The organism is Alteribacillus sp. HJP-4, assembly GCF_042139015.1.
Classification (GTDB): domain Bacteria; phylum Bacillota; class Bacilli; order Bacillales; family Marinococcaceae; genus JBHIKY01.
In genome coordinates, this window is the sequence record NZ_JBHIKY010000015.1 from 1 (window position 1) to 90,731 (window position 90,731).

Genomic DNA, 90,731 nt, shown 5'->3' on the forward strand with positions numbered 1-90,731 from the left:
TGGGGAGAGCTACTGGGCGATCAAGGGATAACAACGGCCATTCTAGACCGTCTCCTCCATCGTTCGGAGGTTATTCATTTAAATGGCAACAGCCACCGCATTAAACATCGAGAAACTTTGTTTCAAGTGAAAAGTGTTCAAAATTAATGAGCAGTATATGTTCAAAAAGACTTGACGGTGACACCATATCAATAGCCATTGTTTCAACAACTTCTGGAGGAATAAATTCTAAATGTTCTACAACTTTTAAACTTCGAAAATCATCTCCTGAAATATTATTTTCATCTAAATAATCTTGGTCCATTTTAGTATAGTTCCAATATCCACCATCTGACATGTTATAAGATAGATCATCAGGTGCTGCCGAAGCAGTTAAAGGGTTCAATAAAACCGTTGTAAGTAATGTACCAGGAATAATTAACTTCTTTTTCTTTGTGTTTTTTAGTGACAAATACAATTTTAAAAACCTCTTTTCTTAAGATTTATTCGTTTTATTGCTATATTTAATTGACAAGTGAAGTTTATCACTTAAGTCTAGTATAGCTGTCATTCCATAAAAAGGAATTATTACTATTTAATAGTAGTAATTTAACGTATCATTTTGATGATCATGAAAAAAGTACTTAATAAAAAGAGGAATAAGCAAGAAACGTAGTAAATAATAAAGGTGTTTTCCTCATCGTTCTGAATATGGGACGGGAGAACAGAACCACAATTTTTACCTACCATTAAAATTGTTTCTAGTATTGCTTTACTAACTATTTTCTTATTTAGAAAGCCGTTTAAGTAAGTTTCGAAAAGGAGAGGTTGGATTTTATTCGCTAATTCCAATGTGATCGCCAATGGAGACTTATTTAAGATTTTATCAAGAGAGATACAATGAAGAGCCAAGTCTCCTTGCTCTTTGGATTTAGTATTTTCTATAGCGATATAAGGGCAGGGGCTAGTTCATGGACAAGTACTGTAGAAAGAAGTGTGGTTTATAAATTGACAGTGGCACCCGGAGAAACTGGTAGAATGATGTTTCAACCTGAATACAATAGCACATGCGGGAATCTTTATGAATATTCTGATAGTTAAGGAGCACTAGTTGACTCTTTTAGCATTTAGGCAGACTTGCCTAATAAAACTTCTATTGGAGAACCTTATTGTACATATTATATTCAAGAACAATAAGTAGCTATAAGAGAGTGTAGTTGTAATTCACTACTCTCTCTTTTTTACATCTGTGCTATATTAAATAGATAGACAGGGAGGGGAAAATGTTTTATAGAATTATACCAACAGTTTTAGTTTTTTAATTATTACAGGCTGTAATCCGTCATATAATAGTAGTAACGATACACACGATTCTTTTGATAAAGCCATAGAGAGTTATATAGATGAACATCAAGTAGGGAAAAGCGTTGACTTATTAAAAACTCAAGGTGATCACTATTTGTTAGTAACGCAAACCTCAAATGGGGTATTTTTTGTGGGTCAAATACTAGAAGAAAATAATCAATATACTTATAAAAGGTTAGAATCTAAAGTCTCGTTAAATGATTCTAATTCTTCTGAAGATGAAACTTCAATGGAAGCTTCAATGCAAATTGAACTTGATGAAGAAAATTTAGAGTTTTTTATTCGGTCTTCAGACAAAGAAGACTATTATCAATTGCCTAATAATAAACCTTACTTTATTAAACTAGTTAGTAATGACATTTTAAAAAACAACGTCGTAAAATCTTTAGAAAATATATATACTTCCTAAGCTTTCAGCAAATTATTTTAAGTTATTTTAAAAGATGCCGTACATAGTATGTGCAAAAGGTTTTAAGGCAAATGGGTTGGAATGAGGTTCTTCAAGACTTCTATCAATGCGGATAAGGAAGAAAAAGTGACTATCCTTCTTATTAGATAGTCACTTGCGAAAAATAACAATTAATTATGTGCAAGAGCTATTTCGTCTTGCCATGGGCATTAACAATTATCTGATTGAAGGCGTTTCCATCACCGTTAAAACTACAGTCTGCAATGAATTGCAGCGGCGGGGGCTGCCACGCCATTCATGGGGATCGTGAATTGGCTTATCAAGGCGACCCGGAAACTGGTACACCGACGGATGGCAGCAAACGTTTGGTTGGTATATACCTGCTAACACGGTCTCTGGTATATCGGAGGAGTAAAAAGCTTCATCCTACACTAAAGTAATAAATGTGCAATTGGAGTGACGATGATTAACGTTAAGATGGTACGCTCGATCCATATAATAATCAACTTTGGAATGCTGATGGGAATATTCGTGGAAAGTATACATGGAATCATAGCTGAGAAGAACAATACAGCTGATACGGATAAACTTCCTATCACAAACTTAGTAATTAGAGGCGCATCTGCAACTAAGAGAGCTGGCAGGAACATCTCTGCAATTTCTATAGCTGAAGCTTTAGCAGCCAGCATTGGCTCAGGAAGTTGCATGGCCCAAGTGAATGGGTAGAAAATATAACCTACGATATCAAATACAGGAGTGAATTCTGCCAATATCAATCCGAGTAAACCGACGGACATGATGGATGGCAGGATAGCCATGGTCATAATAAATCCATCTTTTAGATTGTGCCAAATGTTCCTTCCAAGAGTAGGTGATTGCTTGGATGCTTCCATAGCTTGATGCCATGCTGCCTTAATACGGTTTTCTTTGATCACTTCTTCCGGATATCCTTCTTCGGTATAATAATCGTTACTGGTTTTGTTTAGGGGCCAGATACGTACAGTGATCGCAGTTACAAGAAAAGTCACAAAAAGGGTTACCCAAAAATAGGTGTTCCAGATTTCCATCAGACCAAGAGTTTTTGCCACAACAATCATAAAAGTCGCCGATACAGTCGAGAATCCCGTGGCGATGATCGTCGCTTCCTTGATGGTATATTTTCCTTCTTTAAACACACGGTTCGTAATCAACAGACCTATGGAATAACTTCCTACGAAAGAGGCTACTGCATCGACTGCGGAACGCCCTGGTGTTTTCCAAATCGGCCGCATGACAGGCTGCAGGAGGACACCAATAAACTCTAATAGCCCGTATCCCACTAGCAAAGTCAAGAATATGGCACCTAGCGGGACTAATAATCCTACGGGAATGACTAGATTTTCGAATAGAAATGGTCCCATATTTGGGTCAAACAGCCATGCAGGACCCGCATCGACAACAAGCATGACAGCTGTAATCACGCCAAGAATTTTAAAAATGGATAGTGTGATATTTACTCCATCCTTCTTCCAGGATTTGTTGATAAAAGGATATATCGCACCCAGAATAATCACAAGTAAGGCGTAGTAAGGAATAAGTTCAGGAAAAGCGGTCTGGAGAAATGTTACCATATGATCAAGTGGTATGGACGACCTTCCATCGATCGTGATGGGTATAAAAAATGTAAAAATCCCAATCAGGCTCATCACAAAGAACTTCCCCATGTTTCCTCTGTGCTTCGAATGCTTATCTGCAGACACAGTCGCTTTACTTTGTTCCATTATAATACCTCCAATTTCACAATAATCGGAAAATTTAACCTGATAATTCACCTCAAGTCCCATTGAAGGACCTGAGGTTATCTCATATTAATCGCGTTGACAATAACCGGTTAAAAATGAAAGCATCGTGTGGACAGCGGCTTTTACATGCATTTCACCTATATCCTTTCGCGGATCGAGACAGACTATGTCCATCGCCTTCACTTTTGGATGCTGTCCTGCCAATTGAACGGCATCGAATAACTCTGCAGTGTACATGCCGCCGGGGGTTGCTGCTGGAGCCGCTGGTCCATTCGTGATGTCGAGTACATCCATATCCACCGTCAAATAGATGGAGTCTACCTCCCCGTTCAATGTTTCTAAAGCTTTTTGTATGGTAGTTTTCATTCCATTTATCCGTGCTTGTTTCATCGTAGTATATTGGACACCTTTCTCATCTGCGAATACCTTCAACTCTTGTGAATTGAAAAAACCATGCAGACCGATGTTGTGAACATGCTTTCCTTTTACTACTCCTCCATCCAGTAATTGCCGGATCGGCGTGCCATTTGCCGGGCCAAGTGTAGAGGTATCCCGCAAATCAAAGTGAGTATCTAATTGAAGGATGCCTATTGTTTCATCCTTATGCGACTGCTTCCATCCTTTTACAAGCTGAGCCGTAATGGAGTGATCTCCACCGATAACGAGGGGAAGCGTGTGAGGATGATGCCGCCGCATCGCTGTCATTGCTTCGGTAATTCTCTCATGCGTATAGGCAATATCCGTGACATGCTGCTTTACATCACCAAGGTCGACGATCCTCAGCTGAGCCAGATCAATGTCTTCGTCCAGGTTATACGTACCAAACCCCTTCCATGCTTGACGTAAGGCATCGGGATTTTCACTGGCAGAGGATGAGCTTATCGATGACTTGGATAGTGGCACTCCAAGTAGTGTGACATCATAGTCAGACCAATTCGGCTTTGGATCATCCAGCGTCTCGATCCATTCATGTACTTTCAAATCTGATTTTGCTTCATGGCAGGTGTTCCAAACGAACTTGGGAGGATCTAACTGAGGGTATGGATAGCTGGTCATTGCAGCTGCCCCCCCACAACGACCGGTTTACCAGCTTTGATTACCGTATCAACATGGTTCATTCCATATTGATAAGACAACACCATGTAGTTCGGTACATCAAAAATAGTTACATCCCCACTTTTACCTTCCTCCAAGCTGCCAGCTTTTTTTGCAATTCCAATTGCATGTGCTGCATTGATCGTCGTCGCTGTCAGTACCTCTTCTGGAGTCATCCCCATCATTAAGCATCCTAAGTTCATGATGAATGGTAAGGAAATCGTTGGTGAAGAACCAGGGTTTGCATCTGTGGAGAGTGAGATAGGCACTCCCGCGTCAATCATTTTACGGCCACGGGCGAAATCCGCCATGAGAAAAAATGCGGTCCCAGGGAGCAGCACGCCGATGACACCCTGGTCAGCCATCGCATTAAGACCCTCATCAGAAGCCCGCAGCAGATGGTCGGCAGAGATCGCCCCTACCTCTGCAGCTAATTCAGCTCCTGCATACGGTTCAATTTCATCAGCATGAATTTTTGGAAGAAGTCCGTGACTTTTCCCAGCCTCGAGAATACGCCGAGATTGCTCTGGAGTAAAAACACCACGCTCACAAAAGACATCGTTAAACTTCGCCAGACCCTGCTTAGCGACTTCTGGAATCATCTCTTCAATGACTCGATCCACAAACGCGTCTGGATTCTTTTTCTCATCCATTGGAACGGCGTGAGCCCCCATGAAAGTGGAGACAATATCGATGTCATGACTTTCTTGAAGCTGTTTCGCTACCTTCAATTGCTTGAGTTCGTGTTCAAGTGTCAAACCATAGCCGCTCTTGGCTTCAACCGTAGTAACCCCATGCAGGAAAAACTTGTTCAAGCGATTATTAGATTCTTCGAAAAGCTGCTCGTGACTTGCAGCTTGTGTGGCACGAGTCGTGGCATGGATCCCTCCACCAGCGTCCATAATATCCATATAGGATTTGCCTTTGAGTCGCATGGCGTATTCGTTTTCCCTTGTTCCGGCATGAACAAGATGAGTGTGCGGGTCGATCAGACCTGGACTCACCACTTTACCAGCTGCGTTAATTTCTTTTATAGATCCAATTCGATCGCTATATTTTTCACGAAGCTCTGAATCAGGACCTACGGCAGCCACTTTCCCGTTCTCAATCAATACACTGCCGTTTTCAATGATCTGTAAATCAGACATCGCTTCTTTTGCCGCAGGTTTCTGCGAATGACCTGCCATAGTAATTAATTGTGCTGCGTTTGTTATAAATATAGATTGTTCCATTATTTCCCACCTCCCGGTTGGTTTAGCATCGGAATATGGACACCTTTCTCCCGGGCTGTTTTTTCTGCCAGCTCATAACCCGCATCCACATGGCGGGCGACTCCCATGCCTGGATCAGATGTCAAAACCCGCTCAAGACGTGCTTCTGCCTCCTTCGTTCCATCTGCCACAATCACCATTCCTGCATGAAGGGAGTAGCCCATGCCTACGCCCCCTCCATGGTGGACACTAACCCAGCTTGCTCCTCCCACGCTGTTAATCAATGCATTTAATATCGGCCAGTCTGCAACTGCATCACTGCCATCCTTCATGCCTTCCGTTTCACGGTTAGGAGATGCAACTGATCCTGAGTCCAAATGATCGCGGCCAATCACGATCGGTGCTTTCAATTCTCCCTTTGCCACCATATCGTTAATCAGTTTTCCAAACCTGGCACGCTCTCCATAACCTAACCAGCAGATTCGGGAGGGCAGTCCTTGAAAGCTGATTTTTTCTCGAGCCATCTGAATCCATTGGCACAAGTGTTCATTATCACTGAACTCCCTCAGGATGACTTCGTCCGTTTTATAGATATCCTCCGGATCCCCTGAAAGTGCCGCCCAGCGGAAAGGACCTTTGCCTTCACAAAATTGCGGGCGAATGTATGCTGGAACAAAACCAGGAAAATCAAAGGCTCTTTCTACACCTTCATCTTTTGCCACCTGGCGGATGTTATTTCCATAATCAAAGGTAACCGCTCCCTTTTCCATCATTTCAAGCATAGCCTTTACATGCTCTGCCATAGATACCTGTGACAAAGTGACGTATTTTTTCGAATCCTGTTTTCTTAGGAGGTCAGCTTCTTCCAGCGATAAACCTGATGGGACATATCCATTTAAAGGGTCATGGGCGGAAGTCTGATCCGTTAATACATCAGGAATAAATCCCTTAGAAATCATGTTGGGAAGAACTTCTGAGGCATTTCCAACAAGTCCTATCGATAATGGCTTTCCTTCCCTTTTGGCTTCTTGAGCTTTACGAATGGCTTCATCTATTGAATCTGTTTTGATATCTGTATAACGAGTTTCAATTCGACGGTCTATTCGTGTCTCATCCACTTCGATTGCGATACATACTCCACCGTTCATCGTAACCGCGAGGGGTTGAGCTCCACCCATTCCCCCAAGACCAGCCGTTACCGTAATCGTATTTTTTAGAGTGTGATTGAAATGTTGTTTGGCAATCTCAGCAAAGGTCTCATACGTTCCTTGGACAATTCCCTGAGAACCAATATATATCCAGCTTCCCGCGGTCATTTGTCCATACATCATGAGTCCTTTTTTATCTAACTCATGAAAGGTATCCCAATTGGCATACGCAGGTACAATATTCGAATTAGCTATAAGAACCCTTGGTGCATCTTTGTGTGATTTAAATACCGCCACAGGCTTACCTGATTGGACCAGCAGCGTCTCATCATCTTCAAGATCCTTTATCGAGCTAACAATGGCATCGAAGCATTCCCAGTTTCTCGCTGCTTTTCCAATTCCTCCATAAACTACGAGTTCTTCAGGCTTTTCTGCCACTTCCTGGTCTAAATTATTCATTAACATACGTAGTGCTGCTTCCTGCAGCCAGCCTTTCGTATTTAATTCCGATCCACGATAACGAACAACTTTATCATTATTTACCTGTACCATAATCATGGCCTCCCTTTAGCTATTTTCTTATTTTGAAATCTAGTGAAGCGCACCAATTTTTTCTTCCACGAGGGAAAGGATTTCTCCGGAATGGATTAAGTTTTTCAATATTTCTATGTCGGGATATAGATACTTGTCATCAGTTATTCTTGTGACGGATTCGGCGATTCTTTCCAGTACAGCTTGTGACGCAGAACCTGGAGTCAGGCTGCTTTCAATAAATGGATATGCATGATAAGCAGACAAAAGTTCAATGGCTAGAATATATTCTAGCTTATTCACTACTTCCCGCGCTTTTTTGGCTGCATTGTATCCCATCGCTACATAATCCTCCTGATCCGCACAAGTTGAAATGCTGTCAACGGTGGAAGGATGTGCTAATATTTTCATATCATTTAAAAGTCCTGCCTGGGAATACTGCGGGATCATTAATCCTGAATTCAGCCCAGAACTATGAACAAGGAAAGGCGGGTATCCTGAAAGATGAGAATTGATAAGACGATTGTTTCTTCGTTCAGACATCTTGGCAATGGACGTCACACCGATACAGGACGAATCCAGTTCTATCCCAATATAGGATGAGTCGCAGTTACTTCCCGAAATCGCACCACCCTCCTCTTCATCCGGCCATATAATTGGATTATCACAACATGCATTTATTTCTATTTCGAAAGTATACAATGCATCATATAGTGTTTTTTTCGCAGCTCCATGCAATTGAGGAATTGCCCTGATGGATAAGGCATCCTGTAAACGAAGATCGATCGATTGTTGAGCAATCATTGAATCCTCTAACATTCGTCTTACATTTGAGGCTGTATTTCTCTGTTGTTCATGCGGACGGACACTCATCAAACGGTCGTCTAATGCACGAGTCGTTCCTCTCAAAACTTCTAAAGACATGGCAGCAATGATATCTGCCGACTTGGCCGCCTTTATCATATCGTATAAGGCAAGGGCACCAATCCCTGTTGGGCTTGTTGTTCCGTTTATCAAAGCAAGCCCTTCTTTAGCTGCCAAATCGACTTGCTCTAATCCTACTTTATCGAGGGCTTCCTTCGAAGACATCAGCTCTCCCTGTACGTAGGCTTTTCCTTCCCCAAGCAGTACTAAGGCGATATGTGCTTCTACACTTAAGTAACCTACAGAGCCTTCCCTTGGAGCAAAAGGGGTGACCCCTCGATTTAGCAGTTCTCGATACATCTCAAGTGTACGGAGCTGCACTCCTGAATACCCTTGTCCTAAATTCTGCAGGACCATAAGCATAACAGCTCTTACGCATTCCTCTTCCAGAGGGTCACCGATGGATGCAGCGTGCGACAAAAGAATATTTTTTTGTAATTGTTTTGTTTGTTCCTCAGATACCTTCTGGGTAGATAGAGCTCCAAATCCTGTATTTACTCCATACATAGTGGTTCCTTCTTCCATCCGCTTGTTTATGAGGGTAAAGGAATGTTCCACTCGTTGACGATAGGAATCGGAAAATTCTACGTATGCACCATAACGTGCGACAGAGCCAAATTCTTCTAATGTTATCGTATGGCCCAGAGTCACATCTTTTAGTTGTTTACCTGTCATGCAGCTCCCCCTCCCTTTTCTATTTTTCAATTTTATCGATAAAGAACATTTTTACAGCGGAACAAACCTGAAGGACAAAAACAAAAAGTACGGCTGATCCACCTAACGCAGCTAAATATTTCACCCCATCGACCCCCTGCGCCCCTCCGGCGAAAGTAACCATTAAGAAGGCAATCGTTGCAATAGAGATGGCCCAAAGAAGCATTTTCCACTTTGCCGGCTCTTCATCATAGCGAATGTTGACAGTACATACTGTTGAGATAGCTCGAACCATTGAATCCGCTGCCGTGGCAAATGAAAGAATGAGAACAACCATTACGACAGGAATAATGACAGCCGCCAGCGGCAGGTTTGCTAAGAACGTCCATAGGCCTGCTACGGCTCCACTTTCTTCTATCGTCGAGACCAGGTCTACGGTATCGTTCTGCTGCCAATGTAAAGCTGTGCCACCAAATACCCCAAACCAAAGAATGCTGAACACAGCCGGCAAAATCCAATTGATCAACATAAACTGACGAATCGTTCGACCGTAAGAAATAATAGCGAGAAAGACCCCCATTAACGGGGCATAAGCAATCCAGATGGCCCAGTCATATAGAGTCCACCACATGACAAGCGCCTCTCCCCCCATCACACCAGGGTCGAGCCCCCATCCCCAGAAATTCTGAAGCCAGTATGAAAACCCAGCTGTGGTCGAGTTTAAAATGTATAAAGTTGGACCAATCACGATCATTACAGCAAGAAGGATATAAAAGACTGTGGCATTAATGCTGGACATCCGGCGAATTCCTTTATTTAACCCTTTTAATGCAGACACTGTAAACAATCCAGTCGTAATAACCGCGAGCATAAACCAGACAGCCGGCCCTTGTGGAATACCGTATGTCGTTGCAATTCCAGATCCTACTAATGCCAGTCCTGCTCCAAGTGAAGAGGCGAGACCAAGGGCTATCGCTAAAACCGCGAGCGTATCAATGATCCCAGGCCACACTCCCTTTGTGACTTTATTTCCAAATAGAGGAGTTAACGTTCCAGAAACGGATAATTCCTGCTTTCGGTTAAAATACATATAAGCGACTACTAAACCACTGAGTGAATACATCGCGTAAGGAATGAATGTCCAATTATATAGTGAACGGCCCATGGCAAAAAAGGCTGCCGTTGAGGTTCCTGGTTCGACACCAGTATTGGCCATTTCCCCGTAAATGTTACCGAAGTATATAATCGGTTCATTTACCCCATAAGTAATGACTCCTGTTGCAATGCCTCCCGTGAGTGCCATCGCAAACCAGGCGCGAAACGGAAATTTCGGTTTAGCTTCTTCCCCTCCCAAGCGAATGTTCCCTAATTTAGAAAACGTTACGATACTCACAATAATTAAGGCAACAATCGAGATGAATTGATAAAGCCATCCAAGCCCCTTTAAAGATCCGGTAAACCCATTCATTGCAATTTCAGTAAGCAATTCATTGTTGACAATTCCTAAAAACGCTCCTCCTCCGACAATCAGAAAAGCCGGAATAAAGACAGATTTTCTCGTTTTATTCTCAATCTGGAGGTCTGTACCGTGTTCCTTGTTAGTAGCCAGTGACATTTTACATTCATCCTCCTCTTCCGAGTGGCAGACCTTACCTCCCGCGTTTAAAAAAAGATAAAGAAGGAGAAGGAACAACCAGAAAGATAATGCTTTCATAGTCAGGTCCATATTTTTTACCTTCTTTATCTTAATCTCTTAAAAATTATAAAATATTGATTTTTCAAAAAATAGATAATAAATTTTTGAATTTCCTAAATTCCTTTCGAATATACTAATAATTTTCATTTATTTTAATTAATAATATAAATTATTTTATACTATTATATTTACTTACGATTTTTGTTATTTGTTTCTCATATATTCTCTAAATTCACGAGGAGCCATGGTGGTAATCTCTTTAAATAGCTTTGTAAAATAACTTGGATTACGGAATCCTACTTGTTCAGCAATTTCTCTAATTGAAAGTTGAGTTCCAGTCAACAATTGTTTTGCTTCTTCCACACGCTTTAGCGCTAATTGCTGCCGAAAAGGGATTCCCTGCTTTTTCATTAATAAATGACTAAAATATGCTGGACTTCTACCGACCGCATCTGCCACATGTTTAAGAGTTAAGTCAGGATTAGAGTAGTGATTTTCAATATAAAGAATTCCTCTCTCAATTACATCCTTCCTAGAAAACACCTCTCCCGTATTCGAACGATCAAGCAGCTCATATAGAAAAAGAAGCATTTCTTGAACAATTCGATACAAAACGCGATTATATAAAATTTCTGAAAAAATTCTCATATAATGCTCTTCCATTTCTCCCTGATCAAGCTGATAGATTTTCATAAACCTTCTAACTTGAGCCAGAATGCTTGTCAGCCTTATTCTTAGCTTTTCTGGGTTTGGAAAGGGCGTTTCCATTTGTAAAAACTCTTGATGCATTCGATTTTTTATCTTTTGTTTATCAAAACTATTTAGCATTTCTACCCATTCGCGTTGTTCCACTGACGTTAGGAAGGGATCCATCTCATACCATGCGTCGTAGGTTTCGTTAGGCAGGATCACTTGGCTGTAGCCAATAAAAAACGTGATTTCTAATAACCTTCTGGCTGATAGATACATATCATGTATCGTTTTGTGTATATAGTCAGGTGGAATAATTACTGCAGCCAGCGGATCAATATGCGTGGCTTCCCAGTCTTTTAAAATTTTCCAGGCCTCTTCTCTTAAGTGCTGGGTAGGTTTTCGGAACATACAAATTACCATATCTGATAAAGGAAGTAATATGGGGGGATCTCGAAACGGAAAGTACTTTGAAAACTTATGTAAATCTGCTAGATTTTTATTATTTTCCGGATATAACAGCATTAACCCGATTTCCCCGTTGTTTAAATCCCGGTCTAAAAACAGGGATCGGTAGGAGTACTCCTCCTCATCCTTACCTACTGAAACGACAGGATTACTTTCACGTTTCGAAATAAGGGACAAAGCCATCCTCACACTTTGATTAATATTTACTGGATCCAGTGGTTTAACAAGTAAATCTGCACATCCTAATTCAATTGCCTGTTTCGCACGTTCAAATGTTGCTTCTGCCGTAACCGCAATGGTTTTTGGAGAAATCTTTTTTATATTCCTTGTCACTAAGGACCAGTTTTCATTTGAAATCATATCAAGCTCCAGATACAGCAGCTCAGGTGTTTCTTTTTCAAGTAATGTCACTGTTTCCTTAACTGTATGTGCAATGAAAACCTCATTAATGGGAATTGAGTAGGTAGAAATCAACCATTCAATTGCAATACTTTCATCTTTGTCTCTTTCTGCTATTACTATTTTCAAAGCTGTCACCACCTTTTGTTTATTAGATACTATTTAAGTGAATCTTGCTCCTTTGTCCATCTTTATATACAATTTGAACACCTGCAATACCATAAATGGCTTGCCCAATGAATCAACTAACGTGAAGGAACCCTATTTTTATAAACTATACACCAGTCCTTGCAAACCCAAAAGGAAGAAAAAACGACTATCGTCTTATTAGATAGTCGCTCGCTACACCGATATGACCGCTTGCGAATATTGATCCTGCTGCACTGACCTGGTTATTGAAACAGCTTAAAGAGGCAGAAGCGCATCATCGCTTCCACCTCAACATTGGAATTAGAACAACCTTCATTAAAGGGGAGTAGCTACATTAGTTCTCTTCCTGCCTCCCCGGTCATGCATCTTTGCCAAATGTGGCTCCCCCGTCTATATACAGCGGCGATCCCATCATAAATTTTGATTCATCCGAGGCCAAATAAAGAGCCGCCATCGCTGCGTCAATTGGTTTGCCTATTTCGCCGCTCAGCTGTCTCGATTTAATTTTATTTAAAGCTTCCTCTACATTTTCGTAAGCATTTTTTAAATAGTTTTCCACAAACGGAGTAAATATTGTCCCAGGCAGCAGTGCGTTTACTCGAATTTGATAAGGGGCATAATCCACCTGCATTGCTTTGGTCATTGCCAGCACGGCTCCTTTGGTAGCGGAATAAGCCACTCTCTTCGATAAACCAATTTCTGCTGCACAGGATGACATATTAATGATGCTGCCCGTCTTTCTTTCCATCATGAATGGGATAAAACTCTTCGTCATAAGAAAGACACCTTTAATATTTACGTTCATTAGTTTATCCCAGTCTTTTTCGGAGACTTCGTGAAGGGCTCCAATATTACTAATGCCCGCATTATTAAAAAGCACATCGATTTTATCAAATCTTTTTAAAAAAATCCTTTTCATTTCTTCCACAGAAGAAGACGACGTCACATCTCCCTGTATAAAATATGCCTTCCCGCCGGCCTGCGTAATTTCTTCCACTGTCTTTTGGCCGCCTTCTGCGTCAATGTCATTTACTACGACGCCTGCTCCTTCCTCGGCAAATAACAAAGCTGTGCACCGCCCAATACCCGAACCGGCACCAGTGATAAGTGCTGTCTTATCTTTCAGCCTCATCGTCATCCCCCTTCCTTTTGATCCGAATCTTTTTACTTCACGAGCCCCAGAAGTTCTGGAGTATTCCGATGAACGATCGCTTCTATTTCGCTATTTAGAATTCGGGGCATATTCGTTCCTTCAACTAAATGATTTATTTGATAGAGGGATTCCTTCGTTTCTTCACTTGTAAAAAAGGGATAGTCCGATCCAAATAATATTTTATTTAACACCCCGTATTCTTTTGCCAGCACCATAGCGTTATAATACTGCCAGCTTCTTGTGCCTAACGCGGATAAATCCATATACATGTTTGTGTTTTTTCGAACAACTGAAATACACTCACCAATCCACGGATGTCCCATATGGGCAATAATCATTTTTAAGTGTGGAAATTCCCTCGCGATAGGATCTAATGCCGCAGGACGGGATGCTTCCAGAAAGCCTTCCGGAATAAACGAGGTGCCCTGGTGCCATAAAATAGGGATATTCAATTCAGCTGCTTTTGCATATAAAGGAAAATGCTTTTTACCATCCGGATAGAAATTTTGATAAAAAGGAGCCAGCTTCAACCCCTTCAGTCCCAGCTCTTTTACGGCATACTCTAAAAGAGACGGTGCGTTCCATTTATTTGGATCCACACTGGCAAACCCAAAAAGTTTATCCAGAAATTTCGATGTATATTCTGCAACGTATTCATTAGGAACGATCATCCCTGTTGCAGGTGCATCAAATGCCAGCACAATCGCTCCTACACACTTTTTGACGCATTCATAATTTTCCTCCGGCAGAGCTTTCATCTCATATTTTTCTCCCCAAACTCTTTTTACAGCTTCCAGAGCGGCTCCTCCAACATGTCCTGGCCCAAACACATGCGTATGGCAATCAAACATGTTTTTACCTCACCTCTTTCGGAATTAAGAAATCAAAATCACACCCTTGATCGGCCTGCAGAACACTTCGTTCAAACAGCAGCCCGTACCCTCGTTCATAGTGATAATCCGGCTGCTTCCATTCCTTAAGTCGCTGATTAATTTCCTGATCACTAAGGTGAAGATGCAAAAGTTTTTTTACGATATCAAGTTCTATCTCGTCTCCATCTTTAATAATGGCGAGAGGACCGCCTTCAGCTGCTTCTGGAGTGACATGAACGATTAATGTTCCGTAAGAAGTACCGCTGATGCGTCCGTCTGAAATTCTCACCATGTCTCTGACTCCTTTTTCCAGAAGCTTCTGAGGAATAGGTATTTGTCCGACTTCAGGCATTCCAGGCGCTCCCTTCGGCCCAACATTTCTGAGTATCAACACACTGTTTTCGTCCACTTTAAGTCCTTCATCGTCAATACGTGCGTACATATCGTCAAGACTGTCAAAAACGACCGCAGCGCCACGGTGTTTTTTTAATCGGTCTGTGACTGCGGTCTGTTTAATTAGTGCTCCACGAGGAGAAATGTTTCCATTTAGGACAGCGATGCCTCCGCGGCCCTCGATTGGATTTTCCAGACTTGTAATAACATCCGTCCGGAGAACTTTCGCCTCGTTTATATTTTCTGAAACGGTGTGCCCCGTTACTGTCAAGCAGTTCGTATGTAGCAGAGGTTTTAATACAGACAGTAAAGCAGGTACGCCTCCTGCTTCAAAATACTCCTCCATTAAATAATCTCCTGATGGTTTGAGATTTAACAAAAAAGGCGTGTTTTCGCTTATTTCTTCAAATGTACGAAGTGATAAAGCGATTCCTAATCGGCCGGCTATGGCAATTAAATGAATAATGGCATTGGTGGAACCACCGCTTGCCATCGTGACACAAATGGCATTTTCTATTGCTTCTTTTGTCATGATATCTCTCGGCTTCAACTGCTTTTTTACTACTTCAACAATTTGTTTTCCTGTCTTTTCAGCTATGTGTTTTCTTCTGGAGTCGACGGCTGGAATGGAAGCACATCCTGGAAGCGTCATTCCCAATGCCTCCGCAATCGAAGCCATTGTACTGGCTGTTCCCATCACATTACAGTGACCATCGCTTCTACAGAAAGCGTCTTCAATTTCCATTATTTCATCATTCGATATATTTCCTGCTTTATGCTCTAAATGGAAGCGATAGCAGTCTGTACATGCTCCGACATCTGCATTGTCATATCGTCCGTTTAACATCGGTCCGCCTGTGAGAACAATTGACGGGACATTGGCACTTGCTGCAGCCATGAGCTGAGCAGGAATGGTTTTATCACACCCCCCCAACAGTACAACTCCATCTATTTGATGTGCTTTTATCATCTCTTCTGTATCCATCGCAGCCAGATTCCGCAGAAGCATCGTTGTCGGTTTAACATATGGTTCTCCAAGTGAAATCGTAGGGAATTCCAATGGAAGCCCGCCTGCCTGCCACACCCCTCGTTTTACATAGTCAGCCAGTTCATTAAAATTAGCGTGACACTTGTTCAATTCGCTGTGAGTGTTGCAAATGCCAATTACCGGCTTTTGGAGATCTTCATTGGTATACCCCATTGATTTTGTGAAGGAACGATGGATGAACCCCCAAAAACCAGGATCAGAAAAAAACGATTTTCCACGCTGTTCGTCATTACCCATAACGAGACCCCCTTTTTTTATAACTCACTGGCATTCGCCAAATGTCCGCCATCCACTACAAGCGTACTCCCGGTTACATATGAAGACTCATCTGAAGCTAAAAACAATGCGCAGTTTGCTACTTCTTCTATTGTTCCAAGTCTTTTCATCGGCGTTCTATTGGTCAGGTCAAGCGGTTCTTCACTTTCTTTTTTTAAATTTTGATCTAATGGAGTATCTATAAATCCCGGGGCAATCACGTTTACTCGGATATTAAACGGAGCAAGCTCAACGGCCATCGACTGGGATAGTAACACGATACCTCCTTTGGAAGCATTGTAGTGACTAAGCATACTGCTCCCCGCCAGCCCATTTTTGGAGGACATATTAATAATCGAACCAGCAATCTGCGTTTCTTTCATTTTTTTAGAAATGTACTGGGAAACGGTGAACATGGCTGTTAAATTCACGTCGATAATTTGTCTCCACCTGCTTACCTCCGTATCCAGAAAAGCTTCTCTAACCGCGATACCTGCATTATTAAATAAAATATCTATGCCGCCTGAATACTCCCAGATATTATCTAACGTTTCATATAGTGAACCTTCTTCTGTCAGGTCACAGACGAAGGTTTCGCAGCGGCCTTGCTGGTTGTTTAACTGTGCCCCCGCTTTCTCCAATTCCTCTTCACGCATATCAACTATGAAAACGTCGGCCCCCTCCCGCAGAAACAGATTGGCAGTTCCATATCCAATACCTCTGGCTCCACCTGTAATGAGTACTTTCTTATTTATTAACCGCATAGGTTCTTCCTTTCTTTACCATGTTCGAATATCAGGTACGTTGACAGGAAGCCCTCCGCCCGCGATCGATTCCTCTGATAATAGCCCGGGGAGGGTCATATTTAATGACTTCTTTATATTCACTCTGGGCTCTTTATTGCCCAGAATGCTTCCTATAAAATCCTTAATCATAAAATAATCTGCACCCCAATGATTGGATTCTTGAGTAGATTCGGGGTGATTCGTGTACTCTGCAAGAAGAAACTCCGGGTAAAACGAAGTTAAAGGCAGCCATTCATTTTCATTTTTCGCGTAATCTTCGAGCCAGACTCTATGAATATCATAAGCTGACCGCGGGGACTCATAGCAGCCTTTCGTTCCCTGCAAAGTGTAATACGCCATGTTATGCGGCCTTTTCGAGGAGACATCGAACCTGATATTTATTAAGGCATCCTTCACCGTTCTGCACATCATCGTCGTCGAATCGTCCATTTTATTTTCAGGATTCGTGCGTGCTCCGGTGCCAAAACAACTAACAACTCGGACTTCTTCATTTATCCATTCCAAGACCGGACCTAAACTATGAGTACCGTAAGTCAAACCTCTTTTTCCGCCCATGAATTTTTTTCTCCAGGTCGGAGTTCCATCCTCTTCATGGTGTAGCTCGGCAATGTTGTGGAGATATTCCCCTTCAGCGTAATAAACCTCTCCAAAAACCCCTTTTTCGACCATGTTTTTAACCGCAATATTTTCTCTAATATAAAGATAATTTTCCGCCATCATATAAAACGCTTTACTCTCCTTCGCTGCTTGGTAAAGGTTCATGCATTCTCGTATATTTGTTGCCGCAGTCACTTCTGAAAGGACATGAACATGATGATTTAATGCCTGGATGGACTGCTCGGCATGAAATGGAAGGGGGGACGCTATAAATACGACATCCAGACCCGACTCTATGAAAGGCTGAAATTCTTTAAAGGTACTCTCCACAAAATACTCTGCTTGAAATTGCTCCAGTGCTTCAGGTTTAGGATCCATTACGGCTGTAACCTGAACCTCTTCGAATTTAATAAACTCTTTATATATTTGTGTGCCTCTGCTCGTACCCCCTGCTGAATACCCCAACCCGGCAATGCCGACTTTCAATTTTTTCATCTTTTCACCCCCCGGATTTTTATTTTCCAGTACCTGCAGTGATCCCTCCGACTATATACCTTTGCGTAATAATAAAAATAATGACAACTGGCAGCGAAGAAATAACGGAAATTGCCATTAGATCTCCCCACCGGGTCCCGAACTGTCCAGAAAATTCTCTCATGCCCAGCGTAATGGTCCATAAATTATTATCCTTTAATAACGTCAACGCATATAAAAACTCTCCCCAGGCCAATACAAAGCTGAACGCAGCACACGTGAAAAGTCCAGGCTTTACTAAAGGAAGAATGACAGAATAAAACGCCCTCCATTTCGAACAGCCGTCTAATAAAGCAGCCTCTTCTAAATCAGATGGAATGTAAAGGTAATACGTCCGCAAAATTAAAATAACGAAAGGCAGAGAGAGGGTCATATTGGCAATAATAATTCCAATATAAGAATTCAATAATTGAAACTGTGAAAACAAAGAGTACAGGGGAAGAGCAAGCATGTTACTCGGAAACATTTGAATCACTAATATAAACAATATCAAAATGATCAGTCCATACAGCTTTTTTCTAGCTAATGCGTAAGCTGCCGGGGCTGCTAGCAATAAGTTTCCGAATGTTACACCAATCGCTATAATGAAGCTGTTCTTAAAATAAGTCATGAGAGGATAATCCCTGTTAAAAATGTTTGCATACGATTCAAAGCTGATATCTGCCGGAAAAATATTAGTATTTCCCAGCAGCTGGCCGCTTGGCCTTAATGAAGATAAAACCATCCAGTACATCGGAAACAAAAATATGACAACAATGAATAAACCGAGCACCGACAAGCCCCATTTTTTATTTTTCAATCTATGACACTCTCCTTTCTAATCAAGTAAAGGTACAGAAGAGAAATCGAAGCGATAATTAAAAGCGATATATTCGACAACGCCGCTCCTTCTCCAAATCTGTGCAGAGTGAAAGACAAATCGTATGCAAGATACGGAACTACTTGAGAGCTATTGGCTGGCCCTCCTGCTGTCATTATGTAAATCACATCAAATACTTTAAATGTGTAAATAACCCCAAGCATAATTAAAATTGAAAGTGTGGGCTTCATCATTGGAAACGTAATATAGATAAACTGCTTTAGTTTATTAGCACCATCAATTCTAGCTGCCTCGTACACTGATTTAGGCAACCCTTGCAGGCCTCCCAGTAAAATGACCATACTAAATGGAATGCTCAGCCACACGTTGGCAATAATGACACTGATCAATGAGGTGCCCGTGTCAGACAACCAGCGGACAGGCTCGGAAATAAGACCTGCATTTAACAGCATTTCGTTTATAATGCCGTATTCTGCATCAAGCATCCATTTAAAAATTGTTCCAGTAATAATAATAGGAGTCATCCACGCGACTAACAAAACGGCCCTCATCCATTTATGTCCAGGAAACGGCTGGTTGAAAAAGAGAGCCAGACAAAAGCCAAAAAAAGTGGAAAGCACGAGGGTGGCCAGGGTGAACAGCAGCGAATTGGTGAGTGCTTTAATAAATAACGGATCTGTCAAAACGGTGGTATAATTGTCCATTCCAATAAATAGTTGATCTCCCTGAATTAAATTTCTGATAGTGATATCTCTAAAACTCAAATTGATGTTGTACAAAACAGGGTATATAAGAAACAAACTCAAAAAGACAATAGCAGGCAATATAAACGAATAGTCATGAAATTTTCTAAGAACTAGATCAATCAATTTCATCAATGGAATCGCCTCCTATTGAGTGCAGCATGGTCCTATCTGGCATCGAATAGGACCTGGCTGCGTTTATATCAGTTACTCACTATCCTCAATTTCATCTGCCTGCCTCTGTGCGTCCTGAAGCGCATCTTCTATACTAGCTGAACCAGTCAGAACATTCTGCAGGGTCGTATAAACTATGCTGTTATAATCTCCGTGGTTTTGGCCCCACTCGTAACCTTTAGATGTTTGAATAATATTCGATATAACTTTACGTGATTCATCTTCCTGAAAGTACGGATCTTCAAAGACATCTTCCATTACAGGAAACTGCTGATCATCGATAACATATTCTTTATGAACCTCAGGACTTAAAAACCACTCGATAAACTCCCACGCCTCATCCTTGTTAGCTTCATCCGTAATCGAAATGCTCTCTCCCCCTACCAGAGAAGTACTTTCTTCATCCTTTGGAATTTCTGCAAGTGCCCAGTTTAAATCTGGTGCTTCTTCTTCAATAATGGGTATGTCCCAAGGACCGCCTATACTCATCGCTGCTCTCTCATTGGCAAAGTCCATTGTCACATCCTGCAAACTTTTATTAATTACTTCTTCCGACATGGAACCATCCTCTATCAGATCAGTCCACAGCTGCAAGGCTTTCTCCCCGCCGGCGGAATCGATCGAGTTAATGGTTTCCCCGGTTGTTAAAAGAAATGGATACCATGAAGCGGTCCCCTGCTGAGAGTTATGTGCGGAAGCCGCGAATCCTGCCATCGAATCTGTTGTTGCTTCCGCTGCTGCATCCCTCAACTCATCCCATGTTTCCGGAGGAGTCTCTACTACATCGGTATTATAAAACATGGCAATCGCATTTGTTTTAATTGGGAGACCGTAATAACTTCCATCAAGCTGATGAATATCTTGAATTCCTTCAGGGATACTATCTAAATATTCCCACTCATCAGTATAGGAGGTCATATCGATAAGCGCTCCGGATTCACCGTAATATTGAACCTCATTGATTCCTCCGATAACCATGTCCGGGGATTGACCGCCCGATGTTGCTACAAGAAGTTGATTCGATAACTCTTCGTATGGGACGAAGGTAAGCTCGATATCTACATTTTCATTTTCTTCATTAAATTTGTTAACATATTCTGTTAAAACCCTTTCATTTCCTTCTACAAAGTAATGCCAAAGCTCTAGAGTAGCGGTTTCCCCTCCGCTATTTTCATCCGTCCCATCAGCATTGCTTCCTGCTTCTGATTCCGTATTATCCTCGCCCCCGCATGCCGTCAGAAGACTCATCATAAGCACAAAAGTAATGAAACTACCCCAGTTTTTTACCCGGCTCATTTTTCCCCTCCTTCAATAATTTTATAAACAGTGTTTAATATAATAGATACTTAATATTCAGAATTTAATACCTAAACCTATAAAACACCATATTTATCATAAATATCCTTTAAATATCCACCTGCAAGTAATTCATCCCTGGTCGAATTTTCTCTTTTCACTTTATCTAATGAAAGCTCAACTACTTGATCAAATAATTGATTTGGTATTACCACAACCCCGTCGATGTCAGCAAATACAAAGTCGCCGGGCTGTACTATGACTCCTCCACAATTTACAAGACAATCATAATTTAAAACGATCCCCCGACCTTTAGAATCGACTGGCTTTCTGCCTGTAGCATACACAGGAAAATCAAGATCCAGTATCTTCTGCGTATCCCTGACAAACCCATCAATGACAGCTCCATTTGCTCCTCTAACTTTCGATGCTGTTGATAAAAGTTCTCCCCACATGCCATTTTGTTTAGATTGATTGGTCGATGCTACCACAACTTCATCCGGCACTATACTGTCAATCGCTTCGATTTCTTTTCCATATGGATCGTCCGGGATGTAGTCGACATCTACAGCCAATATTGTTTTAGCTCTTCCTACAATGATATCGCCCTCTTTTAATGAGGTAATGTCTTCTCTCATCACTTGATTTCTAAAACCAAGATCATCCAGACTGTCACTAATTACGGCTGAATACAGTTTTTCTTTCATTTTCAAGAATACATTCTCACTCTTCTGCATAAGCAATCCTCCTTCAATCAATATTTTGAACAATGTTCTATATACAAAAAATATAGCCCATCATCAGCATAATTGTCAAGAAATTATTTGTATTAATTTCTTCAATTTTGATATACTTGAAAGTAGTTAAGTCTTTATTTAATAGGGGATGATAGAGTTGACTACAAAAAAAGAATACACCGTACCAGCATTGGACAAAGCAATTACTATTTTGAACGCTTTATCGAATACTAAAAAAATGACTGTGTCAGAGATCCATAAGCAGCTTAACATCCCTAAGTCAACGGTTTTCGTCATATTAAACACATTGGAGAAAAATAATTTCATTGAAAAAACTAATGATGGAAAATTCAGCCTTGGCCACGCCATCTTTCATCTAGGAATGAGCTACTATAGAAATGCTGACATTCGTAACGTTGCCAAGCCTTATATGGAGCTGCTTATTAAAGATACATCTTTTTCATGTCATCTGGCCGTCCTTGTCGACGACCAACCCGTTTATATCGAGAAAGTAAAGAGCGACAGTTTCGTGCAGTTCGCCACACAAATTGGGGACACACTGCCATTACATCTATCAGGAGTAGGAAAAGCGTTAGCATCCGGCATGAATAAAGAAGAGATTAAAAATGCGGTGAAAGATAAACTTGAAGCATTTACAGCTAAAAGCTATACAACAGTAGAGGAAGTATTAGAAGACATTGAGGACGTGCGCATCATGGGCTACGCTATAGAAGACGAACAAATGGAAGAAGGCATACGATGTATTGGGGCTCCCATTCTAGATAACACAGGCAAAGTAATCGCGGCGATAAGCATCACTTCATTGGTAAAAGATTTACCTGTAGCCAAAATTCCTATCTTTGGAGAAAAAGTACGTGACACAGCACAAAAAATATCAATTGAGCTTGGTTACAATGTAGAGGAACGTTAACGCCTATTAAATATATCGCAAAAGATCCCATACTCTCAGTTAGAACATAAGAATCTGCCCCTTGCATATTCAATAAATAAAATAATCCATCCTTGAGATACTCAGCTTAAAGGATGGATTATTCTTGTCAGCAGCCGATCTCCTTTGGGGAAACCAGTATATTATATTGGCCGTCCGTGTTACAGCACTGGCGCCTTCTAACATTTAGAAAATAGAAAGTTTGTCATGGCAAAAATCTGTAACCGACTCCCCAGATCGTTTCAATAAATTTTTGACGGTGGGGTGCAGTTTCTATTTTTTCACGTATCCTTCGTATATGTACGGTAATCGTAGAGTTATCACCTATCGCATCAAGGCCCCAGATCCGTTCAAACAGTTCGTCTTTGTTGAATACTCTGTTAGGATGCGCAGCTAAAAATACTAAGAGGTCATATTCTTTAGCGGTTAATGTTTTTTCTTCTCCGTGTAGAAAAACGCGCCGGGATGCCTGGTCGATGCGAAGGCCTTTGATGCTGATTTCACGCACGGAGTTTTCACGCTGCACAAGCCTTTTATATCTTGAAAGATGAGCTTTAACGCGGGCAACTAATTCGTTCGGGCTGAATGGCTTTACGATATAGTCATCCGCCCCGATGCCGAGACCCCGAATCTTATCGATGTCGTCCGTTTTAGCAGTAATCATGAGTATTGGGATTTCCGTCTTTTTTCGCAGCTGTCTACAGATTTCAAAACCATTCATGATTGGAAGCATTAAATCTAATAGAATAAGATCATAATTATCTGATTCAGCTTTCTGAAGGCCAGCTTCTCCATCAGCCTCGATATCAATCTCGAAGCCATTCATTTCAAGATAGTCCCGTTCTAGCTGGGCGATACTTTCATCATCCTCGATAATCAAAATCCGATCCATGCCGCTCCACCTCTTCCTCCCACTGATTTAACGTGAATATAACACTCGTTCCTTCCCGCTCTTTGCTTTCCACCCAAATGCGCCCGTTATGTGCTTCGATAATCTTCTTCGCTATCGCAAGTCCTAGTCCACTCCCTCCCACCACTGAGCTGCGTGATGGATCAGCCCTATAAAATTGGTCAAACACATGTGGCAGATGCCTGGCCGGGATCCCTGGTCCATTGTCTTTTATTGTTACCTCGAGATTCATTTCTATTTTCTTCAATACGATTGTAAGTTTTCTTTCGCTCGAATTCATATACTTTAAGCTGTTTTGAATGATATTTCGTACAGCCCTGCTCAACTGCTCTCTGTCTGCTTTTGCATGGTACGTATCCTCTGCTCTCGTCTGCAGGGAAGCTTCTAAAGCTGGCTGATCGAAGCGGATATCCGCGAGAAGGTCTTGGAAGTAAAGGGACAGGTCGACTTTTGCAAATTGAAAAGGAACACGGTTTACATCCAGGCGTGAGTAGAGAAAAAGTTCATCAATTAAATGCTCCATTTCTAATGTCTTTTTTTCGATCGTCTGTACATAACGCTCCATTCTTTCTGGAGTATCAGCCACACCATCACGAATACCAGCTACGTAACCCTTTATGGAGGTAATAGGTGTCTTTAAGTCATGTGAAATGCTTGCAATTAATTCCTGTCGGTTTTCTTCATATTTTCTCTGGATACCCTCAGCTTCCTTCAGCTTTTTTCTCATTTCATTAAAGTTTTCGGACAGCTCTCCGATTTCATCGCTGCGCTCTGACTTTATCTCAAAATCAAGATTTCCTCCGGCTATTTGCCGTGAGGCGTCTGAGAGCTTCCTAACAGGGGAAAGTATGCTTTTCGATACATAGTAGGTTAAAAGTCCATTTGTCAAAATCAATATTAGGATCAAGCCGGCAAAACGCAGCCTCGTAAATATTTCCACTCGATTGTTTGGGCCGATATCAAGCAGTCGAAACAGCAGAACCCCTAAGAAAATCTCCATTATAAACAAAGCGAGAATCGGCAGCAGAACCATCCCTATATTGGAGAGAATCAGCCGCTTTCTTATAGACATCTATTCCACCTCTTTCTATGATCAGAATACGTTAGATTCCCTAGGATTGTCGCCAGGTCCACCAGGCGAAAATCTTAGCTTTTCTTGTATTTTAAACCTTTCATAAGATGAAGGTACCGAGAAGAAAGATGATTTAAGAAATATTTAAGAAAGTAGAAAGAATTCGTTTAGAAACACTTTATAGAATAGCAGTAGTAAATGAATTTAGGAGTGAATTTCATGAGTTTCCAACCGAATTGGCCACTAATTATATTTCTTGCATGTACCGCATTACTGCGCCCACTGTTAAGCATGACAGGGGCACTTGAAGCTATCGGTCAGCCTCAAGCCAGTATCATAATAACAATTTTAATTACAGTCGTGTGGATCATTGCTGCCTCGAAAAAATCGTCCCATCCGATAAGAACTCTTATGCTTACAGGATTTTGCTATGGTGTTTTGGCGATTCTCATAAGCGCGATAATGTCACCAATGATCACCGGCACATTGCAGGGACCGTTAAAGAATCCGTTTGCCGTTGTCAGTGTGCTTATCACAAATATAGTCTGGGGTCTTGCTGCTGGAGTTATTGCGTCTCTAGCAAGGAGAGCAGAATAAAATTATGAAGGAGCTTGTAAAAATGAAAAAGAAAACTGCATTTACTTTCCTTTTATCTCATCTATGGATTCAATGGATTATGCTGGGCAGCATACTGCTTGATACCTTTATGGTGTATCCAAATATATTCTATGATATCCCCAATTCCTTTGAAACAGCTTTAGATTTTATGGCGGTTGCGAGCCCCGGAACTTTTTTTCCAACGCTTGGCCTGTTAAGCATCGTTAGTGGAATATTCGCTGCTCTATTCTCCTGGAGTACTAAATCTGCACGATATTGGGTAATGGGCAGCGTGGTAATGATTCTATGCGAAGGCCTCGTATCCATGATATTTGAGTGGCCACGCAATGAAATTATGTTTATCGAGGGAGATGCTGTACATTCCGTAGCATTTCTTATACAAACGGCCCGCGAATTTTTGATCGTCCATGGCTTTCGTGTTGCCTTTAATATTATAGGATCAATTTTAATATTTGTAGGGTTTTTAAAATATTATCGACAGCATTTGTTGCAGGGCTGACATAAGATTAGAGAAGCATTTCTTTATAAAATAAAAAACCCCGCCTCCTCTAGAAGGAAGCGGCTTTTGCAAAGGCGGTAATTAATCTGTTGGTCTTTTTTTCTTCAACGATTTCCGAAGAATGTTCTTTAATCTTTCTCCAGAATAACAAGGGAAGATACCATCGGCACCAATCCAACGGGACTCTGAGATACGACCTTCCACCCCTCTTCAAGAAGTTGATTTAATTCACTTACGTTATTCTTTTTGTCAGATTGATAATGAATTGTGATTGCTTTTTGCATCATGCACCTCCCGGACTCAATATACTATTATTTAGATTTCCATTCACAAATCATATTTAAATGACTATCTTTTAACTCAGCATAAATCATCCCGTTCATTTTTTCCATCAAGCTTTTAGCAATTGGTAAACCCAGTCCCGTGCCACCTTCTGTCCTTGTTTGATCCGCCTTATAAAAGCGGTCAAACAGGTGGTTCACTTCTTGTTTACTCAGTTGATCCACAGAGTTGGAAATTTTAAGTTGAACAACGGAATTAATTCTTCTTAGGTTGATGGTTACCTCTCCAGTTGAGTACCTGATTGCATTTATTACCAGATTTTCTACCACTCTTTTAACTGCAGAGGGATCAGCCATTATAAGAACATCATTTTCTGAAATTTGGATCTGGGGCTCGATGTTCTTCTCATTAAACTCCTGATAAAATCCAAACAGCACCTCCATAACCAAATCGTTAAGCTGGACTCTCTCCATTTTCAAAGGATAATCTGATTGCTCAATAATGGATAACTCGAAAAAATCTTCGAGTAAAACCTTTAATCTTCCGGCACTATTTTTGATCGTTTCTATATACTTCTTCTTTACCTCACGGCTGAGTTCATCCGATTCTAAAGATTGAATATACCCTAAGATTGATGTCATTGGTGTACGTATATCATGAGAAATATGGGATATAGCTTGTTTTAACTCGTTCTCACTGGAGCGTTTTACTGCCTCTGCCTGTTTCGTTAGATCAATCTGATTATTTATTTCCTTTGCCAGTTCCTCAAAATCCCTGTCATGATAGCTAATATCGAGCTTCTTGGCTGTATTATTTTGATTTAATTGTTGGAGCTGCCGAGCTGCACTTTTTATTTCCTTTTTCAGAAAGTACAAACGAGTGAGGAGGTAGGCAAAACCTATCATGACAGTTATGAATAAATAGAGCACCTTCCCTCACCCACTTTGTGTTTACTTAATTTCTTTTCTTTGAAATATGATGCACCCTATGATTCCAAATAACAGAAAAGTTAGAATGGGTACAACTGCAAGGGTGACCAAATCAACATTGTTCAAGCTGTCTACAATAATAATGTCGTATACTAACTTAAAAACGGAGTGATTAAGAATTGGTTCAAAAAATGAAAATTTAGCTGCTAACATTTGCAGCGGCCAATCAACAAATATAAAAAACATTAGAAGAAATCCAATCGTTTTTCCACTGTCGGTAAATAGAATAGAAAAAACTGCCATGATCGAGGCGAAGGCTGCCCCATATAATATAATCAGCCCGGTTGTCTGGAGGTAGTATGTCCATTCAGGCATATTATCAAATCCAAAATAGAGAGCGCCTGCTCCAGTCATTACCACAGGTAATATTAAAGAGATAATAACAGTTCCGATAGAGAAGACGATAAGCTTTGCAAAATAGATACGTAATCTGCTGTTGCCGGAAGAAACAATACTTTTCATCGTACCCATGGAATATTCACTTGTAATAAAGAAACCGGCGAGAATACTTGGGAGCAGCTTCACTATATTAGCATGGGGGCCGAGCACACTCTCTATATAGAAATCTTTTACTGTAGGCAGGCCAGAAGCTCCATTATCGAACTCTATAAGCGGAAACAACACAGCAGCAGTAAGTAACATCCAGGATAGGAAGCGAAAGGACCGGTTTTTCTTTAACTTATACCACTCTGTTTTGAATAAATTACCCATGCTGGACACCGCCGATACGCTTGCTGAAGTATGTTTCCAAATTTTCTCCCATGGGCATAAACTCTTCTATGACCAATCCTTCAGTAGTTAGAATGTTGGAGACTTTTCCCGGCACATTAACATAGGCAAACAACTTAATGGTTCCATCAGGCATAACTTCAAAATCTTGAGTTGATAAATTTTCTTCTAATACTGTTGCGGCTTTGTTTGTATCATTTGTTTTTATATGAAGGTACTGCTGACACTTTTCTTGTAATTCTTTTGCTGATAATTGCTCTAACAATGCTCCTTCATGGATAATCCCATAATGCGTAGCTAATAAATGGAGTTCACTTAAAATATGACTTGAGATTAGAATGGTAATGCCATGTTCCCGGTTAAGCTTCTTTAATAATTCCCGGATTTCTACAACACCCATTGGGTCTAGTCCATTAATAGGCTCATCAAGAATCAGAAATTCAGGATCTCCCAGTAATGCTATCGCAATTCCAAGACGCTGCTTCATTCCTAAAGAAAAATCCTTTGCCTTCTTTTTTCCGGTATTGTGTAAATCTACCAGCTTTAGGTTTTTTACCACACACTCTTTCCCCGGTATTCCTTTCAAAAGTCGGTGTGCTTCTAAATTTTCCGCAGCTGTCATCTGCGGATATAAAGCAGGTCCTTCAATGATTGTTCCAATTCTTTTTCTAGCTTCAACAATGTTTTTATTATTGGTTTCTCCAAATAATTCAAACGTGCCTGATGTCGGATAGGCGAGTCCCGTTACTAGACGAATCAGCGTTGATTTCCCAGCCCCATTTTGACCTATAAAACCATAAATTGACCCTTTTTTTATCAATACACTCACTTTATTAATGGCCATATTGTTTTGATATTTTTTAGACAATTGGTTTGTTCTTAACACATATTCCTTCATCAAAGTTCTCCTCCTAGCCAAAGATTTATTTGCACACTCTTCATATTAAGAAGGAAAACATAAGAAAGTATTAAGTAAATTCTTAAGAAAACCTTAAGTTTTAAGTTTGTAGCCCATCCCCCAGATCGTTTCAATATACTCTTCATGCTGATTTGCTTTCGCAAGCTTACTCCTGATATTACTTAAATGTACATTAATGGTGTTATCGTCGCCGTAGAATTTCTCATGCCAGACACTCTCGAACAAATTAGCTTTGGAAAAGACCTTGTTAGGGGAGGACATCATTAGATGTAATATCTCATATTCCCGAGCCGTTAATTTGAGCTCTTTTCCATGCACTGTCACTTTTTTTGTATTCGTATCCAGCACCATATCTTTATGGCTCATTTGATAAGTTATTGAATCATTCGAGAAATCACGATATCTTCTAAGGCAAGAATCAATTCTGGCAGATACCTCTTCAATATCGAAAGGCTTTGTAATATAGTCATCTGCCCCAGCTCTTAAAGCATTAATTTTTGTCTGTGTTTCAAGCTTTGCAGAAATAATAATGATAGGAATGTGGCTCTCTTTTGATACCTTTTCTAAGACCTCTTCCCCAGACAAACCAGGGAGCATAAGATCAATTAATACCATATCCCATGTTGAGCTGTCGAGGTAAATCATTGCTTCCGTGCCTGAATAAGCCGGCTTAGGAGAATAGCCGCTTTTCCTTACAATATTACATAGCAGTTGATTAATATCCTCATCATCTTCAATTATTAAAATATTTACCGATTTTCTCAACCTGATCATCCTCATAATTAATACCATTATCATTTATTGAAATTAGTTCAATGTCAAGTGAAGACTTATTCGTGCTCTTGATTCTCGTAAGAATTGCCATGTTGGATTAAAGCGCACATTCACAATCAAAACCGTTTACTTTCTGTTTTAACTGTTATATTATATGTATAACAGTTAAAACAGAAAGAAGGTTACCCCATTTGCTCTTTTCACTTAATTTTGAATCAAAGGATGCTATTTATTCGCAAATTGTGAAGCAAATCATTATCGGCATTGCTAAAAGAGAGCTGCGCCCTAACGATCCGCTGCCGTCTGTTCGCTCGTTAGCGTCAGACATTGGTATCAACTTTCATACAGTGAATAAGGCTTACCAGCAGTTGAAACAGGAAGGATATATTCAGATTCACCGGCAGAAGGGTGTGGTTATTCATCCGGCGGGTGTACCGAAAGCAGATAGCAAGTATAAGGAGACGTTGAAACAGACGCTGCGCCCGCTCATAGCGGAAAGCCTTTGTAAAGACCTATCCAATGAATCCGTTGCAGCTTTGTTTCAGGAAGTACTTGATGAATTTCGAGAAGGAGAGGATGAAGAATGACCTTCAATGCACTCATTGTTGTTTTATCAATGGTTTTATTACCAGTCGCACTTATCTTAACGTGTATTCCATATTTAACACGCAAGACAGAAAGTTTTGGGGTTTCCATTCCTGAGAAGGTTTATAATACTGAGCCATTACGAATGATCAGAAACCGTTATGTCCGTTCCATGCTTCTTCTCACTATTGTTACAGTAGGCGGATTTATTTGGGCAGGTTCGATGCTGTCTGCCAATGAAGAAACTTTGAGTATGGTATTTGCCGCCGTCATTTTGCTTCTACTCTTTCTTTCATTTGGTGTCTATTTGAAATTTCATTACGAAATGAAGCGATTAAAAAAAGAGTCCAATTGGACGCAGGACAAGACACAGGAGGTTTTAGTGCGCACAGATTTTCGTGCACAGAGGCTTATCTATTCAAATCTTTGGTATGTTATTCCATTTGCGATTACGATTCTAACCACTATACTTACCGCGCTATTTTATGATCGGCTGCCGAATATCCTGACGATGAAAGTAAACTTTGCGGGAGAAGTGACCAATGCTGTTGAGAAAAGCTATCGTACTGCCTTTCTCCTTCCCATCATGCAATCGTATCTCATCCTGTTGTTTATCTTTATCAATACGGTTATTGCTAAGTCAAAGCAACATTTGAATGCAGAATCTCCAGATAGATCCTTTCAACAGGTCACCTTGTTCCGGAGAAGGTGGTCTCTCTTTCTCCTCTTCACTTCAACTCTTTTAACGATCATGTTTTCATTTATGCAATGGAGCTATTTTTATCTGACAAATCAACATATGGTTACTATTGTGAGTTTAGTATGCAGCGGAATTATTCTGGTTGCTGCGCTTGCAATATCATTTTCGACAGGTCAGGGAGGAAGTCGCATTCAAATGGGTGGCGTAGAGCAATTGGATTCCGTGGATCGAGATGATGATATCCATTGGAAGCTCGGTCAAATTTACTTTAATCCAAATGACCCGGCGTTATTTTTGGAAAAACGCTTTGGTATTGGCTGGACGATTAATTTTGCTAGGCCAATAGCATGGCTGTTATTAATCGGACTTATCGCGATCGCAGCAGGTATCCCAACACTTCTTATGCTGTAGAGAAAGTCCAGTCATTAATGCAAAAGAATGAGGTGAATACATGCAGCATGTTAGAAAACCGTGGCGCTCTTTTATATTTTTTCTGCTGGTTGGTGTTATTGCAGTTCTTTCCTTGCTGCCAACGCACATAGAACTTATTCCCCAGCAGCTGGAGAAGCTCGGTGTTCCCTTAGAACTGCCAATAGAAATAATAGCTGTTCTGTCTTTAATTAACCCTCTGCTATTTATTATCGTCGGCCTGCTCATTGGTCATTTTTTAGCTGAGAGAACAGGATTCTATTCTTTTATCTATGAAAAAGATCGATATGACAGGCCTTTGTTAAGTCGATTAAGAGCTATCTTTAAGATATCCGCTCTTTTAGGGGTAATTGGCGGGGTCATCATTGTAACTTCAGATGCCTTACTTCAGCCTTTTCTTCCAGAAGTCCTTCACGTTTCAGATGCTGAGGCTATTGATTTATTTGACCTCGCTACACGGCTGTTGTATGGAGGGATTGCTGAAGAACTAATGCTTCGTTGGGGTGTAATGACTTTATTAGTCTTTATCATGTGGAAGATCTTTCAACGCAGCAAAACTCAACCGACCTCAGTTATTGTATGGACTGGTATTACCCTATCTGCTCTGCTCTTTGGACTAGGTCATTATGGAGCAACGTCCGCAGCTACAGACATGACTCCAATGATATTTGCCCGAATGATCTTTTTAAATGGGTTTGGTGGTATCATCTATGGTTGGCTTTATTGGCGCAAGGGGCTTGAGGCTGCAATGATTGCACACATGGCTACTCATCTGACTTTTGTATTCATCTCCATTTTATCTTCATTGATTTGAAAGGAGTGATTTATATGGATATTAAAGTGTCTGACTTAGTTGAAGCAAAACGTCAAATTGACTCAACACTAAACAAACTTAGAGAAACAGTAAAATCTTTTGAAGCTAAAGAAAACCCTAACAGATATAAATCTCAAATCACCCTAGCCAAAAGACGAATAGATGCTTTTGAAATTTCTGTGTTTCTTATTGAAAGAGAAATAAACGACCTTAGTGAAAAAAGCTAGTTCACATATACATGTGTAAGTGTATTTACACCCATGTGATTTTAACTCAGGGCCTTCAAGGAGCCTTCAATCCCCTATGTGGACATGAAAAAGCCCTCCTTGCTCCGTGAGAGCAAAGAGGGCAGACCCTTGATAGGAAGGGAATATTAACGCTTGGAGAACTGTGGTGCACGACGTGCTGATTTGAGACCGTATTTCTTACGCTCTTTCATGCGCGAATCACGAGTAAGGAATCCTGCAGATTTCAGCGGGCTGCGGAAATCTGGGTCCACTTCGAGAAGAGCACGGGCTACACCGTGACGGATAGCGCCGGCCTGGCCGGTAAAGCCTCCGCCTTTTACGTTTACTTTTAAATCATATTGGCCGATTACGCCAATTTCGTTAAGTGGCTGCTTTACAACCAGCTTGAGTGTTTCAAGGTCAAAGTATTCATCAATGTCGCGGTTGTTGATCGTGATTCTGCCGTCACCAGGTACGACGAAAACACGTGCAACAGAGTTCTTACGACGTCCTGTTCCGTAGTATTGCACTTGTGCCAAGATAAGTCCCTCCTTCTATATTAGCCGCGAAGCTCGTACTTCTCAGGCTGCTGGGCTTGATGGTTGTGTTCTGCTCCTGCAAATACATGCAGCTTTTTGGCCTGCTGGCGTCCGAGAGAGCCTTTTGGAAGCATCCCTTTTACTGCAAGCTCAATCATTCTTTCCGGCTTGTTCGCACGCATTTCGGATGCGCGTGTTTCCTTTAGTCCGCCTGGATACTGGCTGTGGCGGTAGTACATCTTGTCCTGAAGTTTATTTCCGGTTAAGTGGATTTTCTTTGCATTTACGATAATAACATTATCGCCAGTGTCAACATGCGGTGTAAATTGTGGCTTGTTCTTGCCGCGAAGAATAGATGCAACTTCACTTGCGAGACGGCCAAGAGTCTGGCCCTCTGCGTCAATTACGAACCATTTGCGCTGTACTTCGCCTGGCTTCGCCATATATGTTGTACGCATTATTGTCCCTCCTAAAATCGTTTCCTCAATTCGTCTATATCACTTGTCATTACGTTCATCATTTCCGATCCCGGGGCTGTGGGACGTGAAATGCCAAATAACATCATATAATATTCAAGGGTGAATGTCAATGCTTGTTACACCCGGATTCGTTGTTTTTCTTACTTTTTTTCAAGTTCTTCTGGATAAAGGACTTTTTTCAAGTACAATCCCTGGCCCGGCGCAGTTTTCCCGGCTGCACTCCGCTTTCGGGATTCGATCATCGCTGGAATGTCTTCCGGCGTCCTTTTGCCGCGCCCGACCTCGAGCAGTGTGCCGACGATGATCCGGACCATATTGTACAAAAATCCGCTTCCGCGGCAGATAAACAACAGCTCGTCACCGTTTTCCTCAAGACGTACCTCGTGAACCGTCCTTACCTTGTCCTCTACATCTGTGTTGGCGGCACAGAAGCTGGAAAAGTCGCGCGTGCCCGGAATAAAAGAAGCGGCTCTTTTCATCTCCTCCAGGTTATACGGATACGGAAAGAAATACGTATGGTTTCTACGGAAAATATCGCGGTGACGGCTTGCGAGCACCCGGTAATGATACTCCTTTTCCATCGCATCAAAACGGGCATGAAAGTCGGAAGAAACGAACTCCGCTCCCAAGAGCTGAACGTCCTTTGGCAGATCACGCTCCAGTGCTTTCGGCCACCTCTTTTCCGGGACATGTAACGGGGTATCAAAATGGATTACCTGCCCGAAGGCATGCACGCCGGAATCCGTTCTGCCGGAAGCAACAACCGGGATAAACGTGCCTTTGTGCACCTTCTGCATCGCTTTTTCGATTTCCTCCTGCACGGTGCGCTTTCCGGGCTGCTTCTGCCAGCCTGAAAAAAAGGTGCCTTCGTAGGCAACGGTCGCTTTTACTCGCTGCATCCTTCTCTCTCCTTTGAGCAGTACTTCATGGTGCGGGATCCATTAAGAACGGATCATCATTAAGCAGATTCCAAAAATAACTATAAGCACGCAGGCAGCGGTGTCTCGTGTTCTCCAGATCAGCTCCCGCAGCTTTGTACGGCCTTCTCCTCCGTTGTAGCCCCTGGATTCCATCGCAAAGGCCAGGTCCTCAGCGCGTTTAAATGCCCGTACAAACAATGGAACAAGGAGAGCGACAAATGCCTGCGACCTTTCCTTCAGAGATCCCTTGCTGAAATCCGCTCCTCGGGCTGTCTGCGCTTTTACAATCTTTTCTGTCTCCTGCAGCAGTGTGGGGATAAAACGGATCGCAATGGACATCATTAAGGCAATTTCATGAGCTGGCAGGCCAATGCGCTTGAAAGGAGTAAAAAACTGTTCGAGCGCGTCTGTTAAATCTATCGGGCTGGTCGTAAGCGTCAGCAGAGAGGTAATAAAAACAAGCAGCAGCAGTCGAAACGCGATGAACAGCCCCTGCTCGACTCCTCCTTTATATATCTCAAACACGCCGAGAGATACGAGTACGTCTCCTTCCTTCGTGAAAAGTGCATGCAGGATAAACGTAAACAGAATCAGAAGCATAATCGGGTACATTCCTTTTCGGATATAGTGAAAAGGGATGCCGGACATAAAATAAATACAGAAGGCTCCCGCCCATAACAATCCATAGCCGGCCCAGGTATTCATTAAGAAGATAATAATAATAAATAAAAAGACTGCAATTAATTTGGCCCTGGCATCCATGGAATGTAAAATAGACCGACCTGGCAGGTATTGTCCGATCACGACATTTTCAAACATGGACACGGCGTCCGCCTCCTTCCACATTCCAGAGAGCGAACTCATGTGCCGCTTCTTCAGGAGAAAGAGAATAGCTTGAAAAAGTGCCGCCATACGCTTTCTCCAAATGCTTCAATGTCCGCACGGCCTCCGGTATATCAAGATCAAGGTCAAGCAGCTCTTGTTCCCGTTCATAAATCGACGCCGGGGTTCCTTTCATTACGATGCTGCCATTATTCATTACGAGAATGTTGTCAGCCAGACTGGCTGCTTCCTCCATTTGGTGGGTAATCATAATCATTGTCGTCTGTTTTTCCAGATGCCACTGTGTAAACAAACGTTTGATTTCCTCCTGCCCCCGGGGGTCGAGGCCTGCTGTCGGCTCGTCCAATATGAGAATTTCCGGATTCATTGCCAGTACTCCCGCAATCGCCACCCGCCGCATCTGACCGCCGCTCAAATCAAACGGAGAACGCTGTAAGAACGATTCATCAAGTCCCACGAGTGCAAGCATGTCCGGGAGCTCTTTTTTTACCCGGCGCACATCGAGCCCAATATTTTTGGGGCCGAACAGTAAATCTTTTTCTACGGTATCCTCAAATAGCTGGTGCTCGGGGTACTGAAACACCATGCCTACCTTTTTACGAATGGCTTTGATCTTCTTTCTTTTGGAGCCTGGATCAATCGTCTGCCCGTCTACGGTAATTCGGCCCTCTGAGGGCTTCAGCAGGCCGTTTATATGCTGAACAAGGGTAGACTTCCCAGAACCGGTGCGGCCGATTACAGCACTTAATGAGGCCTCTGGAAAGGAAGCTGAAATGTTCTTTAATGCCTGCTTTTCAAAAGGAGTTCGTTCCATATACGTATGACTGACTTGATCAAACGTAATTTTCACGACAGCGACCTCCTTCCGACAAGCTCATCCAGGGCTTCAGCGGGATGGCCTTTTCTTTTTAATTCCTGGTAGAGCTTAAATGTGTACGGAAGCGGAATGCTCTTGTACTCAAGCCAGTCGAGGTGTTCGAGCATATGACGGGAAGTCACATCCAGCTCCAGCCTGCCATTTTCCATATACCAGATCCGATCGGCTTTCATAGCTTCGTGCAGCTGGTGGGTTACCGAAATAATCGTGACCCCTTCCTGATGAAGAGCTTCAATCGTCGCAAGTACCTCTTTACGTCCGTTTGGATCGAGCATGGCCGTTGCTTCATCAAACACCATCACGCCCGGCTGCAGAGCAAGGACTCCTGCAATAGCGACTCGCTGCTTCTGTCCGCCGGAGAGCCGGTGCGGTTCCATGTCAAGAATGGTACTGACCCCCGTCTTTTCCGCTGCCCAGCTGATTCGCTCCTTCATTGTTTCCCGGGGCACACCGGCGTTTTCCATGCCAAATGCGATATCATCCTGGACAGTGGGAGCCACAAACTGATGGTCAGGGTTTTGAAATACCATTCCTACTTTGCGTCGCACTTCCGGCAGTCTTTCTTTTTCAGCTGAATCAATTCCTTCAATCATTACCTTGCCCTGCTGCGGCAGCAGCAGCCCATTGAACAGACGCGATAACGTCGATTTACCGGAGCCATTCGGGCCAATGACCGCGACCCATTCCCCCGGAGCAATATTCGCTTCAATATTATCGAGCGTCCAGGTTCCGCCATCCTCATATTGAAAATATATATTCTGCAGCCTTACCGCTTGCATGTACAACATCCTTTGTTCTGCTTTCGTTTATTATGTCAACTATATAATTTTAATAGGTTAACAATAATATTTCAACTTCAGGGTGCTTCTGGTGCCCACTCCCGTTTTGAGTAGGCCGGTATGCCGGACAATGGTTCCGCTATTTGCTCCAAACAGCCCGTTTTTTCAGATCTGCCGGACATGATTTCCGCTAATGACCAAAAAGAGAGCAAATTTCCCCGTCATTCAGGTAAATAACGTACCGGATGTCCGGGATCTCTTGTCCGCGCACCAGGTCCGGCCGGGGAATTCGCGCATTCCCAGCAGAACCACGCACGCTCAGTTAATACTTCTAAACGTATAAAAAAAGGGCATAGACGCGGGAACCGGTACGGTCCTGTCCTGCCCTTTCGAAAGATTGGTTCATTGTACATGATCTCGTGCATAAGAAAACGTATAAACGGAGCGCTTATACGAATTCAATAATAGCCATTTCCGCAGAGTCTCCGCGGCGCGGGCCTACTTTAAGAACACGGGTATACCCGCCCTGGCGCTCCTCGTAACGAGGTGCGATATCTTCAAAGAGCTTTTGCACGGCATCCTTGCCGCTCTCTTGATCAGCTGTTTCCTTACGGATGAATTGAGCTGCCTGACGACGAGCATGAAGATCGCCGCGCTTAGCAAGTGTTACCATTTTTTCAATAACCGGGCGCAGTTCCTTTGCTTTGGACTGCGTTGTTTGTATGCGTTCGTTGATGATCAGATCAGTCGCAAGGTCACGGAAAAGTGCTTTGCGCGCAGAGCTGTCACGTCCTAGCTTTGCATATGCAGACATGAATATTCCCCTCCTTTTTCCGTCAAACTATAGACAATGAGATGCCTATTCTTCTTTCCGAAGACCGAGCCCGAGCTCGCCCAGCTTTTCCTGAACTTCTTCGAGTGATTTCCGTCCCAGATTGCGGACTTTCATCATATCTTCTTCCGACTTTTGCGTAAGCTCCTGCACGGTGTTGATACCGGCACGCTTTAAGCAATTGTAAGACCGGACAGATAGATCCAGTTCTTCGATTGTCATTTCTAATACTTTTTCTTTCTGGTCTTCCTCTTTTTCTACCATTATCTCTGCATTTTGAGCCTGATCTGTCAGGCCGACAAAGATATTTAAATGCTCGTTCATAATTTTTGCTCCAAGTGACACTGCTTCTTCCGGGCGGATGCTGCCATCTGTCCAGACATCAAGCGTCAGCTTGTCATAGTTCGTGATCTGACCGACACGAGTGTTTTCTACTTGATAGTTTACACGCGCAACTGGCGTATAAATGGAATCAATCGGAAGAACACCAATGGGAAGGTCGTCGCTGTTGTTTCCTTCCGCCGGAACATATCCACGGCCGCGCTGGGCAGTCAAACGCATATGAAGGTTTGCCCCCTTCGTCAGCGTTGCGATATGCAGATCCGGATTAAGAATATCAACATCACTGTCGTGAGTGATATCAGCAGCGGTAATCACACCTTCGCCTTGAGAGTCAATCTCGAGCACCTTTTCTTCATCAGAATAAATCTTCAGGGCCAGCTTCTTTAAATTCAATACGATCGTTGTAACGTCCTCCACGACACCCTCGATCGTTGAAAATTCGTGCAGAACACCATCGATCTGAACAGTCGTCACAGCTGCTCCTGGAAGGGAGGATAAGAGGATTCGGCGCAAAGAATTTCCAAGCGTTGTACCATAGCCGCGCTCCAGCGGTTCTACGACAAACTTACCGTATTTTGCATCCTCGCTTACTTCAACCGTTTCGATATTAGGCTTTTCGATTTCGATCATTCTACAATATACCCTCCTTCAAAACGTCGAAACTCCGGCTGTAGACCTTTGTCCCTCCGGAATTTCACACTAGGCAGTTCCCGTCAACATTTCCAGCCTTACTAGTCGATAATGCGTAAGGGATTCCGTCCTGTCTCTAATCCTTACCCATTATTGACATTTCAGGAAAAACTATACCTCTGCGGGTTATACTCTACGACGTTTTGGCGGACGGCAGCCGTTATGAGGGACTGGCGTAACATCGCGGATCATGCTTACTTCAAGACCAGTTGCCTGCAAAGAGCGGATAGCTGCTTCACGTCCGGCTCCAGGTCCTTTTACTGCAACTTCAACTACTTTCAAGCCGTGCTCCATTGCTGCTTTTGTCGCTGTTTCAGCGGCCATCTGTGCAGCAAACGGGGTGGATTTTCTAGACCCCTTGAATCCCAGAGCTCCTGCGCTTGCCCAGGAAAGTGCATTTCCCTGCGTGTCGGTGATCGTAACGATCGTGTTGTTAAAAGTAGAACGGATGTGAGCCACACCGGTTTCTATATTCTTTTTCTGACGGCGCTTGCGGGTGTTTGTTTTTGCTTTAGCCATAGTAAGCTTACCTCCTTTACGTCACTTATTTTTTCTTGTTCGCTACAGTCCGGCGAGGACCTTTACGGGAACGGGAGTTATTCTTCGTGTTCTGACCTCTGACGGGCAGTCCGCGGCGGTGGCGGATTCCACGATAACTTCCGATTTCAATCAAACGTTTGATGTTCAGAGACTTCTCACGGCGAAGGTCACCTTCCACATTGTAATTATCAATTACACTGCGGATACGGCCAAGCTCTTCTTCGGTCAAGTCACGGACACGAGTGTTTTCGTCTACTCCAGCTTCTTTCAAAACTTCAACAGCGCGGGATTTACCGATGCCGAAAACATACGTTAGTGAAATAGCAATTCGCTTGTCGCGGGGAATGTCTATACCTGCAATACGTGCCATTAAACGAGCACCTCCTTTTGGATTAACCTTGTTTTTGTTTATGCTTCGGATTAGAGCAAATGACCATTACCGTTCCTTTACGGCGAATGACTTTGCATTTTTCACACATTGGCTTGACAGATGGTCTTACCTTCATGTTCATTTACCTCCTTAACTGCGGAGTACATGCGAGAGTAAACGTAATACGGTTATTTATAGCGGTACGTGATACGTCCGCGGGATAAGTCATAGGGTGAAATTTCAACAGTCACTTTGTCTCCTGGAAGAATGCGTATAAAGTGCATGCGGATCTTCCCGGATACATGAGCCAAAATCTTATGCCCGTTCTCGAGTTCAACCCGGAACATTGCATTCGGAAGTGGTTCAATAACTGTGCCTTCCATTTCAATAACGTCATCTTTGGCCATGAATTTACTCTCCTTCCTTCAGTAAGTTGAAGCTGCTTCTCCATTATAGCTAAGCGTGTGCAGGCGGGTCTGAACCTATTGTCAGGCTTTGGTTAAAATTTCAAAGCCTTCATCCGTAATAGCAATCGTGTGCTCAAAATGTGCGCAGTTCTTCTTATCAGACGTCACTACCGTCCAATTGTCTGACAACGTATGCACATAGCGCTCTCCTGCATTAACCATAGGTTCTACTGCTAAAACCATGCCCGGTTTCAGACGCGGACCCTTTCCCGGAGGACCAAAATGAGGAATCTGCGGATCTTCATGCAGAGACTGTCCTACCCCGTGGCCGACATATTCACGTACGATGGAAAAGCCGTTCGCTTCCACATAGGTCTGGATGGCGTGGGAAATGTTGGACAGGCGCTCTTTCGGCTTTGCTTCCTTTAACCCTTCAAACAAAGAGTCTTCAGTTACCTCCAGTAATCGCCGGTCTTCCTTAGAAATATTCCCAACCGGATACGTCCAGGCAGAATCTCCGTGATAACCATTGTATTTGGCCCCGATATCAATCGATATGATATCGCCGTCCTTTAAAACACGGTCACCCGGGATACCATGCACTAATTCTTCATTTACTGAAGAGCAAATATTCCCGGTAAATCCATTATAACCTTTAAATGATGGTATTGCCCCGTGCTGACGAATCGTTTTATCGGCGATTTCATCCAGTTTTCCAGTGGTCACACCGGGCTGGATGTGCTTTTGCATCTCCTGATGCGTGATAGCAACAATTTTACCTGCTTCCCGCATTATATCGAGTTCCCGATCCGTTTTACAAATAATCATGCATGAAGTCCCTTCAGCAGCTCTTCAATGTCCTCAAACACTACATCTATATCCTGATCTCCATTAATATTACGAAGATACCCTTTTTCTTCATAAAAATCAATCAGTGGCTGTTGTTGCTCCATGTTCACTTCCAAACGTTTTCTAACTGTTTCCGGCTTGTCATCGTCTCTCTGGACCAGTTCACTACCGTCCACATCACAAATACCTTCTTGTTTCGGAGGGTTGTAAATCACGTGATACGTCTTTCCTGATGTCGGGGAAACCCGGCGGCCGGTAAGGCGCTCTTCAAGCTGATCTTTTGAAACGTCGATATTGAGCACATAATCAAGACGCTTCCCGAGGGATGATAAAATATCCTCGAGTGCATCAGCCTGAGCGACCGTGCGTGGAAAGCCATCGAGTAAGAATCCATTGGAGCAGTCGTCTTTTGCGAGACGCTCACGTACGATTCCTATCGTAACTTCATCCGGCACCAGTTCTCCGGCATCCATAAATGATTTAGCCTTTGTTCCAAGCTCCGTGCCTTCTTTAATGGCAGCACGAAACATGTCGCCTGTAGAGATATGCGGTACATCGTGCTTTTTTGTAATTCTTTCGGCTTGTGTGCCTTTGCCGGCACCAGGAAGCCCCATTAATATCAAATTCATGATATCTCCTCCATCGCTCCGATTTCAGCTTGCTTCTCTTTTTATCTGTTGATGAAGCCTTTGTAACTGCGCTTAATCAGCTGGCTTTCAATCTGCTTCATCGTATCCAGAGCAACACCGACAACGATCAGGAGGCCTGTGCCGCCAATCTGAATGGTCTGAGGCAGATCCATAATATTAATGAAAAATACAGGAATAATTGAAATCGCGGTTAAAAACATCGCCCCGACAAACGTTAAACGGTACAAAATCCGGCGGATATAGGTGTCCGTCGTTTTTCCCGGCCTGATACCAGGAATGTAGCCGCCTTGTTTTTTCAGGTTTTCTGCCATTTGCTCCGGATTCACCTGTACGAACGTATAGAAATACGTAAAGCCGATAATCAGAGCCGCGTATACCACCATTCCGAATGGCTGGGTATAATCGAAATTTTGAATAATCCAGCGTGCAATTGGATTATCCTCTCCGATAAAACCGGCGATGGTCGGCGGAAAGATAAACAGTGACAACGCGAAGATAACTGGGATAACCCCTGCGGAGTTAACTTTCAAAGGAAGATGGGTGGACTGTCCGCCCGCTCTGCCTCCGCCGGTTAAACGCTTTGCGTACTGAATTGGAACTTTCCGGAGAGCCTGCTGCACGTAGATGACACCAACAACAATTAATAATACTGCCAGTAACAGTATTAAGATCGTAACTATTCCCATGAACAACTGGTCATCAGAATCTTGAATCTGAGTTGCATATATCTGGTTGATCCCGCTTGGAATCCCGGCTGCGATACCTGCAAAGATCATAATCGAAATACCGTTTCCGACTCCTTTTACGGTTATCTGCTCACCTAACCACATTAAAAAGGCTGTACCTGCAGTCATTACCAGCGCAATAAAAATGTATTTTGGAATGCTTGGATCCGGGATAAGCCCAGGAAACAGGTTATTAAACCCGATGGACATTCCAAGCCCCTGAATGAATGCAAGTATCACCGTAAAATAACGAGTGAATTGCGCGAGTTTCCTTCTTCCGGCTTCTCCTTGTTTGGACCATTCGGTAAACTTTGGCACGACATCCATCCGCAGTAATTGTACAACGATGGATGCTGTGATGTAGGGCATTACCCCCATCGCAAAGATGGAATAATTGGAGAGTGCCCCTCCCCCGAATGTGTTCAGAAAACCAAAGGCGTTCGCCTGGTCCTGAAAATTAAGCACATCGCGGTTGGAGCCCGGTACTGGGATGAAGCTTCCAATTCTGAATACAACTAGCATGAGAAGAGTGAAAAAGATTTTATTTCTTAAATCACTTACGCGAAAAATATTGGAAATCGCGCGGAACATTAGATCACCTCTGTTTTTCCGCCGGCCGCTTCAATCGCTTTTGCAGCGGAAGCAGAGAACTTGTTCGCTTTCACATTAAGCTTTTTTTCCAGTTTTCCATTACCGAGAATTTTTACCCCATCGTTCGCTTTGCTGATAACTCCTTTTTCTATAAGAAGCTCAGGAGTTACTTCTGTTTCTGCATCAAAGCGGTTCAGGGTTTCCACGTTAACAACTGTGTATTCTTTTCGGGTCGGGTTTGTGAAACCACGCTTTGGAAGACGCTTGTAGATCGGATTCTGGCCGCCTTCAAAACCTGGGCGCACACCGCCGCCGGAACGGGATTTCTGCCCCTTCTGACCGCGTCCGGATGTTTTACCATTGCCCGAAGCTGGTCCGCGTCCTACACGATTGCGTGTTTTTGTGGATCCAAATGCAGGCTTCAACTCGTGAAGTTTCATGCTGACACCTCCCTATCACGTTGAGATTGTTTATTTATCAAGTTCTTTTACTGTCAACAAATGAGATACTTTATTGATCATTCCGCGAATAGCGGCATTATCTTCTTTCACCACGGTGTGGTTGACCTTGCGAAGTCCGAGTGTGTTAACTGTAACACGCTGGTCCTGCGGACGGCCAATCAGGCTGCGGCTGAGGGTGATTTCAACTTGCTTTGCCATATCGTTTCCCTCCTTATCCTAACAATTCTTCCACGCTTTTACCACGCAGTTTGGCAACTTCTTCAGCGGTCTTGAGCTCAGTCAAGCCTTGTATAGTAGCGCGAACCATGTTAATCGGGTTGTTGGACCCGAGAGACTTGGAGAGAATATCATTAACTCCGGATAGTTCGAGAACCGCACGAACCGGTCCGCCTGCAATAACCCCTGTACCTTCAGATGCAGGCTTCAAAAGCACGCTTCCTGCACCATACTGGCCTGTGATCAGGTGAGGGATCGTTGTACCGACGATTGGAACTTCGATCAAGTTTTTCTTTGCACTTTCCACACCTTTGCGGATTGCTTCAGGTACTTCCAATGCTTTACCCATTCCAAATCCGACGTGGCCATTGCGGTCGCCTACCACAACGAGTGCAGCAAAGCGGAAACGACGTCCACCTTTAACAACCTTGGATACACGATTAATGGTTACTACTCTTTCTTCCAATTCAAGCTTGCTAGAATCAATTTGCATTCTTTTCCCTCCTTACACCTTAAAATTTCAATCCGTTTTCACGAGCTGCTTCAGCCAGTGCTTCCACACGCCCGTGATAAATAAATCCGCCGCGGTCAAATACCACGTTGTCGACACCTTTATCTGATGCACGCTTTGCGATAAGCTCGCCAACCTGCTTTGCAGCTTCTTTATTTCCGCCGTTCTCTGCATTCAGCTCTTTATCCATTGTAGAAGCAGCAACAATTGTTTCTCCTTTTACATCATCGATCAGTTGAGCATAAATGTGCTTGGAAGAACGGAATACGTTTAAACGCGGACGCTCGGAAGTGCCCTTGATTTTCTGGCGGATGCTTTTGTGACGCTTTTTCCGTGTCGCGTATTTCGTAGATTTAGTGATCATGGAACGCTCCTCCTTTCGTAAGCCTTACCGTGAAACGTTACTTACCAGTCTTACCTTCTTTACGGCGCACATATTCGCCTTCATAACGAATTCCTTTACCTTTATAAGGTTCAGGTCTGCGTACGGAACGAATATTTGAAGCAATAGCACCAACGCGCTCTTTATCAATACCTTTTATGATAACTTTTGTGTTGGACGGAACATCGATTTCGATGCCTTCCTCCGGTACGATCTCTACCGGATGAGAGTACCCGACGTTAAGAACCAACTTGTTTCCTGCCTTGTTTGCACGGTAACCGACACCGACAAGCTCAAGACTCTTTTCAAAACCTTTAGTTACGCCTTCGACCATATTGTTTACAATGCTTCGTGTCGTTCCGTGCAGGGAACGGTGTTCTTTGTGGTCAGACGGGCGTTCAAAAGTAACTTCTTCCTCGCCGACGTTTACAGTGATGTCCTGATGAAGCTCACGGCTGAGCTCACCTTTTGGACCTTTCACAGTTACCTTGTTTCCGTCGAGAGTGACAGTTACGTCCTTTGAAAGCTCAATAGGTTTCAAACCAATACGTGACATACCTTACACCTCCGTTCATACCCTTTTAGATTACCAGACGTAAGCGAGTACTTCTCCGCCTACCTGCTGCTTGCGTGCTTCTTTATCTGTCATTACACCATTGGAAGTTGAAATTACTGCAATACCAAGTCCGCCAAGTACGCGCGGCACTTCGTCAGCCTTAGCATATACGCGCAGTCCTGGTTTGCTGATTCTTTTCAGCCCAGTAATTACACGTTGATTTTCTACTCCGTACTTTAGGAAAATACGGATGATACCTTGTTTTTTATCGTCGATATATTCAACGTCACGGACGAAACCTTCTTTTTTAAGGATGTCAGCAACCTCTTTTTTAAGATTGGAAGCAGGAAGTTCCAGCTTCTCGTGACGGACGGTGTTCGCATTGCGAATACGAGTCAGCATATCTGCGATTGGATCTGTCATGACCATCTCGTTTTACCTCCTTCCCTGTATCGGGTTTACCAGCTGGCTTTTTTAACGCCTGGAATTTGTCCTTTGTATGCAAGTTCGCGGAAGCAAATCCGGCAAAGTTTAAATTTACGGATGACGGAATGAGGACGCCCGCAACGTTCACAACGAGTGTACTCGCGCACTTTGAACTTTTGGGGACGCTGCTGTTTGGCTACCATAGATTTTTTTGCCAAGGTCCGTATTCCCTCCTTTAATTGTTTTATCGTTTATTTTTGAAACGGCATACCCATCTGTGTGAGCAGTTCGCGTGACTCTTCATCTGTGCTGGCAGTCGTTACGATTACGATATCCATACCACGCACTTTATCGACTTTATCATATTCAATTTCCGGGAAGATCAGCTGTTCACGAACCCCGAGTGTATAGTTCCCACGGCCGTCAAATGCTTTGTTGGAAACCCCGCGGAAGTCGCGGACACGCGGTAATGAGACGTTAACGAGCTTTTCGAGGAAATCATACATACGCTCGCCGCGAAGTGTAACCTTTGCACCGATCGGCATTCCTTCGCGAAGCTTAAATCCGGCAATAGATTTCTTAGCTTTTGTAATCAGCGGCTTTTGACCGGAGATTTCGGCAAGCTCCTCTACTGCTTTATCCAGGGCTTTAGGGTTCTGTACAGCATCGCCCACACCCATGTTAATAACGATTTTTTCAACTTTTGGTACTCCCATAACGGAAGAGTATTCAAATTTCTTGTGCAGATGAGGCACAATATCATTGTTGTATCTTTCTTTTAGAGCGTTCATTCGGTTGACCTCCTTTCATCAACTGACTTAATTATCAAGAGGCTCGCCGGACTTTTTGGCGATGCGCACTTTTTTACCATCCTCTATCTTATAACCTACTCGGGTAGGTTCTCCGCTCTTCGGATCCAGAGGCATTACGTTTGATACGTGAATGGCTGCTTCCTGGTCAAGGATTCCGCCTTGAGGATTGTCCTGGGAAGGTTTCGCATGTTTTTTCACGATATTAACTCCTTCAACCAATACACGCTCACGGGAAGGGAATGCCTGAAGAATTACACCTTCTTTTCCTTTATCCTTACCAGAAATAACTTTTACTTTATCGCCCTTTTTCACGTGGAGTTTAGATTGTGACATCATTGCACCTCCTTAGCAAGGCAAGTTCAACTTCCGTTTTATATTAGAGCACCTCTGGTGCCAGTGATACGATTTTCATGTACTGCTCATCACGAAGCTCTCGAGCGACCGGGCCGAAAATACGAGTTCCGCGTGGGCTTTTGTCCGGACGGACAATAACAGCTGCATTTTCGTCAAAGCGGATGTAAGATCCGTCCTGGCGGCGCGCACCGCTTTTAGAACGAACAATAACTGCTCTTACAACTTCACCTTTCTTGACAACGCCACCTGGTGTTGCTTGCTTGACAGAACATACGATCATGTCCCCTACATTTGCAGTCTTGCGGCCGGAGCCTCCAAGAACTTTAATGCACAGCACTTCGCGGGCACCAGAGTTATCGGCAACTTTCAGACGACTCTCTTGTTGAATCATGGATTACGTAACCTCCCTTCTTCGACGAAAGAAATTAGATGATAACTGCTTCTTCTACGACTTCTATAAGACGGAATCGTTTATCTTTTGAAAGCGGGCGTGTTTCCATGATCTTTACTACATCGCCTTTTTTAGCGACATTTTCTTCATCATGTGCTTTGAACTTTTTAGAGTATCTTACGCGCTTTCCATAAAGCGAATCCTTTTTGTAAGTTTCTACAACCACCGTGATTGTTTTATCCATTTTGTCGGAAACAACACGGCCTGTGTATACTTTACGCTGATTGCGTTCAGCCATAGTCTGCCGAACCTCCTCTCCGTTTTTAGCCTTTATTAATACCGAGTTCACGTTCACGCAAAACGGTTTTGGCACGGGCGATATCCTTGCGAACAATGCGGACGCGGCCAGGGTTATCCAATTGACCTGTCGCCAGCTGAAAGCGCAGATTGAAAAGCTCTTCTTTTAACGACTTCGTCTTTTCTTCAACTTCTGTTGTGGTCAAGTTTCTGAATTCATTAGCTTTCACTTGCTTCACCACCTATTTCTTCACGTTTCACAAATTTCGTTTTGATTGGAAGCTTGTGAGACGCGAGCCTAAGTGCTTCACGAGCAACTTCCTCGTTTACACCTGCAATTTCAAACATGATCTTTCCGGGTTTAACTACTGCCACCCAGCCTTCAGGAGCACCTTTACCGGAACCCATCCGAACTTCAAGAGGTTTTGCTGTATATGGCTTATCAGGGAAGATTTTAATCCATACCTTACCGCCACGTTTCATATAACGGGTCATCGCAATACGGGCAGATTCGATCTGACGGTTAGTGATCCAGGAAGCTTCAAGAGCCTGCAGACCATATTCACCAAAAGATACTTCAGTTCCGCCTTTCGCGCGGCCTTTCATTCTTCCGCGGTGTTCACGGCGATATTTTACGCGTTTTGGCAACAACATGATTAATTTCCTCCTTCCTTTTTGTCTGAACCTTTCGCAGGAAGGACTTCTCCACGGTAAATCCAGATTTTGACACCGATTTTACCGTATGTTGTGTCAGCTTCTGCCGTACCGTAATCAATGTCGGCACGCAGTGTGTGGAGTGGTACCGTTCCTTCACTATAGCTTTCTGAGCGGGCGATGTCGGCTCCGCCAAGACGACCGGACACTTCTGTTCTGATCCCTTTAGCGCCAGCACGCATCGTGCGCTGGATAGATTGTTTCATAGCACGGCGGAAGGAAATACGATTTTCAAGCTGGCGCGCGATATTATCTGCCACAAGACGTGCATCGATATCTGCCTGCTTTACTTCCGCAATGTTAATGTGAACTCTCTTGCCTGTGAGTGCGTTCAATGCCTTACGCAATGCCTCTACTTCAGAGCCGCCTTTACCGATTACCATTCCTGGCTTGGCAGTGTGGATCGTGATATTGACGCGCTTAGCTGCACGTTCAATTTCTACTCTGGAGACAGATGCGTCTTTGAGCCGAGTTTCAATATACTCACGAATTTTCACATCTTCGTGAAGTAAGTTTGCATATTCCTTTTCAGCGTACCATTTGGAATCCCAGTCACGGATGACTCCAATACGAAATCCGATTGGATTAACTTTTTGACCCACGCATTATCCCTCCTTCTTTTCTGATACAACGATTGTAATGTGGCTTGTGCGCTTGTTGATTCTAGTAGCGCGGCCCATTGCACGTGGACGGAAACGTTTCAGAGTAATTCCTTCATCAACATATCCTTCGCTGATGAAAAGATTCTCCGGTTCCATTTCATAGTTGTGCTCCGCATTTGCAACGGCAGAGTTGAGCACCTTTTCAATAATCGGTGAAGCTGCTTTTGGTGTGTTTTTCAAAATACCAATTGCCTCGCCGATGTCCTTGCCCCGGACGAGGTCCATAACTAATCGTGCTTTACGAGGGGCAATGCGAATTTGTTTAGCAACTGCTTTAGCTTGCATTTAGAGAACCTCCCCTCTATTTATCGTTTTGTTTTCTTATCATCGTTCTTATGGCCTCTGAATGTTCTGGAAGGCGCGAATTCACCGAGTTTGTGGCCGACCATATCTTCAGAAACGTAAACTGGCACGTGCTTGCGTCCGTCGTAGACTGCAATAGTGTGTCCTACAAAGTCAGGGAAGATCGTCGAACGGCGTGACCAGGTTTTAATTACTTTCTTATCGTTTGTTTCATTTAAAGCGTCCACTTTTGTCATCAAGTGGTCATCGACAAAAGGTCCTTTTTTCAAGCTGCGACCCATAAGGAATCCTCCTTTCGTGATTGCGCTGCGATTCCGCAGAACCGCAGATCAGCAATCCCGTTATTTTTTACGGCGGCGTACAATATATTTATCCGTGTCTTTGTTCTTCTTGCGGGTTTTGTAACCAACAGCAGGCACACCCCAAGGGGATACTGGTGCCACTCTTCCGATAGGCGCGCGTCCTTCCCCGCCGCCATGCGGGTGATCGCTTGGGTTCATTGCAGAACCGCGGACGACTGGGCGCTTGCCTAACCAGCGGGAGCGTCCGGCCTTACCAATGGTAATAAGTTCATGTTCAAGGTTACCAACCTGGCCGACTGTTGCGCGGCACGTTGCGAGAATCAGGCGTGTTTCTCCGGATCTCAGACGTACGAGCACATATTTGCCTTCTTTACCAAGCACTTGAGCGCTGGCACCTGCAGAACGGACCAATTGTCCTCCGCGTCCAGGCTTTAACTCGATATTGTGGATGATTGTACCTACCGGGATGTTTGTTAATGGCAGAGCATTACCGGTTTTGATATCTGCGTCCGGTCCCGAAACAATCTCCTGGCCGACTTTCAGACCTTTAGGAGCAAGAATATAACGCTTTTCACCATCTACATAATGAATCAGTGCAATATTAGCAGAACGGTTCGGGTCATATTCGACTGTAGCGACTTTACCCGGTACTCCGTCCTTATCTCTTCTGAAGTCGATAACACGATACTGGCGCTTGTGTCCGCCGCCCTGGTGGCGCACGGTGATGCGTCCCTGGTTGTTACGGCCGCCTTTTTTGTGTACCGGCTCAAGCAGTGATTTTTCTGGCTTGTCAGTAGTGATTTCATTAAAATCATTAACAGACATGAAACGGCGACCATTCGTGGTCGGTTTATATTTCTTAATAGGCATTTTGATTTCCCTCCTTCACTGTTGGATTATACGCCTTCGAAGAATTCCAGCTCCTGGCTGTCTTCCGTAAGTGTTACAATCGCTTTTTTGCGATTTGGCTTATATCCGGAATGACGGCCGAAACGGCGGAATTTTCCCTTTTTGTTCAGCGTGTTAACATTATCTACTTTGACATCGAAAATTTCTTCGACTGCCTGTTTAATCTGGGTTTTGTTTGCTTTCACGTCTACTTCAAACGTATATTTCTTCTCACCCATGAGTTCGGCAGAAAGTTCTGTAATGACGGGGCGCTTGATCACATCACGTGCGTTCATTATGCGAGCACCTCCTCTACCTTCTCCACTGCATCTTTGGTAATCACGAGCTTATCGTGTTTGAGTACATCAAGCACATTAAGCTGATCAGCAGTCATGAAGGTGACTCCTTGTAAATTTCTTGAAGAATAATCAACCTGTTCATTATAGTCTGCAGTAACGACCAGTGCTTTCTGATCAACAGAAAGACCGGAAAGAATCTGTTTCATTTCTTTCGTTTTTGGTGCATCGAGCTGAAGGTTTTCTACAACTACGATACCCTCACTGTTCGCCTTTGTGGAAAGCGCAGATTTGATTGCAAGACGGCGCACCTTTTTCGGCAGTTTATAGCTGTAACTGCGCGGTGTCGGGCCGAATACTATTCCACCGCCGACCCATTGCGGGGCACGGATAGTACCTTGACGTGCGCGGCCGGTGCCTTTTTGGCGCCATGGCTTACGCCCGCCTCCTCTTCTCTCAGAACGGTTTTTCACCTTGTGTGTCCCCTGACGAAGAGATGCCTGCTGCATAAGAACGGCATCGTGGAGAACATGCTCATTAGGTTCTACACCGAAAATTGCGTCAGCAAGCTCGATGTCGCCTACCTTTGAGCCAGTCTGATTTAACAATGCTACTTTAGGCATGATGGAGCCTCCTTTCTTTAACGTTTTATTTTACTGTTTTAACCGCACTTTGAACGGATACATAGCTTTTCTTCGCGCCAGGTACGTTTCCTTTAACGAGAAGAAGGTTACGCTCTGCATCTACTTTTACGATCTCAAGGTTTTGTACAGTTACTGTCTTACCACCCATACGTCCTGGAAGCTTTTTCCCTTTCAGTACGTGGTTCGGGTCAACCGGACCCATCGCACCTGGACGGCGGTGATAGCGGGAACCGTGGCTCATTGGTCCGCGGGATTGATTGTGACGCTTGATCGCGCCCTGAAATCCTTTCCCTTTTGAAGTACCGCTGACATCCACAATATCTCCTTCAGCAAATGCATCTACTTTGACTTCCTGACCAACTTCGTAATCTGCAACAGCAATATCACGAATTTCTTTAACGTAGCGCTTGGGTGCTGCTTCAGCTTTAGCTGCGATCCCTTTTTCAGGTTTGTTGGCACGTGATTCTTTTTTGTCATAGAAACCAAGCTGAATTGCTTCATAGCCGTCAGATTCAACGTTCTTTGTCTGAAGCACTACATTCGGCTCAGCTTCAATGACTGTGACCGGAAGAAGTTCACCATTTTCACTGAACAACTGGGTCATGCCGAGTTTTCTTCCCAAGATTCCTTTGGTCATCAGTCACACCTCCTAAATATTTAATAAATTTTAGTTTTATTTCTGAATCTCTTAAAGTTTGATTTCAATGTCAACACCGGATGGCAGATCTAAACGCATAAGCGCATCCACTGTTTGCGGTGTTGGACTGACGATGTCAATCAGACGCTTATGTGTACGCATTTCAAACTGCTCACGAGCATCCTTGTACTTGTGTGTCGCACGAAGCACCGTGTATACGGATTTATCCGTTGGGAGCGGGATTGGTCCGGAAACTCCTGCACCGGATCGTTTCGCTGTATCCACGATTTTCTCTGCAGACTGGTCAAGCACGCGGTGATCATAAGCTTTTAAACGAATGCGAATCTTTTCTTTTGCCATGTAAATTCCTCCTTTTCGCCCGAATTTGTACAGACATACTCCGTGAAAATTCTCCCTCACCCGCCCATGGCAAAGGGCCCGGGTGTGTCGGCAACCTTTCACATCATCGCTGTATCCATGTCCAGAGTAAGGGGGAGTAGTTATCCGCCCAAATCTATCGTCCATGGTCACACTTTTACTATTATAAAGATTGTGCCTATCAAATGCAAGTTTTTTTTGAAATTAATCTTGGCTTTTTCGTATAATCTTTAAACGTTTGGAATTCTGGAGATAGATTGATCGGCGGGAATTTGTATTTGATCAGCGATCTTTCGAGTTTTATCAGCGAAAAATTCGATATTATGAGCGATTTTCTCAAAATCATCAGCGGAAATTTTCTTTTGATCAGCGATTATCTTGATATCATCGGCGAAACGCTCGGCTGTATATAGACATCGACTCAATAGCTCCTTATATATAGGAAGAAATGTGACATGAAGGGTGGTGCGGAGAGTAGATCAGCAGCTTTTAAGTCTTTGGGCGGGGATTTTGGAAATAGAGTATGTTTGGCAATATAGGGACATTATCAATTTGATTTTTTACATAGGGTGATTCAGCGAAAATTTGTATTTGATCAGCGATTTTTCGAGTTTTATCAGCGAAAAATTCGATATTATGAGCGCTTTTTTCAATATCATCAGCGGAAATTTTCTTTTGATCAGCGATTATCTTGATATCATCGGCGAAACTCAGGATAATCTACTGACTCGGGATAATCTACTGGTTGCTCGAACTCATATAAAAAGCCTCCGATCAGATACGACCGGAGGCTTTTCCACTACCAAAGATTTACTTGTCGATTACAGAAACAACGCCGGCGCCTACAGTACGTCCACCCTCACGGATAGAGAACTTCGTGCCGTCTTCGATCGCGATAGGAGCGATCAATTCAACTGTCATTTCTACGTTATCGCCAGGCATTACCATTTCCACACCTTCTGGAAGCTGGATGATACCAGTAACATCAGTTGTACGGAAATAGAATTGTGGGCGATAGTTAGAGAAGAATGGAGTATGACGTCCACCTTCTTCTTTTGAAAGAACATAAACTTCTGCTTTGAAGTTCGTGTGCGGAGTGATCGTTCCCGGCTTAGCCAGAACCTGTCCGCGCTTGATGTCATCACGGCCTACACCACGAAGAAGTGCACCGATGTTGTCCCCAGCTTCAGCGTAGTCAAGAAGCTTACGGAACATTTCTACACCTGTTACAGTTGTCTTCTTCGCCTGCTCATCGATACCGATGATTTCAATTTCATCTCCAACGTTAAGAACTCCACGCTCAACACGGCCAGTTGCTACAGTACCACGGCCAGTGATAGAGAATACGTCCTCAACAGGCATCATGAAAGGCTTGTCTTTGTCACGCTCAGGAGTTGGGATATAGCTGTCCACTGCCTCCATGAGTTCAAAGATTGCATTTTCATACTTCTCGTCACCTTCAAGAGCTTTAAGCGCAGAGCCTTGAACGACTGGAATATCGTCCCCAGGGAAATCGTACTCAGAAAGAAGGTCGCGAACTTCCATTTCAACAAGTTCAAGCAGTTCTTCGTCGTCAACCATGTCGCACTTGTTCATGAATACAACGATGGAAGGTACACCAACCTGACGGGAAAGCAGGATGTGCTCACGAGTCTGTGGCATTGGGCCGTCAGCAGCGGATACTACGAGAATAGCTCCGTCCATCTGTGCAGCACCTGTAATCATGTTCTTAACATAGTCAGCGTGTCCTGGGCAGTCTACGTGTGCATAGTGACGGGAATCAGTTTCATACTCCACGTGTGCAGTAGAAATCGTGATACCGCGCTCGCGCTCTTCCGGAGCACCGTCGATTGCGTCATATGCCATTGCCGTACCTTTACCAGACTTCTTATGAAGTACAGTAGTGATAGCAGCAGTCAAAGTAGTTTTACCATGGTCAACGTGGCCGATTGTGCCGATGTTGGCATGCGTTTTGGAACGATCAAACTTTTCTTTAGCCATTATGATTTCCTCCTTTAATAAACAGGTAAATTATATGAAAGCCAGAAAGGGGAACCCTTTACAAGTCCGCCTTCCTTAGCTTACAACAAAATAATTTAGCAAACAATCACTTAAATATAGATTATTGTCCGCTGTTTTTCTTGATAATTTCTTCTGACACACTCTTTGGAACTTCTTCATAATGATCGAAGAACATAGAGTATGTGCCGCGTCCTTGTGTGTTTGAGCGGAGGTTTGTCGCATAACCGAACATTTCAGCAAGCGGGACAAATGCCCGGATTACTTGAGAGTTACCGCGTGCTTCCATTCCGTCTACACGTCCACGGCGGGAAGTTACATCCCCCATAACGTCGCCCATGTATTCTTCTGGTACGACAATTTCTACTTTCATGAGCGGCTCAAGAAGAACTGGCTGACAAGCTGTCTTTGCCTTCTTCAAGGCCATCGATGCCGCCACTTTAAATGCCATCTCGTTTGAGTCGACATCATGGTATGAACCATCATACAGAGTAGCTTTTACATCAATTAATGGATAGCCTGCTAGCAGACCATTCTGCATGGATTCTTCAATACCGTTTTGAACGGATGGAATGTATTCACGCGGAACAACCCCGCCGACAATTTTGTTTACGAATTCGAAGCCTGCTCCTTCTTCGTTCGGTTCGAATTCAATCCACACGTGGCCAAATTGTCCGCGTCCTCCGGATTGGCGTACGAATTTACCTTCGCACTTACCGGCGGCACGAATGGTTTCACGATAGGATACCTGCGGCGCTCCTACAGTAGCTTCCACTTTGAATTCACGTTTCATACGGTCAACAATGATATCGAGGTGAAGTTCACCCATTCCCTTGATGATCGTCTGACCCGTTTCTTCATCGGTTTCCGTCTGGAAGGTTGGATCCTCTTCTGCAAGTTTACCAAGTGCAATACCCATTTTATCCTGGTCTGCTTTGGATTTAGGCTCTACAGATAGGGAAATAACCGGTTCAGGGAAATCCATGGATTCGAGGATTACTCTGTTTTTGTCGTCACAGAGAGTGTCCCCTGTCGTTGTATCTTTCAAACCTACACCCGCTGCAATATCTCCTGAATACACAGTCGATATTTCTTCACGGGAGTTAGCGTGCATCTGCAGGATCCGCCCTACACGTTCTCTTTTGTCTTTAGTGGAATTACGGACATAAGAACCGGAGTCGAGCTTGCCTGAGTAGACACGGAAGAAAGTAAGCTTACCGACGTAAGGGTCCGTTGCCACTTTAAAAGCAAGGGCGGAAAACGGTCCGTTATCGTCCGGTCTGCGTTCTACTTCTTCTTCACTGTCTGGAAGAATACCTTTAATTGGAGGTACATCCAGTGGAGACGGAAGATAATCGAGCACAGCGTCAATCATCAGCTGGACACCTTTGTTTTTAAACGCAGAGCCGCAGAGCACTGGATAAAATTCAATGTTTAGTGTCGCCTGGCGAATAGCTTTTTTCAATTCAGCTGTTTCGATTTCTTCACCTTCAAGATACTTCATCATAAGATCCTCATCAAAATCAGCAACTGATTCTACGAGCTTCTCACGATATTCATCTGCCTGTGCCTTATACTCTTCAGGAATTTCACGGGCTTCAGAACGGGTACCGAGATCATCCAGGTAGTAAAAAGCCTGCATTTCAACTAGATCAATGATTCCTTCAAAATCGTCTTCTGCACCAATCGGCAGCTGTACGGCCTGGGCATTAGCTCCGAGGCGGTCACGGAGAGTTCCAAGAGAATAAATGAAATCTGCTCCGATTTTGTCCATCTTATTGACGAAGACGATACGAGGAACGTGATACGTTGTCGCCTGACGCCATACCGTTTCTGTCTGAGGCTCTACCCCGGACTGTGCATCCAGCACTGCTACAGCACCGTCAAGTACACGAAGCGAACGTTCTACTTCAACGGTAAAATCGACGTGTCCCGGCGTATCAATAATATTAATGCGATGTTCTTTCCAGCGGGCAGTAGTGGCAGCGGAAGTAATAGTGATTCCGCGTTCCTGCTCCTGCGCCATCCAGTCCATCTGAGATGCGCCCTCATGAGTTTCACCGATCTTATGAATACGGCCGGTGTAATAAAGGACACGTTCAGTCGCAGTAGTCTTACCGGCATCAATGTGTGCCATGATACCGATATTACGAGTTTTTTCTAAGGAGAATTCTCGTGCCATGGACTTTCTTTCTCCTTTCTTCTATTCCTGTATAATTATTTGTTTTAAATAGTTGGTGGATCCTACCAGCGATAGTGAGCGAATGCTTTGTTGGCTTCTGCCATACGATGAGTATCTTCACGCTTTTTCACAGCGGAGCCCGTGTTATTGGCTGCATCAAGGATCTCATTTGCCAGACGCTCTTCCATCGTTTTTTCTCCACGAAGACGAGCATAGCTTACCATCCAGCGGAGGCCAAGTGTTGTACGGCGGTCAGGCTTCACTTCAATCGGCACCTGATAGTTTGCACCACCGACACGGCGGGCTTTTACTTCAAGTACAGGCATGATGTTTTTCAGGGCCTGATCGAAAATCTCCATCGGTTCCTGGCCGGAGCGTTCGCGTACTAGTTCAAATGCTCTATATAGGATATTCTGGGCTTTCCCCTTTTTTCCTTCGAGCATGATGCGGTTAATAAGACGAGTTACCAGCTTTGAATTATAAATTGGGTCTGGCAATACATCACGGCGTTGTACCGGTCCTTTACGAGGCATGGGTCACCCTCCTTTCAAAATGTTAGTAACGTGCTGATCATCAATTATTTCTTGGAGCGTTTCGTACCATATTTAGAGCGGCTTTGTTTACGATTCTGCACACCAGCAGTATCAAGTGCTCCACGTACGATATGATAGCGCACACCCGGAAGGTCCTTTACACGTCCTCCGCGGATCAGTACCACACTGTGTTCCTGCAGGTTGTGGCCGATACCAGGAATATATGCAGTAACCTCAATTTGGTTCGTCAGACGAACACGGGCATATTTACGCAAAGCAGAGTTCGGCTTCTTCGGTGTCATAGTCCCTACACGAGTACATACTCCGCGTTTTTGTGGAGAATCCTGGTTAGTAGGGATTTTTCTGTAGCTGTTGTAGCCTCTGTTCAATGCAGGGGAGTCAGATTTCTTTGGCTTGAACTGACGACCTTTGCGTACGAGCTGATTAATAGTCGGCATGTTGTTTTCCTCCTTTCGTAGTAAGGGTCTTTAAGACCACCGTTCCAGGTGGTTCAACAGGAAGCAAAAGTAAAGTTTTTGCCGGCAGAACAGGCCTGCCAGCAAAAACATTATTGCTTTTTCAGTGCAACCGTGGCTGCTCCTACATCAATTCCGCATACCTTTCCAAGCTGCTTCATGGAATCGACCTTGTGAACGGGAACTCCTTTTGCTTCTGCTGTAGTAAGAACCTGTTGAATGATTCGAAATTCTGCGTCTTCAGCTACGATTATTTCTGTGATGGAGTTCAAGTCGAGAGCCTTTAACGTTTGCTTCGTTCCTATTAAAACCTCATCAGCCTGTGTCACTTTTTCATAAGACATTACATATCCTCCAAAGCACAGGATGTTAGGCGCACTAAGAAATCATATCACCGTGAAAATGAGATGTCAACACTATTTTATTCTTGTGTGACAGGCTCTTCACCGACTCTTTCCATCTCCGGAAGAGTTTCGCCGGGTTTATCAACCTCAAGTGTGCGATAGCGCGGCATTCCCGTACCGGCAGGAACGAGTTTCCCGATGATAACATTTTCTTTCAGGCCGACAAGTTCATCGCGTTTCCCTTTGATAGCTGCATCAGTGAGTACACGGGTTGTCTCCTGGAAGGAGGCAGCTGATAAGAACGAATCTGTTTCAAGGGAAGCTTTGGTAATTCCAAGAATAACAGGGTTACCGACTGCCGGCTGACTGCCATCACGGAGAACTTTCTCGTTTGCGGAATCGAAGTGGTGAATTTCCACAAGACTTCCTGGCAGAACGTCTGTATCACCTGAGTCGGAGACACGGATTTTGCGAAGCATCTGGCGCACCATAACTTCAACGTGCTTATCTCCGATTTCAACACCCTGCATTCTATATACCTTCTGCACTTCCTTGAGCAGATATTCCTGAACTTCCTGCAGGCCAGTAACCTTGAGAAGTTCTTTCGGGTCAATGGAACCTTCCGTCAGAGCCTGGCCGGCCTTAACTTCTTCGTTCAACTCAACCTTCAGCCTGGCACCGTAAGGAGTGGTATAGCTTCTCGTCTCAAGTTCGCCCTGCACTGTGACTTCTTTCTTATCCTGTTGATCTTTAATATCTGTGACAGTTCCCGACAATTCAGAAATAAGCGCCTGCCCTTTAGGGTTACGAGCTTCGAACAATTCCTGAATACGCGGGAGACCCTGGGTAATGTCGTCTCCTGCTACACCACCTGTGTGGAACGTACGCATCGTAAGCTGAGTGCCCGGCTCCCCGATTGACTGGGCAGCGATGATTCCGACTGCTTCTCCGACTTCTACATCAGAGCCGGTAGCCAGATTTTTCCCGTAGCACTTTTTGCAAACCCCGTGACGGGTGTCGCAGGTGAATACTGAACGGATTGTTACTATTTCTACCCCTGCTTCTTCAATGAGAGTAGCTTTATCTTCATTGATCAGCTCGCCTTTTTTAGCAAGTACTTCTTCCGTTTCCGGGTGACGGACAGTCTTAAATGCCACACGGCCGACCAGGCGGTCATGAAGGTTTTCGATAAGTTCGTTTCCTTCACGCAGAGGAAATACATCCAGCCCTCTGTCTGTCCCACAGTCGTCCTCTCTGACGATAACGTCTTGAGCCACATCAACAAGGCGGCGTGTAAGATAACCAGAGTCTGCTGTTTTAAGTGCTGTATCTGCCAGACCTTTACGTGCCCCGTGTGTTGAAATAAAGTATTCGAGTACAGTCAGGCCTTCACGGAAGCTGGATTTGATTGGAAGCTCAATAATCCGGCCGGATGGATTCGCCATCAAGCCGCGCATCCCAGCAAGCTGCGTGAAGTTTGAAGCATTACCCCGGGCACCAGAATCACTCATCATAAAGATCGGATTCATATTGTCGAGAGTGCCCATCAATTTATCCTGAATGGTATCCTTTGCGACACTCCAAATAGAGATAACTTTGTTATAGCGTTCCTCTTCCGTGATCAAACCACGGCGGAACTGCTTCATTACCCTGTCGACTTTTTCTTCTGCTTCGTCGAGGATAACTTGTTTGTCCGGTAATACCACGATATCGGAGATACCGACCGTAATTCCGGCTTTTGTTGAATAATAGAATCCAAGGTCTTTCATGCGGTCAAGCATTTTGGACGTTTCAATAATTTGAAAGCTTTTAAATACGGCCGCAATGATATCGCCAAGAAATCCTTTCTTAAACGGAGGCACAAGCTCGCGATTTTCAAATTCCTTCTTAATATTCGCGTCGGTGGCCACCAGATATTTATCCGGAAGTGCGATGTCCAGGTTTGTGGCAGTAGGCTCATTGATATATGGGAAAGACTTTGGCAGAATTTCGTTGAATATCAATTTACCGACCGTTGTCATCAGCAGTTTTTTTGTCTGATCATCTGTAAAATTTGTTTTATTCACAGAAGAAACTGGCAGAGCAATCCTTGAATGCAGATGCACATAACCATTTTGATAAGCTGTCAGTGCTTCGTTAGTATCTTTGAAAACTGATCCTTCACCAACGGCTTTTTCTCTTTCGAGTGTCAGATAGTAGTTACCGAGCACCATATCCTGGGAAGGTGTAACCACCGGCTTGCCGTCCTTCGGATTCAGGATGTTTTGAGCTGCAAGCATCAGGATACGCGCTTCGGCCTGCGCTTCTGCGGAAAGCGGTACGTGCACCGCCATCTGGTCCCCGTCAAAATCAGCGTTATATGCTGTACACACGAGCGGGTGGAGCTTGATGGCGCGTCCTTCCACAAGTGTTGGTTCAAATGCCTGAATACCAAGACGGTGAAGCGTAGGTGCACGGTTTAAAAGAACCGGGTGCTCGGTGATAACATCCTCCAGAACATCCCATACCTCTGAATGCACGCGCTCTACTTTCCGCTTGGCACTCTTAATATTGTGAGCTAGACCGCGGCTTACCAGTTCTTTCATTACGAATGGCTTGAAGAGCTCCAGAGCCATTTCTTTCGGAAGTCCGCACTGATACATTTTCAGGGCGGGTCCAACAACGATAACAGAACGGCCCGAATAGTCTACACGCTTACCGAGAAGGTTCTGACGGAACCGGCCCTGTTTTCCTTTCAACATATGAGACAATGATTTTAATGGACGGTTACCCGGACCCGTTACCGGTCGGCCGCGGCGTCCATTATCGATCAGTGCATCCACAGCTTCCTGAAGCATCCGCTTTTCGTTTTGGACAATAATGTTTGGAGCACCTAGATCAAGCAGGCGCTTCAAACGGTTATTACGGTTTATTACACGGCGGTACAGATCATTTAAATCTGACGTGGCAAAGCGGCCGCCGTCAAGCTGAACCATCGGACGAAGCTCCGGTGGAATAACTGGCAGCACATCAAGAATCATCCAAGACGGATCATTGCCTGAATTACGGAATGCCTCAAGAACTTCCAGTCGCTTGATAGCTCGTGTACGGCGTTGTCCCTGCGCTGTTTCCAGCTCCTCTTTCAGGAGTTTGACCTCTTTTTCAAGGTCAATGTCCATTAAGAGCTTACGGATTGATTCCGCCCCCATTTGGGCACTGAATCCGCGGCCGTATTTGTCGTAATACGCACGGTATTCCTTTTCCGAAAGGAGCTGCTTGTATTCAAGCGGTGTTTCGCCAGCGTCTGTCACTACATAGGAAGCAAAATAAATTACTTCCTCGAGTGAACGCGGCGACATATCGAGTACGAGGCCCATTCGGCTCGGAATGCCTTTAAAATACCAAATGTGGGAGACAGGAGCAGCCAGCTCGATATGACCCATACGCTCTCTGCGCACTTTTGATCGAGTTACTTCAACTCCACAGCGGTCACAAACGACCCCTTTATAACGGACACGTTTATATTTCCCGCAGTGGCACTCCCAATCTTTTTGTGGACCGAAAATTCTTTCGCAGAAGAGGCCGTCTTTTTCAGGCTTCAACGTACGATAGTTGATCGTTTCAGGCTTTTTCACTTCTCCGCGTGACCAGGAGCGTATTTTGTTCGGTGAAGCGAGGCCTATTTTCATGTATTCAAAATTATTCACATCAATCAAGGGGTCAACCTCCCTTTCAAACTTGGGGATGGTGATTCATAAGCAGAGTAACTATTCTACCGGCGGCAGTTTGACGCGTCATACCCTCTGGTGCTGAGGATGTTCCTGGAGAACAGGCACAGACGGCTGCTGCCTTAATCGACATGCAGCCAGTTCTTGTGCACTTTTTTCCTCTTTACGCATTAGATGTTTTCGCTCTGTTCCATTTTCAGGTTCAACTTATCGCCGGCCTGTTCGTCTTCATCGTCAAGTTCTCTCATTTCTATCTCTTCTTCATTGCTGGACAGCATCTTCACGTCCATTCCAAGACTTTGAAGCTCTTTAATTAATACTTTAAAGGACTCCGGCACGCCAGGTTCCGGCACGTTTTCCCCTTTTACAATCGCTTCATACGTCTTCACCCGTCCGACAACATCATCTGATTTCACTGTCAGTATTTCTTGAAGAGTGTAAGCAGCGCCGTAGGCTTCAAGTGCCCATACTTCCATTTCTCCGAAACGCTGGCCGCCGAACTGGGCTTTCCCGCCAAGCGGCTGCTGAGTAACAAGAGAGTAAGGTCCGGTGGAACGGGCGTGAAGCTTATCGTCCACCATATGAGCAAGCTTGATCATATACATAACACCGACAGACACTCGGTTATCAAACGGTTCGCCTGATCGTCCGTCATATAATACCGTTTTTCCGTCGCGTGCAATTCCTGCTTCTTCGAGCGTTTCCCACACATCTTCTTCCCGGGCTCCGTCAAATACCGGAGTGGCCATGTGAAGTTTGAGGGAACGGGCAGCCATACCGAGATGCATTTCAAGGACCTGGCCGATATTCATTCGCGAAGGTACACCAAGCGGGTTAAGCATAATATCGATTGGCGTTCCGTCAGGAAGATATGGCATATCTTCCTCCGGCAGAATCCGTGAAATAACACCTTTATTTCCGTGACGGCCTGCCATTTTATCGCCTTCATGAATCTTCCGCTTCTGCACAATGTACGCGCGGACGAGTTGATTCACGCCAGGAGGTAGTTCGTCGCCGTCTTCTCTGTTAAAGATTTTTACGTCGAGAACGATTCCGTCGGCTCCGTGCGGAACGCGCAGTGAGGTATCCCGCACTTCGCGGGCTTTCTCGCCAAAGATAGCATGAAGCAGCCGCTCTTCTGCAGTCAGCTCCGTCATTCCCTTCGGTGTTACTTTTCCGACGAGAATGTCTCCATCCTTTACTTCTGCCCCAACGCGGATAATGCCACGTTCGTCAAGGTTTTTCAGCGCATCTTCCCCGACATTCGGAATATCACGTGTAATTTCTTCCGGTCCGAGCTTCGTATCGCGTGCTTCCGACTCATATTCTTCAATATGAACCGAGGTGTAAACATCGTCCTTCACGAGCCGTTCACTAAGGATGATCGCATCCTCGTAGTTGTAACCGTCCCAAGTCATAAATCCGACGAGTACATTTCGGCCGAGTGCCATTTCACCTTTATCCATCGAAGGTCCGTCCGCCAGCACTTCACCTTTCTCAATGCGGTCTCCTTCACTTACGATCGGACGCTGATTGTAGCTTGTTCCCTGGTTCGAACGAATATATTTCGAGAGCTTATATTTTTCAATATCAGTCTCTACTTCATTTCCATCTACATCTTCTAACTTGCGAAGCCAGATTTCCCGGGCTGTTACTCGTTCAATTGTTCCTTTTGTTCTTGAAACAATTGCTGCCCCGGAGTCTTTTGCGGACACATATTCCATACCTGTGCCGACAAGCGGTGCTTCCGGCTCAAGCAGAGGTACAGCCTGACGCTGCATGTTCGCACCCATCAAAGCACGGTTCGAGTCATCGTTTTCAAGGAACGGAATACAAGCAGTCGCAGCAGAAACCACCTGCTTCGGCGACACATCCATATAGTCAATTTTTTCCTTTGGTACAATTGTGTTTTCCCCGCGGAAACGGGCAATAATATTATCATTAGTAAACGTTCCGTCTTCGTTAAGCTTCGCGTTGGCCTGGGCTACAACGTAATTATCCTCTTCATCAGCTGTCAGGTAGTCACATTCGAGTGTTACTCTACCTGTCTCCGGGTCGATCCGGCGGTAGGCCGTTTCGATGAAGCCGAATTCGTTTACTTTTGCATAGCTTGAGAGGGAGTTAATCAACCCGATATTCGGACCTTCCGGCGTTTCAATCGGACACATCCGCCCATAGTGGGAGTAGTGTACGTCACGAACTTCGAACCCGGCACGCTCACGCGTAAGTCCGCCTGGCCCAAGCGCTGATAGACGGCGTTTGTGCGTCAGTTCAGCAAGCGGATTGGTCTGATCCATAAATTGAGAAAGCTGGGAGCTTCCGAAAAACTCTTTAATAGAAGCAATCACCGGGCGGATATTAATAAGTGCCTGCGGTGTGATCGCACTTGCGTCCTGAATGGACATCCGTTCGCGCACAACCCGTTCCATTCTTGAGAGACCGATACGGAATTGGTTTTGCAGAAGCTCTCCGACCGAGCGGAGGCGGCGGTTGCCCAGATGGTCAATATCATCGGTAAGGCCTACGCCTTGAAGTAGATTGAAAAAGTAGTTTATTGAAGCAACAATATCTTCCGGAGTTATATTCTTAATACCGCGGTCAATATTACCGTTGCTGATTACATTAATAATTCTTTCTTCATCCTGATAATCTTCAGGAGAATGGATTTTAATCGATTGTACGTTCAGGTCCGCTTCTTCCATGACCCCGCCTGATACGGTAAAACGCTTAAAGCCGACGTTGTTTTCCAGATAAGGAATCAATCGGTCCAGCGTTCTGCGGTCAAGAATTGTTCCTTCTTCCGCAAGAATTTCCCCCGTTTCCGGGTCTGCGAGAGTTTCCGCAAGACGCTGATTAAACAGACGATTTTTTATATGAAGCTTCTTATTAATCTTGTAGCGCCCAACATTTGCGAGATCATAGCGCTTCGGATCAAAGAATCTAGTGTTCAGCAGGCTTTTTGCACTCTCTACTGTCGGCGGCTCTCCAGGACGGAGGCGCTCATAGATTTCGAGTAGTGCTTTTTCCGTGCCATCTGTATTGTCTTTTTCCAATGTATTGCGTAAGTACTCATCTTCTCCGAGCAAATCAATGATCTCTTGATCAGATCCGAACCCGAGCGCACGCAGCAATACCGTAACAGGTATCTTTCTGGTACGGTCGATTCTAACGTAGACATTCTCTTTCGCATCAGTTTCCAGCTCCAGCCAGGCACCGCGGTTCGGAATAACGGTAGTCGTATAGCCCTTTTTACCGTTCTTGTCCGTTTTTTGATTGAAATACACACTCGGTGAACGCACCAGCTGAGAAACGATAACACGCTCTGCCCCGTTAATAATAAACGTACCGGTATCTGTCATAAGCGGGAAATCTCCCATAAAGACTTCCTGTTCTTTCACTTCGCCGGTTTCTTTGTTCATCAGCCGCACCTTTACTCGAAGCGGAGCTGAATATGTGACGTCCCGTTCTTTTGATTCATCAATCGTATACTTAGGATCTCCTAAACTATAATCAATGAACTCCAGAACTAAATTACCGGTAAAATCTTCAATCGGTGAAATATCCGAAAACATTTCACGAATTCCCTCATCAAGAAACCATTGATAAGAAGCCGTCTGAATTTCAATCAGATTTGGAAGCTCCAGCACTTCATTAATTCTTGCATAGCTTCTTCTGTGGCGGTGGCGTCCAAATTGAATAAGTTGACCTGCCAACTGATTCACCCCTTAAATCTCGCTTAATGTCGGCCTGTATTTATACAGGCGATGTGCACAAGACAGCTTTATAAATTTATATAGCTACACATCAGGAAGGCATCATGCCGACCCTTTGTGTTAACCAAACAGCACTCTGGACTGTACGTTTTTAAGCAAAAGAAAAAATGGTTTCTTCTATATAAAAAACCACTATTTTCCAACTGTCAGTCCGATTATAATATTTTTCCCATTCTCTGCATTTTTTATTCATATATTTAAAAACAAAGAGCGGAAGAAGCCGTGGGTATCCAAACGGATACTTATACGCATTAAATAACAATACCACAATTTCAATAGGCAGTCAAATCTTTTTTGCAATAAAAATATAATAACCTTTTTCTTTCTTTTTTGTCTCCACATAATCAAATAGAGAAGTCAGTTTTTCCTTTGCTGAAGGTGCTCCCTGTTTCTTTTGAATAACGACCCACAGCTCTCCTTTTGGCACTAACTTCTTCCAGGACTGTTCAAACAGGGAGTGAACTACTTTTTTTCCAGCGCGGATTGGCGGGTTTGTAAGAATCGCCGCAAAATCATCCTTATCGATATTTTCTAAAAGGTTACTTTCTACTATTCTCGTGTTAGCAGCTCCTGCAGCTTCTGCATTTCTTTTCGCAAGCGCCAGTGCCCGTTCGTTCACGTCAGCCATCCATACTTGATGGCTGGTTTCTGCAGCAAGGGCAATTCCTATCGGCCCATATCCGCAGCCAATATCGGCAATATCACCGGCAGGTTCCGACCATTCAAAGCTTTCTATCAAAAGACGGCTGCCGAAATCGACTTCATTTTTTGAAAAAACTCCTCGGTCCCCAACGAATTTATACTGCCTGTTTCGCAGCCTTGCTGTTACCTGCGTTTCCCGACTCTCCGTTTTCGGCTGTTTATCGTAATAATGCCCGGCCAATTTCTTCACGTCCTTATATCAACTTGGTTTTATTGTAGCAAAAAGAAAATAGACCTCTCAACCTCGGGCATTCATAATGGTTTATCAGAAAAAGAGCCTCCTCCATAAATGGAGAAGACTCTTGAATCGTAAAGAGTGGATTATTTAACTTCTACTTCAGCGCCAGCTTCTTCAAGCTTGCCTTTCACTTCATCAGCGTCTTCTTTAGAAACGCCTTCTTTGATTGGAGCAGGAGCACCGTCAACAAGTGCTTTTGCTTCTTTCAGGCCAAGACCAGTGATTTCACGCACTACCTTGATTACGCCGATTTTAGAGGAACCTGGGCTGTTAAGCACTACGTCAAATTCAGTCTGCTCTTCCTCAGCTTCAGCAGCTCCGCCGCCGCCAACAGCTACAGGAGCAGCCGCTGTTACGCCAAATTCTTCTTCAATTGCTTTAACGAGATCGTTCAGTTCAAGAACGGACATCTCTTTGATTTCTTCAATGATAGTTTCCTTACTCATTGTTCATCCTCCTTAGATGGATAATTAATTTTTTGCGCGCTGAGCGCTCAGAATTAAACTGTCATTCTTCTTTCAAGAGCAGAGCTTATGCTCCCTCTTCTTCTTTTTGATCGGCAACAGCCTTGGTGGCCAATGCGAAGTTGCGGACCGGCGCCTGCAGGACGCTAAGCAGCATAGAAACAAGTCCGTCGTGGGATGGGAGGCTTGCAAGCTCCTTGATTTCTTCAAGAGAAGCCACCCGGCCTTCGATGACACCTGTTTTGATTTCCAGCTCTTCATGATCCTTAGCAAAACCATTCAATACCTTCGCCGGTGCTACGACATCCTCCGTGCTTGTAGCAATGGCAGTTGGACCCGCAAGGAATTCATCCAGGTCGGTTAAATCCGATTTTTCTGTGGCGCGCTTAACCATCGAGTTCTTATATACCTTAAAATCAACGTTCGCTTCACGAAGCTGCTTGCGCAGTTCAGTTATTTCGGAAACATCAAGTCCGCGGTAATCTACAACGATTGTAGAAACACTGTTTTGAAGCTTTTCAGTGATTTCCTGCACGACACCCTGCTTTTGTTCGATAACTTTGCTCATCTGTCACACCTCCTGCTTTTGTCTCTGGCAAACCGCAAACGGTAAGGTTTTATAAAATATAAAAGCCTTCGTGTCTGCAGACACGAAGGCATACGTTTTCTAATCAGTACATTCTCCTCCAGGGAAGAACGATTCGAAAACTACCTCGGCAGGAGATTAAGCCTTACACGGCACCTGCTGTCTGCGGTATCAAGATCATTTTATTCAAAGCGTTATCTACCGCAGATAATTATAACGGTTCAAACGCAATTCGTCAATGATTTATTTTAAATTAAGCGTTGCAGTGCTGACTTTGATTCCAGGACCCATTGTGGACGCCACAGCGACGTTTTTCATGTATGTCCCTTTAGCAGCTGCAGGCTTCGCTTTTACAAGAGTGTCTATAATCGTGTTGAAGTTTTCAAGCAGTTTGTCCGTATCAAAGGATACTTTCCCGATCGGAGCATGAATGTTACCGGATTTATCTACACGGTACTCTACTTTACCTGCTTTGATTTCTTCGACAGCTTTTGTAACATCCATTGTTACTGTGCCTGTTTTTGGGTTCGGCATAAGCCCTTTTGGTCCGAGTGTTTTACCAAGCTTACCAACTTGAGCCATCATGTCCGGTGTCGCAACTACGACATCAAAATCAAACCATCCCTGCTGAACTTTGTTTACCAGGTCTTCTTCTCCAACGTAATCTGCTCCGGCAGCTTCCGCTTCCTGAGCTTTCTCGCCTTTTGCGAAAACGAGAACCTTCTGTGTTTTCCCGGTTCCGTTAGGAAGAACTACAGCGCCGCGGATCTGCTGATCATTTTTACGAGGATCAACTCCGAGACGAGCTGCTACTTCTACCGTTTCATCGAAATTAGCAACAGACGTTTTCTTTGCAAGCTCAATAGCTTCTTCCGCGCCATAGTGCTTTTCACGGTCAACAAGCTTCAGAGCATCTTGATACTTTTTACCTCTTTTAGCCAATTTTATTTCCTCCTCGATTGTGGTTTTAGCGGTCAGACCTCCCACTATTAAAGGTTGCGAACGTAGTCTTCGCACCAATCAGGTACGAATGTCGCAACCTCAGGCAAGGCAGTGCATTAATCTTCGACGACAATACCCATGCTTCTGGCAGTACCTTCTACCATGCGCATTGCTGATTCCACGTCAGACGCATTTAAATCCGGCATCTTCGTTTCTGCAATCTCGCGTACTTTATCACGTTTAACCGTCGCTACTTTATTCTTGTTCGGTTCACCAGAACCACTTTCCACGCCTGCAGCCTTCTTCAAAAGAACGGCAGCTGGTGGAGTTTTTGTAATGAAAGTAAAAGAACGGTCCTCATATACAGTGATTTCAACCGGAATAATCATTCCTGCATCTTCTGAAGTACGGGCGTTAAATTCTTTACAAAATCCCATGATATTCACGCCTGCCTGACCTAGTGCAGGACCAACCGGCGGGGCTGGATTTGCTTTCCCAGCAGGGATTTGAAGTTTGACAATTTTCTCGACTTTTTTAGCCACGCGACACACCTCCTTAGTCCGTGATGTGGTTAACCGGGCGTACGGCCCTCCCACTCTTTATAGAATGAAACTCATTTCATTCTCATCGTGTCAAGTGCTTTTTCACACCGAAACATTAAAATCTTATCACTTCAGCTGAACTTCTGCAAGCCCTGAATTACAACTTGGCCACTTGATTAAACTCGAGCTCGACAGGAGTCTCCCGGCCGAACATATTAACGTGCACCTTCAGCTTCTGTTTTTCCATGTTGATATCCTCGATCGTTCCTGTAAAGTTGGCAAATGGACCTTCTTTAACTTTCACTGTTTCTTTCAGGTCAAAGTCAACCTCTGCTTTCGGCTGGCTTTCACCCATTTGGCGGAGGATGTTATCCACTTCATCCGGCAGCAGCGGAGTCGGCTTTGAGCCTGCTCCTGCGGAACCGACAAAGCCCGTTACACCCGGCGTGTTGCGGACAACGTACCAGGAATCATCCGTCATGACCATCTCCACAATGACATACCCGGGAAAAACTTTTCTTGTCACCGCTTTGCTTTTTCCGTTTTTGATTTCAGTTTCTTCTTCCACCGGTACGAGCACGCGGAAGATTTTATCCGTCATTTCCATAGATTCCACACGTTTTTCCAGGTTGGTTTTCACCTTGTTCTCGTATCCGGAATAAGTGTGTACAACAAACCAGCTTTTTTCCATCATGATCCGGACGGGTGCGTCCTTCCCTCCTTAATTAGGTAAAAATATGCGTACTAATTCAGACAGCCCGGAATCAATCAGGGCAAAAAAGATAATGAAGAAAATAATCGTAATGATAACAACGATTGTGTATTTCGTCAGCTCTTTACGTGTCGGCCACGTAACTCGCTTCATTTCTTTATTTACATCACGGAGAAACCTTATCGGGTTCTTTGTACCGTCAGCCATACAGCCACCTCCAAAAAACGTTCCTCACAGTAATCTCCGTGAGAACGATTTTTTACTAATTTCCTATTCCCATTGCCGTTCATTATCCGTCAACTGTCCATTTTTTTTTGCAAAATAAAAAAACAACCGCTCTTTATTTCGTTTCGCGATGAAGGACGGAAGCATTACAGTGCTTACAGAATTTCTTCATCTCAATGCGGTCGGTTTGTGTTTGTTTATTTAGTTCAGTTGTGTAATTTCTGGATAAACATTGCGTGCATGCCAGCACTACTTTCTTCCGCATTGAGCACCTCCTGCTCATTAGACAGGCTCCTTTGCATACGCCTATACACCATATCACAGAGGTAAAACGCTGTCAATTTTACCTGGAAGCACTTGTAATTTTTCTTTGAAGGGAAGGGGAGATATGCCGTACAGTGGCTGCCGCGGCTGGTTCTCCGGACATTGATTCCGTTATCGGCCAAAAAGGAAACCCAATTTCCTGACATTCAGGCAAATAACGTACCGTCCGCATCCGGCACGCTGGCCTATTTCTTGCTCACCGCAACCCCCGCTTGGCGGTGCCCTCGGAAAGCGAAGCGTTTTTGACGAAGCATATTATGAAAACTCACAGGTAACAAACAGGAGCTGTATCAAAAGGTTAAAAACAGCTTTTGATACAGCTCCCTGTCTTCTTTACGGCTTAAAGGCCATTGCTGCCTCTACTGCTTTTTTCCAGCCATGATAGAGTTTTTCCTGCTGCTTTGAATCGATTTTTGTTTCAAAGAGTGTTTCTCGCTGCCATTGCTTGGAAATATCAGACTTGTCCTTCCAAAATCCAACAGCGAGTCCGGCGAGGTATGCAGCACCAAGCGCTGTCGTCTCTTTAACTTCTGAACGTTCAACCGGCACACCAAGCATGTCGCTTTGAAACTGCATAAGGAAATCATTTTCCACAGCGCCGCCATCCACCCGCAATGCTTTCAGCTCAATACCGGAGTCCGCCTCCATCGCGGTGAGTACGTCCTTTGTCTGGTATGCCAGCGATTCCACAGTGGCGCGGACAAAGTGTTCTTTTTCCGTTCCTCGTGTAATGCCGAACATCGCTCCTCTCACGTCACTGTCCCAATAAGGAGTACCAAGTCCAACAAAGGCGGGGACAAGGTATACACCATCAGTTGAATCTACTCTTTCGGCATACGACTGTGTATCAGAGGCTTTTCCGAACATGCGCAGCCCGTCGCGCAGCCATTGAATCGCGGAGCCGGCCACAAAAATGCTGCCTTCGAGAGCATACTCCACTTTTCCATCAAGACCCCAGGCGATGGTCGTTAACAATCCGTGTTCAGAGGCGACAGCTTTATCTCCAGTGTTCATCAGCATAAAGCAGCCGGTGCCGTACGTATTTTTTGCCATCCCTTCTTCGAAGCAGGCTTGTCCAAATAGAGCTGCCTGCTGGTCACCTGCTACTCCTGCAATTGGCACTTCCTGTCCAAAAAAATGATAGTCAACGGTATGGCCATAAACTTCTGAAGAAGACCGCACCTCCGGCAGCATGCTTTCCGGAATATCGAGAATTTCCAGCAGCTCCTTGTCCCACTTCAAATCGTGAATGTTGAAAATAAGCGTACGTGAGGCATTTGTGTAGTCGGTGACATGCTCCTTGCCGCCCGTCAGCTTCCAAATCAGCCACGAGTCGATCGTTCCAAACAAAAGGTTTCCTTTTTCCGCTTCTTCTCGTGCCCCTTTTACTTGATCAAGTATCCATTTAATCTTCGTGCCGGCAAAATACGCATCAATTAACAGGCCCGTTTTCCGCCGGAATGTATTCGCATGGCCCTGCTCCTTCAATTCATTACAGATATCCATTGTTTGGCGGGACTGCCACACGACCGCATTATATACTGGCTTACCGGTATTTTTATCCCAGACCACTGTCGTTTCCCGCTGATTCGTAATTCCAATCGCTGCTATGTCTTTTGCAGAGACATCATAACGGGACAGAACCTGTGCAATCACCGCAAGCACGGAGCTCCAGATTTCCTGCGGGTTGTGCTCGACCCAGCCCGGATGCGGAAAATATTGCTCAAATTCTTTCTGAGAGGTACCGACAATCTTCCCTGATTTTTCGAAAAGTATGGCCCTTGAACTGGTCGTGCCCTGGTCTATTGCCATAATATAATTCTTCGCCATGTTACTTCCTCCTCTGTATTAATGTAAGTGTGCTAATTTTTTATGTTGGGGTTCTCTGCCGTACTCGAAAACTTTGGTTTGTCTATAGAATAGACTGTACCCAGTACAATGACAAAAATAACTAAGAATGCTGCTGTAACTCCGATACCTTCTCCAAGAAAAACAGATCGATAGAACAAGGCCCCCAGTACACCGCCTAAAATGGGGCCGACTACAGGAATCCAGGCATAGCGCCAATTTGAGTCGCGTTTGCCCGGAATCGGAAGAAAAAAATGAGCAAGCCGCGGACCAAGATCACGAGCTGGATTAATGGCATAGCCGGTCGGGCCTCCTAAAGACAACCCTATAGCGGCAATGAGGAGACCAACAATTAACGGGTTCAGCCCATCGGTGAATTGATTGGCTCCGATTGCAAGCAGACCCATGAGAAGTACTGCGGTGCCAATTATTTCACTAACTAAATTCGCAAACGGATTATCGATGGCCGGGTCTGTGGAAAATACAGCCAGCTTCACGTTCGCGTCCTCTGTCTCCCGCCAGTGAGCCAGAAAATGCAGGTACACAATGATACCGCCGATAAAGGCTCCGATTATCTGCCCGGCAATGTAGGTCGGAACAAGGGCCCACTCAAAATCACCGATGGAAGCCAGCCCCAGGGTCACTGCAGGATTAATATGTGCTCCGCTGATTTCTCCGACGGCATAGACCGCCATAGCTACTGCAAGACCCCAGCCGAGAGCTACTACAATCCATCCTCCCCCTTCCGCCTTTGAGCTTTTCAGGTTAACATTGGCCACGACACCGCCGCCGAAAATGACGAGAATCATAGTTCCGACAAGCTCAGCTAAGAACATTGACAATATTTTCAGCCTCCTTATCCTTTTGTAATAAAAGCGATTACATAACATAGAAGGACAGGAAATACAAAAACCGCACACTTCTCCCTCCTGTTAAGAGAAAATGTACGGTTATCAGTAACTCCACCCGTTCTATTAACTTGTGGCCAATTATAGCAGTGAAGGAAAACGCTGTCAAAAAAATTTAGAAAATTCAAACAAAACAAAAGTCAGAGAAATCGCTTTCTTTTTACTTATAAAATTAAAGCTGGCAGGTTTTAAGAACTGGCGCTTTTTACCTCAACGTATCTTTCCAGCTTTCGTTTGACTCTTTGCAGGGCATTATCAATTGATTTTACATGGCGGTTTAATTCACCGGACATTTCTTGATAAGACCTTCCATCTAAGTAGAGCATCAGCACCTTTTGTTCAAGGTCGCTTAAAATTTCCTCCATCTTATCTTCAATGTCATCAAACTCTTCCTGATTAATCAACAGTTCTTCCGGATTACTGACTTTTGAACCGCACAGTACATCCAGGAGGGTGCGTTCAGACTCTTCGTCATACATTGGCTTGTCCAGAGAAACATAAGAATTTAAAGGCATGTGCTTTTGTCTGGTCGCGGTCTTGATCGCAGTAATAATCTGTCTCGTGATGCACAGTTCGGCAAATGCCCGAAAAGAGGAAAGCTTGTCCTCCTTGTAATCGCGAATTGCTTTATACAATCCGATCATACCTTCCTGTACAATATCTTCATGATCGCCGCCGATAAGAAAGTAGGATCTTGCTTTTGCACGGACAAAGTTTTTGTACTTTTTAATGAGAAATTCTAATGCCGCGTTATCTCCGGAACGTACATGTTCAACTAGTACTTCGTCTTCTGATTTGTCAACGTGCTGGTGTTGCGTGTCTTTGAGGTCTAATCCCAATACAATCCCTCCGCCCTGATGATTGTATAAATATAACAATAGTATATAGCACCACTTCCGCAAGCGTCAACAGCTCAGCGGCCACCTCGACGCCATTTGTCAAAAATTTCAGCAATTTCTTCAGAAAGCGGAAAATTCGACGTTTTTTCTATGCTGTTTTGCTCCCTTACTCTCTTCGAAATGCTTTTTTCGACAAGCTCCATTTCTACCCGCAGCTCTCTCGCGGATTTTCGAAGCGCTCCGCTGCCAAAGGCTGCTGATTGTTCTGCATAATCTGAAGTAGCAACATGTACACGCGTTTCGATATTTTTTAATTCTCCGACGAGTTTCTCGATCCGTTCATCAGCTGTTTCATTTTCTTTTGTATATATAACATCAAGGAGATAATCGTTGTATTGGCGGCCGGTGCCTGACACCATATGAGCATCAAAAATAACTTTGACCTCCCAGCCTTTAAAGGCCTGGTATTCAGCCATACTATTAATAAGCCGGTCTCTTGCTTCCGCAAGGTTTTTCTCGCGCAGAGTTTTTAATTCGGGCCAGTCTCCGATGATGTTATACCCGTCCACAAGCAAAATATCCTTCATCTACTCGCTGCCTGCAGGACTGCGCTTTCGGTTGACTTCATACATTAAGAGTGCAGCAGCAACAGAGGCATTTAAAGAGGTTACATGCCCTGCCATCGGTATCTGCAGCAGGAAGTCACACTTTTCTTTGACAAGCCGTCCCATTCCTTTCCCTTCGCTGCCTATCACCAGACCGATCGGCGTATCAGAAGGAATCGTCCGGAAATCGGCAGTCCCTGAAGCATCGGTGCCGGCGAGCCATAATCCCCGGTCCTTCAGCTGTTCCATCGTCCGTGCCAGATTAGTCACTCGTGCGACAGGAACATATTCTATCGCCCCTGCTGATGCTTTGGCAACCGCCTGCGTCAGACCGGCCGCTCTGCGCTTCGGAATGATTACACCGTGGGCTCCTGCTGCGTCCGCTGTCCGTAAAATAGAGCCAAGATTATGAGGATCAGCTACTTCGTCGAGTAAAATAAAAAAAGGCTCTTCCTGTTTTGCTGCTGCCTTTTGAAAGATATCATCAATCTCAGCGTATCGGTAAGCGGCTATGGCCGCCACAACTCCCTGATGACGGTTATTGCCGGAAAGCTCATCAAGCTTTTTTCGGGGAGCCTGCTGGACAAGCACTCCCTTTTCCTTCGCCAGCTGCTGAACCTGCTTCATCTGTCCTTTTCCAGCGCCTTCTGCCACCCAAATTTTATTAATGGAGTGGTCTGAACGAAGTGCTTCAAGAACAGGGTTTTTGCCTGATATCCATTCTTCGCTCATTCTTGCTCACTCCTTTCCTTATTTTCAATCTGCGCAAATGAAAAAGCAATAATTTCTTCGATCCGCTCGTTCCGCCCGAGAAAATATAAATATCCCAGCAGCGCTTCAAATGCTGTGCTGTAGCGATATGTGCCTGGATCCGTGTTTTTGGGCACACTTCCAGATTTCGCATTACGCCCCCGCTTTGCAACGGCTGTTTCATCTTCGTATAAAAAATTCTCGTTAAATAGAGCATGCATTACTCTGGACTGGGCCGCTGCAGACACATAGGATGTGGCACTGCGGTGCAGCAGGTTGGGGCGGACCCGCCCCGATGCGATTAAATGGCCGCGGACATAGAGGTCATAGACGGTATCGCCCATGTAAGCTAATGCGAGAGCATTTAACTGGCGTGCATCCACCTGTTTATGTTCAGTGTTCATATTTTCTGCTCCCGTTTCCAGCGTGTACCCTGAGGCGTATCCTCGAGAATAATCCCCTGTTCTTTTAAAGTATCTCTGATTTCATCCGCCCGTGCAAAATTCTTATCTTTACGGGCTTTAATCCGCTCCGCTATTAATTGTTCAATGTCCTCATCCAAGATTTCTTCGACCGGTTCCACAGGAATATCCATTAAGCTGCCGATATCGCGGATAACCTCCAGCATAGCTTCCAGTACCTCTTTTGATGTCTGCTGTTCCTGCAGATACATATTTGCATCTTTGACAAGATCAAACAGAGTACTGATGCCGTTTGCTGTATTAAAGTCATCATCCATCGCCTGTATAAATTGTTGTTTTCGATTTTTCGCCTGCTCAAGCCAGAATTTTTTTTCACCAAAATCAGCACTCATTTTTAGCCGGTGCTTGAGGTTCGCTGCCGTGGTCTGAATTCGTTCGAGACTATTTTGTGCGCTTGTCAGAAGCTCTGCACTGAAGTTCAAAGGACTGCGATAATGAGACTGCAGCATAAAAAATCGAACGACCTCCGGACGGTACTGCTTGATAATATCCTGTACGAGCACAAAATTTCCGAGCGATTTCGACATTTTTTCGTTGTCAATCTGAATATAACCATTATGCATCCAGTACTTTGCCATTTGTTTTTGATTCAACGCTTCGGATTGAGCCACTTCATTCTCGTGATGAGGAAATGCCAGGTCCTGTCCGCCGGCATGAATATCAATCGTTTCTCCGAGGTATTTCTTTACCATAGCTGAGCATTCGATATGCCAGCCGGGACGGCCGGCTCCCCACGGACTCTCCCAGGAAATCTCGTCTTCCTTTGCTGCTTTCCACAGGGCGAAGTCGAGCGGGTCCTTTTTCTTTTCCCCGATTTCTATTCGTGCTCCCATCTGCAGATCTTCGATGGATTGAGATGACAGCTTGCCATATCCAGAAAAGGATCTCGTCTGAAAATACACATCCCCGTCCGCTTCGTAGGCAAAACCTTTTTCAATGAGCGCTTTTATGAAAGCAATAATATCGGGCATTGTTTCTGTTACGCGCGGATGCAGATCTGCTTTTTTTACGCCAAGAGCAGATGTATCCTCGTGATAGGCCGCAATAAAGCGCTCAGCCAGGACTGGAACCTTTTCCTTCAGTTCTTTCGCCGCTTTTATAATTTTGTCATCCACGTCGGTAAAATTGGTTACAAATTCTACTTCGTAGCCACGGTATTCTAGATATTTTCGTACCATGTCAAATACAACTGCCGGCCTGGCATTTCCGATATGAATGTAATTATAGACCGTCGGCCCACAGACATACATCTTGACCTTCCCTTTCTCCAGAGGGACGAAGGCTTCCTTTTTACGGCTCATTGTATTGTAAAGCGTAATCGCCATTACGTATCTTTCCCTTCGTGAACAGGTTTATCAGCCTGGTGGGCATGAAGTTCTTTTTTCAGTTTTTCTATTTCCGTTTCCATTTCTTTAAATTTATCGGCAACAGGGTCAGGAAGCAGGTGGTGGTCAAGATCGCCTCGTTCTACCTTTACTCCTTCTCTGACAACTACCTTTGCAGGAATACCGACAACTGTCGAATCAGGTGGAACTTCCTTTAACACGACAGAGCCTGCCCCTACTCTCGAGTACTCTCCAATCCGCATGGAGCCGAGAATTTTAGCCCCTGTAGCTATCAGGACATTATCTTCAATGGTTGGATGACGTTTTCCCTTTTCTTTTCCTGTACCGCCAAGAGTCACCCCTTGATAAATGGTGACGTTGTTCCCAATTTCGCATGTTTCCCCGATGACCACTCCCATGCCGTGGTCGATAAATAACCGCTGGCCGATTACCGCTCCGGGGTGAATCTCGATGCCTGTGATAAAGCGGCTGAATTGAGAAAGCAGGCGGGCCAGGAAGTACAATTTCTTTTTCCACAGCCAATGGGCGACCCGGTGCCCCCAGATAGCGTGAACACCTGAATAGGTAAGTACGACTTCAAGACGGCTTCTTGCGGCCGGATCCTGATCAAATACAACATCAATATCACTTTTGAATGTCTTCCACATGCCTTTTCTCTCCTCTCCATGTAAGAAAAGCACAAATGCCTGGAAATGAATGTAAATAAAGAAAACGCCCCTGTGCTTGTAGCACAGAGACGCTTTCGGCGCGGTTCCACTCTGTTTAAAAGGAGAGCGGCCCAGCGCTTTCCTTTTCCCTTATCAGATAACGGTATTTCTACCGCTTCCGCCTACTCGTATTCAGCGGAAGGCTCAGGGATGCATCTTCAAAACGTGCTTTCGGGGGCCGCTTTCAGCTGCGGTCGGCCCTCTCTGTACAGGAAGCGATCGTTTTTACTTTTTCCCGTCGGCGCTCTTCATCTTATATTTATACTTGAACTGCTTGTTTTAGACGTGTCTGAACAACTTCTTTTCCTAAAAGCGCTATCGCGTGGGGCAGCTCCGGACCGTGAGTCTGGCCAGTTACAGCGACTCGGATCGGCATAAACAGCTTTTTCCCTTTATGGCCGGTTGCTTTTTGTACTGCTTTCACTGCAGCCTTTATCTCAGTCGGCTCAAAAGTATCCAGATCACTGAGTTCTTTTGAAAATTGAGCCAGAACCTCTGGCACCTGCTCTTCGGACAGTACCTTATTTGCTTCTTCATTATACGATATCTCTGTCTTAAAGAACAACTCTGTAAGCTCAACGATTTCTGCCGCATAATGCATTTGCTCCTGATAGAGCTCTACAAGTTTTCTGGTGAATTCACGGTCTTCGTCGGTTACTTCGGCTGAAATCCGGCCGGCTTTTTGTAAATGAGGCAGCGCGAGCTCCGTTAATCGGTCCGGGTCTGCTTGCTTCACATACTGGTTATTCATCCAGGCTAGTTTATCTGTATCAAATACAGCCGGCGCTCTCGATACCCGCTCGAGACTGAACTGTTCTTCGATCTCCTCTAAGGAAAAAATTTCTTCTTCGCCGACAGGAGACCATCCGAGTAAAGCAAGGAAGTTCACGAGTGCCTCTGGTAAATAACCAAGCTCTTTATACTGCTCCACAAACTGCATGATAGACTCATCCCGCTTGCTCATCTTCTGCCGGTCTTCATTCAGGATGAGAGAGGCGTGGGCGAAGGTTGGTTTTTCCCATCCGAATGCCTCAAATACGAGGGCCTGTCTTGGTGCGTTAGAAAGATGCTCTTCCCCGCGGATTACATGCGTGATTTTCATTAAATGGTCGTCCACGACGACCGCAAAGTTATAGGTGGGGATTCTATCTTTTCTCGCGATAACAAAATCGCCGATTCCTTCGGTTTCAAAGGTTACATTTCCGCGGACATCATCTTCAATGACAACGCTCCGTTTTTCTGGCACGCGGAAACGCACCACTGGCTTAATACCCTGATCTTCAAAGGCCTTCCGCTGCTCTTCTGTTAAATCACGGTCACGGCCGCTGTATTTAGGCGCCTCACCCCGCGCAAGCTGATCCGCCCGTTCTTTTTCCAGTTCTTCCTCCGTCATATAATCATAGTAGGCCTTGCCTTCATCGAGCAGCTGCTGAAGGTACTTTTCATATATGTCCAATCGCTCCATACATCGGTAAGGCTCATAAGGACCACCCACATCGACACTCTCGTCCCAGTCGATTCCAAGCCATTTCATACTGTTCATCAGTTTCTCTGTAGCTGTTTCAACGTTTCTCGCCTGGTCGGTATCCTCTATGCGGATAATAAATTTTCCATTCTGACTTCTCGCGAATAAATAATTAAAAAGAGCGGAGCGTGCACCTCCAATATGAAGATGGCCCGTCGGACTCGGAGCAAACCGTACTCTTACTTCTTGGCTCATATATTACACCTTCCATTTCGAAATTATTTTAGTAAACAATAATGTGCTTTTTAGACAAGCAGCACGACGGCATGAGCAGCAATTCCCTCTTCTCTGCCGACAAAGCCCAGTTTCTCGGTTGTTGTCGCTTTAACATTAATTTGCGACATTTCATTTGCCTCTAATAGAGTAGCAATCCTTTCACGCATTGCTTCAATATGCGGTGCCATTTTTGGACGTTCAGCAAGGATCGTGCAGTCAGCGTTCCCAATCTGATAACCGTGTTTTTTCACAAGCTGAAATACGTGTCCCAGCAGTTTTGCCGAATCGGCATCTTTATATTCCGGATCTGTGTCGGGAAAATGCGCCCCGATGTCCTGCTCCCCCATCGCTCCTAATAAAGCATCCGCGAGCGCATGTAAAAGAACATCTGCATCAGAATGTCCGAGCAGCCCTTTCTCGTAAGGAATTTCTACTCCGCCAATAATAAGGGGGCGGTCCTTCGCCAGTTGATGTACATCAAAGCCGTGACCTATTCTCATGAGCGCTCAGTCTCCTTTCCGCTGTGTCAAAATAGCTTTTGCGACCATCATATCTTCAGGGGTTGTCAGCTTGATATTATCATAGCTTCCTTCTACAATATGTACCTTAAATCCAAGCCTTTCAACCAGACTTGTATCGTCGGTTCCAGAAAAATTATCCGCCGCCGCTTTATTATAGGCCTGCATGACAATTTTGAATTGAAAAGCCTGCGGAGTCTGGACGCCCCACAGCTGAGAGCGCTGCATCGTTTCTGTGACTACACCGTTTTCTACTTTCTTTACCGTGTCCTTCATTTTTGTACCGAGCACTGCGGCTCCCATTTCAGCAGCCTCCCGCACTAACGAGTGAATGCTGTCAGCCTGCACAAAAGGACGGGCGCCGTCATGTACAAGCACAAGCAGCTCTTTATTATCATCAAGAATTTTCAGGCCTTCATATACACTATCCTGACGCTCCCGGCCTCCTGCAATGACATCTGTCACCTTCGTAATGTTCCATTCGTCGAACAAGCTGCTCATATCTTCTTTTTCGGAAGGATTCACTACCACGATAATACGTTCACACCAGGGATCCTTCTCAAACACAGAAACGGTGTGAATAATAAGTGGGGAATTCTCCAGCATCAAAAATTGTTTATTGTGACCGGCCTTCATCCGCTTTCCCTGCCCGGCTGCCGGTATTATTACTGTATATTTCATCTTACCTCTCCAATATATATCTAAATGCACCTGCAACTACTTCATAATACACTTCCTTCCTCCATTTAAGCAATAACATGGTGGAGAAGCAATACCAATGAAAAATCCCCTGCCAGCAATACAACAGGGGAGTAAACATGTATTTAAAGTGCTTTTTCCATCAGCTTGGGCTTCGCGAAAATCATCCGGCCTGCGCTGGTCTGCAGAACACTCGTCACTACCACTTCGATGGTTTTGCCAATATAATCACGGCCGCCTTCGACCACGATCATCGTTCCATCATCCAGATAGGCAATGCCCTGATTTTGTTCTTTCCCATCTTTAATCACCTGAACATGCATTTCTTCTCCAGGAAGCACTACCGGCTTCACAGCGTTGGCAAGATCATTAATATTTAAAACCTCTACTCCTTGAAGGTCACACACTTTATTCAAATTAAAATCGTTTGTCACAACCATACCGTTGCGTACTTTAGCCAGCTTCACAAGCTTACTGTCCACTTCTTGAATCTCTTCAAAGTCCCCTTCGTATATTTCAACCTCCACTGCCAATTCTTTTTGAACTTTGTTTAAAATATCAAGCCCGCGCCGGCCGCGGTTTCGTTTGAGAACATCCGAGGAATCTGCTATATGCTGAAGCTCCTCGAGTACAAACTCGGGTATGACCATAGTTCCTTCAATAAATCCTGTCTGGCAGATGTCTGCGATTCTTCCGTCAATAATGACACTCGTATCGAGAATCTTATCCTTTGACTGAGACCCAGTCTCTCCATCCTCCCGTTTCTTATCCTTTGCTGCGGCACGGCTCGCAGGAAATAAGCTCATAAGCTCATCTCGTTTTTTAAAACCTACCTGAAACCCGAAATATCCGAGAAAAAAGGTAATAAATGTTATAAAAATTGGCAAAACGGAGCTTATCACTGGAATAGCTACTGAATTAAGCGGGATACCAATGAGAAAGGCAACGACTAAACCAAATACAAGACCGAGTGTCCCAAAAAGTACATCTGTGACCGGTGCTCTGACGATGGCTTCTTCAATCAGCTTCATTCCATTGACGATATAATCTGCAAACCAGAACGTTGCCAGGAACAATAATACAGCACCAATTAAGCCACCGGCGTAAGGGTTGGTCAACCAGGCTGGAATTCCAGTAAGATTAAATAATGCTATAAGTTCGGGTATAAATATAAATCCCAGCGTTGCTCCGGCAAGTATAAAAAATAATTGAACAATTCGCTTTAACACGTGTACAGCACCTCCTTTCACCATTATAGACAAATACCTGTAATTAAAACCTACGAAACTTAAATTCTCCTATTATCAGCAGGTTTTATATAATAAAATAGTTCACTTTAAATGTAGCAAATATTTCCGAAAATGTCTCTATTTTAAATAATTTTTTATTATATCGTGAATAAATTGTAACGGTCAACTTCGACTTAAATATGGCGGTCGATAAATAGCTGTTCCTGAATGCGGTGGAGCCCTTCTTTTATTTGTTTAGCCCTTGCCCTGCCCACACCTTCGATCTTATCTAATTCTTCGATGGTAGCGACCATTATGTCGTTTAAAGTAGCATAGCCCTCCACCAGATTTTCGATCACCCCGGCTGGCAGGCGTGGGATTTTATGAAGTATCCGGTAGCCCCTGGGCTTAAGAGCCTGCTCCTGCGGCTTGGTCCGGTGGGAATAGCCAAGCATTTTCATAATAACGCCTTCATCCATCAATTCTTCATTAGTAAGTCTTTTCAATTGTTCGAGAATGCCGCCGGGGTTCATATCGGTTCTTTTCATGTAGTCCTTTGTCAGGTAAAACGCTTCTTTTTCTGTATTAGATACAAGTTCGTCGAGCTGCATGGTTATTAACCGTCCTTCGCTCCCAAGCTCCATGACATAATTAAGAATTTCTTCTTTAATCCGCATGACCAGCTCCACCCTGTGCATCACCTGCACAACATCCTGAAACGTGACCAGCTCTTCGAATTCGAGTGCTCCAAGGTTCGTAATGCTCTGGTCGAGCACTGATTTATATTTTTCCAGCGTCTGAATGGCCTGATTTGCTTTTGTTAAAATCATTCCCATATCCCGGAGCGAATAGCGATGCTTGCCTTTATAAAGAGTAATGACACGACGCCGCTGCGAAATCGATATGACAAGATTGCCTGTTTGGCGGGCCACCCTTTCTGCTGTGCGGTGCCGGATCCCCGTTTCTTTCGATGGAATAGCATTATCAGGAATAAGCTGGGTGTTGGCATGCAGTATTTTCTTTGCATCCTTTGTTAAAATAATGGCTCCATCCATTTTAGCAAGTTCATAAAGATTAGCCGGGGAAAAATCGCAATTTATATGAAAGCCGCCGTCGACGATTTCTCTGACTTCTTCCGTATGGCCAAGAACGATTAATCCGCCTGTATTGGCCCGCAGGACATTATCGAGCCCCTCTCTTAATAAAGTGCCGGGAGCAACGAAACGCAGAACTTCTCTGATAAAAAAATGGCGGTCCTGCTCAGTTTTTTTCATGCCATGTTCCTCCTCCACCGCTGAATATCATGCTCGTATTTACCAGGAAGCTCCCTGTCCTGTTAAGGTGATGTCTAAAGATTCTTCAAGCGTTCCCACGCCGACCACTTCAATATTATCGGGGAACGTCCAGCCCCCGATATTTTTAGAAGGAATGACAGCCCTCTTAAATCCGAGCTTTGCTGCTTCGGCAACTCTTTCTTCGATGCGGGACACACGACGGATCTCCCCGGTAAGGCCGACCTCGCCGATGACTACATCCGTTGGGCTGGTAGCCTGGTTTCGAAAGCTTGAAGCTACACAAATAGCGATAGCTAGATCTACTGCCGGTTCATCCAGCTTCACGCCGCCCGCCACATTTATATAGGCATCCTGATTTTGAAGAAGCATACCAAGCCTTTTTTCAAGTACAGCCATTAATAAAGCAATTCGGTTCTGGTCGACTCCTGTGGCTGTCCGGCGCGGGTATGCATAGCTTGACGGAGCGATCAGCGCCTGCAGTTCTACAAGGACCGGGCGCGTCCCTTCCATCGATGCCACCACGACAGAACCGGATGTTCCTTCTGAGCGGTCCCCAAGAAAAATTTCTGATGGATTGGTTACTTCCGCAAGTCCCATCTCTTTCATTTCAAAAATCCCGATCTCATTCGTAGATCCGAACCGGTTTTTCACGGCTCGTAAAATCCGGTAAGTATGGTGCCGTTCCCCTTCAAAATAAAGGACGGAGTCAACCATATGCTCCAACAGCTTCGGACCGGCAATTGATCCCTGCTTCGTCACATGTCCGACTATAAAGACAGCAATACCGCGGCTTTTTGCAACCTTCATAAATGTAGAAGTTGATTCTCTGACCTGTGCTACACTTCCGGGTGCAGAGGTGATATCAGAGTGATGAACGGTCTGAATGGAATCTATCACCACAAGCGAAGGTTTTATCTCATCAATCGCCCGCTCAATCTGATCCATATCTGTTTCTGCGTAGACATATAAATGATCCGCATTTGCACCAAGGCGGTCCGACCGGAGCTTTGTCTGCTGAATCGATTCTTCCCCGGATATATACAAAATGCGGTGATTTTGTTTGGCGAGCACCGCTGACATTTGTAAAAGGAGAGTTGATTTACCGATGCCCGGGTCACCTCCGACGAGCACCAGGGAACCAGGAACGATGCCGCCGCCGAGGACACGGTTCAGCTCTTTTATCTCGGTTAGTACACGCGGCTCTTTTTCTCCGGCTACCTTTGTAATTGACTGCGGCTTTGAAGAAACCGAGAGGGTGCGCCTTACTCCGCTTTTCTGCTTCGCAGCATCCAGCTCTTCTACCATTGTATTCCAGCTGTTACAGCCCGGACAGCGGCCCATCCACTTGCTCGTTTCATAGCCGCAGTCCTGACATACAAACTTCGTTTTCGTCTTTGCCATCTCTCGCTCTCCCTCCCGGAAAAGTAATGGAGGTAACTAAAGTGTACCGCTTAATTATGATGAAACTATGAACAACCTATGAAATATTTTTCTGATTAACCGGGTAGTAAAACGACTGCCTCCGGCGAAATTGCCAGCTGGCAGTCGAGTGAATTAGATATTTATTTTGTTAAGCCTTCTTTAGCCCCGGATTTCGTTTCTACCGTAAATTCGCCGTCTTTTACATCAATGACAGCTGAATCACCTTTTTGTATACCGCCGCGGAGCAGCTCTTCGGAAAGACGGTCCTCCACGTGCTTTTGCAAAGCGCGGCGGAGCGGACGTGCACCATATTCCGGATCATAGCCCTCATCGGCAATTTTCTCTTCAGCAGCTTCACTAAGCTTGAAATCAATGCCTTGTTCTTTAAGCCTTTTTTTGAGCTGATCCGCCATGAGTACAACAATCTTCTTAATGTGTTTCTTCTCCAAACTGTGAAAGACAATAATTTCATCGAGCCTGTTAAGAAATTCAGGACGGAAGGTATTTTTTAATTCTCCCATCACTTTGTCTCTCATATCATTAAACTGTTCGCCTTCAGAGTGTGTCGTGAAGCCGACAAATTTATTGCGGCGCAGCGTGCTTGCCCCGACGTTCGATGTCATGATGATAGCTGTATTTCTAAAATCGACGCGCCGTCCTTTAGAATCAGTCAAGAATCCATCTTCAAGCACCTGCAGCAAGATATTAAATACTTCAGGATGTGCTTTTTCCACTTCATCAAGCAAAATTACAGAGTAAGGCTTACGGCGTACTTTTTCCGTCAGCTGGCCGCCTTCTTCATAGCCTACATACCCTGGTGGAGAGCCGACTAGTCTGCTTGTCGCGTGACGTTCCATATATTCGGACATATCGATGCGGATGACTGAATCCTCGTCTCCAAACAACGTCTCTGCTACTGCCCTGGCTAATTCGGTCTTCCCAACTCCGGTCGGTCCAAGGAATATAAAGGAGCCGATCGGCCGCTTTGGATCTTTTAAGCCGGCTCTTGCTCTGCGGACCGCCTTAGAAACTGCCTTTACTGCTTCTTCCTGGCCGATTAAGCGGCTGTGAAGAATCTCTTCCATCTTGAGAAGCCGCTCTGTCTCCTCTTCTGCAAGCTTGGAAACAGGGATACCAGTCCAGCTCGCGACGACCTGAGCAATATCTTCGGTTGTCACTTCTGTATTTTCCTGCCCCTGCTTTTCTTTCCAGTCATTTTTCATCGTATCTAATTCTTCACGAAGTCTCTGTTCACTGTCCCGCAGAGAAGCAGCTTTTTCGAATTCCTGGCTTTGTACAGCTGCATCTTTTTCTTTGCGGGTTTCTTCCAGCTTCTGTTCAAGCTCTTTTAAGTTCGGCGGCGCCGTATATGAACGCAGCCTTACCTTAGAAGCGGCCTCATCAATCAGGTCAATCGCTTTATCGGGAAGGAAACGGTCCGGGATATAGCGGTCGGAAAGCTTAACCGCTTCATCTATAGCATCATCGGTGATAGTTACGCGGTGATGAGCTTCATAACGGTCACGCAGCCCTGCAAGGATCTGAACGGATTCTTCGTTAGTCGGCTCATTCACTTGAATTGGCTGAAAACGCCGTTCAAGCGCTGCATCTTTTTCGATATATTTCCGGTATTCATCAAGTGTGGTAGCACCAATACATTGCAGCTCTCCACGTGCAAGTGAAGGCTTCAGGATATTGGAAGCATCGATGGCGCCCTCTGCTCCCCCGGCACCAATAAGCGTGTGCAGTTCGTCGATGAATAGAACAACATTAGCTGCCTGCCGGATTTCTTCCATCACTTTTTTCAAACGGTCTTCAAATTCGCCGCGGTATTTCGTGCCGGCGACAACCGTCCCCATATCCAGGGTCATCACTCGCTTATTGCGAAGAATTTCCGGCACTTCATTTTCGATGATCGCCTGGGCGAGACCTTCTGCAATTGCAGTCTTACCAACGCCCGGCTCCCCGATTAACACCGGGTTATTTTTCGTCCGGCGGCTTAAAACTTGAATGACACGCTCAATCTCTTTACTGCGGCCGATCACCGGATCAAGGCCTTCCTCCTTCGCTACAGCTGTAAGATCTCTTGCCAGACTGTCGAGGGTAGGAGTATTGGCGTTGGAGGAGCCTGCCGCTGAAGCCTGCTGCGGGCTGCCTCCAGAGGATTCATTGCTGCCAAGCAGCTGCAGCACCTGCTGTCTTGCTTTGTTCAAGCTGACACCGAGATTATTCAGTACTCTTGCAGCGACACCTTCGCCTTCACGAATAAGTCCCAGCAGGATATGCTCTGTTCCCACGTATGAATGCCCAAGCTTCCGCGCTTCATCCATAGAAAGTTCAATTACCTTTTTGGCCCGTGGAGTGTAATGAATCGTTTTTGAGCCTTCCTGTCCTGTACCAATTAGTGATTCTACTTCTTTCTGTATTTGGTCTGATCCGAGGTTCAGTGCCTGCAGTGCCTTTGCTGCGATACCTTCACCTTCTCTGATCAACCCCAATAGAATGTGTTCTGTTCCGATATTGCTATGGCCAAGACGGATCGCTTCTTCCTGCGCCAAAGCAAGAACCTTCTGCGCCCGTTCTGTAAATCGTCCAAACATCATTGATCATCCACCTCCAAGATATAGGTACTACTTATTTTCTTCCAGTTGTATACGTTCACGGATAAGAGCTGCCCGCCTGACATCACGTTCCTCCGGTGAGAGTCCTTTTCCAGCATACTGTTGTAAAAACCCAGGCTGTGTTAAAATCATAAGTTCATTAAGGATATTACCCGATAAACCTTCGATCAAATCTAGATCGATACCAAGCCTTACATCTGAAAGGCGTTTTGCCGCCTCTTTTGATTCCATAATCCTGCTGTTTGAAAGGAGTCCATAAGACCGGTAGACTCTATCCATCATCTGCATTTTCGAGGAACGCAGCAGCGCTTCTCTGGCTGATCGTTCCTTTTGGATGAGCTGCATTACCACTCCCTGCAGATCCTCTACAATATCTTCCTCAGACTTACCAAGTGTCATCTGATTTGATACTTGAAAAAGATTTCCAAGTGCTTCACTTCCTTCTCCATAAATACCTCTTACGACGAAGCCAAGCTGGTTAATTGCAGGGAGAATTCTATTTAATTGCTTCGTCATGACCAGGGCAGGGAGATGCATCATAACAGAAGCTCTGAGGCCGGTACCGACATTTGTCGGACAACTTGTTAGATAACCACGCTTTTCATCAAAGGCATAAGTTACCTTTTCCTCCATCCAGTCGTCAATACTATTAGCAAGCACCAGCCCTTCCTGCAGCTGAAAACCTCTAAACAGACATTGAATTCTTAAATGATCCTCCTCATTAACCATAATGCTGACAGACTCATCCTCACTCAGCAGTACAGCCCCTTCTTTGGATTTCTCTGAAAGGTGCGGACTAATTAAATGCTTTTCCACCAGCACCCGTTTTTCATTGGAGGACAATTCATCCATTTTCAATATCTCAAGAGTGCCGGCAGATCGGCTGCCATCCGCTTGTATTTCTTTTTCTACATAGTGCAGTAAAGTACCTGCTGATTCTGCAGAAGCGATGATAGGAAAAGGATATTGATCAAAGTTTCTGGCAAAACGAATTCTTGAGCTAAGTACAATATCTCCTTCTGGGCCGGTTTCATTTTTCATCCAGGGACTTATGGCTTCGGAAATAAATCGTTGAAGTGACATCATTCATCCCCCTTTCCTTCATGCATATCCGTCTCGAGCGATCGAATATGGTCTCTGACCTCTGCAGCCTGTTCAAACTCTTCCTGTTCGATAAGCAGCCTAAGCTTCTCTCTTTGGTGTTCAATTTCTTTTTGTATTTTTATTTTCCCGCCGGTTCGCTTAGGCACCTTACCCGCGTGCCGATGATTCCCACTGTGGACCCGCTTAAAGATAGGATCGAGCTTTTTATCGAATGTCTGATAACATCCAGAACAGCCGAATCTTCCTTTTTTTGCAAATTGATCGTAGGATAAACCGCAATGTTCACACACTAAAGGCTTCACTTGGGCGGAACGGGCCGATGGTGATCCACTGCTGAGTGGCTGCTCGAAATTTAACAGACCAGAAAGCAGGTCATGGATAGAATAACTGTTAGACCCTGGTATATTTTCACCCTTATCTCTTGCGCACTCATCACATAAATGCATTTCCGCTTTCTGGCCATTTACGATTTTCGTGAAATGCAGAGAAGCCGGGCGCTCCTGACATTCCTGACAGAGCATATAGCCCCCTCCTTTCAATCTCGTTATTTTATGCGTAAGCTCTGCAGCATTGCTTTTAAAATATTGGCACGAATAACGTCCCTGTCTCCTGCATACTTTAACGACAAAATATTTCTATCTGTCGCTGCGAGCATTAATTTAGCCTCTCGTTTTGACACAATCTCTTCCTCATATATCCGCATAATAATACTTTCGGCTGTCAGCTGATCAATTCCTTCTCCAATTAAGTTTAATAATTGAGAAATCAATTCAGCATGGTCATCAAGCTTCACTCGAGTAATACGGATATACCCGCCACCACCGCGTTTACTCTCTACTAAGTAGCCTTTTTCTGTTGTAAACCGGGTGCTGATTACATAATTAATCTGAGAAGGCACGCATTCAAACTGCTTTGCCAATTCACTGCGTTTAATTTCTATCAAGTCTTTTTCACTTTTTGTTAAAATCTGCTTCAAATAACTCTCAATAATATCCGAAATATTTCTCAAGGCGGCGACCTCCTTTCGTCGCTATTCCCAGCATATATTTCTGTTCCCCTTTTGACCTTGACTATCTTTGACTATAATTAAAATATAATACAACCGTCTGCAAAATTCAAGCAGACGGCCTCTTCATTATTAACGCTATGCATTTTTTTATTCCCGCGAGTGCCGCATTTCAATCTCTAAAATTCCTTCCACGTATTGCAGTTCCTCGTGCAGTAGAGATCGGTCGGCTCCTTTTGGAAGAGAGACTTCAAAAGTATAGTTCACTCCCTCTTTCTCCCCGACTTTTTCCCGTGTTCCTTTAATTTTTTTTATCATTACATCATGTGTTTCAAATACAGTAACAAGCGCAGATAATGTCTTTATCTTTTTGTTCGTCTGTACAACAACTATCTGTTCTTTTGTTGAGGAAAAAAATCGATCAACATGATTAAGAAATAACAGGCTGAGCAGCACGAGAAGCGTTGTAAAGCTTGCAGCAAAATACATTCCGGCTCCAGCTGCCAGCCCAATCGCGGCTACCACCCAAATAGATGCAGCGGTTGTAAGCCCCCGAATTGAAGCACCCTGTACAATAATGGTGCCTGCTCCAAGAAAACCGACCCCGCTGATAACATAAGAGGCGAGACGGGAAGGGTCATACGCTGAAATATCCGCGTTTTCTTCGAGGTACGGCTGAAATCCAAATAAAGCCATCAACATCGCAAGACATGCTCCTGTTCCTACTAACAGATGTGTCCGGAATCCTGCAGGGTGACGCTTGTATTCTCTTTCCATTCCAATTAACCCCGCCAGGAAAGCAGCAATTAAAATGCGTATGAAAATTATATAAGAGTCGTCGGTTATAAAAGCATCCATATGGCGCCCCCTTCATATGAGTGTATGGATACGATTCTTTCTTATTCCAATTATAATATGTTTATTAGAATCGTTCATTTTTGTTTTCGAGATTATTTTACTTTCCCTTTTTGGTGGATCTTCAATCGAACGTTTGATTGAAAGACCGCTTTAGGATCGGATATCCCATTCTTGTCGTGGTTATCCCGCCCAGGGGAGTCGTTTCCCGCTTTGGGACAGCTTTTCACTCTTTACATGACGTGTTTCCTCTTTTGTTGAAGGCGTTTCCCGCTTTGAGCTGTCACTTTCCACCGCACCTCTCTCGTTTCCCGTCCCGGGGTGGGGTTTCCCCCGGATGACACATTTATCCCTTTCTTTTCCATGGTTTCCCCCTTTCCGAGCGCATATCACCTGTTCGGTGTGCTTATCCAAGCTTGGCGCGGCTTTTCACTTCTTACAGAGAGCATTTCCACCGGTGCCGAGAGCGTTTCCCGCTTTGCGATGGCTCTATCCCCCGCGCCATGCTCCTTTCCCGCCCCGGGGCTGGTTTTCCCCCGGATGACACATTTATCCCTTTCTTTTCCGTGGTTTCCCCCTTCCCGAGCGCATATCACCTGTTCGGTGTGCTTATCCACGCTTGGCGCGGCTTTTCACTTCTTTCATGGCGCGTTTCCCCTGATGGCGAGAATGTATCCCGCGTTGCGCTGACTCTTTCCCCCGGACCACAAGCTTATCCCTTTCTCTTTGAAGGTATCCCCCTTTTCGAAGTCAACGCAGAAGGCAGCCCATACAAAAAAGCCGCCGGAACTCGAAGTTCTGGCGGCTTTTTCTATCGTGCCCGGCAGCGTCCTACTTTCACAAAGGGTTGCCCCTTCATTATCATCAGCGCTGAAGAGCTTAACTTCCGTGTTCGGCATG

The 90,731-nt window shown here is 44.4% G+C and carries 106 protein-coding genes, 1 rRNA gene and 2 other annotated features; of the genes, 9 read left to right on the forward strand and 98 right to left on the reverse strand.

Annotated elements, in window-relative coordinates; genetic code table 11:
- Positions 1-147 (forward strand): ATP-binding protein (locus ACE4RR_RS13935; protein WP_375536138.1); only part of this gene is annotated, 147 nt, incomplete at its 5' end.
- On the opposite strand, the gene ACE4RR_RS13940 is transcribed toward ACE4RR_RS13935, so the two are convergent.
- Positions 101-457: a hypothetical protein gene (locus tag ACE4RR_RS13940; protein ID WP_375536041.1), complete on the reverse strand. Its 357-nt coding sequence runs from the start codon at positions 455-457 to the stop codon at positions 101-103. The genes ACE4RR_RS13935 and ACE4RR_RS13940 overlap by 47 nt on opposite strands.
- Before the next feature lie 131 nt (positions 458-588).
- Positions 589-930, reverse strand: a complete 342-nt coding sequence (locus ACE4RR_RS13945; protein ID WP_375536139.1) for a hypothetical protein — start codon at positions 928-930, stop codon at positions 589-591.
- 508 nt (positions 931-1,438) lie between these two features.
- On the opposite strand from ACE4RR_RS13945, the gene ACE4RR_RS13950 reads away from it, so the two are divergent.
- Positions 1,439-1,753 (forward strand): hypothetical protein, encoded by a 315-nt coding sequence (locus tag ACE4RR_RS13950; protein WP_375536042.1) that lies wholly within the window; start codon positions 1,439-1,441, stop codon positions 1,751-1,753.
- A 431-nt stretch (positions 1,754-2,184) separates the two neighbouring features.
- Here the strand turns inward: ACE4RR_RS13950 and ACE4RR_RS13955 are convergent, their stop codons facing one another.
- From ACE4RR_RS13955 to ACE4RR_RS14030, 16 genes are all read right to left on the reverse strand, one after another.
- Entirely contained in the window at positions 2,185-3,456 is a 1,272-nt protein-coding gene (locus ACE4RR_RS13955; RefSeq protein ID WP_375536140.1) for a YjiH family protein, read from the reverse strand.
- Between the two features lie 144 nt (positions 3,457-3,600).
- On the reverse strand, positions 3,601-4,590 hold the full coding sequence (locus ACE4RR_RS13960) for an agmatinase family protein (RefSeq protein WP_375536043.1): 990 nt from the start codon (positions 4,588-4,590) through the stop codon (positions 3,601-3,603).
- Complete coding sequence (gene hutI, locus ACE4RR_RS13965; protein WP_375536044.1) at positions 4,587-5,861, reverse strand: imidazolonepropionase; 1,275 nt, start codon at positions 5,859-5,861, stop codon at positions 4,587-4,589. Before hutI ends, ACE4RR_RS13960 begins: the two co-directional genes overlap by 4 nt.
- Complete coding sequence (hutU, locus tag ACE4RR_RS13970; protein ID WP_375536045.1) at positions 5,861-7,540, reverse strand: urocanate hydratase; 1,680 nt, start codon at positions 7,538-7,540, stop codon at positions 5,861-5,863. Before hutU ends, hutI begins: the two co-directional genes overlap by 1 nt.
- A 39-nt stretch (positions 7,541-7,579) precedes the next feature.
- Entirely contained in the window at positions 7,580-9,118 is a 1,539-nt protein-coding gene (locus ACE4RR_RS13975) for an HAL/PAL/TAL family ammonia-lyase (RefSeq protein WP_375536046.1), read from the reverse strand.
- A 19-nt stretch (positions 9,119-9,137) separates the two neighbouring features.
- A complete protein-coding gene (locus tag ACE4RR_RS13980; protein WP_375536047.1) occupies positions 9,138-10,712 on the reverse strand; it encodes a BCCT family transporter in 1,575 nt (524 codons plus the stop codon).
- Between the two features lie 285 nt (positions 10,713-10,997).
- Positions 10,998-12,488, reverse strand: coding sequence for a helix-turn-helix domain-containing protein (locus ACE4RR_RS13985; RefSeq protein ID WP_375536048.1), 1,491 nt, complete (start codon positions 12,486-12,488; stop codon positions 10,998-11,000).
- A 370-nt stretch (positions 12,489-12,858) separates the two neighbouring features.
- On the reverse strand, positions 12,859-13,632 hold the full coding sequence (locus ACE4RR_RS13990; RefSeq protein ID WP_375536049.1) for an SDR family NAD(P)-dependent oxidoreductase: 774 nt from the start codon (positions 13,630-13,632) through the stop codon (positions 12,859-12,861).
- Positions 13,633-13,664: 32 nt separating this feature from the next.
- Positions 13,665-14,504 carry an amidohydrolase family protein gene (locus tag ACE4RR_RS13995; protein ID WP_375536050.1) on the reverse strand — a complete coding sequence of 280 codons (840 nt, stop codon included), beginning with the start codon at positions 14,502-14,504 and terminating at the stop codon, positions 13,665-13,667.
- 4 nt (positions 14,505-14,508) lie between these two features.
- Positions 14,509-16,203: an IlvD/Edd family dehydratase gene (locus ACE4RR_RS14000; RefSeq protein WP_375536051.1), complete on the reverse strand. Its 1,695-nt coding sequence runs from the start codon at positions 16,201-16,203 to the stop codon at positions 14,509-14,511.
- A gap of 17 nt (positions 16,204-16,220) precedes the next feature.
- Positions 16,221-16,985, reverse strand: a complete 765-nt coding sequence (locus tag ACE4RR_RS14005) for an SDR family NAD(P)-dependent oxidoreductase (RefSeq protein WP_375536052.1) — start codon at positions 16,983-16,985, stop codon at positions 16,221-16,223.
- Between the two features lie 15 nt (positions 16,986-17,000).
- Complete coding sequence (locus ACE4RR_RS14010; protein ID WP_375536053.1) at positions 17,001-18,119, reverse strand: Gfo/Idh/MocA family protein; 1,119 nt, start codon at positions 18,117-18,119, stop codon at positions 17,001-17,003.
- Positions 18,120-18,138: 19 nt separating this feature from the next.
- Positions 18,139-18,957, reverse strand: a complete 819-nt coding sequence (locus tag ACE4RR_RS14015; protein WP_375536054.1) for a carbohydrate ABC transporter permease — start codon at positions 18,955-18,957, stop codon at positions 18,139-18,141.
- On the reverse strand, positions 18,954-19,853 hold the full coding sequence (locus tag ACE4RR_RS14020) for a carbohydrate ABC transporter permease (protein ID WP_375536141.1): 900 nt from the start codon (positions 19,851-19,853) through the stop codon (positions 18,954-18,956). The genes ACE4RR_RS14015 and ACE4RR_RS14020 overlap by 4 nt, the downstream gene beginning before the upstream one ends.
- A gap of 75 nt (positions 19,854-19,928) precedes the next feature.
- Complete coding sequence (locus ACE4RR_RS14025; protein ID WP_375536055.1) at positions 19,929-21,191, reverse strand: ABC transporter substrate-binding protein; 1,263 nt, start codon at positions 21,189-21,191, stop codon at positions 19,929-19,931.
- A gap of 77 nt (positions 21,192-21,268) precedes the next feature.
- Positions 21,269-21,928, reverse strand: a complete 660-nt coding sequence (locus ACE4RR_RS14030; RefSeq protein ID WP_375536056.1) for an RraA family protein — start codon at positions 21,926-21,928, stop codon at positions 21,269-21,271.
- Between the two features lie 157 nt (positions 21,929-22,085).
- Here ACE4RR_RS14030 and ACE4RR_RS14035 point away from each other — a divergent pair, with 157 nt between their 5' ends.
- Complete coding sequence (locus ACE4RR_RS14035; RefSeq protein WP_375536057.1) at positions 22,086-22,859, forward strand: IclR family transcriptional regulator; 774 nt, start codon at positions 22,086-22,088, stop codon at positions 22,857-22,859.
- 223 nt (positions 22,860-23,082) lie between these two features.
- Here ACE4RR_RS14035 and ACE4RR_RS14040 read toward each other — a convergent pair whose 3' ends face one another.
- Both ACE4RR_RS14040 and ACE4RR_RS14045 read right to left on the reverse strand, forming a co-directional pair.
- Positions 23,083-23,769, reverse strand: coding sequence for a response regulator transcription factor (locus ACE4RR_RS14040; protein WP_375536058.1), 687 nt, complete (start codon positions 23,767-23,769; stop codon positions 23,083-23,085).
- Positions 23,741-24,859, reverse strand: a complete 1,119-nt coding sequence (locus tag ACE4RR_RS14045; RefSeq protein WP_375536059.1) for a sensor histidine kinase — start codon at positions 24,857-24,859, stop codon at positions 23,741-23,743. Before ACE4RR_RS14045 ends, ACE4RR_RS14040 begins: the two co-directional genes overlap by 29 nt.
- Before the next feature lie 219 nt (positions 24,860-25,078).
- Between ACE4RR_RS14045 and ACE4RR_RS14050 the strand changes: the two genes are divergently transcribed.
- Together ACE4RR_RS14050 and ACE4RR_RS14055 are read left to right on the forward strand one after the other, a co-directional pair.
- Entirely contained in the window at positions 25,079-25,456 is a 378-nt protein-coding gene (locus tag ACE4RR_RS14050; RefSeq protein WP_375536060.1) for a hypothetical protein, read from the forward strand.
- A gap of 22 nt (positions 25,457-25,478) precedes the next feature.
- Positions 25,479-25,976 (forward strand): hypothetical protein, encoded by a 498-nt coding sequence (locus tag ACE4RR_RS14055; RefSeq protein WP_375536061.1) that lies wholly within the window; start codon positions 25,479-25,481, stop codon positions 25,974-25,976.
- Positions 25,977-26,104: 128 nt separating this feature from the next.
- Here the strand turns inward: ACE4RR_RS14055 and ACE4RR_RS14060 are convergent, their stop codons facing one another.
- From ACE4RR_RS14060 to ACE4RR_RS14080, 5 genes are all read right to left on the reverse strand, one after another.
- Positions 26,105-26,260 (reverse strand): hypothetical protein, encoded by a 156-nt coding sequence (locus tag ACE4RR_RS14060; protein ID WP_375536062.1) that lies wholly within the window; start codon positions 26,258-26,260, stop codon positions 26,105-26,107.
- Between the two features lie 27 nt (positions 26,261-26,287).
- Entirely contained in the window at positions 26,288-27,187 is a 900-nt protein-coding gene (locus ACE4RR_RS14065; protein ID WP_375536063.1) for a sensor histidine kinase, read from the reverse strand.
- A 21-nt stretch (positions 27,188-27,208) separates the two neighbouring features.
- Positions 27,209-27,958 (reverse strand): ABC transporter permease, encoded by a 750-nt coding sequence (locus ACE4RR_RS14070; protein ID WP_375536064.1) that lies wholly within the window; start codon positions 27,956-27,958, stop codon positions 27,209-27,211.
- Positions 27,951-28,874, reverse strand: a complete 924-nt coding sequence (locus ACE4RR_RS14075) for an ATP-binding cassette domain-containing protein (protein ID WP_375536065.1) — start codon at positions 28,872-28,874, stop codon at positions 27,951-27,953. Before ACE4RR_RS14075 ends, ACE4RR_RS14070 begins: the two co-directional genes overlap by 8 nt.
- Before the next feature lie 93 nt (positions 28,875-28,967).
- Positions 28,968-29,660, reverse strand: a complete 693-nt coding sequence (locus ACE4RR_RS14080; protein WP_375536066.1) for a response regulator transcription factor — start codon at positions 29,658-29,660, stop codon at positions 28,968-28,970.
- A 200-nt stretch (positions 29,661-29,860) separates the two neighbouring features.
- Between ACE4RR_RS14080 and ACE4RR_RS14085 the strand changes: the two genes are divergently transcribed.
- The 4 genes from ACE4RR_RS14085 to ACE4RR_RS14100 are packed head-to-tail and all read left to right on the forward strand — an operon-like array spanning position 29,861 to position 32,424.
- Positions 29,861-30,256 carry a GntR family transcriptional regulator gene (locus ACE4RR_RS14085; RefSeq protein WP_375536067.1) on the forward strand — a complete coding sequence of 132 codons (396 nt, stop codon included), beginning with the start codon at positions 29,861-29,863 and terminating at the stop codon, positions 30,254-30,256.
- Complete coding sequence (locus ACE4RR_RS14090; protein ID WP_375536068.1) at positions 30,253-31,365, forward strand: DUF1648 domain-containing protein; 1,113 nt, start codon at positions 30,253-30,255, stop codon at positions 31,363-31,365. Before ACE4RR_RS14085 ends, ACE4RR_RS14090 begins: the two co-directional genes overlap by 4 nt.
- Positions 31,366-31,405: 40 nt before the next feature.
- Positions 31,406-32,197, forward strand: coding sequence for a CPBP family intramembrane glutamic endopeptidase (locus ACE4RR_RS14095; protein ID WP_375536069.1), 792 nt, complete (start codon positions 31,406-31,408; stop codon positions 32,195-32,197).
- Between the two features lie 14 nt (positions 32,198-32,211).
- Positions 32,212-32,424 (forward strand): hypothetical protein, encoded by a 213-nt coding sequence (locus tag ACE4RR_RS14100; protein ID WP_375536070.1) that lies wholly within the window; start codon positions 32,212-32,214, stop codon positions 32,422-32,424.
- Between the two features lie 146 nt (positions 32,425-32,570).
- Here the strand turns inward: ACE4RR_RS14100 and rpsI are convergent, their stop codons facing one another.
- The 73 genes from rpsI to rrf form a co-directional block, all read right to left on the reverse strand.
- Positions 32,571-32,963 (reverse strand): 30S ribosomal protein S9, encoded by a 393-nt coding sequence (rpsI, locus tag ACE4RR_RS14105; protein ID WP_375536071.1) that lies wholly within the window; start codon positions 32,961-32,963, stop codon positions 32,571-32,573.
- A gap of 20 nt (positions 32,964-32,983) precedes the next feature.
- Positions 32,984-33,421: a 50S ribosomal protein L13 gene (gene rplM, locus ACE4RR_RS14110; protein ID WP_375536072.1), complete on the reverse strand. Its 438-nt coding sequence runs from the start codon at positions 33,419-33,421 to the stop codon at positions 32,984-32,986.
- 161 nt (positions 33,422-33,582) lie between these two features.
- Entirely contained in the window at positions 33,583-34,341 is a 759-nt protein-coding gene (gene truA, locus ACE4RR_RS14115) for a tRNA pseudouridine(38-40) synthase TruA (protein WP_375536073.1), read from the reverse strand.
- 42 nt (positions 34,342-34,383) lie between these two features.
- Positions 34,384-35,181: an energy-coupling factor transporter transmembrane component T family protein gene (locus ACE4RR_RS14120; RefSeq protein ID WP_375536142.1), complete on the reverse strand. Its 798-nt coding sequence runs from the start codon at positions 35,179-35,181 to the stop codon at positions 34,384-34,386.
- Positions 35,174-36,055, reverse strand: a complete 882-nt coding sequence (locus ACE4RR_RS14125; protein WP_375536074.1) for an energy-coupling factor transporter ATPase — start codon at positions 36,053-36,055, stop codon at positions 35,174-35,176. Before ACE4RR_RS14125 ends, ACE4RR_RS14120 begins: the two co-directional genes overlap by 8 nt.
- A complete protein-coding gene (locus ACE4RR_RS14130; protein WP_375536075.1) occupies positions 36,052-36,870 on the reverse strand; it encodes an energy-coupling factor transporter ATPase in 819 nt (272 codons plus the stop codon). The genes ACE4RR_RS14125 and ACE4RR_RS14130 overlap by 4 nt, the downstream gene beginning before the upstream one ends.
- 439 nt (positions 36,871-37,309) lie before the next feature.
- A complete protein-coding gene (gene rplQ, locus ACE4RR_RS14135) occupies positions 37,310-37,675 on the reverse strand; it encodes a 50S ribosomal protein L17 (RefSeq protein ID WP_375536076.1) in 366 nt (121 codons plus the stop codon).
- Between the two features lie 45 nt (positions 37,676-37,720).
- Positions 37,721-38,665, reverse strand: a complete 945-nt coding sequence (locus tag ACE4RR_RS14140) for a DNA-directed RNA polymerase subunit alpha (RefSeq protein WP_375536077.1) — start codon at positions 38,663-38,665, stop codon at positions 37,721-37,723.
- 186 nt (positions 38,666-38,851) lie between these two features.
- The gene (gene rpsK, locus ACE4RR_RS14145) at positions 38,852-39,244 is read right to left on the reverse strand and encodes a 30S ribosomal protein S11 (RefSeq protein WP_375536078.1); all 393 of its coding nucleotides are present in this window, start codon (positions 39,242-39,244) and stop codon (positions 38,852-38,854) included.
- Positions 39,245-39,269: 25 nt separating this feature from the next.
- Positions 39,270-39,635: a 30S ribosomal protein S13 gene (gene rpsM, locus ACE4RR_RS14150; protein WP_375536079.1), complete on the reverse strand. Its 366-nt coding sequence runs from the start codon at positions 39,633-39,635 to the stop codon at positions 39,270-39,272.
- Positions 39,636-39,657: 22 nt separating this feature from the next.
- Positions 39,658-39,771 (reverse strand): 50S ribosomal protein L36, encoded by a 114-nt coding sequence (gene rpmJ, locus ACE4RR_RS14155; protein WP_120194610.1) that lies wholly within the window; start codon positions 39,769-39,771, stop codon positions 39,658-39,660.
- Between the two features lie 52 nt (positions 39,772-39,823).
- Positions 39,824-40,042, reverse strand: a complete 219-nt coding sequence (infA, locus tag ACE4RR_RS14160; RefSeq protein ID WP_026702375.1) for a translation initiation factor IF-1 — start codon at positions 40,040-40,042, stop codon at positions 39,824-39,826.
- Between the two features lie 81 nt (positions 40,043-40,123).
- On the reverse strand, positions 40,124-40,870 hold the full coding sequence (gene map, locus ACE4RR_RS14165) for a type I methionyl aminopeptidase (protein WP_375536080.1): 747 nt from the start codon (positions 40,868-40,870) through the stop codon (positions 40,124-40,126).
- On the reverse strand, positions 40,867-41,520 hold the full coding sequence (locus tag ACE4RR_RS14170; RefSeq protein ID WP_375536081.1) for an adenylate kinase: 654 nt from the start codon (positions 41,518-41,520) through the stop codon (positions 40,867-40,869). Before ACE4RR_RS14170 ends, map begins: the two co-directional genes overlap by 4 nt.
- A 41-nt stretch (positions 41,521-41,561) precedes the next feature.
- Positions 41,562-42,857 carry a preprotein translocase subunit SecY gene (gene secY / locus ACE4RR_RS14175; protein WP_375536082.1) on the reverse strand — a complete coding sequence of 432 codons (1,296 nt, stop codon included), beginning with the start codon at positions 42,855-42,857 and terminating at the stop codon, positions 41,562-41,564.
- Positions 42,857-43,297: a 50S ribosomal protein L15 gene (rplO, locus tag ACE4RR_RS14180; RefSeq protein WP_375536083.1), complete on the reverse strand. Its 441-nt coding sequence runs from the start codon at positions 43,295-43,297 to the stop codon at positions 42,857-42,859. The genes secY and rplO overlap by 1 nt, the downstream gene beginning before the upstream one ends.
- 30 nt (positions 43,298-43,327) lie before the next feature.
- Positions 43,328-43,516 (reverse strand): 50S ribosomal protein L30, encoded by a 189-nt coding sequence (gene rpmD / locus ACE4RR_RS14185; RefSeq protein WP_375536084.1) that lies wholly within the window; start codon positions 43,514-43,516, stop codon positions 43,328-43,330.
- 13 nt (positions 43,517-43,529) lie between these two features.
- Positions 43,530-44,027 (reverse strand): 30S ribosomal protein S5, encoded by a 498-nt coding sequence (gene rpsE, locus ACE4RR_RS14190; RefSeq protein WP_375536085.1) that lies wholly within the window; start codon positions 44,025-44,027, stop codon positions 43,530-43,532.
- Positions 44,028-44,046: 19 nt separating this feature from the next.
- A complete protein-coding gene (gene rplR / locus ACE4RR_RS14195; RefSeq protein WP_375536086.1) occupies positions 44,047-44,409 on the reverse strand; it encodes a 50S ribosomal protein L18 in 363 nt (120 codons plus the stop codon).
- A 37-nt stretch (positions 44,410-44,446) separates the two neighbouring features.
- Positions 44,447-44,983 (reverse strand): 50S ribosomal protein L6, encoded by a 537-nt coding sequence (gene rplF / locus ACE4RR_RS14200; RefSeq protein ID WP_375536087.1) that lies wholly within the window; start codon positions 44,981-44,983, stop codon positions 44,447-44,449.
- 30 nt (positions 44,984-45,013) lie between these two features.
- A complete protein-coding gene (gene rpsH, locus ACE4RR_RS14205; protein WP_375536088.1) occupies positions 45,014-45,412 on the reverse strand; it encodes a 30S ribosomal protein S8 in 399 nt (132 codons plus the stop codon).
- A gap of 29 nt (positions 45,413-45,441) precedes the next feature.
- Complete coding sequence (locus ACE4RR_RS14210; RefSeq protein ID WP_018924659.1) at positions 45,442-45,627, reverse strand: type Z 30S ribosomal protein S14; 186 nt, start codon at positions 45,625-45,627, stop codon at positions 45,442-45,444.
- Between the two features lie 33 nt (positions 45,628-45,660).
- Positions 45,661-46,200, reverse strand: coding sequence for a 50S ribosomal protein L5 (gene rplE / locus ACE4RR_RS14215; protein WP_375536089.1), 540 nt, complete (start codon positions 46,198-46,200; stop codon positions 45,661-45,663).
- Positions 46,201-46,227: 27 nt separating this feature from the next.
- Positions 46,228-46,554, reverse strand: coding sequence for a 50S ribosomal protein L24 (gene rplX / locus ACE4RR_RS14220; protein WP_375536090.1), 327 nt, complete (start codon positions 46,552-46,554; stop codon positions 46,228-46,230).
- A 43-nt stretch (positions 46,555-46,597) separates the two neighbouring features.
- A complete protein-coding gene (gene rplN, locus ACE4RR_RS14225; RefSeq protein ID WP_375536091.1) occupies positions 46,598-46,966 on the reverse strand; it encodes a 50S ribosomal protein L14 in 369 nt (122 codons plus the stop codon).
- A gap of 34 nt (positions 46,967-47,000) precedes the next feature.
- Positions 47,001-47,264 carry a 30S ribosomal protein S17 gene (rpsQ, locus tag ACE4RR_RS14230; protein ID WP_375536092.1) on the reverse strand — a complete coding sequence of 88 codons (264 nt, stop codon included), beginning with the start codon at positions 47,262-47,264 and terminating at the stop codon, positions 47,001-47,003.
- 25 nt (positions 47,265-47,289) lie between these two features.
- Positions 47,290-47,493, reverse strand: coding sequence for a 50S ribosomal protein L29 (gene rpmC / locus ACE4RR_RS14235; protein ID WP_375536093.1), 204 nt, complete (start codon positions 47,491-47,493; stop codon positions 47,290-47,292).
- On the reverse strand, positions 47,483-47,917 hold the full coding sequence (rplP, locus tag ACE4RR_RS14240; RefSeq protein ID WP_375536094.1) for a 50S ribosomal protein L16: 435 nt from the start codon (positions 47,915-47,917) through the stop codon (positions 47,483-47,485). Before rplP ends, rpmC begins: the two co-directional genes overlap by 11 nt.
- Positions 47,918-47,919: 2 nt before the next feature.
- Positions 47,920-48,579 carry a 30S ribosomal protein S3 gene (gene rpsC, locus ACE4RR_RS14245; protein WP_375536095.1) on the reverse strand — a complete coding sequence of 220 codons (660 nt, stop codon included), beginning with the start codon at positions 48,577-48,579 and terminating at the stop codon, positions 47,920-47,922.
- 3 nt (positions 48,580-48,582) lie between these two features.
- A complete protein-coding gene (rplV, locus tag ACE4RR_RS14250) occupies positions 48,583-48,924 on the reverse strand; it encodes a 50S ribosomal protein L22 (RefSeq protein WP_375536096.1) in 342 nt (113 codons plus the stop codon).
- A gap of 20 nt (positions 48,925-48,944) precedes the next feature.
- A complete protein-coding gene (gene rpsS, locus ACE4RR_RS14255; protein ID WP_375536097.1) occupies positions 48,945-49,223 on the reverse strand; it encodes a 30S ribosomal protein S19 in 279 nt (92 codons plus the stop codon).
- Between the two features lie 60 nt (positions 49,224-49,283).
- Positions 49,284-50,114, reverse strand: coding sequence for a 50S ribosomal protein L2 (gene rplB / locus ACE4RR_RS14260; RefSeq protein ID WP_375536098.1), 831 nt, complete (start codon positions 50,112-50,114; stop codon positions 49,284-49,286).
- A gap of 26 nt (positions 50,115-50,140) precedes the next feature.
- Entirely contained in the window at positions 50,141-50,431 is a 291-nt protein-coding gene (gene rplW, locus ACE4RR_RS14265; RefSeq protein WP_375536143.1) for a 50S ribosomal protein L23, read from the reverse strand.
- A complete protein-coding gene (gene rplD / locus ACE4RR_RS14270) occupies positions 50,428-51,051 on the reverse strand; it encodes a 50S ribosomal protein L4 (RefSeq protein WP_375536099.1) in 624 nt (207 codons plus the stop codon). Before rplD ends, rplW begins: the two co-directional genes overlap by 4 nt.
- 25 nt (positions 51,052-51,076) lie before the next feature.
- A complete protein-coding gene (rplC, locus tag ACE4RR_RS14275; RefSeq protein ID WP_375536100.1) occupies positions 51,077-51,709 on the reverse strand; it encodes a 50S ribosomal protein L3 in 633 nt (210 codons plus the stop codon).
- Between the two features lie 51 nt (positions 51,710-51,760).
- A complete protein-coding gene (gene rpsJ / locus ACE4RR_RS14280) occupies positions 51,761-52,069 on the reverse strand; it encodes a 30S ribosomal protein S10 (RefSeq protein WP_375536101.1) in 309 nt (102 codons plus the stop codon).
- A 248-nt stretch (positions 52,070-52,317) separates the two neighbouring features.
- On the reverse strand, positions 52,318-52,512 hold the full coding sequence (locus ACE4RR_RS14285) for a hypothetical protein (protein ID WP_375536102.1): 195 nt from the start codon (positions 52,510-52,512) through the stop codon (positions 52,318-52,320).
- A 385-nt stretch (positions 52,513-52,897) separates the two neighbouring features.
- Positions 52,898-54,088 carry an elongation factor Tu gene (gene tuf, locus ACE4RR_RS14290; protein ID WP_375536103.1) on the reverse strand — a complete coding sequence of 397 codons (1,191 nt, stop codon included), beginning with the start codon at positions 54,086-54,088 and terminating at the stop codon, positions 52,898-52,900.
- 121 nt (positions 54,089-54,209) lie between these two features.
- Positions 54,210-56,288 (reverse strand): elongation factor G, encoded by a 2,079-nt coding sequence (fusA, locus tag ACE4RR_RS14295; protein ID WP_375536104.1) that lies wholly within the window; start codon positions 56,286-56,288, stop codon positions 54,210-54,212.
- Between the two features lie 62 nt (positions 56,289-56,350).
- Positions 56,351-56,821 carry a 30S ribosomal protein S7 gene (gene rpsG, locus ACE4RR_RS14300; RefSeq protein WP_375536105.1) on the reverse strand — a complete coding sequence of 157 codons (471 nt, stop codon included), beginning with the start codon at positions 56,819-56,821 and terminating at the stop codon, positions 56,351-56,353.
- Positions 56,822-56,865: 44 nt separating this feature from the next.
- Positions 56,866-57,279 carry a 30S ribosomal protein S12 gene (gene rpsL / locus ACE4RR_RS14305; RefSeq protein ID WP_375536106.1) on the reverse strand — a complete coding sequence of 138 codons (414 nt, stop codon included), beginning with the start codon at positions 57,277-57,279 and terminating at the stop codon, positions 56,866-56,868.
- Positions 57,280-57,389: 110 nt separating this feature from the next.
- A complete protein-coding gene (locus ACE4RR_RS14310; protein ID WP_375536107.1) occupies positions 57,390-57,641 on the reverse strand; it encodes a 50S ribosomal protein L7ae-like protein in 252 nt (83 codons plus the stop codon).
- A gap of 77 nt (positions 57,642-57,718) precedes the next feature.
- The gene (rpoC, locus tag ACE4RR_RS14315) at positions 57,719-61,336 is read right to left on the reverse strand and encodes a DNA-directed RNA polymerase subunit beta' (RefSeq protein ID WP_375536108.1); all 3,618 of its coding nucleotides are present in this window, start codon (positions 61,334-61,336) and stop codon (positions 57,719-57,721) included.
- 182 nt (positions 61,337-61,518) lie between these two features.
- A complete protein-coding gene (gene rpoB, locus ACE4RR_RS14320) occupies positions 61,519-65,061 on the reverse strand; it encodes a DNA-directed RNA polymerase subunit beta (RefSeq protein WP_375536109.1) in 3,543 nt (1,180 codons plus the stop codon).
- 343 nt (positions 65,062-65,404) lie between these two features.
- On the reverse strand, positions 65,405-66,004 hold the full coding sequence (locus ACE4RR_RS14325) for a class I SAM-dependent methyltransferase (RefSeq protein WP_375536110.1): 600 nt from the start codon (positions 66,002-66,004) through the stop codon (positions 65,405-65,407).
- 140 nt (positions 66,005-66,144) lie between these two features.
- Positions 66,145-66,507: a 50S ribosomal protein L7/L12 gene (gene rplL, locus ACE4RR_RS14330; RefSeq protein ID WP_375536111.1), complete on the reverse strand. Its 363-nt coding sequence runs from the start codon at positions 66,505-66,507 to the stop codon at positions 66,145-66,147.
- Between the two features lie 85 nt (positions 66,508-66,592).
- Positions 66,593-67,093, reverse strand: coding sequence for a 50S ribosomal protein L10 (rplJ, locus tag ACE4RR_RS14335; protein ID WP_375536112.1), 501 nt, complete (start codon positions 67,091-67,093; stop codon positions 66,593-66,595).
- Positions 67,094-67,143: 50 nt separating this feature from the next.
- Positions 67,144-67,298 (reverse strand) — a sequence feature (ribosomal protein L10 leader region).
- Between the two features lie 56 nt (positions 67,299-67,354).
- Entirely contained in the window at positions 67,355-68,098 is a 744-nt protein-coding gene (gene rplA, locus ACE4RR_RS14340; RefSeq protein WP_375536113.1) for a 50S ribosomal protein L1, read from the reverse strand.
- A gap of 71 nt (positions 68,099-68,169) precedes the next feature.
- Positions 68,170-68,595 (reverse strand): 50S ribosomal protein L11, encoded by a 426-nt coding sequence (gene rplK, locus ACE4RR_RS14345; protein WP_375536114.1) that lies wholly within the window; start codon positions 68,593-68,595, stop codon positions 68,170-68,172.
- 157 nt (positions 68,596-68,752) lie between these two features.
- The gene (gene nusG / locus ACE4RR_RS14350) at positions 68,753-69,286 is read right to left on the reverse strand and encodes a transcription termination/antitermination protein NusG (protein ID WP_375536144.1); all 534 of its coding nucleotides are present in this window, start codon (positions 69,284-69,286) and stop codon (positions 68,753-68,755) included.
- Positions 69,287-69,316: 30 nt separating this feature from the next.
- The gene (secE, locus tag ACE4RR_RS14355) at positions 69,317-69,514 is read right to left on the reverse strand and encodes a preprotein translocase subunit SecE (RefSeq protein WP_375536115.1); all 198 of its coding nucleotides are present in this window, start codon (positions 69,512-69,514) and stop codon (positions 69,317-69,319) included.
- A 133-nt stretch (positions 69,515-69,647) separates the two neighbouring features.
- Positions 69,648-69,797, reverse strand: a complete 150-nt coding sequence (rpmG, locus tag ACE4RR_RS14360) for a 50S ribosomal protein L33 (protein WP_375536116.1) — start codon at positions 69,795-69,797, stop codon at positions 69,648-69,650.
- 392 nt (positions 69,798-70,189) lie between these two features.
- Positions 70,190-71,686 carry a glycerol kinase GlpK gene (gene glpK / locus ACE4RR_RS14365; RefSeq protein ID WP_375536117.1) on the reverse strand — a complete coding sequence of 499 codons (1,497 nt, stop codon included), beginning with the start codon at positions 71,684-71,686 and terminating at the stop codon, positions 70,190-70,192.
- A 32-nt stretch (positions 71,687-71,718) separates the two neighbouring features.
- The gene (locus ACE4RR_RS14370; RefSeq protein WP_375536118.1) at positions 71,719-72,546 is read right to left on the reverse strand and encodes an MIP/aquaporin family protein; all 828 of its coding nucleotides are present in this window, start codon (positions 72,544-72,546) and stop codon (positions 71,719-71,721) included.
- 254 nt (positions 72,547-72,800) lie between these two features.
- Positions 72,801-73,451, reverse strand: coding sequence for an RNA polymerase sporulation sigma factor SigH (gene sigH / locus ACE4RR_RS14375; protein WP_375536119.1), 651 nt, complete (start codon positions 73,449-73,451; stop codon positions 72,801-72,803).
- A 74-nt stretch (positions 73,452-73,525) separates the two neighbouring features.
- Positions 73,526-74,038 (reverse strand): NYN domain-containing protein, encoded by a 513-nt coding sequence (locus ACE4RR_RS14380; RefSeq protein WP_375536120.1) that lies wholly within the window; start codon positions 74,036-74,038, stop codon positions 73,526-73,528.
- Complete coding sequence (gene rlmB, locus ACE4RR_RS14385) at positions 74,039-74,788, reverse strand: 23S rRNA (guanosine(2251)-2'-O)-methyltransferase RlmB (protein WP_375536121.1); 750 nt, start codon at positions 74,786-74,788, stop codon at positions 74,039-74,041.
- Positions 74,785-75,210, reverse strand: a complete 426-nt coding sequence (locus tag ACE4RR_RS14390; protein ID WP_375536122.1) for a Mini-ribonuclease 3 — start codon at positions 75,208-75,210, stop codon at positions 74,785-74,787. Before ACE4RR_RS14390 ends, rlmB begins: the two co-directional genes overlap by 4 nt.
- The gene (gene cysS, locus ACE4RR_RS14395; RefSeq protein ID WP_375536123.1) at positions 75,207-76,613 is read right to left on the reverse strand and encodes a cysteine--tRNA ligase; all 1,407 of its coding nucleotides are present in this window, start codon (positions 76,611-76,613) and stop codon (positions 75,207-75,209) included. Before cysS ends, ACE4RR_RS14390 begins: the two co-directional genes overlap by 4 nt.
- Positions 76,613-77,281, reverse strand: coding sequence for a serine O-acetyltransferase (gene cysE, locus ACE4RR_RS14400; RefSeq protein WP_375536124.1), 669 nt, complete (start codon positions 77,279-77,281; stop codon positions 76,613-76,615). Before cysE ends, cysS begins: the two co-directional genes overlap by 1 nt.
- A gap of 82 nt (positions 77,282-77,363) precedes the next feature.
- Positions 77,364-77,592 (reverse strand) — a binding site (T-box leader).
- 8 nt (positions 77,593-77,600) lie between these two features.
- Positions 77,601-79,061, reverse strand: coding sequence for a glutamate--tRNA ligase (gltX, locus tag ACE4RR_RS14405; RefSeq protein WP_375536125.1), 1,461 nt, complete (start codon positions 79,059-79,061; stop codon positions 77,601-77,603).
- A 50-nt stretch (positions 79,062-79,111) separates the two neighbouring features.
- Positions 79,112-79,582, reverse strand: coding sequence for a 2-C-methyl-D-erythritol 2,4-cyclodiphosphate synthase (ispF, locus tag ACE4RR_RS14410; protein ID WP_375536126.1), 471 nt, complete (start codon positions 79,580-79,582; stop codon positions 79,112-79,114).
- Between the two features lie 6 nt (positions 79,583-79,588).
- On the reverse strand, positions 79,589-80,281 hold the full coding sequence (gene ispD / locus ACE4RR_RS14415; RefSeq protein ID WP_375536127.1) for a 2-C-methyl-D-erythritol 4-phosphate cytidylyltransferase: 693 nt from the start codon (positions 80,279-80,281) through the stop codon (positions 79,589-79,591).
- A 143-nt stretch (positions 80,282-80,424) separates the two neighbouring features.
- Entirely contained in the window at positions 80,425-81,528 is a 1,104-nt protein-coding gene (locus tag ACE4RR_RS14420; protein WP_375536128.1) for a PIN/TRAM domain-containing protein, read from the reverse strand.
- 194 nt (positions 81,529-81,722) lie between these two features.
- The gene (disA, locus tag ACE4RR_RS14425; protein WP_375536129.1) at positions 81,723-82,802 is read right to left on the reverse strand and encodes a DNA integrity scanning diadenylate cyclase DisA; all 1,080 of its coding nucleotides are present in this window, start codon (positions 82,800-82,802) and stop codon (positions 81,723-81,725) included.
- Positions 82,803-82,841: 39 nt separating this feature from the next.
- Positions 82,842-84,224 carry a DNA repair protein RadA gene (radA, locus tag ACE4RR_RS14430; protein ID WP_375536130.1) on the reverse strand — a complete coding sequence of 461 codons (1,383 nt, stop codon included), beginning with the start codon at positions 84,222-84,224 and terminating at the stop codon, positions 82,842-82,844.
- Between the two features lie 161 nt (positions 84,225-84,385).
- Complete coding sequence (gene clpC / locus ACE4RR_RS14435; protein WP_375536131.1) at positions 84,386-86,848, reverse strand: ATP-dependent protease ATP-binding subunit ClpC; 2,463 nt, start codon at positions 86,846-86,848, stop codon at positions 84,386-84,388.
- 27 nt (positions 86,849-86,875) lie between these two features.
- Positions 86,876-87,949, reverse strand: coding sequence for a protein-arginine kinase McsB (mcsB, locus tag ACE4RR_RS14440; RefSeq protein ID WP_375536132.1), 1,074 nt, complete (start codon positions 87,947-87,949; stop codon positions 86,876-86,878).
- Positions 87,949-88,491: a protein-arginine kinase activator protein McsA gene (gene mcsA / locus ACE4RR_RS14445; protein WP_375536133.1), complete on the reverse strand. Its 543-nt coding sequence runs from the start codon at positions 88,489-88,491 to the stop codon at positions 87,949-87,951. The genes mcsB and mcsA overlap by 1 nt, the downstream gene beginning before the upstream one ends.
- A 23-nt stretch (positions 88,492-88,514) precedes the next feature.
- A complete protein-coding gene (locus tag ACE4RR_RS14450) occupies positions 88,515-88,979 on the reverse strand; it encodes a CtsR family transcriptional regulator (RefSeq protein WP_375536134.1) in 465 nt (154 codons plus the stop codon).
- Positions 88,980-89,126: 147 nt separating this feature from the next.
- Positions 89,127-89,834, reverse strand: coding sequence for an MgtC/SapB family protein (locus ACE4RR_RS14455; RefSeq protein ID WP_375536135.1), 708 nt, complete (start codon positions 89,832-89,834; stop codon positions 89,127-89,129).
- 230 nt (positions 89,835-90,064) lie between these two features.
- On the reverse strand, positions 90,065-90,196 hold the full coding sequence (locus ACE4RR_RS14460; protein ID WP_375536136.1) for a hypothetical protein: 132 nt from the start codon (positions 90,194-90,196) through the stop codon (positions 90,065-90,067).
- Between the two features lie 453 nt (positions 90,197-90,649).
- Positions 90,650-90,731: ribosomal RNA gene (gene rrf / locus ACE4RR_RS21545) — 5S ribosomal RNA — on the reverse strand; the annotation flags it as partial.

Coding starts and splice junctions, on each gene's coding strand:
- ACE4RR_RS13955 (WP_375536140.1), bottom strand. CDS start 3,456: ATGGGGAAGTTCTTTGTGATGAGCCTGATTGGGATTTTTACATTTTTT.
- ACE4RR_RS13960 (WP_375536043.1), bottom strand. CDS start 4,590: ATGACCAGCTATCCATACCCTCAGTTAGATCCTCCCAAGTTCGTTTGG.
- hutI (WP_375536044.1), bottom strand. CDS start 5,861: ATGGAACAATCTATATTTATAACAAACGCAGCACAATTAATTACTATG.
- hutU (WP_375536045.1), bottom strand. CDS start 7,540: ATGGTACAGGTAAATAATGATAAAGTTGTTCGTTATCGTGGATCGGAA.
- ACE4RR_RS13975 (WP_375536046.1), bottom strand. CDS start 9,118: ATGACAGGTAAACAACTAAAAGATGTGACTCTGGGCCATACGATAACA.
- ACE4RR_RS13980 (WP_375536047.1), bottom strand. CDS start 10,712: ATGTCACTGGCTACTAACAAGGAACACGGTACAGACCTCCAGATTGAG.
- ACE4RR_RS13990 (WP_375536049.1), bottom strand. CDS start 13,632: ATGAGGCTGAAAGATAAGACAGCACTTATCACTGGTGCCGGTTCGGGT.
- ACE4RR_RS13995 (WP_375536050.1), bottom strand. CDS start 14,504: ATGTTTGATTGCCATACGCATGTGTTTGGGCCAGGACATGTTGGAGGA.
- ACE4RR_RS14000 (WP_375536051.1), bottom strand. CDS start 16,203: ATGGGTAATGACGAACAGCGTGGAAAATCGTTTTTTTCTGATCCTGGT.
- ACE4RR_RS14005 (WP_375536052.1), bottom strand. CDS start 16,985: ATGCGGTTAATAAATAAGAAAGTACTCATTACAGGTGGAGCCAGAGGT.
- ACE4RR_RS14010 (WP_375536053.1), bottom strand. CDS start 18,119: ATGAAAAAATTGAAAGTCGGCATTGCCGGGTTGGGGTATTCAGCAGGG.
- ACE4RR_RS14020 (WP_375536141.1), bottom strand. CDS start 19,853: ATGAAATTGATTGATCTAGTTCTTAGAAAATTTCATGACTATTCGTTT.
- ACE4RR_RS14025 (WP_375536055.1), bottom strand. CDS start 21,191: ATGAGCCGGGTAAAAAACTGGGGTAGTTTCATTACTTTTGTGCTTATG.
- ACE4RR_RS14030 (WP_375536056.1), bottom strand. CDS start 21,928: ATGCAGAAGAGTGAGAATGTATTCTTGAAAATGAAAGAAAAACTGTAT.
- ACE4RR_RS14040 (WP_375536058.1), bottom strand. CDS start 23,769: ATGGATCGGATTTTGATTATCGAGGATGATGAAAGTATCGCCCAGCTA.
- ACE4RR_RS14045 (WP_375536059.1), bottom strand. CDS start 24,859: ATGTCTATAAGAAAGCGGCTGATTCTCTCCAATATAGGGATGGTTCTG.
- ACE4RR_RS14050 (WP_375536060.1), top strand. CDS start 25,079: ATGAGTTTCCAACCGAATTGGCCACTAATTATATTTCTTGCATGTACC.
- ACE4RR_RS14055 (WP_375536061.1), top strand. CDS start 25,479: ATGAAAAAGAAAACTGCATTTACTTTCCTTTTATCTCATCTATGGATT.
- ACE4RR_RS14060 (WP_375536062.1), bottom strand. CDS start 26,260: ATGCAAAAAGCAATCACAATTCATTATCAATCTGACAAAAAGAATAAC.
- ACE4RR_RS14070 (WP_375536064.1), bottom strand. CDS start 27,958: ATGGGTAATTTATTCAAAACAGAGTGGTATAAGTTAAAGAAAAACCGG.
- ACE4RR_RS14075 (WP_375536065.1), bottom strand. CDS start 28,874: ATGAAGGAATATGTGTTAAGAACAAACCAATTGTCTAAAAAATATCAA.
- ACE4RR_RS14090 (WP_375536068.1), top strand. CDS start 30,253: ATGACCTTCAATGCACTCATTGTTGTTTTATCAATGGTTTTATTACCA.
- ACE4RR_RS14095 (WP_375536069.1), top strand. CDS start 31,406: ATGCAGCATGTTAGAAAACCGTGGCGCTCTTTTATATTTTTTCTGCTG.
- ACE4RR_RS14100 (WP_375536070.1), top strand. CDS start 32,212: ATGGATATTAAAGTGTCTGACTTAGTTGAAGCAAAACGTCAAATTGAC.
- rplM (WP_375536072.1), bottom strand. CDS start 33,421: ATGCGTACAACATATATGGCGAAGCCAGGCGAAGTACAGCGCAAATGG.
- truA (WP_375536073.1), bottom strand. CDS start 34,341: ATGCAGCGAGTAAAAGCGACCGTTGCCTACGAAGGCACCTTTTTTTCA.
- ACE4RR_RS14120 (WP_375536142.1), bottom strand. CDS start 35,181: ATGTTTGAAAATGTCGTGATCGGACAATACCTGCCAGGTCGGTCTATT.
- ACE4RR_RS14130 (WP_375536075.1), bottom strand. CDS start 36,870: ATGTTGTACATGCAAGCGGTAAGGCTGCAGAATATATATTTTCAATAT.
- rplQ (WP_375536076.1), bottom strand. CDS start 37,675: ATGTCTGCATATGCAAAGCTAGGACGTGACAGCTCTGCGCGCAAAGCA.
- ACE4RR_RS14140 (WP_375536077.1), bottom strand. CDS start 38,665: ATGATCGAAATCGAAAAGCCTAATATCGAAACGGTTGAAGTAAGCGAG.
- rpsK (WP_375536078.1), bottom strand. CDS start 39,244: ATGGCTAAAGCAAAAACAAACACCCGCAAGCGCCGTCAGAAAAAGAAT.
- rpsM (WP_375536079.1), bottom strand. CDS start 39,635: ATGGCACGTATTGCAGGTATAGACATTCCCCGCGACAAGCGAATTGCT.
- rpmJ (WP_120194610.1), bottom strand. CDS start 39,771: ATGAAGGTAAGACCATCTGTCAAGCCAATGTGTGAAAAATGCAAAGTC.
- infA (WP_026702375.1), bottom strand. CDS start 40,042: ATGGCCAAAGATGACGTTATTGAAATGGAAGGCACAGTTATTGAACCA.
- map (WP_375536080.1), bottom strand. CDS start 40,870: ATGATTATTTGTAAAACGGATCGGGAACTCGATATAATGCGGGAAGCA.
- ACE4RR_RS14170 (WP_375536081.1), bottom strand. CDS start 41,520: ATGAATTTGATATTAATGGGGCTTCCTGGTGCCGGCAAAGGCACACAA.
- secY (WP_375536082.1), bottom strand. CDS start 42,857: ATGTTCCGCGCGATTTCCAATATTTTTCGCGTAAGTGATTTAAGAAAT.
- rplO (WP_375536083.1), bottom strand. CDS start 43,297: ATGAAACTTCACGAGTTGAAGCCTGCATTTGGATCCACAAAAACACGC.
- rpmD (WP_375536084.1), bottom strand. CDS start 43,516: ATGGCAAAGCAAGTTGAAATCACCCTCAGCCGCAGCCTGATTGGCCGT.
- rpsE (WP_375536085.1), bottom strand. CDS start 44,027: ATGCAAATTGATTCTAGCAAGCTTGAATTGGAAGAAAGAGTAGTAACC.
- rplR (WP_375536086.1), bottom strand. CDS start 44,409: ATGATCACTAAATCTACGAAATACGCGACACGGAAAAAGCGTCACAAA.
- rplF (WP_375536087.1), bottom strand. CDS start 44,983: ATGTCACGTATTGGTTTGAAACCTATTGAGCTTTCAAAGGACGTAACT.
- rpsH (WP_375536088.1), bottom strand. CDS start 45,412: ATGGTCATGACAGATCCAATCGCAGATATGCTGACTCGTATTCGCAAT.
- rplE (WP_375536089.1), bottom strand. CDS start 46,200: ATGAACGCTCTAAAAGAAAGATACAACAATGATATTGTGCCTCATCTG.
- rplX (WP_375536090.1), bottom strand. CDS start 46,554: ATGTCACAATCTAAACTCCACGTGAAAAAGGGCGATAAAGTAAAAGTT.
- rplN (WP_375536091.1), bottom strand. CDS start 46,966: ATGATTCAACAAGAGAGTCGTCTGAAAGTTGCCGATAACTCTGGTGCC.
- rpsQ (WP_375536092.1), bottom strand. CDS start 47,264: ATGGCTGAACGCAATCAGCGTAAAGTATACACAGGCCGTGTTGTTTCC.
- rplP (WP_375536094.1), bottom strand. CDS start 47,917: ATGTTGTTGCCAAAACGCGTAAAATATCGCCGTGAACACCGCGGAAGA.
- rplV (WP_375536096.1), bottom strand. CDS start 48,924: ATGCAAGCTAAAGCAGTTGCTAAACAAATTCGCATTGCCCCTCGTAAA.
- rpsS (WP_375536097.1), bottom strand. CDS start 49,223: ATGGGTCGCAGCTTGAAAAAAGGACCTTTTGTCGATGACCACTTGATG.
- rplB (WP_375536098.1), bottom strand. CDS start 50,114: ATGCCTATTAAGAAATATAAACCGACCACGAATGGTCGCCGTTTCATG.
- rplD (WP_375536099.1), bottom strand. CDS start 51,051: ATGCCTAAAGTAGCATTGTTAAATCAGACTGGCTCAAAGGTAGGCGAC.
- rplC (WP_375536100.1), bottom strand. CDS start 51,709: ATGACCAAAGGAATCTTGGGAAGAAAACTCGGCATGACCCAGTTGTTC.
- rpsJ (WP_375536101.1), bottom strand. CDS start 52,069: ATGGCAAAAGAAAAGATTCGCATTCGTTTAAAAGCTTATGATCACCGC.
- tuf (WP_375536103.1), bottom strand. CDS start 54,088: ATGGCTAAAGAAAAGTTTGATCGTTCCAAAACGCATGCCAACATCGGC.
- fusA (WP_375536104.1), bottom strand. CDS start 56,288: ATGGCACGAGAATTCTCCTTAGAAAAAACTCGTAATATCGGTATCATG.
- rpsG (WP_375536105.1), bottom strand. CDS start 56,821: ATGCCTCGTAAAGGACCGGTACAACGCCGTGATGTATTGCCAGACCCA.
- rpsL (WP_375536106.1), bottom strand. CDS start 57,279: ATGCCGACTATTAATCAGCTCGTACGCAAAGGTCGTCAGTTCAAGCCA.
- ACE4RR_RS14310 (WP_375536107.1), bottom strand. CDS start 57,641: ATGTCTTATGAAAAAGTGACACAGGCTGATGAGGTTTTAATAGGAACG.
- rplL (WP_375536111.1), bottom strand. CDS start 66,507: ATGAGTAAGGAAACTATCATTGAAGAAATCAAAGAGATGTCCGTTCTT.
- rplJ (WP_375536112.1), bottom strand. CDS start 67,093: ATGAGCAAAGTTATCGAACAAAAGCAGGGTGTCGTGCAGGAAATCACT.
- nusG (WP_375536144.1), bottom strand. CDS start 69,286: ATGGAAAAAAGCTGGTTTGTTGTACACACTTATTCCGGATACGAGAAC.
- secE (WP_375536115.1), bottom strand. CDS start 69,514: ATGGCTGACGGTACAAAGAACCCGATAAGGTTTCTCCGTGATGTAAAT.
- rpmG (WP_375536116.1), bottom strand. CDS start 69,797: ATGCGGAAGAAAGTAGTGCTGGCATGCACGCAATGTTTATCCAGAAAT.
- glpK (WP_375536117.1), bottom strand. CDS start 71,686: ATGGCGAAGAATTATATTATGGCAATAGACCAGGGCACGACCAGTTCA.
- ACE4RR_RS14380 (WP_375536120.1), bottom strand. CDS start 74,038: ATGAAGGATATTTTGCTTGTGGACGGGTATAACATCATCGGAGACTGG.
- rlmB (WP_375536121.1), bottom strand. CDS start 74,788: ATGAGCGAAGAATGGATATCAGGCAAAAACCCTGTTCTTGAAGCACTT.
- ACE4RR_RS14390 (WP_375536122.1), bottom strand. CDS start 75,210: ATGAACACTGAACATAAACAGGTGGATGCACGCCAGTTAAATGCTCTC.
- cysS (WP_375536123.1), bottom strand. CDS start 76,613: ATGGCGATTACGCTTTACAATACAATGAGCCGTAAAAAGGAAGCCTTC.
- cysE (WP_375536124.1), bottom strand. CDS start 77,281: ATGTGGAAGACATTCAAAAGTGATATTGATGTTGTATTTGATCAGGAT.
- gltX (WP_375536125.1), bottom strand. CDS start 79,061: ATGAGCCAAGAAGTAAGAGTACGGTTTGCTCCGAGTCCGACGGGCCAT.
- ispF (WP_375536126.1), bottom strand. CDS start 79,582: ATGAGAATAGGTCACGGCTTTGATGTACATCAACTGGCGAAGGACCGC.
- ispD (WP_375536127.1), bottom strand. CDS start 80,281: ATGAAATATACAGTAATAATACCGGCAGCCGGGCAGGGAAAGCGGATG.
- disA (WP_375536129.1), bottom strand. CDS start 82,802: ATGAAAAAAACTGAGCAGGACCGCCATTTTTTTATCAGAGAAGTTCTG.
- radA (WP_375536130.1), bottom strand. CDS start 84,224: ATGGCAAAGACGAAAACGAAGTTTGTATGTCAGGACTGCGGCTATGAA.
- clpC (WP_375536131.1), bottom strand. CDS start 86,848: ATGATGTTTGGACGATTTACAGAACGGGCGCAGAAGGTTCTTGCTTTG.
- mcsB (WP_375536132.1), bottom strand. CDS start 87,949: ATGTCACTTCAACGATTTATTTCCGAAGCCATAAGTCCCTGGATGAAA.
- mcsA (WP_375536133.1), bottom strand. CDS start 88,491: ATGCTCTGTCAGGAATGTCAGGAGCGCCCGGCTTCTCTGCATTTCACG.
- ACE4RR_RS14455 (WP_375536135.1), bottom strand. CDS start 89,834: ATGGATGCTTTTATAACCGACGACTCTTATATAATTTTCATACGCATT.
- ACE4RR_RS14460 (WP_375536136.1), bottom strand. CDS start 90,196: ATGGAAAAGAAAGGGATAAATGTGTCATCCGGGGGAAACCCCACCCCG.